At 48.4% G+C, this 115,343-nt stretch carries 118 protein-coding genes, 2 tRNA genes and 1 pseudogene (1 of these 121 only partly in view); 62 read left to right on the top strand and 59 right to left on the bottom strand.

The features are described 5' to 3' along the window. A protein-coding gene (locus tag NWE92_04675; protein ID MCW4028923.1) for a PAS domain S-box protein crosses the window boundary here: on the bottom strand, positions 1-588 show its 5' portion. It extends 1,263 nt beyond the left edge of the window; only the first 588 of its 1,851 coding nucleotides appear in the window; the start codon lies at positions 586-588; its stop codon lies off the left edge, out of view. Between the two features lie 98 nt (positions 589-686). On the opposite strand from NWE92_04675, the gene NWE92_04670 reads away from it, so the two are divergent. Next, the gene (locus tag NWE92_04670) at positions 687-1,241 is read left to right on the top strand and encodes a YkgJ family cysteine cluster protein (GenBank protein MCW4028922.1); all 555 of its coding nucleotides are present in this window, start codon (positions 687-689) and stop codon (positions 1,239-1,241) included. On the opposite strand, the gene NWE92_04665 is transcribed toward NWE92_04670, so the two are convergent. The 4 genes and pseudogenes from NWE92_04665 to NWE92_04650 all read right to left on the bottom strand — a co-directional run bounded on the left by NWE92_04665 (position 1,238) and on the right by NWE92_04650 (position 5,331). Then, a complete protein-coding gene (locus tag NWE92_04665) occupies positions 1,238-2,221 on the bottom strand; it encodes a phosphatase PAP2 family protein (GenBank protein ID MCW4028921.1) in 984 nt (327 codons plus the stop codon). The genes NWE92_04670 and NWE92_04665 overlap by 4 nt on opposite strands. 96 nt (positions 2,222-2,317) lie before the next feature. Beyond that, positions 2,318-2,917, bottom strand: coding sequence for a methionine biosynthesis protein MetW (metW, locus tag NWE92_04660; GenBank protein MCW4028920.1), 600 nt, complete (start codon positions 2,915-2,917; stop codon positions 2,318-2,320). Next, positions 2,914-4,017 (bottom strand): annotated as a pseudogene (locus NWE92_04655) (homoserine O-acetyltransferase). The gene metW and the pseudogene NWE92_04655 overlap by 4 nt, the downstream one beginning before the upstream one ends. 33 nt (positions 4,018-4,050) lie before the next feature. Continuing rightward, positions 4,051-5,331, bottom strand: a complete 1,281-nt coding sequence (locus NWE92_04650; protein MCW4028919.1) for an O-acetylhomoserine aminocarboxypropyltransferase/cysteine synthase — start codon at positions 5,329-5,331, stop codon at positions 4,051-4,053. Positions 5,332-5,435: 104 nt separating this feature from the next. Between NWE92_04650 and NWE92_04645 the strand changes: the two genes are divergently transcribed. Further along, a complete protein-coding gene (locus NWE92_04645) occupies positions 5,436-5,990 on the top strand; it encodes a CBS domain-containing protein (GenBank protein MCW4028918.1) in 555 nt (184 codons plus the stop codon). Between the two features lie 46 nt (positions 5,991-6,036). Beyond that, positions 6,037-6,384 carry a hypothetical protein gene (locus NWE92_04640; protein ID MCW4028917.1) on the top strand — a complete coding sequence of 116 codons (348 nt, stop codon included), beginning with the start codon at positions 6,037-6,039 and terminating at the stop codon, positions 6,382-6,384. An 80-nt stretch (positions 6,385-6,464) separates the two neighbouring features. On the opposite strand, the gene NWE92_04635 is transcribed toward NWE92_04640, so the two are convergent. The 4 genes from NWE92_04635 to NWE92_04620 all read right to left on the bottom strand — a co-directional run bounded on the left by NWE92_04635 (position 6,465) and on the right by NWE92_04620 (position 10,102). Then, positions 6,465-7,655, bottom strand: a complete 1,191-nt coding sequence (locus NWE92_04635) for a hypothetical protein (GenBank protein MCW4028916.1) — start codon at positions 7,653-7,655, stop codon at positions 6,465-6,467. Beyond that, positions 7,652-8,149, bottom strand: coding sequence for a hypothetical protein (locus tag NWE92_04630; protein ID MCW4028915.1), 498 nt, complete (start codon positions 8,147-8,149; stop codon positions 7,652-7,654). The genes NWE92_04635 and NWE92_04630 overlap by 4 nt, the downstream gene beginning before the upstream one ends. 4 nt (positions 8,150-8,153) lie before the next feature. Then, a complete protein-coding gene (locus NWE92_04625; protein ID MCW4028914.1) occupies positions 8,154-8,741 on the bottom strand; it encodes a UPF0175 family protein in 588 nt (195 codons plus the stop codon). Between the two features lie 356 nt (positions 8,742-9,097). Next, positions 9,098-10,102, bottom strand: a complete 1,005-nt coding sequence (locus NWE92_04620) for an alcohol dehydrogenase catalytic domain-containing protein (GenBank protein MCW4028913.1) — start codon at positions 10,100-10,102, stop codon at positions 9,098-9,100. A 214-nt stretch (positions 10,103-10,316) separates the two neighbouring features. Here NWE92_04620 and NWE92_04615 point away from each other — a divergent pair, with 214 nt between their 5' ends. Continuing rightward, positions 10,317-10,748 (top strand): CBS domain-containing protein, encoded by a 432-nt coding sequence (locus NWE92_04615; GenBank protein MCW4028912.1) that lies wholly within the window; start codon positions 10,317-10,319, stop codon positions 10,746-10,748. Positions 10,749-10,757: 9 nt separating this feature from the next. Here NWE92_04615 and NWE92_04610 read toward each other — a convergent pair whose 3' ends face one another. Continuing rightward, entirely contained in the window at positions 10,758-11,582 is an 825-nt protein-coding gene (locus tag NWE92_04610; protein MCW4028911.1) for a hypothetical protein, read from the bottom strand. A gap of 145 nt (positions 11,583-11,727) precedes the next feature. Here NWE92_04610 and NWE92_04605 point away from each other — a divergent pair, with 145 nt between their 5' ends. The 3 genes from NWE92_04605 to NWE92_04595 all read left to right on the top strand — a co-directional run bounded on the left by NWE92_04605 (position 11,728) and on the right by NWE92_04595 (position 17,413). Continuing rightward, a complete protein-coding gene (locus NWE92_04605) occupies positions 11,728-14,547 on the top strand; it encodes a hypothetical protein (protein ID MCW4028910.1) in 2,820 nt (939 codons plus the stop codon). Positions 14,548-14,765: 218 nt separating this feature from the next. Beyond that, positions 14,766-15,029: a SemiSWEET transporter gene (locus NWE92_04600; GenBank protein ID MCW4028909.1), complete on the top strand. Its 264-nt coding sequence runs from the start codon at positions 14,766-14,768 to the stop codon at positions 15,027-15,029. Between the two features lie 185 nt (positions 15,030-15,214). After that, positions 15,215-17,413, top strand: coding sequence for an HAD-IA family hydrolase (locus tag NWE92_04595; protein ID MCW4028908.1), 2,199 nt, complete (start codon positions 15,215-15,217; stop codon positions 17,411-17,413). 43 nt (positions 17,414-17,456) lie between these two features. On the opposite strand, the gene NWE92_04590 is transcribed toward NWE92_04595, so the two are convergent. Both NWE92_04590 and NWE92_04585 read right to left on the bottom strand, forming a co-directional pair. After that, complete coding sequence (locus tag NWE92_04590; protein ID MCW4028907.1) at positions 17,457-17,759, bottom strand: hypothetical protein; 303 nt, start codon at positions 17,757-17,759, stop codon at positions 17,457-17,459. A 56-nt stretch (positions 17,760-17,815) separates the two neighbouring features. After that, positions 17,816-20,362: a PQQ-like beta-propeller repeat protein gene (locus NWE92_04585; protein MCW4028906.1), complete on the bottom strand. Its 2,547-nt coding sequence runs from the start codon at positions 20,360-20,362 to the stop codon at positions 17,816-17,818. A gap of 271 nt (positions 20,363-20,633) precedes the next feature. On the opposite strand from NWE92_04585, the gene NWE92_04580 reads away from it, so the two are divergent. Further along, positions 20,634-21,662 (top strand): Lrp/AsnC family transcriptional regulator, encoded by a 1,029-nt coding sequence (locus NWE92_04580; GenBank protein ID MCW4028905.1) that lies wholly within the window; start codon positions 20,634-20,636, stop codon positions 21,660-21,662. A gap of 89 nt (positions 21,663-21,751) precedes the next feature. On the opposite strand, the gene NWE92_04575 is transcribed toward NWE92_04580, so the two are convergent. Further along, entirely contained in the window at positions 21,752-22,333 is a 582-nt protein-coding gene (locus NWE92_04575; protein MCW4028904.1) for a hypothetical protein, read from the bottom strand. Between the two features lie 229 nt (positions 22,334-22,562). Between NWE92_04575 and NWE92_04570 the strand changes: the two genes are divergently transcribed. Then, positions 22,563-23,864 carry an MFS transporter gene (locus NWE92_04570; protein ID MCW4028903.1) on the top strand — a complete coding sequence of 434 codons (1,302 nt, stop codon included), beginning with the start codon at positions 22,563-22,565 and terminating at the stop codon, positions 23,862-23,864. A 50-nt stretch (positions 23,865-23,914) separates the two neighbouring features. On the opposite strand, the gene NWE92_04565 is transcribed toward NWE92_04570, so the two are convergent. After that, positions 23,915-24,247, bottom strand: coding sequence for a VOC family protein (locus NWE92_04565; protein MCW4028902.1), 333 nt, complete (start codon positions 24,245-24,247; stop codon positions 23,915-23,917). Between the two features lie 180 nt (positions 24,248-24,427). Then, on the bottom strand, positions 24,428-25,429 hold the full coding sequence (locus tag NWE92_04560) for a hypothetical protein (protein MCW4028901.1): 1,002 nt from the start codon (positions 25,427-25,429) through the stop codon (positions 24,428-24,430). A gap of 205 nt (positions 25,430-25,634) precedes the next feature. Here NWE92_04560 and NWE92_04555 point away from each other — a divergent pair, with 205 nt between their 5' ends. Beyond that, the gene (locus NWE92_04555; protein MCW4028900.1) at positions 25,635-26,426 is read left to right on the top strand and encodes a nucleotide-binding protein; all 792 of its coding nucleotides are present in this window, start codon (positions 25,635-25,637) and stop codon (positions 26,424-26,426) included. Positions 26,427-27,086: 660 nt separating this feature from the next. Here the strand turns inward: NWE92_04555 and NWE92_04550 are convergent. Beyond that, the gene (locus tag NWE92_04550; GenBank protein MCW4028899.1) at positions 27,087-27,800 is read right to left on the bottom strand and encodes a toll/interleukin-1 receptor domain-containing protein; all 714 of its coding nucleotides are present in this window, start codon (positions 27,798-27,800) and stop codon (positions 27,087-27,089) included. A 442-nt stretch (positions 27,801-28,242) separates the two neighbouring features. Further along, positions 28,243-28,320 (bottom strand) — tRNA-Arg (locus NWE92_04545). A 583-nt stretch (positions 28,321-28,903) separates the two neighbouring features. Between NWE92_04545 and pyrE the strand changes: the two genes are divergently transcribed. Next, a complete protein-coding gene (gene pyrE, locus NWE92_04540; protein ID MCW4028898.1) occupies positions 28,904-29,494 on the top strand; it encodes an orotate phosphoribosyltransferase in 591 nt (196 codons plus the stop codon). 3 nt (positions 29,495-29,497) lie between these two features. Here the strand turns inward: pyrE and NWE92_04535 are convergent, their stop codons facing one another. The 3 genes from NWE92_04535 to NWE92_04525 form a co-directional block, all read right to left on the bottom strand. Next, positions 29,498-30,058: a TATA-box-binding protein gene (locus tag NWE92_04535; GenBank protein MCW4028897.1), complete on the bottom strand. Its 561-nt coding sequence runs from the start codon at positions 30,056-30,058 to the stop codon at positions 29,498-29,500. Between the two features lie 68 nt (positions 30,059-30,126). Continuing rightward, positions 30,127-30,669 carry a signal peptidase I gene (locus NWE92_04530; GenBank protein ID MCW4028896.1) on the bottom strand — a complete coding sequence of 181 codons (543 nt, stop codon included), beginning with the start codon at positions 30,667-30,669 and terminating at the stop codon, positions 30,127-30,129. Between the two features lie 197 nt (positions 30,670-30,866). Further along, positions 30,867-31,037 (bottom strand): chorismate-binding protein, encoded by a 171-nt coding sequence (locus tag NWE92_04525; protein ID MCW4028895.1) that lies wholly within the window; start codon positions 31,035-31,037, stop codon positions 30,867-30,869. Positions 31,038-31,271: 234 nt separating this feature from the next. Between NWE92_04525 and NWE92_04520 the strand changes: the two genes are divergently transcribed. The 5 genes from NWE92_04520 (at position 31,272) to NWE92_04500 (ending at position 40,851) form a co-directional block, all read left to right on the top strand. Beyond that, positions 31,272-34,148, top strand: coding sequence for a DEAD/DEAH box helicase (locus NWE92_04520; GenBank protein ID MCW4028894.1), 2,877 nt, complete (start codon positions 31,272-31,274; stop codon positions 34,146-34,148). Positions 34,149-34,257: 109 nt separating this feature from the next. Beyond that, positions 34,258-34,590, top strand: a complete 333-nt coding sequence (locus NWE92_04515; GenBank protein ID MCW4028893.1) for a hypothetical protein — start codon at positions 34,258-34,260, stop codon at positions 34,588-34,590. Between the two features lie 38 nt (positions 34,591-34,628). Beyond that, positions 34,629-35,105, top strand: a complete 477-nt coding sequence (locus NWE92_04510) for a class I SAM-dependent methyltransferase (GenBank protein ID MCW4028892.1) — start codon at positions 34,629-34,631, stop codon at positions 35,103-35,105. Between the two features lie 69 nt (positions 35,106-35,174). Next, positions 35,175-35,693 carry a YkgJ family cysteine cluster protein gene (locus NWE92_04505; protein MCW4028891.1) on the top strand — a complete coding sequence of 173 codons (519 nt, stop codon included), beginning with the start codon at positions 35,175-35,177 and terminating at the stop codon, positions 35,691-35,693. A gap of 214 nt (positions 35,694-35,907) precedes the next feature. Then, a complete protein-coding gene (locus NWE92_04500; GenBank protein ID MCW4028890.1) occupies positions 35,908-40,851 on the top strand; it encodes a PQQ-binding-like beta-propeller repeat protein in 4,944 nt (1,647 codons plus the stop codon). Between the two features lie 47 nt (positions 40,852-40,898). Here NWE92_04500 and NWE92_04495 read toward each other — a convergent pair whose 3' ends face one another. Then, positions 40,899-41,057, bottom strand: coding sequence for a hypothetical protein (locus tag NWE92_04495; GenBank protein MCW4028889.1), 159 nt, complete (start codon positions 41,055-41,057; stop codon positions 40,899-40,901). A 157-nt stretch (positions 41,058-41,214) separates the two neighbouring features. On the opposite strand from NWE92_04495, the gene NWE92_04490 reads away from it, so the two are divergent. After that, a complete protein-coding gene (locus NWE92_04490; GenBank protein MCW4028888.1) occupies positions 41,215-41,997 on the top strand; it encodes a sugar phosphate isomerase/epimerase in 783 nt (260 codons plus the stop codon). Here the strand turns inward: NWE92_04490 and rnz are convergent. The 3 genes from rnz to NWE92_04475 are packed head-to-tail and all read right to left on the bottom strand — an operon-like array spanning position 41,986 to position 44,833. Further along, the gene (gene rnz, locus NWE92_04485) at positions 41,986-42,906 is read right to left on the bottom strand and encodes a ribonuclease Z (protein ID MCW4028887.1); all 921 of its coding nucleotides are present in this window, start codon (positions 42,904-42,906) and stop codon (positions 41,986-41,988) included. The two genes, NWE92_04490 and rnz, sit on opposite strands and share 12 nt — an antisense overlap. Further along, positions 42,906-43,952, bottom strand: coding sequence for a DNA methyltransferase (locus tag NWE92_04480; protein MCW4028886.1), 1,047 nt, complete (start codon positions 43,950-43,952; stop codon positions 42,906-42,908). The genes rnz and NWE92_04480 overlap by 1 nt, the downstream gene beginning before the upstream one ends. Next, positions 43,952-44,833: a ribose-phosphate pyrophosphokinase gene (locus NWE92_04475; protein MCW4028885.1), complete on the bottom strand. Its 882-nt coding sequence runs from the start codon at positions 44,831-44,833 to the stop codon at positions 43,952-43,954. Before NWE92_04475 ends, NWE92_04480 begins: the two co-directional genes overlap by 1 nt. 137 nt (positions 44,834-44,970) lie before the next feature. Between NWE92_04475 and NWE92_04470 the strand changes: the two genes are divergently transcribed. Both NWE92_04470 and NWE92_04465 read left to right on the top strand, forming a co-directional pair. Continuing rightward, positions 44,971-45,465 (top strand): tetratricopeptide repeat protein, encoded by a 495-nt coding sequence (locus NWE92_04470; GenBank protein ID MCW4028884.1) that lies wholly within the window; start codon positions 44,971-44,973, stop codon positions 45,463-45,465. Between the two features lie 60 nt (positions 45,466-45,525). Beyond that, on the top strand, positions 45,526-46,284 hold the full coding sequence (locus NWE92_04465; GenBank protein ID MCW4028883.1) for a lipoate--protein ligase family protein: 759 nt from the start codon (positions 45,526-45,528) through the stop codon (positions 46,282-46,284). A 278-nt stretch (positions 46,285-46,562) separates the two neighbouring features. On the opposite strand, the gene cysS is transcribed toward NWE92_04465, so the two are convergent. Continuing rightward, a complete protein-coding gene (cysS, locus tag NWE92_04460; GenBank protein ID MCW4028882.1) occupies positions 46,563-47,981 on the bottom strand; it encodes a cysteine--tRNA ligase in 1,419 nt (472 codons plus the stop codon). A gap of 172 nt (positions 47,982-48,153) precedes the next feature. On the opposite strand from cysS, the gene NWE92_04455 reads away from it, so the two are divergent. Beyond that, positions 48,154-49,005, top strand: a complete 852-nt coding sequence (locus NWE92_04455; GenBank protein ID MCW4028881.1) for a hypothetical protein — start codon at positions 48,154-48,156, stop codon at positions 49,003-49,005. A 69-nt stretch (positions 49,006-49,074) separates the two neighbouring features. Here the strand turns inward: NWE92_04455 and NWE92_04450 are convergent, their stop codons facing one another. After that, positions 49,075-50,754 carry an amidohydrolase gene (locus NWE92_04450; protein ID MCW4028880.1) on the bottom strand — a complete coding sequence of 560 codons (1,680 nt, stop codon included), beginning with the start codon at positions 50,752-50,754 and terminating at the stop codon, positions 49,075-49,077. An 83-nt stretch (positions 50,755-50,837) separates the two neighbouring features. Further along, positions 50,838-52,214, bottom strand: coding sequence for a tRNA (N(6)-L-threonylcarbamoyladenosine(37)-C(2))-methylthiotransferase (locus NWE92_04445; GenBank protein MCW4028879.1), 1,377 nt, complete (start codon positions 52,212-52,214; stop codon positions 50,838-50,840). Between the two features lie 127 nt (positions 52,215-52,341). On the opposite strand from NWE92_04445, the gene NWE92_04440 reads away from it, so the two are divergent. The 6 genes from NWE92_04440 to NWE92_04415 all read left to right on the top strand — a co-directional run bounded on the left by NWE92_04440 (position 52,342) and on the right by NWE92_04415 (position 55,134). Further along, the gene (locus tag NWE92_04440) at positions 52,342-52,497 is read left to right on the top strand and encodes a ribbon-helix-helix domain-containing protein (protein MCW4028878.1); all 156 of its coding nucleotides are present in this window, start codon (positions 52,342-52,344) and stop codon (positions 52,495-52,497) included. Then, on the top strand, positions 52,490-52,768 hold the full coding sequence (locus tag NWE92_04435; protein MCW4028877.1) for a hypothetical protein: 279 nt from the start codon (positions 52,490-52,492) through the stop codon (positions 52,766-52,768). Before NWE92_04440 ends, NWE92_04435 begins: the two co-directional genes overlap by 8 nt. Positions 52,769-52,832: 64 nt before the next feature. Beyond that, positions 52,833-53,543, top strand: coding sequence for a DNA alkylation repair protein (locus NWE92_04430; GenBank protein ID MCW4028876.1), 711 nt, complete (start codon positions 52,833-52,835; stop codon positions 53,541-53,543). Positions 53,544-53,716: 173 nt separating this feature from the next. Further along, positions 53,717-53,792 (top strand) — tRNA-Gln (locus NWE92_04425). Between the two features lie 78 nt (positions 53,793-53,870). Beyond that, positions 53,871-54,560, top strand: coding sequence for a hypothetical protein (locus tag NWE92_04420; protein ID MCW4028875.1), 690 nt, complete (start codon positions 53,871-53,873; stop codon positions 54,558-54,560). 190 nt (positions 54,561-54,750) lie between these two features. After that, on the top strand, positions 54,751-55,134 hold the full coding sequence (locus NWE92_04415) for a hypothetical protein (GenBank protein MCW4028874.1): 384 nt from the start codon (positions 54,751-54,753) through the stop codon (positions 55,132-55,134). Here NWE92_04415 and NWE92_04410 read toward each other — a convergent pair whose 3' ends face one another. After that, the gene (locus NWE92_04410; GenBank protein MCW4028873.1) at positions 55,135-55,329 is read right to left on the bottom strand and encodes a hypothetical protein; all 195 of its coding nucleotides are present in this window, start codon (positions 55,327-55,329) and stop codon (positions 55,135-55,137) included. It lies immediately after the preceding gene. Positions 55,330-55,471: 142 nt separating this feature from the next. On the opposite strand from NWE92_04410, the gene NWE92_04405 reads away from it, so the two are divergent. Both NWE92_04405 and NWE92_04400 read left to right on the top strand, forming a co-directional pair. After that, on the top strand, positions 55,472-55,783 hold the full coding sequence (locus NWE92_04405) for a hypothetical protein (GenBank protein ID MCW4028872.1): 312 nt from the start codon (positions 55,472-55,474) through the stop codon (positions 55,781-55,783). 2 nt (positions 55,784-55,785) lie between these two features. Further along, the gene (locus NWE92_04400) at positions 55,786-56,841 is read left to right on the top strand and encodes a V-type ATPase subunit (GenBank protein MCW4028871.1); all 1,056 of its coding nucleotides are present in this window, start codon (positions 55,786-55,788) and stop codon (positions 56,839-56,841) included. Here the strand turns inward: NWE92_04400 and NWE92_04395 are convergent. Next, positions 56,833-58,878, bottom strand: a complete 2,046-nt coding sequence (locus tag NWE92_04395; protein ID MCW4028870.1) for a V-type ATP synthase subunit I — start codon at positions 58,876-58,878, stop codon at positions 56,833-56,835. The two genes, NWE92_04400 and NWE92_04395, sit on opposite strands and share 9 nt — an antisense overlap. Positions 58,879-58,933: 55 nt before the next feature. Between NWE92_04395 and NWE92_04390 the strand changes: the two genes are divergently transcribed. The 8 genes from NWE92_04390 (at position 58,934) to NWE92_04355 (ending at position 64,722) form a co-directional block, all read left to right on the top strand. Then, positions 58,934-59,242: a V-type ATP synthase subunit F gene (locus NWE92_04390; protein ID MCW4028869.1), complete on the top strand. Its 309-nt coding sequence runs from the start codon at positions 58,934-58,936 to the stop codon at positions 59,240-59,242. 18 nt (positions 59,243-59,260) lie between these two features. Then, a complete protein-coding gene (locus tag NWE92_04385) occupies positions 59,261-59,881 on the top strand; it encodes a V-type ATP synthase subunit E family protein (GenBank protein ID MCW4028868.1) in 621 nt (206 codons plus the stop codon). Between the two features lie 2 nt (positions 59,882-59,883). Next, positions 59,884-61,656, top strand: a complete 1,773-nt coding sequence (locus tag NWE92_04380; protein MCW4028867.1) for a V-type ATP synthase subunit A — start codon at positions 59,884-59,886, stop codon at positions 61,654-61,656. Between the two features lie 6 nt (positions 61,657-61,662). Beyond that, the gene (locus NWE92_04375) at positions 61,663-63,063 is read left to right on the top strand and encodes a V-type ATP synthase subunit B (protein ID MCW4028866.1); all 1,401 of its coding nucleotides are present in this window, start codon (positions 61,663-61,665) and stop codon (positions 63,061-63,063) included. A 2-nt stretch (positions 63,064-63,065) separates the two neighbouring features. After that, positions 63,066-63,692 (top strand): V-type ATP synthase subunit D, encoded by a 627-nt coding sequence (locus tag NWE92_04370; GenBank protein ID MCW4028865.1) that lies wholly within the window; start codon positions 63,066-63,068, stop codon positions 63,690-63,692. A gap of 1 nt (position 63,693) precedes the next feature. Then, positions 63,694-64,137, top strand: a complete 444-nt coding sequence (locus tag NWE92_04365) for a universal stress protein (GenBank protein MCW4028864.1) — start codon at positions 63,694-63,696, stop codon at positions 64,135-64,137. Positions 64,138-64,150: 13 nt separating this feature from the next. Beyond that, positions 64,151-64,318 carry a hypothetical protein gene (locus NWE92_04360; GenBank protein ID MCW4028863.1) on the top strand — a complete coding sequence of 56 codons (168 nt, stop codon included), beginning with the start codon at positions 64,151-64,153 and terminating at the stop codon, positions 64,316-64,318. Positions 64,319-64,401: 83 nt separating this feature from the next. Then, complete coding sequence (locus NWE92_04355) at positions 64,402-64,722, top strand: ATP synthase subunit C (protein ID MCW4028862.1); 321 nt, start codon at positions 64,402-64,404, stop codon at positions 64,720-64,722. Positions 64,723-64,799: 77 nt separating this feature from the next. Here NWE92_04355 and NWE92_04350 read toward each other — a convergent pair whose 3' ends face one another. Both NWE92_04350 and ppdK read right to left on the bottom strand, forming a co-directional pair. Then, positions 64,800-66,308, bottom strand: coding sequence for a geranylgeranyl reductase family protein (locus NWE92_04350; protein ID MCW4028861.1), 1,509 nt, complete (start codon positions 66,306-66,308; stop codon positions 64,800-64,802). Positions 66,309-66,424: 116 nt separating this feature from the next. Then, positions 66,425-69,256, bottom strand: coding sequence for a pyruvate, phosphate dikinase (gene ppdK, locus NWE92_04345; protein ID MCW4028860.1), 2,832 nt, complete (start codon positions 69,254-69,256; stop codon positions 66,425-66,427). A 140-nt stretch (positions 69,257-69,396) separates the two neighbouring features. Between ppdK and NWE92_04340 the strand changes: the two genes are divergently transcribed. Both NWE92_04340 and NWE92_04335 read left to right on the top strand, forming a co-directional pair. Further along, on the top strand, positions 69,397-70,071 hold the full coding sequence (locus NWE92_04340; GenBank protein ID MCW4028859.1) for a DUF47 family protein: 675 nt from the start codon (positions 69,397-69,399) through the stop codon (positions 70,069-70,071). Between the two features lie 7 nt (positions 70,072-70,078). Further along, complete coding sequence (locus tag NWE92_04335) at positions 70,079-70,987, top strand: anion permease (protein ID MCW4028858.1); 909 nt, start codon at positions 70,079-70,081, stop codon at positions 70,985-70,987. Here NWE92_04335 and NWE92_04330 read toward each other — a convergent pair. From NWE92_04330 to NWE92_04320, 3 genes are all read right to left on the bottom strand, one after another. Next, entirely contained in the window at positions 70,984-71,124 is a 141-nt protein-coding gene (locus NWE92_04330) for a hypothetical protein (GenBank protein MCW4028857.1), read from the bottom strand. The genes NWE92_04335 and NWE92_04330 overlap by 4 nt on opposite strands. 50 nt (positions 71,125-71,174) lie before the next feature. Then, the gene (locus NWE92_04325; protein MCW4028856.1) at positions 71,175-71,552 is read right to left on the bottom strand and encodes a response regulator; all 378 of its coding nucleotides are present in this window, start codon (positions 71,550-71,552) and stop codon (positions 71,175-71,177) included. Positions 71,553-72,329: 777 nt separating this feature from the next. After that, positions 72,330-72,965 carry a hypothetical protein gene (locus NWE92_04320; protein ID MCW4028855.1) on the bottom strand — a complete coding sequence of 212 codons (636 nt, stop codon included), beginning with the start codon at positions 72,963-72,965 and terminating at the stop codon, positions 72,330-72,332. A 1,032-nt stretch (positions 72,966-73,997) separates the two neighbouring features. Between NWE92_04320 and NWE92_04315 the strand changes: the two genes are divergently transcribed. After that, the gene (locus NWE92_04315; protein ID MCW4028854.1) at positions 73,998-74,498 is read left to right on the top strand and encodes a DNA-binding protein; all 501 of its coding nucleotides are present in this window, start codon (positions 73,998-74,000) and stop codon (positions 74,496-74,498) included. A 1-nt stretch (position 74,499) separates the two neighbouring features. On the opposite strand, the gene NWE92_04310 is transcribed toward NWE92_04315, so the two are convergent. Next, the gene (locus NWE92_04310) at positions 74,500-76,059 is read right to left on the bottom strand and encodes a glycosyltransferase family 39 protein (GenBank protein MCW4028853.1); all 1,560 of its coding nucleotides are present in this window, start codon (positions 76,057-76,059) and stop codon (positions 74,500-74,502) included. 19 nt (positions 76,060-76,078) lie between these two features. On the opposite strand from NWE92_04310, the gene NWE92_04305 reads away from it, so the two are divergent. The 5 genes from NWE92_04305 (at position 76,079) to NWE92_04285 (ending at position 80,207) form a co-directional block, all read left to right on the top strand. After that, positions 76,079-76,222, top strand: a complete 144-nt coding sequence (locus NWE92_04305; protein MCW4028852.1) for a hypothetical protein — start codon at positions 76,079-76,081, stop codon at positions 76,220-76,222. 167 nt (positions 76,223-76,389) lie between these two features. Continuing rightward, positions 76,390-78,084 (top strand): methionine--tRNA ligase, encoded by a 1,695-nt coding sequence (metG, locus tag NWE92_04300; protein ID MCW4028851.1) that lies wholly within the window; start codon positions 76,390-76,392, stop codon positions 78,082-78,084. After that, entirely contained in the window at positions 78,041-78,760 is a 720-nt protein-coding gene (locus NWE92_04295; protein MCW4028850.1) for a CehA/McbA family metallohydrolase, read from the top strand. Before metG ends, NWE92_04295 begins: the two co-directional genes overlap by 44 nt. A gap of 106 nt (positions 78,761-78,866) precedes the next feature. Continuing rightward, entirely contained in the window at positions 78,867-79,448 is a 582-nt protein-coding gene (locus NWE92_04290) for a LemA family protein (protein ID MCW4028849.1), read from the top strand. Positions 79,449-79,469: 21 nt separating this feature from the next. After that, positions 79,470-80,207 (top strand): TPM domain-containing protein, encoded by a 738-nt coding sequence (locus tag NWE92_04285; GenBank protein ID MCW4028848.1) that lies wholly within the window; start codon positions 79,470-79,472, stop codon positions 80,205-80,207. 35 nt (positions 80,208-80,242) lie between these two features. Here NWE92_04285 and NWE92_04280 read toward each other — a convergent pair whose 3' ends face one another. Together NWE92_04280 and NWE92_04275 are read right to left on the bottom strand one after the other, a co-directional pair. Beyond that, positions 80,243-80,968, bottom strand: coding sequence for a glycosyltransferase family 2 protein (locus NWE92_04280; protein MCW4028847.1), 726 nt, complete (start codon positions 80,966-80,968; stop codon positions 80,243-80,245). Positions 80,969-81,105: 137 nt separating this feature from the next. Next, entirely contained in the window at positions 81,106-81,711 is a 606-nt protein-coding gene (locus NWE92_04275) for a hypothetical protein (protein ID MCW4028846.1), read from the bottom strand. A gap of 316 nt (positions 81,712-82,027) precedes the next feature. On the opposite strand from NWE92_04275, the gene NWE92_04270 reads away from it, so the two are divergent. After that, on the top strand, positions 82,028-82,171 hold the full coding sequence (locus tag NWE92_04270; protein ID MCW4028845.1) for a DNA-directed RNA polymerase: 144 nt from the start codon (positions 82,028-82,030) through the stop codon (positions 82,169-82,171). A 336-nt stretch (positions 82,172-82,507) separates the two neighbouring features. Further along, a complete protein-coding gene (locus NWE92_04265; protein ID MCW4028844.1) occupies positions 82,508-83,284 on the top strand; it encodes a hypothetical protein in 777 nt (258 codons plus the stop codon). Positions 83,285-83,290: 6 nt separating this feature from the next. Here the strand turns inward: NWE92_04265 and NWE92_04260 are convergent, their stop codons facing one another. From NWE92_04260 to NWE92_04225, 8 genes are all read right to left on the bottom strand, one after another. After that, positions 83,291-83,497 carry a hypothetical protein gene (locus tag NWE92_04260; protein MCW4028843.1) on the bottom strand — a complete coding sequence of 69 codons (207 nt, stop codon included), beginning with the start codon at positions 83,495-83,497 and terminating at the stop codon, positions 83,291-83,293. Positions 83,498-83,744: 247 nt separating this feature from the next. Then, positions 83,745-84,572, bottom strand: coding sequence for a uroporphyrinogen-III synthase (locus NWE92_04255; protein ID MCW4028842.1), 828 nt, complete (start codon positions 84,570-84,572; stop codon positions 83,745-83,747). Further along, positions 84,548-85,306 carry a uroporphyrinogen-III C-methyltransferase gene (gene cobA / locus NWE92_04250; GenBank protein ID MCW4028841.1) on the bottom strand — a complete coding sequence of 253 codons (759 nt, stop codon included), beginning with the start codon at positions 85,304-85,306 and terminating at the stop codon, positions 84,548-84,550. The genes NWE92_04255 and cobA overlap by 25 nt, the downstream gene beginning before the upstream one ends. Next, positions 85,293-86,228 carry a hydroxymethylbilane synthase gene (gene hemC, locus NWE92_04245; GenBank protein MCW4028840.1) on the bottom strand — a complete coding sequence of 312 codons (936 nt, stop codon included), beginning with the start codon at positions 86,226-86,228 and terminating at the stop codon, positions 85,293-85,295. Before hemC ends, cobA begins: the two co-directional genes overlap by 14 nt. Beyond that, positions 86,225-87,541 (bottom strand): glutamate-1-semialdehyde 2,1-aminomutase, encoded by a 1,317-nt coding sequence (gene hemL / locus NWE92_04240; protein ID MCW4028839.1) that lies wholly within the window; start codon positions 87,539-87,541, stop codon positions 86,225-86,227. The genes hemC and hemL overlap by 4 nt, the downstream gene beginning before the upstream one ends. Further along, positions 87,523-88,503: a porphobilinogen synthase gene (gene hemB / locus NWE92_04235; protein MCW4028838.1), complete on the bottom strand. Its 981-nt coding sequence runs from the start codon at positions 88,501-88,503 to the stop codon at positions 87,523-87,525. Before hemB ends, hemL begins: the two co-directional genes overlap by 19 nt. 2 nt (positions 88,504-88,505) lie before the next feature. Further along, positions 88,506-89,156 (bottom strand): bifunctional precorrin-2 dehydrogenase/sirohydrochlorin ferrochelatase, encoded by a 651-nt coding sequence (locus tag NWE92_04230; protein ID MCW4028837.1) that lies wholly within the window; start codon positions 89,154-89,156, stop codon positions 88,506-88,508. Further along, positions 89,150-90,712, bottom strand: coding sequence for an AAA family ATPase (locus NWE92_04225; GenBank protein MCW4028836.1), 1,563 nt, complete (start codon positions 90,710-90,712; stop codon positions 89,150-89,152). The genes NWE92_04230 and NWE92_04225 overlap by 7 nt, the downstream gene beginning before the upstream one ends. Positions 90,713-90,776: 64 nt before the next feature. Between NWE92_04225 and hemA the strand changes: the two genes are divergently transcribed. The 9 genes from hemA to cobJ are packed head-to-tail and all read left to right on the top strand — an operon-like array spanning position 90,777 to position 98,882. Then, entirely contained in the window at positions 90,777-92,063 is a 1,287-nt protein-coding gene (gene hemA / locus NWE92_04220; protein MCW4028835.1) for a glutamyl-tRNA reductase, read from the top strand. Position 92,064: 1 nt separating this feature from the next. Then, positions 92,065-93,144 (top strand): sirohydrochlorin nickelochelatase, encoded by a 1,080-nt coding sequence (cfbA, locus tag NWE92_04215; protein ID MCW4028834.1) that lies wholly within the window; start codon positions 92,065-92,067, stop codon positions 93,142-93,144. A gap of 10 nt (positions 93,145-93,154) precedes the next feature. Next, on the top strand, positions 93,155-94,252 hold the full coding sequence (gene cbiD, locus NWE92_04210) for a cobalt-precorrin-5B (C(1))-methyltransferase CbiD (protein MCW4028833.1): 1,098 nt from the start codon (positions 93,155-93,157) through the stop codon (positions 94,250-94,252). Next, a complete protein-coding gene (gene cbiE / locus NWE92_04205) occupies positions 94,234-94,896 on the top strand; it encodes a precorrin-6y C5,15-methyltransferase (decarboxylating) subunit CbiE (protein MCW4028832.1) in 663 nt (220 codons plus the stop codon). Before cbiD ends, cbiE begins: the two co-directional genes overlap by 19 nt. A 14-nt stretch (positions 94,897-94,910) precedes the next feature. After that, positions 94,911-95,516, top strand: a complete 606-nt coding sequence (cbiT, locus tag NWE92_04200) for a precorrin-6Y C5,15-methyltransferase (decarboxylating) subunit CbiT (protein MCW4028831.1) — start codon at positions 94,911-94,913, stop codon at positions 95,514-95,516. 11 nt (positions 95,517-95,527) lie between these two features. Beyond that, complete coding sequence (gene cobI, locus NWE92_04195; protein MCW4028830.1) at positions 95,528-96,307, top strand: precorrin-2 C(20)-methyltransferase; 780 nt, start codon at positions 95,528-95,530, stop codon at positions 96,305-96,307. After that, a complete protein-coding gene (gene cobM, locus NWE92_04190) occupies positions 96,304-97,068 on the top strand; it encodes a precorrin-4 C(11)-methyltransferase (protein MCW4028829.1) in 765 nt (254 codons plus the stop codon). Before cobI ends, cobM begins: the two co-directional genes overlap by 4 nt. Beyond that, on the top strand, positions 97,069-98,154 hold the full coding sequence (locus tag NWE92_04185) for a cobalt-precorrin 5A hydrolase (GenBank protein MCW4028828.1): 1,086 nt from the start codon (positions 97,069-97,071) through the stop codon (positions 98,152-98,154). Beyond that, entirely contained in the window at positions 98,151-98,882 is a 732-nt protein-coding gene (cobJ, locus tag NWE92_04180; GenBank protein ID MCW4028827.1) for a precorrin-3B C(17)-methyltransferase, read from the top strand. Before NWE92_04185 ends, cobJ begins: the two co-directional genes overlap by 4 nt. 61 nt (positions 98,883-98,943) lie before the next feature. Here the strand turns inward: cobJ and NWE92_04175 are convergent, their stop codons facing one another. The 4 genes from NWE92_04175 to rqcH all read right to left on the bottom strand — a co-directional run bounded on the left by NWE92_04175 (position 98,944) and on the right by rqcH (position 102,936). Then, on the bottom strand, positions 98,944-99,168 hold the full coding sequence (locus tag NWE92_04175; GenBank protein MCW4028826.1) for a hypothetical protein: 225 nt from the start codon (positions 99,166-99,168) through the stop codon (positions 98,944-98,946). A 105-nt stretch (positions 99,169-99,273) separates the two neighbouring features. After that, on the bottom strand, positions 99,274-99,837 hold the full coding sequence (locus NWE92_04170; GenBank protein MCW4028825.1) for a hypothetical protein: 564 nt from the start codon (positions 99,835-99,837) through the stop codon (positions 99,274-99,276). A gap of 284 nt (positions 99,838-100,121) precedes the next feature. Beyond that, entirely contained in the window at positions 100,122-100,727 is a 606-nt protein-coding gene (locus NWE92_04165) for a GyrI-like domain-containing protein (GenBank protein MCW4028824.1), read from the bottom strand. A 151-nt stretch (positions 100,728-100,878) separates the two neighbouring features. Next, complete coding sequence (rqcH, locus tag NWE92_04160) at positions 100,879-102,936, bottom strand: ribosome rescue protein RqcH (protein ID MCW4028823.1); 2,058 nt, start codon at positions 102,934-102,936, stop codon at positions 100,879-100,881. Between the two features lie 172 nt (positions 102,937-103,108). Between rqcH and NWE92_04155 the strand changes: the two genes are divergently transcribed. Continuing rightward, a complete protein-coding gene (locus tag NWE92_04155; protein ID MCW4028822.1) occupies positions 103,109-103,414 on the top strand; it encodes a hypothetical protein in 306 nt (101 codons plus the stop codon). Here NWE92_04155 and NWE92_04150 read toward each other — a convergent pair. The 3 genes from NWE92_04150 to radA all read right to left on the bottom strand — a co-directional run bounded on the left by NWE92_04150 (position 103,411) and on the right by radA (position 105,406). Beyond that, positions 103,411-103,899, bottom strand: coding sequence for a hypothetical protein (locus NWE92_04150; protein MCW4028821.1), 489 nt, complete (start codon positions 103,897-103,899; stop codon positions 103,411-103,413). The two genes, NWE92_04155 and NWE92_04150, sit on opposite strands and share 4 nt — an antisense overlap. A gap of 115 nt (positions 103,900-104,014) precedes the next feature. Beyond that, the gene (locus NWE92_04145) at positions 104,015-104,287 is read right to left on the bottom strand and encodes a hypothetical protein (GenBank protein MCW4028820.1); all 273 of its coding nucleotides are present in this window, start codon (positions 104,285-104,287) and stop codon (positions 104,015-104,017) included. Between the two features lie 75 nt (positions 104,288-104,362). Then, positions 104,363-105,406: a DNA repair and recombination protein RadA gene (gene radA, locus NWE92_04140; GenBank protein MCW4028819.1), complete on the bottom strand. Its 1,044-nt coding sequence runs from the start codon at positions 105,404-105,406 to the stop codon at positions 104,363-104,365. 122 nt (positions 105,407-105,528) lie between these two features. Here radA and NWE92_04135 point away from each other — a divergent pair, with 122 nt between their 5' ends. Beyond that, positions 105,529-106,308: a hypothetical protein gene (locus NWE92_04135; protein ID MCW4028818.1), complete on the top strand. Its 780-nt coding sequence runs from the start codon at positions 105,529-105,531 to the stop codon at positions 106,306-106,308. On the opposite strand, the gene NWE92_04130 is transcribed toward NWE92_04135, so the two are convergent. From NWE92_04130 to NWE92_04115, 4 genes are all read right to left on the bottom strand, one after another. Continuing rightward, positions 106,305-106,946 carry a Type 1 glutamine amidotransferase-like domain-containing protein gene (locus tag NWE92_04130; GenBank protein MCW4028817.1) on the bottom strand — a complete coding sequence of 214 codons (642 nt, stop codon included), beginning with the start codon at positions 106,944-106,946 and terminating at the stop codon, positions 106,305-106,307. The two genes, NWE92_04135 and NWE92_04130, sit on opposite strands and share 4 nt — an antisense overlap. A gap of 40 nt (positions 106,947-106,986) precedes the next feature. Then, entirely contained in the window at positions 106,987-107,700 is a 714-nt protein-coding gene (locus NWE92_04125) for a hypothetical protein (GenBank protein MCW4028816.1), read from the bottom strand. Positions 107,701-107,833: 133 nt separating this feature from the next. Continuing rightward, positions 107,834-109,432, bottom strand: coding sequence for a B12-binding domain-containing radical SAM protein (locus tag NWE92_04120; protein MCW4028815.1), 1,599 nt, complete (start codon positions 109,430-109,432; stop codon positions 107,834-107,836). Positions 109,433-109,660: 228 nt separating this feature from the next. Continuing rightward, complete coding sequence (locus NWE92_04115) at positions 109,661-109,990, bottom strand: PadR family transcriptional regulator (GenBank protein ID MCW4028814.1); 330 nt, start codon at positions 109,988-109,990, stop codon at positions 109,661-109,663. A 116-nt stretch (positions 109,991-110,106) separates the two neighbouring features. On the opposite strand from NWE92_04115, the gene NWE92_04110 reads away from it, so the two are divergent. Then, positions 110,107-110,457 carry a PadR family transcriptional regulator gene (locus NWE92_04110; GenBank protein MCW4028813.1) on the top strand — a complete coding sequence of 117 codons (351 nt, stop codon included), beginning with the start codon at positions 110,107-110,109 and terminating at the stop codon, positions 110,455-110,457. A 20-nt stretch (positions 110,458-110,477) separates the two neighbouring features. Here NWE92_04110 and NWE92_04105 read toward each other — a convergent pair whose 3' ends face one another. Continuing rightward, on the bottom strand, positions 110,478-110,630 hold the full coding sequence (locus NWE92_04105; protein ID MCW4028812.1) for a hypothetical protein: 153 nt from the start codon (positions 110,628-110,630) through the stop codon (positions 110,478-110,480). Positions 110,631-110,936: 306 nt separating this feature from the next. Here NWE92_04105 and NWE92_04100 point away from each other — a divergent pair, with 306 nt between their 5' ends. From NWE92_04100 to NWE92_04085, 4 genes are all read left to right on the top strand, one after another. Next, positions 110,937-111,803 (top strand): hypothetical protein, encoded by an 867-nt coding sequence (locus tag NWE92_04100; protein ID MCW4028811.1) that lies wholly within the window; start codon positions 110,937-110,939, stop codon positions 111,801-111,803. 151 nt (positions 111,804-111,954) lie between these two features. Next, complete coding sequence (gene lsrF, locus NWE92_04095) at positions 111,955-112,752, top strand: 3-hydroxy-5-phosphonooxypentane-2,4-dione thiolase (GenBank protein MCW4028810.1); 798 nt, start codon at positions 111,955-111,957, stop codon at positions 112,750-112,752. Between the two features lie 25 nt (positions 112,753-112,777). Further along, complete coding sequence (locus tag NWE92_04090) at positions 112,778-113,800, top strand: zinc-dependent dehydrogenase (GenBank protein ID MCW4028809.1); 1,023 nt, start codon at positions 112,778-112,780, stop codon at positions 113,798-113,800. A 31-nt stretch (positions 113,801-113,831) separates the two neighbouring features. Then, entirely contained in the window at positions 113,832-114,449 is a 618-nt protein-coding gene (locus tag NWE92_04085; protein ID MCW4028808.1) for a nitroreductase family protein, read from the top strand. On the opposite strand, the gene NWE92_04080 is transcribed toward NWE92_04085, so the two are convergent. Together NWE92_04080 and NWE92_04075 are read right to left on the bottom strand one after the other, a co-directional pair. Next, positions 114,446-114,769, bottom strand: coding sequence for a cupin domain-containing protein (locus NWE92_04080; protein ID MCW4028807.1), 324 nt, complete (start codon positions 114,767-114,769; stop codon positions 114,446-114,448). The two genes, NWE92_04085 and NWE92_04080, sit on opposite strands and share 4 nt — an antisense overlap. Before the next feature lie 36 nt (positions 114,770-114,805). Next, positions 114,806-115,198: a methionine-R-sulfoxide reductase gene (locus NWE92_04075; GenBank protein ID MCW4028806.1), complete on the bottom strand. Its 393-nt coding sequence runs from the start codon at positions 115,196-115,198 to the stop codon at positions 114,806-114,808. Positions 115,199-115,343 lie beyond the last annotated feature (145 nt).

Genomic DNA, 115,343 nt, shown 5'->3' with positions numbered 1-115,343 from the left:
GACACTGAAATGGGTTTTTTTCCCCGTTTTTAACTCCTGTACCAAAGATTCCGCAAGCGCAGAGTCACAGTAACTGGAAACCTCCGAGTACCGTTTACCCACAAGCTCCTCTTTACTAAAGCCCACCATATGCTCCAACGCTGAGTTAACATCGATAATGCGACCTTCCATATCGCCAACTGCAATACCAAGTGTCGTCTGCTCAAAAATGGTCCGGAAGCGTTCTTCACTTTGCTGCAACGCATCTGAAGCTTTTTTGTGCGCGGAAATGTCTTTTGTGATTACGGTTACCCCATCCTCCGAGGGAAAAATTGTTGTTTCTAAATAAGCAGTTCCAGAAACACCACGCCACTCGAATCGGCGCATTTCTTTTTTGGCAATCGCAGCCATTACATTTTGGTAAATGATTGTTCCTTTGGCTTGAGGCAAAAGGTCGCAGATGTTTTTGCCCACTACACGCTCAATTTGCAGATTAAAAACTCTGGCGAATGCTGGATTAACATATGTGATTATGGAATTGTTATCTAGCGCTATCACACTGTCTTGTATGCGAGAAAGAACTTCAAGCAAACTTTTATTTTGCCACATAAATCGTTACATAACTATTGGATAATCCGCTTTTAAAATTTGGCTTTCAGACAGAAAGATTGAAAACCCTACAAAGTAAAGATAACCAGCGATGTAGCATGGTGGACACAGTTTATTTACATTTAGAATTCCCCCGTAAAGAAGGCGGCTGGTCAATCAATCTGCCTTTCCTCTGCACTAAATGCGGCGTATGCTGCATCCTTGACGATTTCTTAACCGCGGGTCCCCTAGTATCCAAGTCTGGTGTACCCCCCGAAGTCGCCGCCAAACTCAAATCACTCTACGACAAACTTGCAGACCTAATTGAAGAGGGCGAAGAACAATACGACAACTACACCCTGCACACGCCCTGCCCGTTTCTTAGCAACAAAATCTGCAGCATCTATGAAATTCGACCCGAAGGCTGCAGACGATTCCCCAACACGCTCTTTGGCATGCAAGCAGACCACTGCGAAGCTTTAGACCGTTTTAGACAGCAACGCATCGCCTTAAAACGCGGCAGAACCACACAAGAAAGCCTCCACTTCACCGACACCGAACCGCATCAGTCCAGTAGATTCAACCAAAAACAATACCAAACCTGCATAACCAAACTAAAAAAAGCAGGCGCAACAGCTGATGAGTTGGCTCTTTTTGAGACACTAAATCCCTAAGAAGCCTCAGTTAACGCTGAAGGGGTATGCCTACGCAGCACCCCAATATGCTGGGAGAGGACAGGCAGCAGTTTTTCAACCGCCCAAAATGCGACAGTCGCGTAGAGGATGCCGCCTAAAACGTCCACAACATAGTGTTCACCCAAGTAGACGGCGCTAAACCATGTTCCCACAGGAATCGCTGCAACAGGCAAAGCTTTCCACCGCCAAACTTTGAACGCAAACAGGAACACTAGCCAAGGAATAGCTGAGTGCATGCTGGGAAATGCCGCGTAAAGGTTGGGGCTGAGGAAATCGAAGAGCGTCTTGTAGACAGGTATGCCAAGGCTAACATCAACTGAGCCAGTTAGAACCCGAAGAACTTGGGGTCCTGCGTAGGCGACGTTGTAGGTTGAGCTCATTTCTATCCATGGTGGCGCGACGGGGTAGAAGAGGAAAGTTATCAGGGCGGCGTAGGTGCAGATGCCGAAGGCGACGATGTATTTCCAGTAGTTTTTGGGGCTTTTCTTCCAGAGCACAAAGGCGAAGAGGGTGGGAACAAAGAAGTAAATGGAGTAGAAGAAGGCGCCCATGTAGTCGAGGAAGGGTGCGCGGATGGTTTCTTGAAGCGTTAAGCTTGGGATTTGTCCAAAGATGCCTAAGTCGACGTTGAAGGGTCCCAAGTGGAGGTTGTTAGATATGGTTCCGACTACGCTGTACATGATTTCGTAGGAGATGAAAACCGTGATGAACGGTAGCCAATCCTTCACTACCCGCCAAGTCCGCTGATTATAAGCTGCATAGATAAGGATGCCTAAAACCAGCAATTCAGGTCCAGGGATAATATGGTAGGTGAGGCAGAAGATGGTTATCGCTATCAGGTACAGGGCTGGGAAAAGCAGTGAGAAGAACCGCGAGGAATGGTAGTCAAAGGATATTTTTTGCTTGGGTGTTTCGGCTTCAGTGTTTTCGGCATCGACCATGTAAACGTTAACCTGCAACGTACAGTGCATGGACCTTTTAAATGCCTTTTCCTAAATCACGCCAAAATCAAAAACCGCTAACCAACAGTAAAATCTGCACCTCAAACACCCATATCAGGGCATCTTGACGCTTGAAGATAACAAAAAAAGCCCCGTCTCTGCCAACAAATTCGGCAGCACCCGCACTTGGCTGTTCTTTCTCACGTATGCTGCCGCGTCGATGCGGATGCTTCTCTGTTTACAGTAGGCTTGGAAATCCGCTATACCCAAAAAATGCAGGTTAGGCGTATCATACCAAGGATAGGGAAGGGCTGCGGTTACGGGGACTTTACCGCGGAGCATCTGGAGCCGCGCAGAGAGATGGACGAAGTTGGGGAACCCCACGATGACGTTTTTCCCCACCCGTAACGCCTCCGTCAAAGCGTAATCGGGCTTTTTGACCTGTTGCAGGGTCTGGTTTAGGATAACGTAGTCAAAGGTGTTGTCGGCGTATTCCGAGAGTCCCGAGTCGATGTCTTGCTGATAAACACTCAGCCCCGAGGCGACGCAGCGTTGTATGGCGGCTTCGCAGAGTTCAATCCCCTGTGCATGTACCTGTTTTTGGGCGGATAGCAGGGTGAGGAGTTCGCCGTCTCCGCAACCAAGATCCAGCACGGAAGCACCCTCTTTGACCCAGCCCAGTATGATTTTGTAGTCGGTTAGGGTTGATTTCAATTGTTGCTGCCTCCGTTGTAGCCGTTGGCGACTGCTGATAGGAAGTGCCCGATTAAGCGGGCTTCTTGCTCGGTTTCGAGTAGGAATGCGTCATGTCCATAGGTTGAGTCCAATTCACAGTAGGATGCCTCAACGCCCCCGAGTTTGCATGCCCGCGCGATGTCACGTGACTGATAGGTGGGGTAGAGCCAATCCGATTTGAAGGCAATCACCAGCACCTTCGCCGCCAAACCCCCAAAGATGTCGGCTAAGTTTCTGTTGCCGTTTAGGAGGTTAAAGTTGTCAAGTGCCTTGGTGAGGTAGAGGTAGCTGTTGGCGTCGAAGCGTTTAACGAAGCTGTCGCTGCGGCTATGCAAGTAACCTTCGACTTCGTATTCAGCGCTAAACTTAAACGGCGCCTTGTCGGGGCGGGTGCGTCTGCCAAACTTTTCTGCCATCGAAGCGTCGCTCATGTAGGTTATGTGTCCAATCATCCTTGCCAACGCCAACCCACGTGTAGGCGGAGAAGCAGAGGGGTAGTTTCCGTTTTGCCAGTCGGGGTCGGAGAGGATGGCTTGGCGCCCGACTTCGTTGAAGGCGATTTGCTGAGGAGTATGCTTAAGCGTAGTAGCGATGGGGACGGCTGCGCGGATGCGGTTGGGGTAGCTGGTCATCCACTGCAGCACTTGCATGCCCCCCATGGAACCCCCGACGACTGCAAGCAACTTCTCAATACCCAAATGGTCAATTAGGTGCCGCTGGGCATGGACGATGTCACCGATGGATACCGCAGGGAAGCCTGTGCCGTAGGCTCTGCCTGTCTCTGGATTGAGCGAGGAGGGTCCTGTGGAGCCGCGGCAGCCCCCCAAAACGTTAGAGCACACAACAAAAAACCGATTTGTGTCGATGCCTAAGCCTGGTCCGATGAGGTTGCTCCACCAGCCCCCCTCACCTGAGACGTGGCTGTCGCCGCTTAACGCATGCAAAACAAGGACAGCGTTGGATTTGTCTTTGTTTAATTCGCCAAACGTCTCGTACGCCAACGTTACGGGGCCGAGGGTTTCGCCTGACTCTAGCCTGAACTCGTTGGGTGATGTGGCGAAGGTGTAGGTTTGGGGGGTGGGGGTTTGCGTTTTTTGTGCCTCCGAGTTGGGTTAGGGTTGGGTGGCTTTTTGTAGTGCTTGTTCGATGTCTGCGATGATGTCGGCGGGGTCTTCGATGCCTATGGATAGGCGCAGGTAATCTTCGGTGACGCCTGTCTGGGCTTGTTCTTGGGGGGTGAGTTGCTGATGGGTGGTTGAGGCGGGGTGGATGACGAGGCTTTTGGCGTCGCCTATGTTTGCCAGATGCGAGAGGAGCTGCACGTTTTGGATGAAGCGTTTGCCTGCTTCTTTGCCGCCTTTGATGCCGAAGCCGACGAGTCCGCCAAAGTTGCCGCCGAGGTACTTTTGGGCGAGGCTGTGGCTTGGGTGGCTGGGCAAACCCGGATAATTAACCCAACTTACCAGCGGATGCGCCTCAAGATACTGGGCGATTTGCAGCGCGTTTTGGCTGTGTTTGCGTTGCCGTAGCGGCAGAGTCTCCAGTCCTTGCAGGAATAGCCATGCGTTGAAGGGGCTGAGGCATGCGCCTAGGTCTCGGAGCAGTTGAACGCGGATTTTAACCGCTAACGCTATGTTGCCGAAGGCTTGGGTGTATTTGATGCCGTGGTAGCTGGGGTCGGGTTCGGTGAATTCGGGGTAGAGCCCGTTGTTGTAGTTGAATTTGCCGCCGTCGACGATGATGCCGCCGATGCTGGTGCCGTGTCCGCCGATGTATTTGGTTGCGGAGGCAACGATTATGTCCGCGCCCCATTGGAGGGGTCGGGTTATACCGACGCCAACGGTGTTGTCCACGACTAGGGGGACGCCTGCTTGGTGCGCGATGGCTGCGAGGGTGGTGAAGTCGGGGACATCGAGTTTGGGGTTGCCGATGGTTTCGCAGTAGATGGCTCGGGTGCGGGGGGTGAGGGCTGCTTTGAATGCGTCGGGGTTTTGGGAGTCTACGAAGTGGGTTGTGCGGGCGAGTTTGGGGAAGGTGTAGTGGAGGAGTTCGTAGGTTCCGCCGTAGAGGTTGTTGGCTGCCACGATTTCGTCGCCGACGCGGGTGATTGCGAGTAGGGCGAGGCTGATGGCGGCTTGTCCTGAGGCGGTGGCTACGGCTGCGGTTCCGCCTTCGAGGGCTGCGACGCGTTTTTCGAAGACGTCGTTGGTGGGGTTGCCCATGCGGGTGTAGATGTTGCCGAATTGTTTTAGGGCGAAGAGGTCGGCTGCGTGTTGGGGGCTGTTAAAGGTGTATGAGGCTGTTTGGTAAATGGGGACTGCTCTTGCGTTGGTTGTGGGGTCGGCTGTTTCTTGGCCGGCGTGGATGGCAAGAGTGTCGGTTTTTTGGGTCATTTTGTTTTTTCTCCGTTAGCTACATGGTTGGATAACGGCGTTATATTGATTTTTGCGAAAAATATTCCAAAAAGAATATAACCGCTGCCGCACAATACAACCCCATGTTCCCCACCGTAGAAGACATCGGCAGAAGACGCCGCCAACTCGGCCTCAAACAAAACGAACTCGCCAAAGCCGCAGGCGTCAGCCAATCCCTCATAGCCAAACTCGAAGCAGGCACCATAGACTCCAGCTACACCAAAGTCAAAACCATCTTCGACGTCCTAGACCGCCTCGAATTCAAAACCAAAATCCAAACCGAAAAAGTCGTCCACAACGAAGTCGTCACCGTCCAAAAAACCGAACCCGTCTCCAACGTCGTCCAACTCATGAAAACCCATGGCTACAGCCAAATCCCAGTCTTCGACGGCAAACACTCCGTAGGCAGCATAAGCGAAAAAACGATTATGCGAGAAATCCTCGCCGGCAAAGAACTAGAAGACCTCTCCACCATGTCCACCGAACAAATCATGGACGAAGCCTTCCCCCAGATTAGCGACGACGCCCCCATCTCACTCATCACCAGCCTTCTGCAAACCTACCCCGCCGTGCTCGCATCCAAAAAAGGAGTCATCGTCGGAATCATAACCAAAGCAGACCTGCTACGCATGCTTTAGGCGCATATATTTTAATTATAATGCCGTTATATCCATCTTGACAGTTATGAGCGCCCGATGCGAAACCATAGGCAAATACGTGCTGCCCGTCTTCCGCGCCGAAGTAGCCAAAGAACTAGTTAACACCTACCACCTCACCCAAGTGGAAGCCGCGCAGAAACTCAAAACCACCCAAGCCGCCGTCAGCCAATACCTAAACGCCAAACGCGCCACCAAAGGCACCCAAGACTTCAACGACATCGTCCCCAAAATCCAAACCACCGCCAAACAAGTCGCCAACCAGCTTGCCCACCAAGAAACCACATGGGAAAAAGTAACCGAAGACTTCTGCAAACTATGCGTCACCTTTTATGAAACCGAAGAAAACACCACAGGCGACAACTACAACATATAACACAACCATAGAAATGCAATTAAAATGCATCTGTCTTCATTGCTGAAATAGTGAATGAGCTAAAATGTTGCTAAACTGAATCATGAATCAGTACTTTCGGATTTAGAAGACACTTTAGCTTTGAAATTTCGCATAGTTTTTATGTCTTCTTTTCGAACATATGCCTTACGTGACAAGTAATCGACAGGTTTATCATCTTTAATTATCTGCCGTAACCTAAAGGCTTCCATATTAAGCTGTTCTGTGTTAAATAAGGCTTCACAGCGTCGTATTTCAGTTGTGCTTAAGCTAAGAAAATGACTAAATTGTTCAGCAGTAAAACAGGAATCGGGTGGATAAAAAGTAGATATTTTATCAGAGTTAATTACTCGATAATAACCATAGTCTTTCTTGTTAAAGATACGAACCTTGTTGGGCATTGTGTTAATCTGCCGCCACACGCTTGCATCGACCTTTGGGCGCTTGTGCTTTCGTCCAAATGCATTAAAACCAAATCCAAAGGCGATTATGTCTTTGGCTGCTACAGCATCGGTAGTTTTTGTTAGTCTACCTGAGTTTAAGTTATATGCATACAAAAAGCTGCTCTCTATCATTTCATGCCTCTTAAGAACCTTTAGAACGTTCATACAATCTCTTTTTGCAGTGATCATATTACGCGCTGAAAAATCGACATAGAAAGCATTAATGCCATAGTCAATGTAAAATTCCATTAACTGCCTTGTGTTTGTGTAAGAGAGCGTTGGGATAACACCCATTATGGGCTTTTCATTAATCACTCTGAGGTAATCGATTGATTGTTTTAAAAAAGAAAGGTATGTTTCGAATTTATCCTGAGACCCAATTATATTGGAAACAATTTCGGGCGTGTTTGGTACGGGAACAATTTCTGAATTTGCGTGAGCTGTATCAAGCACGAACTCCCAACTTTGGGACGAAGGATACGTTTGGAGATTACACTCTAAGATGCACAAATTTATTTCGTTACTTGATGACTTCCTAAGTTGGGATTTTATCCTCTGATCGAAATTATTGGTTGCCGCTGTGTTCCGCACTAATTTTTCTAAAGGTGTTTTTTGAGTTTCAATTTCACAATAAATTTCATTTAGGCCTCTTGTTATTGGAGCTACTTGTTCATCATTTCGAATTAAATTGTTATTATAGGCAACTATTGGTGTCCTTATAGATTGTCCGCTTGTGCGAATTTCTTTTGTTATGTAAAGTGATTCATCACCTTTATCTGTGTCAATTGGGTGAACTGAAAGCTTTGTCATCGCCGTACACTCGAATTTGATGGCCTGAATGATGATTGGTACAATTTCTTGAAAAGCTTTTCCTTAAGCGATGCGTCGATAACACCCAAATGGTTCATTCTATTCAATAAACCCTCAGTTCCCATTTTCTCCAAACCTAAGGCATCTGCAATTTTTCGCCCAGCACCCTCATCGATAATACAACAATAGTCAATACCCAGATGTTTTAGTTCAATTCCCTTCTGAATAACCTCAACCTCTGCATAGTCTAGCATGGGGTATCTTTTTTTGAAAAATGTGAACTCATCTTCAGGTATTTCCTGAACTTCGATCCAGTGTTCTTCAACTGCTTTTGCAAGTCGGCTTTTTCCAGGTTCTTTTTTAACTTCCTCAATTACACCAGAGGTAACTGTTACTCTAAAGCCCATTGAACATAATGCCTTTAGATAATCTCCATCATCCATCTCGGTCATAAAAGCAATGATAACAGATGAATCTAAAATGAGCAAAACCATGTTATCACGCCGAGTAAACCTTTATGCCGTTAAGGTGGAGTAAATTAATGAAATCTTCCTGTATAACACCAGCTATTTGGGCAGCTTTACCAAGACTAACTTTGCTTTTTCTAAATAGGCAAATTGCAATTTCCTTACGAATTTTTGAAATACGCTCAAATTCAACTGACTCAACTCTCATTTTCGGATATGTATAGTAGATAAAACCGAGCAATTCGTCTCTCGACAGATCGTTCAAAAATGTTTTGATTTCAGTAATAAATTTCTTTATATCCTCAGAGAATTCTAGGTCTACGCGCTCCCTGATTTTCTCGCCTATAGGGGTTAGTTTCTCTTTAGTTCTATCAACAATGCCTTCTATCCGTAGATGATCTAACTCTTCATCAGCTATTTCACTATAAGGGCCAATGAAATCTGCCTCAAAATCAGTTTCTTCTTCAAGTTCTGGAAGATTCTGCGCGATTAGAAATAACTCCTTTTGAAACCACAGTTTGCCCTTAAGCTGTTCTGAACAATTGCCTCCCAGAAGAAGTATACTGATTTTTTGAGTTAACGAAAGGTCGTCTATGGCAGGGAGACTATGCTTGTCCATTATTGTTCTCTCATTTTTTTCAAGTGTAACTACTTATTTATGACAAGTACTGCCCGTTTCACTATTTATGTCTTGTACGCAGTGTTGTATATGGCTTGTTTTATTTTGTTTTTTTATTGTGAAGTTTGTTTTTATGGGTGGGTTGGTTTGTGGGGTGGTGGCGGTGTTTTTGCCTGTTTGGGCCATGCTAGTGCCCGCTTGCATTGTGCTGTTCGCTGCTTTCTTTTGCGTTCACGAATCTATTTGCTGTCTATTTGGATCCTATTAGTGGTTCTATGCAGAAACTATAGAGGGGTAGGTCAGTATTAGCGCAGAAACAGTCCATTAGCCTGTTGGACTTCTATTGTCTTTTCAGCTTAAGGAACCAGCACCGCGCGGCCCACGATTTTGCCCTGCTTTAGCCTAATCAACACGTCTTCGGCTTCGCTTAGGCGATATACGTTCCAGTCGACGCGTATTTTGCCCATCGAAGCCAATCGCAATGTTTCAATCATCGCTTCCCGCGTGCCTATTACGCTGCCGATGATGCTGTGTTCTTCGGGGAACTGCACTGATATGTTGCCAAACACGCCCATCAAGACGGTTCCGCCGCGTTTCACTACCCGCATGGCTTGGTCTACCGCGCGTTGGCTGGGTGCGTGTACCATGACGATGTCCGGGCGTCCGTGGTCAAGGATGAATTGATCCAACTCTGCGGAGGTCAAGGCGTGGTCGCTACCAATGTCTTGTGCCAGCCGCAACTTCTCCTCCGACGTATCCACCGCAATCGTCTCCGCGCCCGCCAACTTGGCAAACTGCAGCGTCATGTGCCCCACACCGCCGATGCCAATAACCGCCACCTTCTGCCCAATACGCACATTAGCCCGCTGCACAGCATGATACGCCGTAACCCCCGGACAAAACAACGACGCACTCTCCTCAAACCCCAAATTGTTGGGCAACCGATACACAAACGCAGCCGGCGCCACCACATACTCAGCATAACCCCCATCAACGGTCTCGCCAGTGGTTTGGCGTTTGAGGCAAAGGTTCTCGCGTCCCGTAAGACAAAACTCGCAAGTCCCATCCGTATGCCACAAAACCTGCATCCCCACCCGATCGCCCGGCGCAAACTCCGTCACGTCACAACCAACCTCCTCCACCACCCCAGTGATTTCATGCCCCGGAATAATGGGCAACTTTGCGGGAACCCCAAACGCCTTGAGCTCGCCCTCGATCATGTGCAGATTGCTGTAACAGACCCCGCAGGCTTTGATTTTTACAAGCACCTGATCAGATGTGGGGACGGGATTGGGGACGGTGGTGTAGATGAGGGGGTGGTTTTCGATTTTGTCAATTCGGGTTAAGAGTTGGGCTTTCATGATTTCACATCAAACGCAAGGAGCCTGTTTATTGGTCAATTCAGCAGCCTTTTAACGGTATGTGACTGCTAAGGTACAGTTACACCGTAGGAAAGCAAGTTATCGTTTAAGGGCTTTTTCCCCCACAAGCAAACCTTCGAACATAAACCAAAGGCAGGCAGAGACCTATGGCAACCCTTTTATCACCAAAACATTTCTCCTATACTGATGATTTATGCCCGCAGTTAAAGACATCATGACCAAAGATGTAGTCACCATCGAAACCAGCAAAACCGTCTTTGAAGCCGCCGAACTCATGGCAAAAAGCGGATTAGGCTGCCTAATCGTAGTCATCCAAGCCTTCCCCGTCGGAATAATCACCGAACGCGACATAGTCCGCAGAATCGTAGCCAAACGCGCCTCACTCGACCTCAAAGTAACCGAAGTCATGACCAAAAGCCTCATCACCATCGACCCCGACACATCCCTCCGAGAAGCCGCACGCGTCATGTCCACCAACAAAATCCGCCGCCTCCCCGTCCTAAAAAACAACAAACTCGTCGGCATCGTAGTCGCCTCAGACTTCGTCCGAAACGTCGGCAAAAAAACCACCACCGAAGAAATCCTCGACGCCCTAGGCCGCTACCCCACCGGACCCGTCACCTAACAACTTTTCTTAAATAATCAACGGTTGATGCCCATAGGCGTCTGATGTGTGGTGCCAGTAATTTTCAAAATAGTTCTGTACCAGAACAACAAAGCTTGGATTATTCGACCAAAGGCTGGGGCCCACACCCAACTGCCCAAGAGGAGACAAAGAGACAAGGACCTCCTTGCAATCATATAACCCCACAATGGCGGGCGGGGCATCAGCCAAGTATCGAATTTCAAACGTCGGATACTTCAAGAGCGCTTGAAGGGTTTTTTGAGCTTCCAATTTTGGCACAAAATAATCCGTGACAACCTGAATTTTCACACCACTATCGAGCGCTTTTCGAAAGTCTCCCCGAAAAGTCACCAAAGCCGCCTTGAAACGGCTGCTTGAAGTTACCACGCTTACGCTTGTTTGGGCTTGCAAAAGGGCGTCTTTGAGTTTTTCAATCAGGGCTTTATGTTGGGGCACCAGAATGAACTCGGCAGCGGTTTCACATTCTTTTTTGGCAGGATTTGTGTTAATGTCGTTTAATAGCGCGCGGGTTTTCTTTTTGAGTTCTTGCTGTTGAGTAGTTTTCTGTTCGAGCAGAAAAGGCAAAACTTGCAGAGGAGAGATAGCTTCGTAACTGGCAGGTCGAGTCATGATTTGTTCGACTAACCCTGCTTTTTGAAGCGCTGGAAGAATTCGGTAGATGTCGGGACGAGCGATTTTTGAGGTATCAGCGAGTTCTTTGGCGGTAAGGTGACCTGCGGTTTGAAGAAGGGTAAGGTAGGTTCTGGCTTGGTTGTTGGTTAAACCTAGTTCAGTGAGGGTTTCTATTTTTTCGGAGCTTTTCAGTAAGACCACCCCCAGTTGAATACAACCGCAATTGCTTAAATTGATTCAGTTTTGATTTAAAATTTTCGCAAATGTAAGTAGAACCCCCACTTACCACCTTATATAAGCACAATCCAGGCAACCTCTTAGTCTCCGAATAAAGGAGAAAAACGAAATGAGAAAACCAAACTTTAACAGGAAAACATCAACAACCCTCACATTGCTTCTAATATTTGCCATGGCTTCTACACTAATGATACTGCCAACAGCAATAGGCAATTACCCACCCATCCACTACTCAACCTACAACTACGTCGCAGCATCCCCACCACTTGTCGGCGTCGGACAACAAGTTCTCATCGTCTGGTGGCTAAACGCGCTACCGCCAACCGCTGCAGGCGCCATCGGAGACCGATGGATTGGCTACATAGACATCATAAAACCAGACGGAACCAACGAAACCTTTGGTCCGCTTACCTCTGACTCAGTGGGCGGGGGATACATGTCCTATGTCCCCGACGCAGTCGGCAAATACACCTGTGTATCCCGATTTCCAGGTCAAACCTTAACAGGCGTACCCGGCAACACAAACAGCCAATACGTAAACAACACCTACGCCGCCAGCACAAGCAAACCCGCCTACTTCGAAGTCCAAGAGGACCCCATACCTAACTATCAAGAAACACCTCTACCAACCGACTATTGGACTCGCCCAATTTATGACGCGAACCGTGGCTGGGGAGATGCAGTTATGGGTCAATGGCTGGGTCAACCTTGGGATACCACACTTAGCCGAACAGTCGGCGTCCAAAATCAGGCTGCAGTGCTTAGCCCCCACGTTCTTTGGACTCGCCCTGCATGGACAGGCGGCGTCATGGGCGGCTACGGCGATGCATCCTTCTATAATGGCATTGCATACGAGACTTTCTCAAGTCCTTTGGTCTGCTTAGACGGCATGGGCTACTATGCGGTGAATAACCCGCCTCGTCAAGGCTGGTTCTGCATTAACCTCTACAATGGACAAACAATCTACTTTGAAAACAACACCAATGGTCAATACACAATACCTGCCATGGGTCAAATCCTCAACTATGAAAGCCCCAACCAAGGCGGCGGCTTCTCATATCTGTGGCGAACATCCGGAGTCACGGTTCCCGCAGGCAGCACAAGCACAAGCACTTATGAAATGCTAGACGGCTACACCGGAAAAGCTATTCTAAAAATCGCTAACGTAACGCAGCCTTTGCTGAGAAACGGACAGCCAGTTTATGTTTATTCATTCTTTGGGCCATCCGTTCTTAGCACGGGAGCAACTGGAACACAATTCGCTGATACATGGGGCGGAATATGCTACCTTAACTTTGCCAATTTAGGCACGGATGCAGCTCCGAAGTATTTCATGCAAATCTGGAACACCACCTACGCTATATGGTGGCGACCCGAATACGGAGTCTACCCTCCTGCAACGCTTCCTAACGGCACAACCAACATAGCCATGACGGACACAGGCAACGACTACTGGATGTGGCGACCAGGCTCAGCAGCAGTTGGGCAATTTGGCGCAACAGGTTACGGCAAAGTCTACGACGGCACCTACGGATACTCAATGAACGTATCTGTCGCTGACATTAATGGACCCAGAAACCCCGTTGTTAACCAAACAGGCAGTATTCTTCAGATAGTACCTGATGAATTTGTGCTGGTTGGATGCGGCGGACAAAACGACGGACGTGGAACCGTTCAAGGTTACATACGCGCTTACAGCTTAGCACCCAACACTTGGGGGCAAACGCTTTGGACCACTACTTTCACGCCTCCCGCAGCCTCAGATACCTTCCCCAACTCAACCTATAATGGCGGTGTGACTTTCGGCGGAGCAGACTCATACACAAACACCTTCTGGTTCTCTGAAGCAGTTACGGGTAAACAATGGGTTTACAGCCTCACCACTGGACAAGAATTATGGACAAACACCATTGATTCAGCTTGGTCCTACTATGGCGCACCAATGCAATTCCACAACGGCAAAGCCTACACAACTGGCCCAGGCGGAGCAAACTCTGAATGTGCCTTCGGCATTATAACCTGCTTTAACGCCACCACTGGACAATTCCTATGGAACTTCACAGCGCCAGACATTGGATATCTCGAGAGCCAAGGCTCAACCTACACGCCGCTGGAATTCCAATTCTTCGTTGACGACCCTATTACGGGACACACATACATGTACGTTGACGGCTCAACAGGATGGGCGGGTCAAACCGTTCCAATCAGACGTGACAGCGCTCTTATCTGCATAGACTGCGACACGGGCGAGATGGTCTGGAGATTGGAAGCTTACCCCAACCCTGAAGGCTCCTGTAAAGTCGTCATCTCGGACAGCCGCATCATCTACCTCGATGCACGCGACGACAACATCTACCAACTCGGACGTGGACCCAGCGCAACCACAGTATCGGCACCTCAACTCAACCCAATCCTTGGCTCAAGCGTAACCCTCGTCGGAACCGTCACTGACCAGACAGATTCAGGCAGAATTAACATTGCAGGCAGCGTAGACTTCACCCTCAAAGGCACCCCCGCCATCTCAGATGAGGACATGGCAGCATGGATGGAGTACATGTACCAGCAGCGTCCCATGCCACAAAACGCCCAAGGAGTCCCAGTCATATTGACTGCGATTGACCCCAACGGCAACTACATCACCATCGGCAACACTACAAGCGACGTCACAGGCACCTACGGACTTAACTGGACACCTGAAGTTCCCGGAACCTACCAGATAATCGCAACCTTCCCCGGCTCCTACGCCTACGGCAGTTCATTTGCACAAACCTACATGAGCGTCTCTGAACCCTCAGCCACCCCATCACCAGCAGCCCAGATTACTGTCCCAGCTAACGAAATGTACTTCATAGGCAGCACAATCGCAATCATCATCGCGGTAGCCATTGCAGCAGCAGCAATCATTTTAGTCCTCAAAAAACGACCCTAAACACCTCTCATTCCTCTCCCTTTTTTATTTCCCGAATTTTGTTAATTGCCCCACACCCAAGGGCGCATACCCACACACAAACGTTAGGAATATGCATACAATTTAACGTTTAAATGCCTAAAAATATCAAAACACATCTGCTTGAAACCATATTTTTTGAAATCGAAAGCCTAATAATCCACCATGTGCAGTATCGAAGACTCACACAAAACGGAGAGATGGGGACGACAGAAGTCATCACAATATTGGGTTTAGCAGCGGCGGTTTTCTCAACAATTTCGCTGCTTCCACAAATCCTCAAAGTCTGGAAAACAAAATCAGCCAAGGATGTTTCCTCAGGGATGTTTAGACTCTTCTGCGGAGGAGTAATCCTATGGTTTACCTACGGAATAATCGTAAAAGATTTACCAATCATAATGGCAAATGCGGCAGCGTTTGCGCAATCAGTCACGATGCTGGCATTTAAAACGAAATTCAAGTAGCCAACAAGACAATTGCCTGAAGATGCCTATAATCGAGAGTCTTTAGGCAAGCACCACAAATTTTTGTAAAAATTATATGAACATTCAGAATTTGCTGATTTTAGTGCATTTTTATTCGAGAATTACGTGAAAAAACTTATAAGAGATCCTAACAGTATAACCGAAAACAGAAGAGAGAAGCAAGGATGCTTTTTAAAAGTAAATCCGTAGAAGGCGCCATTTTTGACATGGATGGCACAATGTTTGACACAGAAAGGCTACGCCTTAAAATGTTAAAGCAAGCCTCCAAAGAAATCTACGGAACCGAAATCTCAGACCAAATCCTCTATGACTCCTTCGGGGTAAGCGCTGTAACCGCAGAAAAAATCGCGAAAAAAGTCTACGGACAAAATTACCCCTATAAACAAATTCGAGCCCGCGCAGACGAACTTGAAAGAAGCTACGTAAGGGAATACGGCGTACCCGTCAAAGACGGCCTCTACAACCTGCTTGAACGTCTCAAGAAAACAGGTGTCCTCATAGCGTTGGCAACGTCTAGCCGCAGGGAAATCGCGGAAGAATATCTCCTAAACGCGAAGGTGCAGCGGTTTTTTGACATAATGGTCTGTGGCGAAGAAGTAGAGAAAGGAAAGCCTGACCCAGAGATATTTCTTAAAGCTGCAAGTGAATTAAACTGTGAACCCGGCAGCTGCGTTATCTTTGAAGACTCCCAAAACGGCCTCTTAGCAGCAAGCGCGGCGGGCGGAATACCCATATTCATTAAAGACATAAAGGAACCTGACCCTGAAGTCAAAGCCCTTGCGTTTAATTCATATGAAAAAATGACGGATTTTCTCGAAGAACTCATCGCTCAGATGCCTAAAATGCATCCGCCCGCGCTCAACGAGCATTTTCCCCAGAGCATAGGCTACCACGTTGCGGGTATTCATGGGTTTGGCGCGATAGGAGGCGGATATTTAGCACAGATTTTTTCGCATTGGGACGGATACACTCGACCTCGAGAAATAATTGGAGCCACAAACAATAGCCTCATGCGCCAACTAGTTAACGCCCTGGGAAAATATCGAGTGAAATACGAGAGCTTAGCGTACTTCCAGACGATAAGTCACGTAGCCATCATTGACATGGATGAAGAAGCCCAGATGATTGAGATGTACAAGAAATCTCAGATAATCGGACTATCTCTCCCCGAACAGGCGATTCGCACACAATCAAAGTTAATCGGCAAGGCTCTATTAGAAAGACACAAATGCACAGGCGAAAACCTCACCATACTTATCGTCATGAACAAGGTTAACTCAGCCAAATTCGTAAAAAACCACGTTGAAAACGCCATCAAACACATCGCAGGCGAAGAGTTAGCCAAAGAAATTATGAAAAAAACGTATTTCAGCGAAACCGTCGTTAACCGCATGGTCGCGAAAATCCCCGATGACCAAGTTCTCGCGAAGATACAAAACGAATTACAGTGGATGCATAAAACCATCGTTGCTTATCAGGGAAAAATGAAGGAGATTTTCGAGTTCTCAGAAACCTACCTAGAAGACATGGATTCCACAAAACAGAACGAGCCAGCCAAAATCGAGAACAAAGCAATTTATCAAACAATTAACATCGCGGACAATGTCACGGTTGTAACACAATTCGCAGAAGAACTCTCAAAACTAAACGTTACCCTGTTTAGCAGCGAACCAGACATGCCAATTTATGCCAGCAAAGGCAGCCCGCTACTGGAACGACTAAGACAAGTAGTGACTGTTGAGAACATAAAAACTATGCAGGAAATCAAAAACAAACTCTCAAACGGAACCCACGCTATAATTGCTTGGTACTCCGCGATTCTGGGATACAAAACCATCGGTCAAGGCATGGGTGACTACAGAGTCTCAAAACTCGCTGAGAGCATAATCAAAAACGAAATCAAACCTGCCCTTTTAGCAGAGAACCCTCATGCCAAACCCTACATTAACGCGATAGCTTCAAACTTTATCAAACGCTGCCGCGCCTCCTTCAAAGACGAATGCATACGCGTAGGAAGAGACCCTATGAGAAAACTTCACGCGGGAGAACGTGTAATCGGCTCAATCCACCTTGCTCGAAAACACGGCTTAGAAACCATAGGGTTAGAGTTTGGAGCCGCCTGTGCAATCATGTACTCCGTGTTAGCCATTGACAAAAAAGATGTCGAAGCTCAAAAAATCAAACAACTCTACGAAAAACAAAACTCCGTCGAAGACGTCCTATCCTACTGCGGAGAATACAACAAAGCCAAATACGTTGGTCTGTCACAAAAAGAAGACCGCGAACTAATTCTGCGCATCCAAGAACAGTTTGACAACCTAAAACGGCAGCTAGAGGAAAACAAAACAATTAACAACAGCTAATTTCTGAAATAGACCTAAGAGTAGGGTTAGAAAAAATCGACGGTTATTCAACACTGTAGAACGGTTGAGCCGCAGAGTCTTGCTTCTCTAGGGGCAGAGACTTTACAACTCTAAGGATACTGGCGGTTGGACCCGTCGTGATGTATATGATTTCAACTTCTGGAAACTCGTTTTTTATCAGTTTTCTTACTTTATCAAAGTCTTTGTCACGAGCTCTAAGAATTATAGCGCGTGGCTTAACTTTGTAGCTCGTTTCCGATTCCAGAGGTACCGCTGGGCAAAGTTCCTCGTCGGAGGTTTCTTCTTTTTTTAGAGGAGGCTGAACTATCATGTTAATCAAATCCATTCATATTTTTAACAAAAAAAATAAAGGGGGAAGATTTTTTTGTCATGTCTTCCTGCTTATGGGCGTTTTTTGAGGACAAGGATCGTCATTGCAAAGCCGATTGCTATGATGACGATTATGCCTACGACTGCGGGGATGAAGTATTCGTCAGCGATTGAGACTGGTGCTGGTGTTGGTGTTGTGGTTGGTGCTGGTTCGTCGACTGCGACTGCAGTTTCAGAGTGTGATGGATAGTATGATTCAGTGCCTGCGAAGGTTGCAATGATTGTGTATTTGCCTGTGATGTCTGGGCACCATTGGTAGCTGTAGTGGCCGTTTGCGTCGCTTGTTGCTTCGCCGATGCTGCGGTAGTTGCCGTTAGCGTCAATGACTGCTAATTGGACATTAACACCAGTGACATCGGTTGGCATGGGTTTTTGCATGTAGACGTATTGCATCCAGTCGCTCATGCTTTCGTCAGAGACTGCTGGAACGCCAGTTGGGAATCTTGCTGCTTGTTCATTTTGTGTTGTGCCGGTAGCTAAGTCGATGACTGTGCCTTCGATGAGTACACTGCTGCCTTGTACTGATACTTTAGGTGATGCAGTGATTGAAGTTTGGCTTGGGCCTTTGCCGATGGTGTATATTTGCATGTCGTAGAGGTTGAGGTATGAGTAGTAACCGTCTGCGATTGCGAAGCCGTTTGTTTCTTGGCCTAGACCAAGAGCGCCTGAAGGTGTAGATGCATCGAGTGACCAGACTACGTCGCCGGTGGTTGCGTTTAGAGCGAATACTTTGGAGTCTTTCCAGTAGGGTGCGTTGCGTGAGTGTTCAACTGCGCCTACGAAGACTTTGCCGTCAGCGACAGTTTGGATACCGAGTGGGTAGTTGGTGTAGGGTGTTGCAAGGCCGCTGGGTGCGCTGAAGTTCCAAACGGTTGAGCCGTCTGTGAGGTCATAGCAGTAGATTGTGCCGTAGCCGCTGTGGTAGAGTAGACCGTCTGCAACAGAGAAGCCGGTGCTGTAGAAGCCCCAAGCATCTTCTGGTTCGGAGGTCCATAGTTTGGCGCCGTTGTCAATGCTGTAGCCTGAAACGGTTAAGCCGTCTCTTGACCATACGGTGAAGGTGCGGGTTGTTGCATCAACTGGACCTAAGTAGAGGGTTTGGTTGCCAGTGGGTGCAGTGTAGTTCTTTAGCCATAAGAGTTGACCCATGCTTTCTGGTTTGAGGCTGATTGCCCACATAGTCCAGGGATCAGGTGTGCCCCAGCTAAGTAGGTTTGCGAAAGTGGAGCTTGTGCCAATGATCATGTCGTCAGGGATAACTTTGACGATTGAAGGTGTTCCGGGTAGGGTGGGTATGGTTACGTTCCATGAGTATGCTAGGCTTGCGTTGATGGTCTTGCCGACTGGTCGCCATTGGTTTGCGCCTGTGCTGGTTGTGTCTGCTGGGCTAGTTGCTGCTGTTTCGCCACTTGCTGCAGTGTTGTTCCAGAGTGCTAGAAAGTGTTGTGCATTGTTTAGTTGGTAGTAGAGAATTTCGCCTCTAGAACCATAGATTGTTGTAACGCCTAGTGATGAACCTGCGCCGCTGGGTACGTTGGTGAGAGTAAATAGCCAGTTGCCGGTTAAGGAATCATATGCTGTCCAGGTACTTCCAGAGACACTCCAGAGGTAGCCGTTGGGGATAACACCGTGTTGGTTGAATGATTCGTAATCGTAGAGTTGGCCAAATTTGGGCATGGTTGCATTTACTGTGTATAGGACTTCGCCTGTTCGTAGGTCAACGCATGCATATCCGTTGTCTGGAGTTGTGCTGCCGAAAACGCCAGATACTGCGTCACTTCTTGGTACTGCATAGTAGAGTCGTCCGTTAATGACGAGTGGGTTGCCGAATCTGCCTTCGTATGCTGTTCCGTCGTAGTAAGTGATACCGTCTGTGCCAGTGTTGGTTCCGCCGACAACACCGCCATCAATGAGTGTTTTAGTCCACATGATGTGGGCGCTGTTGGGGGCTGTTCCGTCTGCTTGGTATCTTACTGCTTGTTGGAAGCCGAGCCAGTTTGATGCAATGGTGTACCATTCTTCGTTCTGTCCTTCAATGGGGCGTGTCCAGTAGTCGGTTGGAAGTGGGTAGGTTGGAATGGTAGGAAGTTGTTCTTCTTGGACGACGATTGAGGTTGTGCCGCTTGCAGATAGGAATGTGTCGTTTAAGTAAGCGTTGGTGCCGCCGTAGAGAGAGGAGGTGTTGGGTATGCCTGTTCCGTTGCTTCCGGTTAATACTTGTGGACCGAAGCGTGCTGTGAATGAGTATTTGCCGATTTGCTCTGGGGTGAAGAGGTAGTAGCTTCCGCCGACTGAGTCGGAGGTAAGTGGACCGACGGTTTCGGTTGTGTTGTCTGGTTTGGTGATGTCGAGGTAGAAGATCCATCTGTCACCTGCGCTGCCCATTGCAGTTGGTGGGATGTAGTTAAGCCAGAAAACGACTGTGGCTTGTTGGCCGACACCGACTGGGTTTGGAGTGGCAGTGATGTATAGGTATGGTTGTATTTGCCATGCTGGATCGTGAGCGTCTGCGAAGGAGATGGAGGCTGCGATGGTTGAGAAAGCGATCAATAGAATCAATAGAGTAGAAGTTGCTACTTTCTTAGATTTTATGTTTAGATTGCCGTTCAAATGTTTGTTTCTCCTTAATACTTGTTTTCCGTATTGTACGGTAAACTAAACAGCCTAGTTAACGAGATATAAGTGTTTCGTAAATCTCCGATTTTGAACATTAAAAGTCGATAATACCGATAGTTTTAACTTAGCAAGCATCGTAAAAATTAAAAGGCATAGATGCGAAAAGATAATAGAGCCAACCCATAATTATTAGGGAAGCTAGTGGGCGGTAAACATGGATAACCTGGACAAGCGTATACTATGGGACCTCCTAAGGGACGGAAGAAAAAGCTTCACAGCCATCGCTAAAGAAAACGACGTCTCCGAGGACACCATCTGGAAACGCTACAAAGAAATGCAGAAAAAAGGCATAATCACAGGAGCCACCATACAATACAATTACAGGCTTTTCGGCTACTCAGCAGTAGCTGCAGTCCGCCTAAATGTAGAATCACAAAATATAGACCCAGTTTTAGACTCCCTTCAAAGTTGGCCCTTCATCGGTATGGGCGCAAAGGTTTTAGACTCACTCAACCTTTGGCCTCAAACCGGAGAAGGCGCAAAAGGGGTATCTCGACTCTTCGGAACCCCGTACACCATAAGCGTCTTTGTTATCTTCAAATCTTTAGGCGCATTAGAAAAAGTCAAAGAAATAATCTCAAAGCAGCACCCCATCAATGGATTCGACACGAACCTCTGGGTGGACACCAGAGCCATCCCCGAAAAAATCATCAACTATTCCCCCCCACAATCTGAAGAGGACAAAAATTCCAAAGAAACAGCCGACCCCCAACATTATGAATTGTTAAAGCTCGACGACTGGGATATGAAAATAGTTGAAAAATTAAGCGAAGACGGACGGATACCATTCGGAAAAATCGCAAAAGAAATAGGAATTTCCACAGATACCGTAACTCGAAGATACGAGCGGCTTAAAAAGAACAATTACATTCGATCCGTTTTGCAAATTGACCCCCAGAAATTGGGCTACCAAGGCTACCTCTTAATCCTAATCGAATTGTCAATGAAAGGCTACATCAACGAAATGGTGGATGAACTCTCCAAAGTATCAGGAGTCCACGACATCATCAGGTTAAGCGGCGTCTTTGATTTGGAAATTGTGGTTCACGTCAAAGACTGCTACGACATAGCAAGCATCCACAAAGATATAGAAAAAATTCCCTACATCAAGAGAATCGAAACCTGTTTTGGACAGGTCTACAATATTTGGCCACCTAGACGCACGCCAATAACCACCTTCTAAGAGCTGTTCTAAAGAGTAGACAGCACAGCGATACCCAACCAGATACGTTAAGGCGGATTGAAGCATCGAAAAAAGAGGCGTCAGCGAGGTCACTGCTTTCTTTTCTGTTTCACAAAAATAATCAAAGACGTAACAACAGCTACTGCTGCGATGGCAAAAGCCAGTGTAGTTAGCATTATTGGATTAGATGGGTTATTGACTGCTATAGTTTGTTCTGAGTTCGACGGAGGCGTTACTTGAGAATTTTGTCCCTCTACGCAAACGGTAAAGTTTACGACGTAGCTATCCCAATAAAGCATAGGCGGCGTGGAGTCGGCTTCAACTTTTTGATAGACAGTCAGGTTGTGGGGACCCCAAGATAGCTCAGGTAACGTCGCTGCTCCCCTCATAGTTATTTGAAAAGACTTTTCATGGGACTCAGTTGTGACAGGCAAAGTTACATTTGCTTTTCCATCTACACTGTAGAGAAAAGTGTAGTAGATATTTTTTCCACTCAACCCGTCACTAAGGGTCTCCAGCACAATTAAATTTGTGTTGTAGGTGCGGTTGGTGGGGGATTTAATGGTGGTTGAGCACATGGGATTTGAGGCTCCAGCCATGGGGGCAGCTTCCAAAATAACCAGTATCATTAGAATGGTTACGCAGAGTAACAATGCCTTCCGCATATCCACCAAAAACAAGAGGTTGCTGTTAGCTTATGAAGTTTTACATCTAAAGGTTTTTGACAAATATCAGCACAATATCTTGAAGTTCGATTAGTGATCTAAACAGACGATTTTTCGGGTTGGCGCTGTTTTGAAAAAAATTTTAATTATGATGCAATTGCTGTTCTGCCCATGACTCTAACGGTGGCAAGGGAAGAACAAAAGCCACTGTTCTTCTCACATGGGAGCAATCGCATTGAATTCAAGCGTTTTCGGAGACGGCAATAGGTCCATCTGGATTAGCGCGGTTCTGCCTTTCAACATCGCGTTGGGTCCCATTTCAACTATGGTTCAGTTGCTGATTTTAAACCTCAACGGCACAGTATTGGAGGTTGGCTTGGCAGTTACCCTCTTTAACGCAGTCAGCATCCCCGCCGCGTTATTCTGGGGGTTTGTCGTAGACCGATTTCAGCGCCGAAAACGCTTCGTACTGCTAAGTTTTCTGGTAACCCCCCTGCTTCTGGTGCTATTTCTGTTTGCCCAAACAACCTACATGGTTTCCTTCCTCTACGCTTTAATCTCCATTGCCATAACCGCTTCAACCACCCCGCTTAACTTGCTGGTTATGGAAACTGAGCATAAGCCTAAGTGGGCTTCAGCATTCGCCGCCTTCTCAATGATTTCAAGCATCGGACAAACCGTTGGATTGGGACTGGGGATGGTGTGGTCGCTTTATGTTCCCATAGAGTATCTGGTGATTCCGCTGGCTGTTTTCTCCTTAGCTTCCACGGTGTTGGCGGCTTTTCTAATCAAGGAACCCCCGATGGTGTTTGAACGCCAAATGCTAGTTATGGACAAGCAGAGTTTCTTTCATAGGCTCAGCCACTCGCCCTACTTGTTCCTAAAAGTTCCCAGCAAAAATGATTTCAAACGCATCTTCCGTAAAATGCCCCAAGGACTAATCCGCTACACTACCCTGCTCTATCTTGCAATGTTTGGTTTCTTCCTCTCATCAGGCATCTTTAACACCGCGATGGTTCCGCTTTTAAACTCAAATGGTTTATCAGCTCTGCTGATTTTCGCGGTATTGATAATTGGCATGGTTGTGCAGATTGTTTGTTTCCGATTTGCAGGTTCCTATACAGAAAATAAGTCACCAATGAAAAGCGCCATAGAAGGTCTTGTGCTGCGAGCCGTCGCCTTGGGGCTAATAGGACTCTCGGCTTACTTGTTGACTGGGGTTTGGTTGATAATTCCAGCGTTACTTCTCTATCCGCTTGTCGTTGGAGTTTCCTACTCAGTATATTACACGGCGTCTAACACCATGGTGTTTAACACGCTTAGCCCCAGACGCAACGGGTCATCGCTGGGGGTTTACAGCGCGTTGGCGGGCGCCGCAACGATGTTAGGGTCTTTTGCCGCGGGGTTTTTAGCCTTCTACTTAGGCTTCCCCGTCACATTCATGATTTCGGCAGCGTGCCTAATAGTTTCGGTGTGGCTGCTGACATTAACGCGAAATCCAAAAGTAAGCATCAACCTCTCAACACAAGAGAATTAATCACGACTAAAAGATAACAAAACCCCTCAATTTTGTAATGCTAAGTGCTACTAAAGGGGGGTGAAAATACCAAAAGCTGCTCCTTGTGGGTCTCTGATGACTGCTGCGCGTCCAAACCCTGGAACTTCAGTAGGAGGAAGCAGAATCTTACCGCCCATCTCCTCGGCTTTTTTGGCAGCTGCATTAACGTCTTCCACCCCAATATAGGCAATCCAATGTGCCTCTGGACCCCCGGATGGCCACCCAGCGCCCTCCGCTCTTGGTCCTACTAAGCCAGCTAATATTTGGGACCCATCCATAAGTGTTGGATAAGGTCCAGAAGTCGCTGTCAGCCCTGTGACCTTCTGGTAGAACTCCTTGGCCTTCTCGACATTGGTTGTCATCAACTCGTGAAATAGAAATCCCTTTTTTGAAAATTGACTCATAGACCTTCAGCTCCATTCGCTAAAACTGTAATTTTCGTAAATTGATAAGTATTATGGTTGATGTATTCAATTTAGGGATAGATGGTTTGTGGGAATTTTTCCTTTAGGAGAAACTTTTCAATTACTAGTTAACATTGCTTACTTGCTAACTCTCTTTCTTCTTCTATAAGTTACAGCTAAGACAGCGCCTATTGCCAATATGCCTAACGTGATGGCAACAACAGTTGTTAAGGTCTGCATTGTTGTGTCTACAGTGAAGTGGGCTGTTTGTTCGGCATATAGAGTTGTTCCATATCTGTCAGTTGCTTTGACTGTGATTGTATGGTTACCTTCCGCAAGACCGGATAAGGTGATATTGCTCGTTGAGGACATGAAGGTTGAGTTATCTATCTTGTAGTACACCAGATATTTGGGGTTATTAACAGTATACGTTAAGGGAACATTGTTTTGTGTATAATTAGCATCTAATGGAGACAGAAGTAATTCTGGAGATACAGTAAAATTGGTTATCTGCTCTGAGTATAATCTGCCTTCATTTATTGCTCTGATACTGATTGTGTGTTGCCCCATTGAAAGGTCTGATAAGGTAGTGTTACAATTTATGGAAGTGCAGTTTGAGTTATCTAACTTATAGTAGACTGAATACTTGTTATCTTCGCAGGTATATGTTAAGGGTACATTGTTTTTGCTGTAAGTGGTATTCAATGGAGAAAGTAGCTCAAGTGAATGATAGCCTGTTGTATTCACTAAGAACATAACAGAAGCTGAAGCCACATTACCTGAATGAGCCGTAATCTCTAGGTTGTGGTAGCCATCAGCTAAGTTGATCAAGGTCCTTGTTCCAATGTTACCATCTGGATATCCCGATGGTCCAATATGGTCTGATAACCTTAAGGGGATAGGTGGTTCTCCATCTAAAGAGTAGGTAAGATTTGACAAATGATACCCTGTCCCAAATGTTATGACTACTACTGAAATACCAATGGTTGATGTTTTGTATTCTTGATTCATTGGAGATTCTATTGTTATGGAATGTACTCTAATGAAATTTGCTTTTACAATTACCCCTTGCTCCAAAGGCACCATTAGAACAATTATAAGTATAATTGCAGTCACTAAAGCTGCCCTTCTCATATCCACCTATTCTCATTGGTTACTGTTGCCTTATGAGGTTTTACATCCACAACTTTGTGTATAGATCGCGAAGCATTATTTCAAGAACGAGAAAAATGTTATTTAACTATGCTAGAGAGTCAAATTCGAAAAAGTTTCATAAACAGATGTTAGAACGCAAAACCTCTTGTAGAGGAAAGCTTTTGAGTCCAATCAGTGAATTATGGTTACAATGAACTCCGAAGAAATGATTAACAAATTGGAGGATCTTGCGGAAAGGGCGATAGCATTAGATGATTTAATCCAACTGGAAGATATTAAAAGGGAAACGTATGTTTTGATTAAGCGATATTTTGGTTATGATAGTGATTATCTTAGACAGATGGGTAAGGTAATATTTCCGCTTGACGAGGAAGGAAATAAAAAAGTAATAGAAGATACAATTCTAAGATATCTTCAAATCACTGATACTATTCTATCAGAATTAAAATCAAGTGAAAAAAATGAGAATGGATCAAGTAGAGTATTCATAGTACATGGAACAGACCGCAAACCCGTTGAGGAATTGAAAGAAATTCTTAGTAATGTTGGGCTTAAGCCTTTAGTTCTTGAAGACCTTCCGGGCGCTAGTAATACCATCATTGAGAAACTTGAGAAATACTCCAAGGTAGACTTTGCATTTGTTATATTAACACCTGATGATGCTGCGGTGCCTTCAGAATCTAACCTTGCGTGGCTAACTCCGTTATTATCTAACAAATCAGGATTAGATGTGTCCTTGCAATTAGCTACACTATTCAAGCGCAGAGCAAGGCAAAATGTTATTCTTGAATTTGGCTACTTTATAGGACGGCTTAAAAGAAACAGGGTTTGCTGTTTGTATAAGGGCAACATCGAGTTACCTTCAGACATGCATGGGATATGTTACTTACACTTCAATGAATCAGTAAATGAGGTCAAAGATACAATCATAGGGGAATTAAAAGCGGCAAATATCCTTCCATCTTATTCGATGCTTAGTTAAAGAAAATATTTCTTTAACAAAGTTTTTACATCATAATTCGACTATAGGAATATGGTAAAATGCATTGATTGCATATATTGCAAAGTTGTAACTGACTCTTCGACAGGTAAAAAATGCTTTCTTTGCAAGGCGTTTCATAACTCCAAAGAATCGACATACTGTGCTTTTGAAATGAATGAGGAAATAAGCTGTAGTAAATTCTCAACAAGACCTCAACCTCCATTTAAAAATGAGGCTGATAACTCAGAAAGTGCGCTTGCTCTACTTTCTGGTAATCCACCTTGTGCTAAACGGGTAATACAAGGATAAGATAAGAACAGCAATATTTCCCCCAGTCTCAGTACTTGAACGACCCTCAAACTTTGAAAAATCAGCAATGGAGTAATTACTTTTTTAGAGCGATTACAGCCACTAAAATGTAAGTCACGACATCCAGCTTTAGAAGCTGAGTGTCAAATTATTTATTGACCAACAACCAAGTTTTTAGTGGAGTAGAACAAGTTTTCATATTGGCAAGAGATTACCCCATAGACAAATTTGTTTGTGTCCTAATAAGAAAATAGCGCCAAATAGATACACAGAGAAGCATCAAGTAACTAGCTGTTATGAATGAATGAACTTTTGTCCAAATAGGACAGATTGAATATATAGTGCATTAGGTTAACGTTTTCCAATTACTGACTCGTCATCATCAACATCTTCAAAAATGCTTTCCTCTAAAGGCAAAAAAGTCCTTGCATCAATCCGTATTATTTTTCCACACTTAGGACATTTACACTTTAGCGCTTTATTCTTTTGAATTAAATCATTGATAATTTCTACTGGGGGAAGATTAACTGTAAACCCGGTAGACAATCCCTTGTTATCGTGACAATTGGTACAATACACGTTTAAGTCCAGAGTTTTCCCCTGAAATCCTTTATAAATTGATTTTCTAAGTGAGAATATCACATTTGCTGCTAAAAGTTCTTTTGAATTAAAATTCTCTAGAAATAGAATATCATCTGAATCTTTAGTGATGAAGCCTCTTAAATCTACATTTTTTCGGCTGATTGGGATAATTATAGGTATATCCTTGTTGGGGTCTAACTTAGCTTTCACCACATTTTTATTATAAAATTTGACAGCTAATGCAAAACCCAATTCTTGGTTAACAAATTGAGAGGACTTCCCACTTTCTGTTAACAGAGCAATAACAAAGAAGCTGTTAATGATTGCACTTTGAATGCGTTGCTTAAACCCCACCTCAAAACTTGGATAGTTTTCTGCTTTGTATGGTCTAAACTGAACTATTCTTCCTAGTGAATCACAGAGAAGTTGCGCCAAGTTGTTATCTGCACTAGCATATGAGATGAAAATGTAATAAGGGTCCACTATGTAGAAGTCGTGTCTGTTCAAAGCGCGCCATCCCTTGATTTGACAATTAGTTACTTTTGATATCAGCTATAACTTTTTTGTTGCAACTTACGCTCCAAAAATAGTTCTTAATGGTCATTGTATACAACGTATAGCTCTCCAACTCCAAGCTAGTGAGAGTATGAAAATCAAATGTGTAAAGTGTGAGTGTGAAGTTTGCAGTAAAATGGCAACTACCCAAGTTTTCTATAACAAAAGTGAAACAATAAAGTACGCTAGAGCTAGGCACTATATAGGCAGAGTGAATAACAAACCACAATTTGAATATCATCAACAATCAGCAGATTACATTCAGAGTAAACTTAGAGAAGTACCTAACTTAGAAATTGGTCATATTGGGCAATTTGGTCAAGGAAAAACGTTGACCTAGAAAAAGCAGGATCTAACTTTAAAAGAACAATGGCGGGTCCGAAGGGATTTGAACCCTTGACTTTCAGCTTAGAAGGCTGACGCGCTATCCGTACTGCGCCACGGACCCACATTGGCAGAGTAAATGCAACACATCCACATATAATTTTACCTATTGCTTTCCGCCAATCCCTCACCCCGAAACTCAATCTGCAAAAGCCTAAGGGGGGTAGGTCGGTATTGGCTGAAAACAGAGCCATTAATATGTTGAAATTTAGTAGTTTGGCTGGTTTTGCAGGTTGTTTTGTTTAATGCTTTTTGAGCCGCGGGATTCTTTATAGGCGTAGGGCGGGTGGAGAGTTTTTGGGTGAGACATGACTAACCTCTACTGAATGGGCCCTGCTAGTGCCCGACTGCATTGCGCTAACATTGCTGTTCATTGTTTTCTTTTGTTGTCAACGAACCTATTTGCAGTCTATTTGGATCCTATTAGTGGTTCTATGCAGAAACTATAGAGGGGTAGGTCAGTATTAGCACAAAACAAGCCGCATTAACATGTTGAAAATCAATAGACATCCCCGTTTCAAAAATTGGCCTTACGCAACTTCTTTTAAACGCACCATGCATAGTAAATTTGTGGAATCAAATCAAATAAAAAAAATGGAAGTGAAAAACTGAAAACTCAAAACGTAAACCTTGACCGAAAAACCCGCATGGCAAACATCCTCTTCAAAATTGACGCCGTAAAATTCGGCGTATTCGAGTTATCCAGCGGCAAAGCCAGCCCCTACTACATTGACCTCCGCGTTATCCCCAGTTTTCCTGATGCCTTCCGAGAAATATGCGACTTCTACGCCCAATACATAACCGAACAGATTGGACTTGGAAACTTCGACCGCATCGCAGGCATACCGCTTGCAGGCATCCCATTTGCATCCCAAATCGCCTATAACCTACGCAAACCCTTCCTATACGTCCGCAAAGGCGCCCACCTGCATGGACGAGAACGCAGAGTCGAAGGCGTACTAGTCAGCGGCGAAAAAGTGCTCCTCGTCGACGACTTGGTAACCACGGGGTTATCTCTGAAGGCTGCCGCGGATGCAGTACGAGCAGAAGGCGGAATCGTAACAAAAGCAGTCGCGTTTTTAGACCGCGAAGAAGGCGGCAAACAAATCCTCGAAAAAGACGGCGTAACACTTTATCCCCTACTAGAAATCAGCGAGATAGCCAACACACTTTTTGAAATCGGAGCCATAGACGAAGAAAACCTAAAAACCATCCGCAAACAAATAAAAAAACACTAACAATTACTCGTAATAAATCAGGCTGGTTTCTTCCAACAACCCATGCAACAATTCAACAGCCTCAAACACGCTGGGTTCTTTTTTACCGCCCGTACAGACAAATTTGCCGCTTGCAAAAAGCAGAATCACCACTTTAGGCTCTTCCATACGATAAATTAAGCCCGGAAACTGCTCAGGCTCATACATCGCGTGACCCAGACTATAGGCGGCTCGTTCAAGGTCTATCATTCCGCCAAAGCTGCCCGAAGCGACTATATTTTGGATTTTTAGTTCAGGTTTGCCGATGATGATTATGCCACTTTTCTTGAGTTCCTTTATAACTTTCATGACGGCGCGTTTAGCTTCTTTTTCCGATTTAGCGCCTGTACAAACCATTTTTCCAGAATTAAAAATCAAAGTAGCAGTCTTGGGACGTTTAAGCCGAAAAACGAGACCAGGAAACTGTTCAGGGCGATATTCGACGCCGGGGTAACCTTTAACAACAGAGTTAAGGTCGACTTTTTGGTTGAGCGTGGCTGAAGCGACAACGTTCTCAATGCTAACAGTTGCTTTTACTTTTGGCACTCGTTCCCCTCTATATCGCTCTCAAATAGTAATTTATCGGTTGTTTACTTTATAAATACATCTATGAACTATAGCCTCTTCTTTCTCAGCATTGGCAACACAAACAACACAAAACCAACCAAAAACACAACACCAACCAGTAGAAAAACACCCCAAGAACTCTCAGCCACAAACAACGGCACCCAACCAACCAAAGGAACACGCAAAATCACCTTACCCACAACCAAATCCTGCGGCACACCCCGCTCATCAGGAATATCATCAAAATCAAAAGGCAAATCGGGCCAAAAAACAGGTCCATTACCATCACCCTTAGTCTTAAAATAAAACGTGCCATTGATGTTCTGCTCATACACTATACGATGAACAATAAGCCGATCACGCGCGGGGTCACGGAAAACAATAATGTCGCTGTTCGGATAATTGGCGTTGAGATCACTTGGGTTAACACCTTCAATAATTAACAGGTCACCCACATGCAGCGTCGGCTCAAAAAGATGACTCCATCCATCGCAACCGCCGCCCTGAGGAACACACATACTGCCGCTTTCCACATACAAAACGGGATAAGCCGTATTAAGACCAACTCGTAACCCGACCCAGACACACAAAACAAGCGCCGCCGCTAAGCCTATGCCAACTAAAATTTTGAAGGTACTCTTTCGCCATAACCTGTTTACAGCTAACACGTCGTAATCTCAGAGACTGTTTAGAAGGTGAAGGATTTTAAAATTACCGCTAATCAACTGCAAAAAAAGAAAAATAGAGAGTGCAAAATGCACTATCAATCGACTCTACAATAAGGGGCTTAGATCTTGTTTTTGCTTAGGACTTCGCGGAAAACGTTACCGCATTTGGGGCATTCGTAGAGTCCGATTTCTAGTTGCATGCGTTTGCCAGCTTTGTCTGGGCGACCTGCCATTTTCCAAGTCTTTTTGGGCTTTGCTACTTCGGTTGAACATTTTGGACATTTAGCCACGATTTTTCCTCCGTATCATCGCTTCCATGCTTTATCGCGATAACATAAAAAACTTTCCATAGATTTTCAACACATAATCAGCACCCGAAAAAAGCAAAACAGACACTTGTCTAAAAAGCAGACACTAACTTCAACATATTAAACCCTTTTAAACCCGCTTGATTACAAAATTGGCGCAACAATTTTTTATACCACAACCAAAGCTTATCTCTAACAGTCGGGGTCCACTCCTTATTGCAAACTGCAGGCGAAAACGCTTTTGAGTTACTTGTTAAGCCCATTCGAAGGCTAATTGAACAGAAGGGATTCCAAAAACCCACCGAACCCCAAGAAAAAGTCATCCCCAAAATCCTTGACGGCAAAAACGTGCTGTTGATTTCGCCAACTGCCACGGGCAAAACCGAATCCGCCTTCCTACCCATCCTCAGCATGCTTCTGCAGCAACCAAAAACCCCCGGCATAAAAGTCCTCTACATCACACCCCTTCGGGCATTAAACAGGGATTTACTTGAACGACTACAATGGTGGTGCAACAACCTCGACATTAAACTAGCAGTACGTCACGGCGACACCGAAACCAAAGAACGCACCCGCCAATCGCAATGCCCACCCGACATCCTCATAACCACCCCCGAAACCTTGCAAGCTATACTCTCAGGGTGGGTGCTTCGGCAGCATCTGCAAGCCCTAAAATGGGTAGTCATTGACGAAGTCCACGAATTAGCGGACAACAAACGGGGCAGTCAACTCTCCTTAGCACTGGAACGCATAAGAGGCTTGATTGGACGGGATTTTCAGATGGTCGGGTTATCCGCAACAGTGGGTAGCCCTGAAAACGTGGCGCGATTCCTCGTCGGCGAAAAACGAATCGTTGAAACGGTGCGTGTTTCAGTTGCCAAGATGGTGAAGCTCCAAGTCATCTACCCCAAACCCACCGAACAAGACGCACAGTTTGCCTCCAAAATCTACACGCACCCCGAAGTCGCCGCCCGCCTCCGCATAATCCGCGACTACATGAACAAACGAAAATCCGTCCTACTATTCACCAACACTCGTTCCATCTCTGAGGTTTTGGCGTCACGCTTCAAAGTCTGGGACGTCGACTTCCCCATCTCCATCCACCACGGCTCACTGGCAAAAACATCTCGCCTCGCCGCAGAAACAGGACTCAAAAAAGGTGCACTAAAAGGCTTGATTGCCACGAGCAGCCTCGAACTAGGCATTGACGTAGGCAGCATAGACCTCGTCATCCAATACATGAGTCCACGGCAAGTTTCGAGGCTTATCCAACGCGTGGGTAGAGCAGGACACACCTACGGTTACCTTTCAGAGGGGTTAATTATTGGCATGGACTCCGACGACACCCTAGAAGCGTTGGTAATTGCCCGAAGAGCATTAAACGAGCAATTGGAGCCGCTGGAAATTCCCGATAAACCCTACGATGTATTGGCACATCAAATCGCGGGGTTACTGCTTAAAAATCGTCGCTTAACTTTTAGTGAAATCCTCGACATTTGCAAGAATGCGGCGCCCTTTGCAGACCTCAACATCGCTGATGTAGAGAAAATCATCAAATACATGCATCAACGGTTCCCGCGGTTGGCGTGGGCGTCGTTTGAGGACCAAGTGGTACTGCGACCTCAACGTACCAAAGCGTTGTTTGAGTATTATTTTGATAATCTGTCGATGATTCCTGTTGAGAAACAGTTTCTCGTTATTGACCAAACCGCAGACGCCTCGATAGGGGTGCTTGATGAGGCGTTTATGGCGGAATACGGTAAACCTGGAACCAAATTCATCATCCGCGGTAGCCCTTGGCAAATCATACATACCACTGAAGACAAAGTTTATGTGCGCCCCGTCGAGGACCCAACCGGCAGTATACCTAGTTGGATCGGTGAAGAAATACCCGTGCCCTACGAGGTGGCGCAGGACCTTGCGGAAATCCGCGGCTTTGTCGAAGCAGAAAATCAACGTGGCGCCAGCGCCCAAGAAATCAGCGCCAAACTTGCAGAGAAGTATCCTGCAGATGCTGAGACTATTTTGCGGGCTTTGACCGAGACGCTTGAGCAGGTGCATAGCGGTTTCCCTGTGCCTACGCCTGAGCGTATCGTGATTGAGGAGTGGGGCGAGTTTGTAATCATTCATTCTAATTTTGGCTCAAACATTAACCGTGCCTTTGCTCAGTTGTTGGGACAGGTGCTTTCTGACATTCTGGGTCGTGGCATCGTGGTTCAGCATGACCCCTACCGCGTGTTTGTTCAAACCATGGGCGCCATGACGGCTGAGCGTCTCAAGGAGGTTGTAGGTGAAATAAAAATAATGAGCGAACAAGCCATACGAAGTACACTTACGACGTCCACTGTGAAGACGGGGTTGTTTAAGCGTCGGGTTATTCAGGTAGCGCGGCGGTTTGGGGCTCTTAAAAAGTGGGCAGACTTTAGTAGCATCAGTATTCAGAAGTTGATTTCAAGTTTTGAGGGGACACCCATCTATGAGGAGGGGCTTAAGGAGGTTTATAGCAAAGACCTCGACGCTGACGGTTTAGTTATGGTTCTGGGAAGGCTCAAAGATGGATTAACACGGTTACAGTTAATAGACCTAGGCGGTAATGTGAGCCCTGTGGCGCGTGTGGGCTTAGAGCGGGTTAGCATGAAAACCGATTTGATTCCACCCGAACAAATGCGGGCAGTGTTGGTGGAGTCGGCAAAAGCGCGCTTGCTAAACGAGACAGGCAACTTTGTTTGCACCAACTGCTGGGATTACATGGAAATGATACGCATAAAGGACCTTCCGGACAAGCCCCAATGTCCCCACTGTGGCTCTCATGCCATTGGCATACTAAAAGTGGAGGAGGAAAAAGCTTTGCCACTATTGGAAAAGAAGGGCGAACACTTAGCCAAGCGTGAAGAAAAAATGCAGACGCACGCAAAAGCGACGGCGGAGTTAGTTGAGAAGTATGGAAAAGCGGCTGCGGTTGTTTTGAGTGCACGGCGGGTTTACGTGGCAGAGGCTGCGGCGGTTTTGGAGAAGGAACCCAAGCTTTCAGACAAATTCTACGAGCTTGTTTTGGAAGCGGAACGCAAAGCACTAAGCAAACGTTTCAAATAACGGGCTTCTTTTTTGAAAACAACGGTTTAGGACAAATAACAGCAACTTTTTAAGTCAAGAACTTCTTACTTTTGGTTATCTGCTTGTTATGTCAATAGGAGAATGAAGCGTGGAAATTAGCCGAAAGAACTTGCGCACTGAAGTTTTGGAACGCATCAAATACGTCAAAACCTGTGTTATGGCGCGTGAACTATGTTTGCTGGTACGCACTAACAGAGCTGTTTTAGAACCGCAAGATGTAGAAGAGATTTGCCAATACATTTCAAAGTTATGCAGAGAAGAAGGTTGCCAAGAACCCAGCGATTTGTGCAGCAAAGCAGCAGAGGCAATCGGCAGTGGAGATGAAGCGAAATATCTAGAGTTGTGCGCTCAGAGCTGCGTTAAATGCGGCGAAGCCCGCAGGCCAAGACAACCCAAGAATGACGACGCGTATGTTGCATAACAAGGGGTAGAACCATTATGTTTAGAGGAGGAAACGGGATGTTTATTGCTCCTTTTGTCCCAAGCCCCAATAGTGTAGTAGAGTACATGTTGAAATTGGCTAATTTGAAGGCAGGCGAAGTCCTTTTTGATATGGGTTCAGGAGATGGCAGAACCGTGATTATGGCAGCGAAAACCTTTGGGGCACGCGGTGTCGGCATCGAATTACGTGAGGACCTTGCTAAAAAGGCGTTAAGCAACATCCATGAGAATGGGCTTGAAGATCGCGTGACAATCGTGAATGGTGACATGTTTAGTGTGAATTTGTCATCTGCAGATGTTGTTTACCTGTATTTGACTACAAGTGCTAATGAGAAAATCAGGCCAAAACTCGAAAGTGACCTAAAAAAGGGCGCGCGGGTGGTTTCTCATGACTACGAGATTGTGGGTTGGCGTCCCCAAAAAATCGAGAATTTCTGCGAAAACCCCCAATTAGGTTACCCTTCACACACGATTTATCTTTATCATAAACCATAGGTTTTTTATGGGTGCCTCGAAAGGTTTTAATCTATTGCTTCTTGATGCCTCCAAAAAGGGGAGCTAAAGTTGCAGTTTGTACCTTGGCAAAACATCGCTGATTGGCACTGCAAAGCCTGCGGTTACTGCTGTAAACTCTACAGCGTCGTGTTAGGCTTCACGGAATGGCTCAACCTTACCAAAAGCTTTGGCTCCGAGACTACCGTGGCTGGCTTAAACCGTTTCTATATTAAACGGGGCAGCGATGGTTCTTGTGCTTTTCTTTGCAACAACGCGCGTAATTATTTTTGTGGCTTGCAGAATATGAAGCCGGAAGCCTGTAAAATCTGGCCGTTTAAGGTGTTGGCAGAACCCAAATATGGCGAAGAAAAATTGGCTGCGTTTGATTACCGCGGAGCTCGGCTCTACATTTATGGAGACAACATGTGTAGTGGGTTGCGGTATGGGACGCCAAGTTGGGAGTTTCGTTACAATACGGTACCGGAGTTTGCGGAGTTAGCGTTGGGTGTTCGAGAGGTGCAGTATAAAACTACGCGGAATAATGCTGTTCGCGGTGCAGGAGTTTTTGTTGGGTTTGGGGACAGGTAGCGTTACCTTTGGTATGCTTTAGGAGTACGTACATTTTTTTAATTTTTAACATAACTGCCAAAATGTGAGCCAAGTTTCACGTTTTCTCGACTTTTTTGAGCACTTTCCAAAATTAACCAAGCATTTAAACCAACAATTGTTGAGCAATGATACATATTCGCAGAAAATAATGTTTAAATCAAAAATTTTACGCCTACTTTTATCAGGTATTAAAATGCAATCAAATAAAACGTTAACGATATTCGTTATTAGCTTATTAGTGCTCTCTTCGGCCGCGGGCTTGTTTAAAGTGGAGCCTGCAGCCGCAGTAAATACTATGAACGGCACAATAGTGTTTCACGAAACAGGTTTAGCGTCTGGCACAAGCTGGACAGTAAACATTCAAGGAACAAATCATACAGTAACCTCAACCTATTATTCCACGTCCTGGCTGAGAGATTTACCTTGTCCTTGGACAGTCTACGTACCAGCAGGATACACGACAACATCAACACTAAGCGGCACCGCATACGTAAGCGCAATGCAGACCAGAGACATCTACGTTGATTTCACGGCTTCAGCACCGCCAGCATATGATGTTGTCTTCACTGAATCAGGCTTACCCGAAGGCACCTTCTGGACAGTTACCTTAAACGGCACAACAACAGGCAGCATAACCCCAACCAACGTGTTTGAAGACATACCAAACGGCGTCTATGACTACGTCATCGATGTTCCCACAGGCTATGACGCGTCAGTGACGTCTGGAACCATAACCGTTGATGGGGCAAACGCGTATCAATCTGTAGCGTTTGTGGCTCAACAGGGCACTTGGTGGATGATGGGAAACGGCTTAGGCCATACCGGGTACTCATCGTCAATGGGGCCGCTAACAAGCAACTTGCTATGGTCCAAGAACACTTGGGACCTTGAAGGATTGCGCAGCACATTTCTCACGTCACCTGTAATAGCTAATGGAGTTCTCTATTTTGGGGGATCATCCACCATATTTGCTCTAAATCCAGCTAACGGCAGCCTGATTAGAACTTATTCGTTAGGTTCCTCATGGATTTCCTCTTCATCCGCATCTCCCGCAATAGTAAATGACATCTTGTATGTCGGCACAGGAGACGGCAAGGTCATAGCGCTAAACGTCACTTCAGGAGACACCATCTGGAACTACACAACTGGATCAGGCATATCGAGTTCTCCAGCAATAACGAACGGCGTACTCTATGTGGGTTCAGTTGACGATAACCTCTATGCTTTGAATGCAACCACAGGTACTCTACTTTGGTCGTTTACCACCGGTGGAAATGTTAATTCTTCACCGGCGGTTTCAAAAGGACTGGTCTTTTTTGGTTCTGAAGATGGGAAACTCTATGCGCTTAACGCTCAGACAGGCGTTCAAGTTTGGAACTATTCAGCAACAGGTAACTATAATAACGCAGCACCTTGCGTTGAAAACGGTATAGTTTATGCATCCATATACTCTAGCTCGACGAGTGGTAGTGTCTTTGCCCTAAATGCCACAACAGGCCAAGAGATTTGGACGGTTAGCAAGACAGCTTATTGTCCAGTTACTGTTGCTAACGGCATTGCATATTTTACCGCAACTAATGATGGATACAGTTACGCTTTAAACGCTACAACAGGTGCCCAGATATGGACATATCAAACCAATGCATATAGAATGGCACCAATGGTTGCATATGATGTGGTCTATTTTCAAGGCTCCTCCACACTGCAGGCCTTAAATGCGACAACTGGCGAAGCAATCTGGAATTATAACATTCGCAATTACATGAGTTATGGCTCACCCATAATTGCAAACGGAATCATCTATACAGTTTCAGCCGACATAATGAGGTACAGCAGCATTTACGCATTTGGAACGCTAGATCAACACTCTTTGACCATGACAACCGAAGGAAACGGCACAGTACAGCCCGGCAACCAAACTTATTACGCAGGAACCAACGTAGATTTGGTTGCTATTCCCGATGCAGGATGGAGCTTTAGCGGTTGGAGTGGAGACGCCTCTGGCGAAAGCAACACAACCCTAACCATGGACAGCAACAAAACCGTTACTGCGACTTTCACCCAAGATAACTATACGCTGACGATGACAACAATCGGTGAAGGCTCCGTGTTGCCCGGTAACCAATCCTACCTTTCAGGGACATCAGTGGATATTCAAGCCATAAACGGCACGGGTTGGGCTTTTAGCGGTTGGAGCGGAGATTCAACAGACTCTACTAACACAACGATACGTATGGATTCTAACAAAACTGTCACTGCAACGTTTGTCAGAGACAGCTACAATTTAACCGCCCAAGTATACATTAGCGGAGACCTCCAAAGCACCAGAGTATGGACATATTCTGTTAACTCTGAAAAGAACTTGACCGCTGAATATCTGGGGTTACCTGCATCTTTAACGCTTGAACACTGGGACCTTAACGGAGCAATCGGCTACAACAGTTCAGTAACCGTCATAATGAACCAAGACTACACAATCAAAGCCTACGCAATCCCAACAACCTTCCAGCTAATCCTTAGCAGTGTTAACGGAACAACCACACCTGAAAACGGAACCACGACATACACGTATGGCGATATAGCCAACGTTACCGCGACCCCCAACGCTGGATACAGCTTCTCATACTGGCTACTGGATGGCGAAGTTAACTCAACCGACAGCACCTTCCAACTTCAAATGCTAGCAAACCACACATTATCCGCGGTGTTCAACCAAAACAGCTACACCCTAACCATACACACTGTTGGTCAAGGCACTGTTCTTCCAGGCAACCGCACCTACGTGTACGGTGAGGAAGTGGATCTGCAAGCGATTAACATGCAAGACTGGAGATTTAGCGGCTGGAGCGGAGACGCATCTGGAACATCGAACACCAGCATAACCATGAACGCAAACAAAACGGTAACAGCAACCTTCACCCCGAACAACTTTACCTTAACCATTATCACCATTGGACAGGGAACAGTGGAAGGCGGCAACAGGACATATACTTATGGAACCAACGTTACCCTAACCGCCCAAGACGGAGTAGGCTGGACATTTAAGGAATGGACAGGTGACCTTTCAGGTTCAGAAAACATCGGTTACATACTGATAGATGGCAACAAAACAGTCACTGCAACGTTCACCCAAAACGTCTACTACATAGATTTTGATGTAGTTGGCAACGGCACGGTTATCCGAAACGCAACTGGAGCGTACCTTTATGGTCAAACAGTTAACTTCACAGCAGTTCCTGATGCAGGCTGGAGCTTTACCGAATGGCGAGGAGCAAAATTCCACAGCACAGACAATCCATTAATCATGACAATTGATAGCAACAGAACCATAACTGTAACTTTCACACAGGACACATACACCTTAACAGTCATTACCTCAGGCAACGGCACTGTTTCCCCCGGCAACAGCAGCTACCTTTCAGGCACAATCGTTAACCTCACCGCTATAGCCGACCAAGGATGGACCTTTAGCGGTTGGGGAGGCGCAGCTTCAGGCACAACAAACACCACCCTAACCCTGACAGGCAACCTAACAGTCACCGCAACCTTCACCCAAGACAACTATCTCCTGACGATAATCACTACTGGTCAGGGCAGCGTAACCAATGCCAACGCAACTTTCCTCTCAGGCACCACTGTTGACCTCTCCGCTACAGGCAGTACAGGCTGGCACTTTGTTAACTGGACTGGTAATCTGTCTGGTTCAACAAACCCAACTAGTATTCTGCTGGATGGCAACAAAACCGTAATCGCCACCTTCGAGAGAGACGTTTGCATCTTAACTATGAAAACCGATGGCGAGGGCAGTGTGCTTCCCGGCAACGCTACTTACTACTACGGCGACTCTGTTGATCTTAAAGCCATAGCTAACGAGGGCTGGAGTTTTGCTAACTGGACAGGCAGCGCATCTGGCACCACCAACACCACCCTAACCATGACGGGCAACTTCACGGTCATTGCAACCTTCACCCACAACAGCCATAGCCTAACCATGACAACCGTCGGTCAAGGATCAGTCACACCCGGCAACCAAACCTACCTCTATGGAACAGATGTCGACTTGGAAGCTATCGCAGCTTCTGGCTGGGCTTTCAACGGCTGGAGCGGAGACGCATCTGGAGAAGCCACGACCAGTATAACCATAAGCAGAAACATGACTGTAACAGCCAACTTCGTGCGCCTATACAACTTGGGAGTTACAGTCTACCTTGACGGCGAACAATTAAGCTACAAAGATTATGATTGCAAAGACGGAACACGACGAGAAACCAACTTTGAGAGCGCTTTGCCGCCTGAGTGGACCTTTGACCACCTAGTAATCGATGGCGAAATCCAAACTGGGACTTCCTACTCAATATTGATGAATCAAAACCACACATTAGACATATACATCACCACCACACAGGTACAACTCAACATAATCGATGCATTAGGCGGAGCAACCAACCCAGCATACGGCAACTACACCTATGACTACGGCACAGAACTCAACATAACAGCAACTCCAAGACCAGGCTACCTATTGGCTAATTGGACAATCGGCACCACAACAAACACCAATCAAACCCTAACGTTGACTTTGACCGAAAACATGACCATCACACCCGTATTCGCCATAGACCCCAACTATGTCTTCAACGTAACTTTCACCCAAACAGGATTACCCTCAGGAACCAACTGGAGCGTCACCCTAAACGGACAAACCATCACCTCTACAAATGAAACCATAACCTTTGAAGTCCATATGGGCGATTACAATTACACAATCACGCTACCCGACGGCTTCACCTCAGTTGTACCACTTTCAGGAACATTCTCCACCGAAGTAGAAACAGCCGAAATCGAAATTGAAACGGAGTACGTATTCATCTTCTACATACCCATCATAAGATTGGCAAACGAAGCCACCCAAACTACAGACACCTCAACTCCAACAGAAACACCAACCCCAACATTAACTCCGACGCCAACACCAACAGTAACACCAACTCCCACCACTCAACCAACCACAACACCAACACAACAACAAACCCAAACCAACAGCTTAGTATTGCCCTTAGTAGTCGCCATAATCATCTTGGGCATTGTGCTCTATGGGCTCTACACACGACGAGGCAAGTTAACTCCTGCAAACTAAATGCAGGGGATAACCATCTCTTTTATTTTTTTAATTTTGAAATTAGTTTAGATTCCTATTTGGCTCAAAACATAGGTTACTATTATTGTACTGCACAAAACTATGCAGATAGGTGAGGCTGCTTTTCGGGAAAAAATTGTGTCGTAATAGCAGGCGAATTCTCTTTGCAGTGAACGTAGGCACATCTTGGCAAGTGCAAAATCCATTAAGCCTTCCTTCTCCAAGCCAAAATGATTGAAAGCTGCTTATAAGCTTCATTCCTAAAACAAAAAGCCATTCCCGCAGGTCCAACTTCTTTTTAGGATTAAGTTCTTTAGGAACGCATCCTCTTAACCCAACAATCCACTATACTGAGGAAATACTATGGCTAAACCCAAAGTCGGCGTTTCAACCCTCTACTTACTTGGCGAACCCTTCAACCGCATGGTCAAACACCTAGACAGCTTGGGCACCCAAACCGTCGAAATCCTCGACGACGGAACCCATGACCTTAACAAAGCCCGCGTAACCCAACTCCGAGAAGCCGCCAAATCCTATGAACTCCAATACTCCATCCACGCGCCATTCGCCGACGTAAACATCGGTTCCCCCAACAAAACCATGCTCAACGCATCCTTAAAACGCCTCAAAGTATCCCTTCAAAACGCCGCAGCCATCGACGCCAAAATCTGGGTCTTCCACCCCGGACAAAAAACGGGAATCGGTCAATTTTACCCAGACGCAGACTTCAAAGTCACCTGCCAAAGCATCAAAGAACTCTACGCAGAAGCAGAAAACCTAGGCGTAAACATGGCTTTGGAGAATCTTCCCGGAAAATACTGGTTCTTGATGAGCACCCCCGAAGAGTACATGCGCCTGTACCGTGAAACCAACCTCCCCATAGGCATAACCCTAGACATTGGCCACGCCCACCTCGAAAAACAAATTCAGCCCTTCTTCAACCTGCTAGCCGACAAAATCATCCACATCCACGCCAGCGACAACCACGGCGACAACGACGAACACAACGGCATCGGCTACGGAACCATAGACTACGACTGGTTCGCCGAAACCCTGCACAAAATCAGCTATGACAAATTCGTAATCATCGAATCCACCAACCACGTACCTGAGAGCATCCAAAAACTCAAACAGCTACTTGGGTAGGGGCAACTCTAACTCCAAAAAGTCCTCAGCAAGAATCGTGTTGGGAAAGATTTTTTTCGCCTGCTCCAACAACAAAGACGCATCAGAGTACCGTGCGCTGATGTGAAAAAGCACCAACTGCTGTGCATCTGCAGCTTTAGCCTGCGCCGCTGCTTGACTAGGCGTCGAATGCCCATCAACACCTGCTTTATCCACAAGGGAATCGTCGAAGGTGCAGTCATGAATCACCAAATCCGCTCCATGCGCAAACGCTGCAAAGGCTTCGTAGGGTTTGGTGTCGCCTGTGTAAACGATTTTTCTACCAGTCCGTGGCGGACCCATAACGTCGGAGGGTTTCACAACTTTGCCTTCTGAAAGCTTAATTTCCTCGCCGCCCTGCAGCCTGCCCCACAACTCGCCCGCTGGCACTCCAAGGGCAGTGGCTTTTTTGGGATAAAATTTGCCGGGACGCGGTTTCTCCTCAAAGGCGTAGGCGTAGCCGTCGATGGAGTGGTTGGATTTTTGGGCTACAACAAGGTATTCTTTATGGTCGCAAACGACACCTTCCGAGAGTATGGTGTAGATTTCTACAGGGTAGGTTAAGCCAAAGTTAAGCGTACTTTTGGTGGAGAGCAGATATTCTTTGAGACCGACAGGGCCATAGATTTGGACTGGTTCTTTGCGGTCCATAAGCGCCATCGTCTGCAGCAGCCCAGGCAAACCCAAAACATGGTCACCGTGCAGATGGGTGATGAAGATTTTCATTTTTCGGTGAAAACTAACTTTTGCTGCGAGCATTTGTCGCTGGACGTTTTCTCCACAGTCGAACATCCACTGGTCTTTGGGGCACACCACTACAAAAGAGGGCAAACTGCGTTTTAGAGTAGGCACGGCACCGCCAGTCCCCAAAAACACCACACGCATACTCATCAGTTTTGCACCTTTTCGAATACTGCAATCTCCCGCGTCAACGTCGCATGGACATAGGCAAAGTGGGATTCCACATGCCGAAAGCCCAACTCTTCGCCGAGCCGCGTTATATTCAATGTTTTAGGGGAAGCTATACAAATCCGTTGCCCCATCCCCAGCAAGCCATGCGCCACAGCCAAAACGTCCATGACCAGCTGCATAGTTGTTGACTTCAAAGTGCTCGAAGAACGCCCATAGGGTGGGTCAGTGACTACAGCATCCACTTTAGTTAGGGGAATTTTGCGGGAATCACCCCAAATCAGCCCCTCCGCCGAGATACCGAAATGTGCAAGGTTCTTTTTGGTGCCCACAACCATCCGCTTCTGCGCATCCACCCCCACCGCGCGGCAACCGATGAAAGTCGCCTCAATTAGCGAGGTACCAGTGCCGCAGAATGGGTCCAGTAACACTGATTCGGCTTTGGCATGTGTGAGGTTTACCATGCATCGGGCCATCTTTGAGGGCATCGCTGAGGGGTGAAAGAATGGTTTTTTACGTGGACGCCGTTCGCTGAAGGTTTTGCTGGTGATGTCGGTGAGTTTGAGTCCTAAAATCAGCTTTTCGCTGGTGATTATTCCGAGGAAAGTTTTGTCGGCGCTTTTGAGGTCCACTTTGGCATCAGGTACTTTGCCTAAAATCAGTTTCCCCAACTGACCTTCCAGCGTCATAGTGTTGAGTTCGGTGTCGGCGTAATTTTTTATGCGGTTGATGCGCACCACAAAGCTTTCGCCTGCCTTGAGTACTGCGCCGAAATCGGTTTCTGCTACGGCTTGGGTTATGGCGTCCATGTTGGCGTCGGATAGGAAGAGTTCTTGTGCGCAGACCCGCGTGTAAGCCGAACGGAGCTGCACGACTTTTACGCTGTCGAATGCGGATTCTAAGCGAAGAACTTGGTCCAATTCCTGCGGGTCAGTGTAGCCGTAGCCTTCGGCTTCCAAAATCGCCTTGACCTCAGCTGCAGGCAGCGTCTGGTTCTCGCCTGAGAGTAAAAAGAAGAGTTTGGGCACTAAACTGCGCCTTTGAGAGCTTCACTAAGCAGCGGCGCCAAAGAAACCTTACTCACCGAGCCAGGTACGCTGTCGGTGCCAATGATTTCCTCTACGCCCGCGTCGAGGATGCGTTTTTCAGCGTCGCCTATTAGGAGCCCGTGGACGCAGCCGCAGTAGACATGTTTGGCGCCTTTTTCGCGGAGGATTTTTGCTGCCCCAACGATGGTGCCGCCGGTGCTGATGATGTCGTCAAGGATAATAACTGTCTGTCCCGCCACGTTGAGTCCTTCGGCGGTTTGCACGGTTTGACCAGTATAGCGGTCGCGGGTTTTGTTAAGGTGACCTGCATCGCCGCCCAGCACTGCCTGCGCTTGCTGCGCGATGTACATGGCGCCTTTGTCGGGTGAGAGTGCGAATGCGCCTTTGCAGCCTTTCTCGACGAAGTATTTGGCGATGAGGGGGATGGCGCTGACGGTTCGGGCGGGGAAGGGGAACGTGGCGAGGGAGGCTTCGGAGTGAATGTTGACTGTGAGGAGGTCATCTACGCCTGCGGCTTTGAGCATGCGTGAGATGGTTTCGATGCTTATGCCCTCGCCTGAGAGGAACATTTTGTCCTGCCTTGCATACGCAAGGTAGGGTACGATTGCGGTGACTTTTTTGGCGCCAGCGCGATGCGCAGCGTCAGCAAGGAAAGATAATTGGAATAGTCTGCCGTCCTGCATTGGTGGGCAGGTGGTTTGGATGATTGCGACTTCTTCGCCTGCTACGTCTCCTTCGATGCGGACGTAGGATTCGCCGTCAGGGAAAATCTTGGCGGAGACGGATATGTTTGGGATGCCGGTTTGGGCTGATACGGCTTCTGCGAGGGGTTTGGATGATGGACCTGAGATAATCTTCATTCTGCTTCCTCTGCTTTGTAGAAATGCACGTTTAGGTTTTAAGGCTTACCTAAGCTCAAACCAAAAAAAGGGTCACCGCCTTGAATTGTCGATAAAGCTTGATAAAACCCAAATATAACTAGCCCTTAGTGCAAACCATGAAAACGGCACACGTACTAAGGGATATGCAAAAAGCCTTCAAAGACGCCGACGACGCCTTCCACCAAGGCAACTACGAAGGCTCCGTTGAATGCTACAACAAAGCCCTGCAACTTTGCCAGTCCCTTCCCTCCGACACAGAATTTGACAAAGCCCGTTTTGAAGCCTCTTGCTACGCGGGCTTATCAGGAGCGTACGGGCGCTGGGGGAAGCATTTGGAGGGGTTTGCAGCCGCCAACAAAGCCTTAATCTTCTATGACCAACACGGCGAAAGTTGCCCTGCGGATACGGGTAGATGGTTGATGGCGCAGGTGAATCAGGGCACCGCGTTGGCGGCACTTGGATGTTTTGACCAAGCGATTGAGGCTCTTTTGCGTGCGAAAGAAATCTTCGTCAACAAGGGGCTCGATACCGCGGAAAATAAGCAGTGGCTGGAAATGGTTGACGGCAACGTCGCCGCCATAACTGCGCATCTAAAAGAATTGCAGCGGTAGGTTAGGCTTTTAGGGTTGAAGGCAATGGTAATCTTCAGTTAACGAGAATGTGAAGCTGTTATGGATACTTGGCGTTATCTTCCGCTCCAAACCCAAAGTGCCGCATGGAACATGGCAATTGACGAAGCAATTTTGAATGCCCGAATCGCCGACGAAGTCCCGAATACGTTGCGGTTTTATCGCTGGCAACCAAGTGCGGTGAGTGTGGGCAGAAATCAGAACCCCGCAGAGTGGGTCTACCTCGAAAGGGCAGCGCAACTTGGGGTGGATGTGGTGCGGCGCATAAGCGGCGGCGGAACCGTCTACCACGACTACGAAGGCGAAGTCACCTACAGCGTCATCGCCAAAACCGCCGATTTAGGCAGCGACATCCCAGCCGTTTACGTCAAAATCTACGGCGCCATAACCGACGCCCTCCGCCTTTTGGGGGTTCCAGCCGATTTTAGTAGCGGCGACGCAAAGAACTGTCCCAACCTTACCGTGGCGGGCAAAAAAATATCGGGGAGCAGCCAAATCGTCAGCCGCGGCGTGGTACTCCAACACGGCACCGTCCTTGTCAACGTGGATTTGCCCCGCATGTTCGAGCTCCTCCAACTCAGGGGCGCGAGCTGCATGCAAGCCGCCGACATCGCCAAACAAAAAATCACCAGCATCCAAACCGAGCTGGGGCACAAAATCAGCCCCAACACCGTCGCCAACGCGCTTGCTCAAGGCTTCAAAGCCACCCTAAAAATCCAGTTGCAAGAGGGCGAACTAACAGCCTCCGAAAAAGAAACCGCAGAAAGACTCTACAAAGAAAAATACTCAACACAAGAGTGAAAATTGAGCGGCAAAACCTAAGCCCTGCAAAGCCTCTTTTTAGGGGGCATTGATTGCTTAATTTCTTGTTAAATCTAAGGCGAACCCCACATGTCACCACATGCATAATCGAGGTTTTCTATGTATTCTTGTGAAGAAAAACGCTGCTAACACATCATGACAGACGCAGAAAAACATTGCAAATCCAAAAAGCAGCCACCCACACAACCAGTCTTGTGGCACCGCAGAAACCGCGACACCCACATAAAGAAAAAATCAAGAAGAGAGGAAACTTAGGCTTACTCTTTGTGCCATCGGATACCCTGCGCCGTATCCTCAAGCACGATACCCATGGCTTTGAGTTGGGCGCGGATAGCGTCGGCTTCCTTCCAGTTTTTTGCTTTCCGCGCGGCTTCACGCTTCTGAACCAAAGCATCAATCTCGCTGGGCAATGCCTCTGCGGCTTCTACCTTGCCGATAACGCCTAACACATCGTCAAGTTGCATCATTTTGCCGCCGACGTCGGCTGCTTCTGCTTTGCTGACCATGCCTGCGTCGAGTAGGCTGTTGATTTCTCGGACAAAATCGAACAGTGATGAGAGTGCTATTGAGACGTTGAGGTCGTCGTCCATAGCGTCGCCGAAGCAAGAGTCGAGTTTTTGGGTTAAGGCTGCGACTTTGCCGTCGCTGTCTTTGCCGTCGGCTTCATGGAGTCGCCGCACAAAGTTTCGTAACCGCTCTACTGCGCTTTTTGCTGCGTCTAAGCCTTCGAAGGTGAAGTTGAATTGTTGCCGATAATGCGTCGACATCAACAGGTAGCGTATTGCAATTGGGTCGTAGCCTTTTGCGAGGAGGTCGCGGAGTGTGTAGAAGTTGCCGAGGCGTTTGCTCATTTTTTTGCCTTCGACTTGGAGGTGCTCGTTGTGCATCCAGATGTCGACGAATTTTTTGCCTGTGGCAGCTTCAGATTGGGCGATTTCGTTTTCGTGATGGGGGAACATGTTGTCGACGCCGCCGCAGTGAATATCAAAGGTTTCACCCAGATACTTCATGCTCATGGCGGAGCATTCAATGTGCCATCCGGGGCGTCCCTTGCCCAGTTCAGTTTCCCAATGGACGTCGCCGTCTTCGGGGGTCCATGCTTTCCAAAGGGCGAAGTCTTGGGCTTCTTCTTTGCAGTATTCGTCTTGGCAGACTCGGGCGCCTGCTTTGAGTTCGTCCACTTTGAGGTGAGATAGTTTCCCGTATGGGGGGAATTTGTAGACTGAGAAGTAAATTGAGCCGTCTTCGCCTCGATATGCAATGCCCTTTGCGAGGAGGGTTTTGATTATGGTGACCATTTCAGGGATGTGGTCGGTTGCGCGGGGATAGACATCGGCGGGTTCCACGTTTAGGGCTTTAATGTCTTCAAAGAAGGCTTTGACGTAGAAATCTGTGAATTGCCGCAGGGGGATACCTTGTTTTTGGCTGCCTTTGATGGTTTTGTCGTCGATGTCGGTGAGGTTCATGACGTGTAGGACTTTGTAGCCGCGGTATTGGAGCCATCGTTTGAAGAGGTCTTCAAAGAGGAAAGCGCGGAAGTTGCCGATGTGGGCGTAATCGTAGACTGTTGGTCCGCAGGTGTAGATTTTGACTTTTCCCGCTTCGAGGGGGTGAAAGGGTTCTTTTTGGCGGGTTAGGGTGTTAAAAAGGCAAATGTTAGTTTGGGTATTGGTCACTTTCTCAGCCGAAACAACTACGGAGCCGAAATTATATAAGCATTCACCAGCGCCAAGCCCAAGCTGGCAAAGCTGTTACGCAAAAAATAGTCAACCTGCCATAGTGTTCTGTTTAACGTAGCAAAATCTAAATGCAAACGCCGCCACTATCCTGAAGAGGAAACAAGCAACCGTGGATAAATTTAGAGCACTCACAGTCACTCTGGTAGCCATATTAATCGCATCTTTATCTGCAAACATTTACCTTACTACCCAAAACATAGCGCCAAACAGCGCGGATGCCACCAGAGTCGACATGACTGCCACATTATCAAAAGCACAAACAAGCATATCCACCGAACTAAACAGGATTGGAGAGAGTTTGGTTTATGCTTCGGAGCAGCTATCCTTGGTTGGAATTGTGGGTGACCAAGCGGATTCGATTCTTGGCGCGTTGGCAGCTAACAGTTCTTTCATTATTAACGCTGCAACCGAAAACTTGGATAACGTAATCGTGGCGGTTGAACCCTCAAATTGGAGCAGCATTGAAAGCAGAAACGTGGGCGAACAAACCTACCTCAACCCAAACCCCTACGGACCAATAGCCCCCGTTATGACGCCAGTAATTCCCTTGCAATCAGGCATGATGGGCAACGCGATAGCAGCCCCAGTTTTTAACAGCGACAAAGAATTAATCGGCGTTGTCAGCGTGATTTTTGACCCCCTAACCCTGATACAAAACTCAATTTCAATTGCTGTCGCGGATAAACCCTATGAAATAATCGGAATGCAAACGGATGGCTTGATGGTTTACGATTCCGACCCTGCCCAGCAATGGAAAAACATGTTCACGGACCCTGCATATGCCGATTACACTTCGCTACTGGCACTTGGGCACAGAGTTGCAGATGCACCCTCGGGATATGGCAAGTACACCTTCACCCTCAACGGCTCCACAACACCTGCAGAGAAAGAATGCTACTGGACAACCGTAGACGCCTATGGACAAGAGTGGCGGCTGGTAGTGATTCATACACTAAGTTAAGGTAGCCTAGTTGTAGTTTAAAAAAGGGAGGGGGTACCCCTCAGAGGTACCGAGAAGCAAAAAAACCAATCAACCAACAATTCGTCGAAAAACCTCCCGACCACCCTTAAGGGTACTCACAACCTGAATGTCCTTGATAGCCAGTGGATTCACCTTAAGCGGATTCTGATCCAAAATCACCAAATCAGCCAACTTCCCCGCCCTAAGCGAACCCTTGCTATCCTCCTCAAAACACATGAACGCACTACCAAGGGTGATAGCCTGCAAAGCCTCAAAGGCAGTGACACGTTCATCGGGACCAAGCACCCTACCGCTACGGGTCAAACGATTAACCGCAGACCAAACCACAAACAACTGATTCAGCGGCGTCACCGTAAAGTCAGTGTGGTTAGCCACTCGGATGCCCAGTTTTATGGCGGAATGCATTGGGCTGATAAATGAGGCGCGCTCCGCCCCCAAATTTTTTAGATGCACATCGCCCCAATAGTAAGTGTGATTGGTGAAAAAGGAAGCAAACAGCCCATACCGCAAGTAGGCATCCAATTGTTCAGGGCGCATAATCTGGGAGTGCACAATAACGGTGCGGCGATCAACGGTTTGGTCAGGTAAGTGTTGGATTGCGTACTGGTGGCCTGCAATCATCATGTCGATAGACGCGTCGCCGTTGCAGTGAGAGTAAACTTGGATTTTGCGTTTGTAACATTTCAAGAACAGGTCGTTGACGTGGTCTTGGGTCAGGTCGGGGGCGCCGCAGCAGTTTTCTTTGCAGCCCGGCACAGGGGTCAGGTAGGGTTGGCTAAGATACGCCGTTTTGCCCTGAGGAGAACCATCTACAACAAGCTTCAATCCCGCATATCGCAGCCCATGACGGTAAACCCCCCACGGGATTGTGTCGAGCTTTTTTTCGGCAAACGGCTGAAAAACCAAACCCACCAAATCCAAAAAAAGCTGCCCACGCTCAGCAGCGTACTCGGCAACTTCCATCTGCTCAGAAGTCATCGCCCCCTCCTGAGCTGTGGTGATGCCGTGGCTTGCATAATACGCTTGCGCCCTCTGAAGCTTCTGTGCAGCCACCTCGACGGGTTCCCGCGCCGTAATCTTATCCGAAAAGAACACCTGCGCTGCAGCCTCCTCAAACAACCCCTCTGGCTCCTGCGTACCCGGCTTACGCACAATGACGCCTCCGGGCGGATCTTTGGTTTGGGCTGTTACCTTTTTGGCAGCCATGGCAGCTGAGTTGGCGACAACCATGTGCAGGGAGGTATGTATCAAAAGCACGGGATTAGTGGGAAAAGCGGAATCGAGGTCGACGGCGGTCGGATGCCGATGTTCCACGAGCAAGTCGGGGTCGTAGCCCCAGCCAATCACCCAATCACCGTCGCCAAGTTTTAGCTCCTCCTTTTTGGCTTTGAGGGCGCGTATGATATCGGGGATATTTTGGGTAGACCCTACGGGAGGGGGGTTGAGGTCAGCGAAGTCCAGAGTCGCCACGAAGAGAAATATGTGGCTGTGTCCATCCACAAACCCTGGCAAAAGCGTTTTGCCCTCCAAATCAACCATCCGGGTTGCGTCGCCATGTGTTTTTTCGACATCGGACTTGGAACCGAGAAGAAGAATTTTGCCCTCCCTCACCGCGAGTGCCTCTACATAGGTGGGGGATTCGCCTTCCATGGTCAGGATGTCTCCGCCGAAGTAGATACTGTCCGCTAACTCGGTAGATGTTGGAATGATTTCTGCTGTTTCAACCATTACGGTCCCAGCTAATACAAAAAATGTCAAGCTAGGGACGATTCTGGGGGCTAATAAAAATATGTGACTGTAGCGGTGTGCCTCTAAGCGTCGTCTATGGTAGCTTTTAGGTAGGTGCCGGCAGCTTCTTTGATGGTAACATGCAGGGTTTTGCCCAGCAGATTTTGGCAGCTTTCAACCACAATGGGTTTATAAGCGAAGTTGCGTCCAACCCAAGAACCCTCCAGCTTACCCTGCTCATCGACGAACACCTCGCCGCTCCAGCCCAGCCAACGCTGGTTACGTTCGGCCGAGAGCCGTTTAGCCAACTCCGAAGCAACCACACTACGCCGCTTAATCTCCTCTTTATCCACCAACCCTTCGCTAAGGTTGACGGCGAAAGTTTTGGGGCGCACAAAAAACTTTGACACATTGATGATGTCGGGCTTGGTTTTCTCCAACAGCAGCAGGGTGTTTTCGAAGGCTTCTTCAGTTTCGCCAGGGAACCCCACAATAACGTCAGTTGCAAGTGTTAACTCTGGAAAATCCACGCGGAAGGTATCTATGATGCCTTCGAATTCTGTGGCGCTGTAGAATCGGTGCATGTACTGCAGAACCATGTCGTCGCCGCTCTGTACGGGTAAATGGAGGAACTGGAAGATTTTGGGGCTGTCAAAAGCCTCGATAAGGCGGTTTTGGATGTCGGTGACGAGGTTAGGCGTCATCATGCCTACGCGGACATGGAAATCTCCCGCTACAAGGCCGATCTTGGCTAATAATTCGGCGAGGTCCGTGCCGATGTCTAAGCCATACGCAGCGGTGTCCTGAGAGGTCACCCAAAACTCTTTCACCCCAGCCGCCAAGTCGCTTTTTATGCGGTGTATGATTTCTTTTTGAGGGTAGCTGCGGAGGTGGCCACGAGCGTGAACGACGCAGCAGTAGGCGCAACTTCCTAGGCAACCGTAATTGATGGGGATTATGCTTACGAGGGGGTTGCTGGTTACGCGGGGAAGATTGAGGGAAGGTTTGTCTTGGCCGTTGGTTAAATCAACGACTTGCTCTCCAGATAGGACACGTTTTACGATGTCGACGATTGTTTGTCCGGGGGCGGGTCCAATGGCGGCGTCGAAGCGGACTTCTTTTAGCAGGCGTTCGAAGCTGATTTTTGGGAGGCAGCCGGTTATGAGGATTTTTTTGTCTGGGGGGGCGATTTTTATGTCGTTGATGATGTGGTTTTCAGTGGGTCCTTTGACTGCGCAGGTGTTGTAGATTATGAGGTTGGCTTGGGTTTCGTTGGGGGTTAGGGTGTAGCCTGCTTGGGTTAAGCATCCGGATAGGGTTTCGCCGTCTGCAGTGTTGGAGGAGCAGCCGTAGTTTTTGATGTGTATGATGTGGTGCATGGGAGGTTCAGTAGGTAGTTGCATTGTCTTGGCAATAAATGTGATGTCGGGTATGTTAATATTGACAGGTTGGTGCAACATACCGTTTTAAATGCTTATATAGACATGGACGAACATGTTATGCTCATATTTAATGCATGATATATAGAAGTATAACTGACAATTAGCGTTGTATACTCATTAGAAGCAAGGGAGAGACCGATCCTCAATGAAACTAATCACTCTGTACTTACCTGAAACGTATATAAAAGCTTTAGACCAGTTGGTGGACGAACGATTCTACCCCAACCGAGCCGAAGCCATACGAGTCGCAATAAGAGACCTAATCAGCGCCGAAGTCTGGAGGAGAAACGGAGTTGACTAAACACATCCACGACCCCCTATCCGCGGCAGTTGACGACCTCAAAGTCGAGGTCTGCCCCAAACTAATCGATAACACGGCCGTCATCGCCGCTCCCCATGTCCTCCCAGAAAACACAGAAAAAATCGAAAAGAGGATGGTTAAGGCAAAAGTGACAACAAAAAAATGTGAACTAGAAAGACTCACCAACAACCTCTACAATCTAGAGAACAACACAGGCCCTGACAAAGTCCTCAACATAGACCTAGACCTCTATCAAATGGAAGACTACTAACCCCAATCCCCCTTTAGGTTGTGTTTTAGAAAGGCTCATATTTTGAGCCTACTGATTCTTTTTCATGAACTCTATCCTTACTGAGTTAAGAGCCGACTTAGACGCCAACGCAGACGAACAAACCAAACAAAGCGCCAAGCGATATTTTAAAGAAGAAATCAAGGTTTACGGCATAAAAACCGCCACGGTCGTCAAAATCGCCAAGAAATACTGGCTCCAAGCTAAAGCACTTAGCAAACCAGAGATTTTTAACTTATGCGAGAGCCTCTATCAATCGGGCTTTATGGAAGAAGCCTTTGTAGTTTCCGAGTGGCTCCCCCACTACATCAACAACCTTGTCATTGAAGATTTGGCGACCTTTAAACGGTGGATAGAAACCTACATCAGCAACTGGGCCGAATGCGACGGTTTCTGCAACCACACCATAGGCGACCTCCTCCAGAAATACCCCCAAATAATTGGCGAAATCAAAAGCTGGGCACACAGCAGCAACCGCTGGATGAAACGCGCCTCCGCCGTCTCGCTTATTGTACCCGCCAAACGAGGCAAATTTCTTAAGGACGCCTTTGAGATTTCTGATGTGTTGTTGCTGGATGGGGATGATTTGGTGCAGAAAGGGTATGGGTGGCTGCTAAAAGAGGAAAGCCGACTGCATCAAAAAGAAGTTTTTGAATATGTGGTGGCTCATCGCGCGGTTATGCCGCGTACGGCGTTGCGGTATGCGATTGAGTTGATGCCTAAAGAACTCAAAGCCGAAGCCATGAAAAAACCATAGGTTTCGCGGTTTGGGCTGCTACAGGCAGTATGAGACTCTACCCCCTCCTCCCTTAGTTAAACTCTAACTATGCAAGGCTCAAGCGAGGCTTTTAGCATGCTCTTTGAAGCAAAACAGCCTAGGGAAGCGCAACGTTAAAGTTAATAATTTGAACACTATTTCAGTCTGTTTGCAGCCCGTTGGTGTAGTGGTCAAGCATAGGGGCCTCTGGAGCCCTTGACGAGAGTTCGAATCTCTCACGGGCTACCACTAATCCAGATGTATTAGCGTTTTTTAGTCGGTTTTTTAAGCTATCCACAGTAAATAGTTAATTGAGGTTATGGGCGGATGCGTAAAAAAACGCTTCTGATACTGCTCACAGCATGCATTATTGCAGTAATTGCTGTGTCGCTCGTTTTATGGAGTGCAGCCAATGCTTTCCAGATTCCCCGAAGTTACCACCGAAGTATCGCCCGAAACTTTGATAACACCGAAGAAGAAAACGCCCTAAATAAAGCGGAAGCCCTCAACTACACCTATATTTCTGGGCGGGAACGCTTTTTAAATCCAAGCGATCCCGAAGAATACCAAAACAGCCTATCTTACACTTACGCGAATTTTATTGACGCTGACATCCTAAATTATTATCAAACCAGATATGACAACCAACAGGGCAAAGAACTGCCACGGCAAATTGGGTTAACCTACCAAGCCAACGCAACCATGTACCCCCAAATCCGAATCTACAAGCCTTGGAATAACAACACCGTCCTCATGTCCACACCCGATGGAGAGGTTCTCTCAAAAACTTTCGGGTACTCGCATTTGTTTTACAAAAACCAATCAAGCTACACCCAAATAGAGAGGGAATACGATTTCAATTTCTCAGATTGCTACGTCATAGTTATGGACTTTTCTTACTCTGAAACGTATGCTTCCTTAGCCGCGTTTATCTCAGATGTTGACCAGATTGTGGTTTTGGACCAGAATTTTGAGCCTGTTTTGGTGGGTTTGACCTCTTCAAACGCGGTTGCTTAAACCTACGCTCATTTGCCGCGGGTGTCGGAGAATAGATTAATAGCTCAGAGGCACCCTTCAAGGGTGTGGTGAAGTTTATGGCTGATTTGAAAGGTTGTCCCTTTGGGCAAGACATCTCAAATGACTGCAAAACCTGCGACTACGGCGACACCAACCACTTTGACCCCGCTAGCGGGAAATGTGTAAAACGATGAATCCCCAGACCTGGTCCCACTTAGCCTCGATAGTTACGTTTGCGGCTGCCTGTCTCTGTGTGGCTGTTAGCTTGATTTATTTTTTTGCAGCTAATGTTAGCTGGTCCTATACCGTGGGTTGGGCAGGGGGCATAAACTGGTACGCCATCTACTATGCCGTAACGGCAGCGGTGGGTGTAGCGGCGTTTGCGCTTGGGGTAACAGCAGGTTACTTTGCTAGAAAACGCATGCGATGGAAACTCGCGCTTGTCGGTTCAGCCCTACTGGTAGCAGCTGGAGCGATGATGACGTTTCCTTTGTACTTCTACGGGGTACCTATGCTTGGACTCGCCCTCGTAAGCGTCGCAAGCATGGTTGCCTCCAAAGCCGCCTTCCAATAATTATTCGAGCAGCCGCCAGGGGTCATCCTCTGGAGAAGACACTTTACGCTGAAACTTCTGCACGGTTATCTTAAGAACCATATCGCCGCCTATCTGCTCGGCTTGCACAAGCTCTTTGGGTAAGATTATAGTGAGGGCATCGCCGATTTTTTTGGTTTTGACCAGATATTCCCGCATAACAATCAGGTAGCACATTGTTGCGGTTGGATACTAACATTTTCTTTTCCCCAGAATGCAAATTGCGTAAAAAACAATCCCCTTCCCGTCCCAAACAACCAGACAACCACAAATATTATTTAGACACGCAAACTAACGCTATAAGACACGTGTGACGCGTATGGAAAAAGTCTGGGATGAACTCAAAAAAATCGAAGCCCAAGCCGAACAAATCCAAACAGACGCCAAAGAAAACGCCAAAAAAATGACCCAACAAGCCAAACAAGACGCTGACAAACTCATCGCCCACGGTAAAACCTACGCCCAAGAAGAAGGCCAAAAAATCTACACCAAAGCCGTCGCCGACGCCAACCACACCCGCGACCAACAACTCCAAGCCAACCAAGAAAACGCCAACCAACTCAAAACCCAAGCCCAAAAACACATGGACAACGCAGTCCAAACCGTCGTCAAAGCAGTCCTCGAGGAATAGCTTTGCCGCAAACCCAAAAATACGCCTCAGTCCTTGCCAAAATCGGGGCTGAACGCAGCGAGCTACTTGAAGACGTCAAAATCAAGGGACTCGTGGAGAGCGGCAACCTCTCAGATATGGTAGCCCAGTTGCGGGACACCAGCTACCAAGAACAAATCCTCCACCTAACCCCACCTCTCACGAGCACCAAGCTTGAGCGGGCATTCCGCGAAAACTTTATCGAAACCGCCTTAAAAATCATAAAGTACTCTCCAAAAAAACCCGCCAAATACCTTGAAACCTACCTTCTGCGACTCGAAACAGAGCATCTTAAAGGGATTCTAAAAGCCACCACTGTGAATTTAACCACTGACCAGAAGCTCGCCAAAATCTATGTCGGCGTAGAGGACCACTTTGGGATGCATTTTGTTTTTGAAGACGCCGCCAAAGCGATGTCAGTGTCACAGGTGCTTCAGGTATTCAAGGACACACCCTACGGGCAAGCCCTCAATATGGGACTGAAAAGTTTTGAGGAAACGGGTTCCACGTCTCATTTTGATGTGTTTTTGGATAAGCTGTTTTTTGAGCGGCTCTATGAAGCTTACTCGGCGCTGCCTAGAAAAGAGCGGCGTCACGCCGAATTCTACGCGGCTATGGCAACTGACAGCTTCACGTTGCTCACGCTTCTTAGAGGCAAAATACTCAATCTGGACCCCAACTGGCTACGGCTGGTGATTCCTCAAAAGCACTTTAAACTCAAAGCCGAAACCGTAGAAGCCCTAGTCTCCGCGTTAGATTATGAGGCCGCCCTAAAAATCGTGCTTGACAGCCCATATAGCAAATTCTTTTTGAAGACCCAAGATCCACAGGAAACCGTGGCGAACGCTGAAAAAGCCTTCCGAAAAGCCATACTTCAACACGCCAAGGGCAGCATTATTCGCGAAATCTTCAACATAGAGGTAACGTTAGCGTTTTTCACTCTTAAAGAGGCAGAAGCCCACAACTTAACATCCATAAGTTTAGGTGTGGACAGTGGAGTGAAATCCGAGGTTATTCGGAGCCAACTTTTATTACTCTAACCCTTCCGAAGGCGTAGCGGTTTCGGGGGCGGTTTTTCTTTTGAGCGTTAGCTTTGTGTGTGTAAAGTTTTGTTTAAAGGGGCTGAACTCGACGCCGGTGCCTGCATAGAATTTGCTAAACCACTCATAGAAATGTAATCTCAAGGTGTGGATGAAGACGATTAAGCCTTCAAGGGCCATAACAAAAATGTTGCCGCCCACGACGATGATTCCTGCAACAATTGACGTGAGAAGGCTGCCTGTGCCGATTATTCCTGCGACGCTGTAAACTGCCAGCATCAATGCCCAGTGAGCCATCAGTAATGCGAGAATTCGTGAGTACGATATGGTGTTGCTAAGTAGGCGTGTAAAGAAGTCTCCGCCCTCAAAGAGGCGACCAGACAAGGTGTCCATTTCTGAGTGTTCGCCTGTAGCGTGCACTTTTGGTTTTTTTATGGCTAAATACGTTGGTTTACCAACGACCAAGATGACGAAGGGTATGATAGCGGCTAATATGGGTCCACTTAGCCATGCACTAAAGTTTAGCTGGTAAGTTGCGATTATATAGATGCCCCCGACATAGAAAAGAATCTTTGGCAAGGAAGTCAGCAACGCATCAGCCATATCGTGTTTTAGCGCAAAGTTTATGCCTTCCAGTACTATGCCGCAGCATATCTGCACTATACCCACAAAGAGAGAGAAGATTAAGAAAGAAAAGACATCTTCGCTTGGTCTAACTAAAGCCCATTCGAGTTCCATTCCGAAAAACTCGCCGAATATCACACCCGCGATTGAGGCAGCCAATCCGCAGGCAGCCATAATGTAGCAAACGTTTTTCATGCCTTGATTTGATTTAATGAAGTAACCTAGGGTTAAGCCGCCGATTAGGAAGACTAACCCTTGTCCGAGGTCGCCGAACATTAACCCAAAGAGGATGGGAAATGTTATTGCCATAAACGGTGTGGGGTCAATTTCACTGTAGTTGGGTAACCCGTAGAGTTTGGTTAATTCCTCAAAGGGTCGGATGAAGCGGCTGTTGAGAATCCTTGTAGGCGGCTGCTGTTTACTATTGGTATGCACGGACTCAACGGCATCGTCTTTGAGAACAAGCACTTTCCCATCAAGCATCTTGGTAACCGTGGCGCTGAGTTCGTCGAATTTCCCTTTAGGCGTGTAGCCTTTGATGGTAGCCAATCGGCCTGATTGAAGAATTTTTGTTTCCGCATGCAACAGGGCAAGAATGTTTTCTGAGGTTTCCTTCCAAGAAGCAAGGTTGTCTATGTTATCGTCGCCCAATTTTTTGAGGGCGTCGGTTAGGTGTTTTTCCTTTTCAGCGTTTTCTTTGAGTTTATGGTCGACTTCTTTGATTGCTTCATCGATGTTGTGGGGTAACTCTTCAGGGACATGGAAGATTTCAGCATGATAAGTGTGAAGGATGCGTTCCAGTTCGACTTTGTGCTTTGTAGGTATGGCTAGGCACAAAAACATCGTGTCTTTGGCTAAGGCGCATCGGTGAATAAAAATCGGCAACCCAGACAAGGCGGTTTCTAGGGCAGGGTAGTTTCTTGCGGGCGCACTAGCTGTGGCGACATAGATTAGTTTGAGGTCCTCCATGGCGGCAAGGTCAGCGCCCATAGACTGCAGCCTAGAGAGCATGTCTTTTATGTGGGTTAATTGCGCGTCTTTTTCTTGCAGCCCCGCAATCGCCGTATTGAGGTCGTCGGCGTCTGATTTGAGCAGCGCAATCTGTTGCCCTGTTGTGTTGAGGAGGTTTTGCCAGTTTTCCGCTGTAACAGGCACCTGCTTGGGGTAAGTTACTTTAAACAGGCTTAGCAGGCTGGTTTTTTCGTGCACCAACTGATTAATAAGAGAGTTTGCATCTGCAAGCGAAATTTCGACTTTTTGAATGCTTTGATAATACTCCGCAAGTGTTTCGTTGTCCTGCGGTGTTTCTTCTATATGGAACTGCCCAAAACCATTCAGGGCCTCCAAGACAGATTCAACGTCTTTTTTGACGCAGATTATAGACGTGGAAGCCATACGTTCTGGTCGCAACATTTTTAACACCAATTTTGATTTAAATCAAACATTTAAACGTATATTAGGCGATGACATGATTGGGTACGTGATTGGCGACGACGACATGATTGTTGGCTTTCGATTGGTTGGGGTTGAAGGCACACAGGCCTCTACAGTCGAACAAGCCAAAGCGGCACTTCATAAAGCCTTGACACGAACCGACATCGGCATCATCATTCTCAGTGAAGCATTCTCAGGCGACGCCTCCATACGGGAAGAAGTTGACAAAATCCGCCAAGAACGAGTTTCTCCCTTAATTGTAGAGTTACCAGGCAGCAAAGGCGCCTCCAACAAGGTACCACTGTCCGCGGTGATTAGCAAAATCTTAGGCATCAAAATCTAAATGGCGAGGTAAACAAGCATGAGCGTTAAAGATGGACTCTCGGCAATCGCTAACGAAGTCGTGGGCGATGTACAAAAAGAGGCAGAAGCCGTAATTTCGACGGCTGAAAAAGAAGCCAAAGAAACCCTACGGGCAGCAAAAGAACAGGCAGACCAAACCTACCGTGAAATAATTAACCAAGCCAAACACCGCGCCGAAATTGAACGACGAAAAATCGCGTCCGTCACCGAGGTAGCAATACGCAATCAACTGCTGCAAACCAAAGAAGACATGGTTGACACCGCATTCGAAAAAGCGTTGGAAAAGCTGCGGGAATTCGTCCAAACACTTCAGTACCCCGAGTACCTTACAAGTCTCATTGGTACGGTTGCTAAAAAGATTGGACAAAACAGCCTTGTTGTACAGGTTAACGCTAAAGACGCCGCGTGGCTAGGCGAGGCAGAGCTGAAACGTTTATCTATCAAGTTAAGTGTTGATTTGAAATTGTCTAAAACAAACTTGGACTGCGTTGGGGGATGCATCATTCAAACTGCAGATGGCAAAATATTCTATGATAACACCATAGATAACAAGCTTGAAGAACTCAAACCAACCTTGCGAATGGAAATCGCCAAGATTCTCTTCAAAGAGGAGCTCTAAAAATGCCCATTCAAGGAAGCGTAATCCGCGTAGCTGGACCCGTCGTCGAAGCCCAAGGCATGCACCAAGCAGTCATGCATGAAATGGTCGAAGTAGGAAATGACCGCTTAATCGGCGAAATCATCCGCCTAGAAGGCGAACACGCCACCATTCAAGTCTACCAAAATACTTCAGGTTTAAAACTAAACGAGCCCGTTAACGGTACGGGCAGCCCGCTTTCCGTCGAGTTAGCCCCCGGCATGATAGGTAACGTCTTTGACGGCATTCAGCGTCCGTTGCAAGAACTTGAAACGGTAACTGGCGCATTCATAAAGCAAGCCAGCGGTGTCACCCCGCTTTCTCGGACAAAAAAATGGCATTTTACTCCCCGGGCTCAAGTCGGCAGCATCCTTCAAAGCGGCGACGTACTTGGAGTCGTGCAGGAAACAGAGCTACTTGACCACCTTATTATGGTTCCCGTGGGCACACAGGGCAAACTGGTTAAGCTTGCCCCTGAAGGCGACTACACAATAACCGACGCTATCGCCGCCATCGAGGGAGGTAACGGCACCAAAACGGAGCTCAGCATGTTACAGAAGTGGCCTGTTCGCATGCCTCGTCCGCACAGCCGACGACTATTCGCCTCTACACCTCTTATCACGGGGCAACGCGTCATCGATACTTTCTTCCCCATAGCTAAAGGCGGAAGCGCCGCCATCCCCGGACCCTTCGGCTCAGGCAAAACCATCACCCAACAGCAACTCGCCAAATGGTCCGACGCCAATATCATAATCTACGTGGGCTGCGGAGAACGCGGCAACGAAATGGTCGATGTACTCGACTCCTTCCCCAAACTAATTGACCCGACAACAGGACGCCCCCTAATGGAACGCACCATTCTCGTGGCAAACACTAGCAACATGCCTGTGTCTGCTCGTGAAGCCAGCATCTACACGGGCATCGCTATAGCCGAATACTTCCGTGACATGGGCTACGCCGTCGCGTTAATGGCGGACTCCACTAGCCGATGGGCCGAAGCGCTGCGCGAAGTTTCAGGTCGGCTCGAGGAAATGCCCGCTGAGGAAGGCTTCCCCAGCTACTTACCCAGCCGCCTCGCCGAATTCTACGAACGCACTGGCGTCGTCGAAACCCTCGGCGCCGAAAAACGTGTAGGCTCCATCTGTGCCATCGGCGCAGTTTCGCCTCCAGGCGGCGACTTCTCCGAACCCGTCACCCAACATACTAAACGCTTCACGCGCGTGTTCTGGGCGTTAGATGCCGAACTCGCCGACGCACGCCACTACCCCTCCATTAACTGGATGCAGAGTTACAGCGGTTACATCAAAGACCTCGCTGGTTGGTGGCATGACAACGTCGATAAAGAATGGAACAGCTACCGCGAAGAAGCCATGCGCATCCTCCAACAGGAAGACGACCTCAAAAACATCGTTAAACTCGTCGGCCCCGAAGCGCTACCTGACAAGCAACGTCTTGTGCTGGAAACCGCACGCATCATCCGCGTAGCCATCCTCCAACAAAACGCGCTTGACCCCATTGACACGTATTGTTCCCCGCAGAAGCAGTTTAAAATGCTTAAAATCATCGTGGACTTCCACCATTTAGCCGAAAAAGTCGTTAACAAAGGTACGCCCATCTTCAAAATCTCAGAGTTACCCATAACCGAGGAAATCATGCGTATGAAAACAGCCATACCCAACGACAAAATTGCGTTGCTAGATGAGTTAGATCAGCGTATGAGCGAGAGTTTTGGCATGCTGGAGGCAGCATTGAGGTAGATTGCTATGGTTACAGGTTCAGGTTTAGAATACAAAGGCGTCGCATCCATCTCAGGACCCATCATCGTGGTAGAAAACGTGCAAAACGTCGCCTACGACGAACTCGTTGCAGTCAAGACACAGAGAGGCGAAACCAGGCTTGGCAAAGTCACACAAGTCACTCAGAAAGCCGTAACGGTACAGGTTTTTGAAGGCACCACAGGGTTGTCCCCTTCCGAGACGCGCACCCGCTTCTTGGGTCGCTCGCTCGAAGTTCCCGTCTCCACAGAAATGCTGGGGCGCGTCATGAACAGCTTCGGCGAACCCATCGACGGCCACCCACGCTTTTTCACTGAAGAAAAACGCGATGTCAACGGCTACCCCCTAAACCCCGTCTCACGTGAATACCCCAAAGAATTCATCCAAACAGGCATATCCGCCATCGACGGCTTAACCAGCCTTGTCCGAGGACAAAAACTCCCAGTGTTTAGCGGTCCCGGCTTATCCCATAACGAATTGGCAGCGCAGATTGTGCGGCAAGCCCAGATTCGCAGCGGTGGCGAAGACTTCAACATTGTCTTCATCGCCATGGGGCTTGAACATGATGACGCAGCGTTTTTCCAGAAGAGCTTTGAAGAAACCGGCGCCATCAAAAACGTCGCGATGTTTCTTAACCTCGCCGAAGACCCCCCTGTGGAACGCATAATCACTCCACGTGCGGGCTTGACGTTAGCGGAATATTTGGCTTACGACCAAGACCGCCATGTACTGGTCTTGTTAACTGACATGACTAACTACTGTGAGGCGCTCCGAGAAGTCAGCGCATCTATGGAAGAAGTGCCCAGCCGCAAAGGCTACCCCGGCTACATGTACAGCGACTTAGCAAGCCTCTACGAACGCGCTGGACGTATTAAAGGCAAAAAGGGCAGCATCACCCAGATGCCCATCTTAACCATGCCCAACGACGACATAACTCACCCCATCCCTGACTTAACTGGCTACATCACCGAAGGACAAATCGTGCTGTCGCGCTCACTTGAAAAGCAGGGCATCTACCCGCCTATCTACATCTCCACCAGCCTTAGCCGCCTCATGAAAGACGGCATTGGCAAAGGCAGCACCCGCGAGGACCATGCCAGCGTCTCCAGCCAACTCTACAGCGCCTACGCCCAGTACAACGCCGTCAAATCCTTAGCCACCATCATCGGCGAGGAAGGCCTAGGAATCCGCGACAAAGAGTATCTGCGCTTCGGCGAAGCGTTTGAGAAAACCCTCATCAACCAAGGCAGAAACGAGAACCGCAGCATCGAAGAAACCCTTGCCATCGCATGGGACGCCCTCTCGATTTTGCCTGAAGAAGAATTAACCAGCATCAAACCCGAATACATCCAAAAATACTATCCCAAATTTGCAAGCGAGGTCCGCTAAGAGTGTCCACCGAAAACATAAGCCCCACCCGCATCAACCTGATTCAAACCAAAAAAACCCTTAACCTAGCCGAATCAGGACGAGAAGTGCTGGAACGCAAACGCGACATCCTCCTACGGGAGTTGCGTAACAGCATTTATGATGCGGAACATGCACGAGACGACCTTTTGGTGGAGCTTATGCGTGCCTATGAGAGCTTAAAGGAAGCAAATATGGTGCGGGGTTCGGAGGCCGTGGCAAATGCCGCGTTGGGTTCAACAACAGAAGCTAACTACCTCATTGATTACCGCAGTATTATGGGCGTCACGGTGCCCTCAGTTGAGTTTCAAGGTGACTTTAACGCCAAACCCGACTACGGTTTTGCAAGCACAAGTGCTCAACTGGACAAAGCGTTTAAACAATTCCACAGCGTTCTAGGATTACTTGCGGATTTGGCCCGCGCCGAAGGAACCACTTTTCAAATCGCCAACGACGTACGTCGAACACAGCGCCGCGTCAACGCCTTAAACCACGTTTTGATCCCCAAGTATCGCAACACCAAAAAATGGATTGAGCAGGTACTTGAGGAGAAGGACCGCGAAGAGTTTGTTCGTACCAAAATTATTAAAAAAGTAATCAGGGAGAAGTAAAATGAAGTTCAGTGCTGAAACCATAAAAAAAATCTTAAGCCCCACCGACGGATCCGACTATAGCGTACACTCCGCTGAATACGCTCTAGGCATAGCAAAAAACCACGACGCTCAAGTGACCTTTGTCTACGTCATCGACGAAGTCGTCCTTGACCGCTTCAGCAAATTGGCTGAGCGAGAAAACATTGAACGGGAACTCAAAGAAGACGGACAACGCTACATCAACTACCTCATGACATTAGCTGAGAAGGCAGGCGTAAAAGCGACATCAATAATCGTGAAGGGTAGACCGTTCGAGCAGATTGTGCATTTAGCCAACGGTTTGAACATGGATATGATTGTAATGGGCACCTATGGACATCGAGGATCCGATCGCATCTTGATGGGCAGCGTCGCCGAACGCGTCATCGAATATGCACATTGCCCTGTGCTAGTCGTAAAATGATTGGTTGATTGCAGTGAGTGCCAAAGATAAACTGGATGCTGACTACAACGGGCTTAATTTGAAAGTAGAACAGACCGCCCAAGAAGAAATCCAAAAAATACGACAAAACCTCGAGGCATTAAAAAATCAAGCGAATTTGATCTATCAAACTCTACTTCAGTCATCATCAGATGAAACGTGAAAGCGGTAACTAAGAAAAAGTTAAATAGGTAACTCGACGTGTGCCTTGTTAATGGAGTAAACATAACAATGAAACCAAAACTGTTGTTATTTGTTATACTACCGCTAGTACTTTTACCTCTCATGGGCTTTGCCGCTGCAGTAACCGTCCAAACGGTACAGAACCAAACCACCACAACCGCCGGTGGAAACGACAGAATCGCCATCGCCGTCAGCGCCGCCGTAGCCATTAGCGTTCCAAGTATTGCTGCTGGACTCGCAATCTCTTCTGCTGGAAGCGCCGCAATCAGTGCCTTAGCAGAGAAACCTGAAACCTTCTTCCGAAGCTTCCTGATTGTTGCGTTGGCTGAAGCTCTGGCAATCTACGGCTTAATTATGGGTATATTGCTCTGGTTACAGCTATAGACTTAGCCGCAATAACCAACCTGCTTGGCTCTCTCGCAACAAACAAATTTTTTATTTCTTCAATAAGCTAGGCGATTTTATGTTTGAGGCTCTGTTTTGGGTTTCTGTTTATCCTCAACTGTTTGCTTAGCGGCTGACGCAGCTGAACCCGCCAAATTCGCGGTTGCATCCAATCCTAAAAACAACGCCGCAAAAGGGTTACGGATCACAACCTCTGCAACCGCAAAGCCCGTTTGGATTAGGTTCTCCGCTGCTTGGGGCAGCTTGGCGGGGGCTCCTAGGATATTCTTAACCGTTGATACACCCATTGATAAGGCAGCCGTTTCAAGCATTCCTATTATGGCTTGGGCAGTTTCTTTTTGGTTGGGAAAAATCATTCCAGAGAGGATACCGCTGGTTAAGCGTGCATATGCGGGGTCGCCTCGGCTTTTTTCACCCATCATGTTTAGCCAATGCAGTCCTATGGGGGTGTGGTTGCGGTTGAGCAGCATTCCCAGCATCAAAGCCCCTGCTTCAAAACCGTAACCAAACTCGTTCACCACCTGCTTCTCGTAAGCAGACAGCGCTTGAGCGGAGTAGTTGCCTTGGCATGATTGGACAGTTTGGGCTGCCCAGCGCCCACTTTTCAGAGCCATCTGAAGAGTTTCGCCGTTATAGGGGTTCGCAAGACCCGCTGCTTCCCCCACCAACAGAACCCTGTTTCCTACCAGCTTTAAGGATCCATTGGGTAATGTAAAGGTGAACACCTCTATGTCGCCTTTTAGTCGGGCATTTTCGAGTCGCCGTTTCATGCCTGCGTCGGTTTGAATAAGCTTGAGAAGTAGGTCTTTGGGGTTTTCTGGTTGGGGTTTCGCGTCAAGGATTATGCCTACGCCGACGTTGGCTTCGGTTTTGCCGCTTGGAAATAACCAGCTATACCCAGGCATAGAATCCGCGCCATAAAACACGTTGGCCTCATTAGGCAACCCAGCTACATCCTTGAAGTAGCCGCGTGCAGCCATAGCCTTTAGCTTTTTTGTGCTTTCACCGCAGAGCAGACCAGCAACCACAGAGTTGCATCCATCGGCACCAATCAAGAGCCGACACCGAAAACTCTGCGTCCCCTTCGAGGTGGATGCATTAACTTTTACACCTGTCGCGTCCACGCTGTAACCAGTGACTTGGTAACCCTCCAAAACCTTCGCGCCCACCCGCATAGCAACCTTCACAACCAAGCCATCCAAAACCTTCCGCGAAACTACATAGGCATACCGTGGCAAATCCTCAACGTCAGGGAACAAACCTGAAGCCAACGGTTCCCCACTCAAGTATATGGTGGCGCAGTCTATGACGTGGGCTTCTTTAACCGCAGGGGTGCTCGTGATGCCGAGAGCATAGAGTTCTTTTAGGGCGCCGGGGCTTAGGAAATCGTCACTTATTTTTACACGAGTTCGAGCTTGGTCCAAAACTAGCACGTTTAAACCGGAATTAGCCAAATAGTAGGCGGCGGTTGCTCCTGCAGAGCCTGCGCCGACCACGAGTACGTCACAGTCAAACTCTGAGTTGGAGGAGTTGGGGTCGGTTGGTTCTTGGTGGGTTAGGGACATGGTTTTTCTCCGTTTTAGTTAGGTAGCTGTGTTTAGTTTAAGAAGTTGCCGCTAACCCGATCACCTTTTAGGAAATCACTGCATAAAAAAAGTGAGCGTATGAGATGACTTGGGGGTTACTTGTAGGGTTTCAAGATGCCTCTCTTCTCTTTGATGCTGGCTTGCGCCGCCGCCAACCGCGCCACCGGCACCCGATAAGGCGAGCAGCTTACGTAGTTGAGTTTAATGCGGTGACAGAACTCAACTGAGCTGGGCTCGCCGCCGTGTTCTCCGCAGATACCGATTTTTAGGTCGCGCCGTGTTTTTCGTCCCCACTTCACCGTAATCGCCATCAAGCGCCCCACGCCTTTCACGTCTAAAATCTCAAAGGGATTATCTTGTAGGATTTTGTGTTCATTATAGAAGGGCAAGAACTTGTTTTCAGCGTCTTCGCGGCTGAAACTAAAGGTGGCTTGTGTGAGGTCGTTGGTGCCGAAGCTGAAGAACTCAGCCAACTCCGCCAACTTCCCTGCACGCATGCAAGCCCGAACAACCTCTATCATGGTTCCCACCGAGTACGGTACATCGATGCCTATTTTTTCCTTGACGTGTTGTTCTACGCGGCGAATCATGCCATAGACACGTTTGAGTTCTTGACTTGTGCAGACCTGCGGAATCAAAATTTCCACTTTCAGGGGCATCGACTGCTTCATCAACTCGCCCGCCGCCAACAAAATCGCTTCAACCTGCATCTCATAGATTTCGGGGTAGGTTATGCCCAATCGGACACCACGGTGCCCCAGCATCGGGTTAACTTCTCGTAGCATACGGATTTTTTGGAGTGTCTCCATCTTCTTTTTTAGTTCCTCAGACTGCAACTCGGCAAGGTTGGAGAGCGTGCGTTCGCCGCTAGTGAGTACAGGTTCAAGGGAGGGGTCTACGCTTCGAAGCACCTCAGGGATACTGCAGATGTTGGATAGAGATTCTTGGCATCGCTGGAGGGTTTCGATTTCGCGTTCGATGGTTTCTTCGCAGGGCAAAAACTCATGCAATGGAGGGTCAAGCAAGCGAATGGTGACGGGGAACCCCTGCATCGCGGCTAGAATCGCAATAAAATCGGTTTTCTGCAGGGGCAACAGCTTCTGTAACGCTTCTAATCGTTCATCGGGGTTGTCGGCTAAAATCATATTCTGGAACAGCCCAATGCGGTCAGATGCGTTAAACATCCGTTCGGTGCGGCATAACCCGACCCCTTCAGCGCCAAAGGTAAGCGCGCGTTCAGCGTCGGCGGGGGTGTCAGCGTTTGCGCGGACGCCGAGCCTGCGGAACTCGTCAGCCCAATCCAGCACTCTGTGCAGGTCATCGCTGATTTCGGGCTCCACCATAGGAATTTCCCCTAACCAAACCTTACCCGAAGCCCCGTCGATGGTGATTACTGAACCCTCAACAAGCTTGTTGCTGCCTATGATGGCGCTTTTTTCGTATTGGTCAATTTTGATGTCGCCAGCGCCTGAAACGCAGGGTTTACCCATCCCCCTTGCAACGACAGCCGCGTGGCTGGTTTTGCCGCCCACCGACGTCAAAATTCCCTGAGCAGCAAAGAAGCCGTGTATGTCTTCGGGTTTGGTTTGTTCACGTACCAAGATGACTTTTTTGCCTGCCTTAGCTTGCCGCTCAGCTTCATCTGCATCGAACACCGCTTCGCCTGACGCAGCTCCTGGAGAAGCCCCCAATCCAGTGGCTATGGGGGTGATGGTGTTGGTTGGGTCAATTTGGCGATACATCAACTGCGTAAGCTGACGCGGGTCAAGCCGAAGCAACGCGTCTTCTTTGTCCAGTAAACCCTCGTTGACCATGTCTACGCTGGTTTTTATGTTGGCGGCAGCGTTCATTTTGGCGTTGCGAGTCTGAAGCATATAGAGTTTGCCCTCTTCTATGGTGAATTCCATATCTTGCACTTCACGGAAATGGCGCTCCAGCCTTGCACGGACCTTTTGGAGGTCACGGTAGTTTTGAGGCATGGTTTTTTGCATTTCAGCAATAGGTTTGGGGGTTCGGATGCCGGCGACTATGTCTTCTCCTTGGGCATGGTCAAGGTAGTCGCCGAAGAGGACGTTTTCGCCTGTACCAGGGTCGCGTGTAAAAGCAACGCCTGTGGCGGAATTTTCGCCCATGTTGCCAAACACCATGGTTTGTACGGTGCAGGCGGTGCCGTTGGCGATGTTTGGGGTTATTTTGAATTCTCGACGGTAATCTACGGCGCGTTTGCCATTCCAAGAAGCAAAAACTGCTTCGATTGCCATAAAAAGCTGCTGATGTGGGTCTTGCGGTACAGGGTTTTCCGTAACCTCCTCGATGATGTGCTTAAAGGTTGAGACCAGCTCTTTCATGTCTTGAGCGGTTAATTGGATATCTTGAGTGGCGCCGCGCTCTTTGCGGAGTTCCTCCATAGCCTGATGAAAGCGTTCTTCTTCCACGCCAAGTACGATTTCGCCAAAAAGCGAGAGAAAACGCCGATAAGAATCCCAGCCGAACCGTTCATCCCCGCTACGCCGAATAAGCCCCTCCACCGTCACGTCATTTAAGCCTAAATTAAGCACCGTATCCATCATGCCAGGCATCGAGATGGCTGCACCGCTGCGCACTGAAACCAGAAGCGGATGGTCAGCGTCTCCGAACCCCCGTTTCATGCTTTTCTCGACCTCAACCATGGCGGCATATACTTCGCGGCGGAAGCCCTCGGGGAACTTTGAGACATGCTCAAAATATTCCAAGCAGGTTTGGGTGGTAATCACAAATCCAACTGGGACGGGTAAGCCGATTTGGGTCATCTCGCAGAGTCCTGCGCCTTTGCCGCCTAGGAGTTTTTTGTCTTTTCCGTTGCCTTCTTTGAAGAGGTAAACGTGTTTTTCGGGGGGTTTGGTTTGAAGGGGTATGGGTTCTACGTAGCTTTGGCTTGATTGTTCAATCAAAACTTAAAATCCCCACGTAAACGTGCAGGGGATGGTGAAATAAAGTTATGTGACTGTAAACTAAAGCCTACAACCAAACCTATTCTGCCTGTTTCGCAGGGTTAATATGGCAGCCGAATTCTTTCCTTTTGATTGCGATGAAGAATTTTAAGGGTATCTTGGTGCTAGGCGAACGAAACATATTCAGCGGGTTATCCCAAATCCTCACCAACGCAGCTGAAGCTAACGCCACCCTAAAAATTATGTTTCAAAACACCCAAAACGACCAAGCCTTAACCGAGAACATGCATACCATTCGAAGCATAGAAAAAAAATGCGACGAGATAGCCCTAAATCTTAGTGAAAACATAACCAGCGGCGCCATCAGCCCCAATATAATCGATGACCTCATCGAATGCGTCCACAACGCCGACGACATAGTAGACCTGCATTTTTACTTAAGCCGAGAGCTTACCCGCATGGCTAAGGCAGACGCTAAAGAATTCGCAGTACACCCCGAAGCCGAATGGGTAAGCGTCTATCTACAGTTGATGGGGCTGGCGGAGCAGATGCTTGGCAAGTTGCAAAAAATGCTCACCAATAGCAGTATTCCTACGATTTTGCAGTTGCATAAAGAGATTGAAGCTCTCGAAGAGCAGGGCGACGACATCAAAGACGCGGGGTTTGATAAGTTGTATGCAATGGCGCCTAAGCTGCATTTTCTCCAGTTCTATCATTACAGCGAGTTGATGCATAAATCCGACGACGTATTGGATGAATGCGAAGACCTCGCCGATAACCTTGTTTCAGTGGTTTCCTCAATCATTAAGTGATCCCCCGATGTTGTGGCTTTCAATTGTCCTGTTAATTTTGGTGTTTGTAGCCGTGATGCTGGTGGCAGGCAACAACCTTTCCGCCTGCGTGGGACCAGCCGTGGGCTCAAGAATCATCAGCCGACGCTTCGGGGCGCTAATAGGCGCGGTAGGGTTCTCGGTGGGCTTGCTAGTTCAGGGTGCAGCCATGATTATCTCGGTGAATATCTTGCTTCCGACGCCCTCGCCGACGTTGCAGGCAGAAGCGTTACTAGTAGCCATACTGGTCTTTGTTATTGCGTACCGTTTTAGGGTGCCTATGTCTTTGAATATGTCTTTGGTTGGGCTGTTGGCGGGTATATCGATTGCCCAAAACATGCTGGTCAATGCGCCCTTCATTTTTGAGGTCGTCTTGACATGGATCTTTGCGCCCCTAATCGCGATTGGAGTGGCGTTTGGGCTTATGCGTTTACTCAATCGAGGGTATCCTACTAATTTTTGGCGCAGACTCCAAGCCTACAAGGTGCTGCTGATTGTACTGTCCTTTTCCACGGCATATGTGATGGGCGCAAACACATTGGGATTGATTGTTGCGGTTGGTGGATTTGATGTTTGGACAATTATAGTTGCGGTTGCGGCGGTTTTTGTGGGTTGCTTCTTTCTCTCGGCTGGTCCGATTCGCCGCATTTCGCAGGAAACCTTTGCGATGCGCTACGCCAACGCCACAACCACGCTGATGACGTCTACGGTGCTGGTTGAGGCTGCAACGCTGTTTAGCATCCCGCTTTCAGTTACGCAGGCAACTTCAGCGGCGATGTTTGGCACAGGCGTATCCTATAAGACCAAGTTGGTGTCTGCAAAGCCGTTTCTAAAAGTAGTTGCAGGCTGGGTTGTCGCGGTTCTGGTAAGTCTGGTCATCGGTTTGCTGATTGGTTAGTCATCGATGGATTCAAACATGGGTTTGCCGCAGCACCAAGGCGCTTTTTCCACGTTGCGTTTGGCGTCGCCGGTGCAGGAAACTTCGAATTCTGAACGGATTTTGCGTCCACAAACGCTGCATTGAAACGTTGGCATAACCTCTAACCTCAGAGAGGAAGCGTAGGCATGGATTATAAGAGTTGCCGCTATGGTTCGAGGTTGCGGTGCTTAATTTTGGTGTCAATTATGCTCAGTAGCCGCGCGGGGTCAATTGGTTTAGCTATGAAAGCATCTGCGCCGTGCACGGTATCTTGCAGGTATGTTTTGCCTGTGAGAACGATTTTTAGGGTGTCGGTTGAGGATTTTTCTATGTATGGGAACAGCTCGGTGCCCTCCATGTCGGGAAGACACAAATCAATGAGGGCTACGTCGAAGTGGGCGGTGGACAGTTTTTGTTTGGCGTCTTTGCCTTCTTGAGCGAGGGTGACTTGGTAGCCTTTGCGTTCAAAAATCCGCTTAAACACTTGCAGAATGGCATAATCGTCGTCCACGATGAGCACGCTATACTTGGGGGGTGCAATCAAGTCAAAACCTCCTTTGTTTATTTGTTGCGGGCAAAACTTGGGGACACTATGGTTGGTGGGGCAGAAGTAGCGTCTATGTAGACAGGTGTTGTCTTAGGAAGTTTTCGTGCTTAAATCTTCCTTGGACCCAGTTTGTTGCCCGTTATGTTTGTATCCTTTTAGTTAATTTCAGCGGGTTAGCATATATGTGCTTGTGGTTGTGCCAAGTCTACAACAAGCCGCTATCCTAGAGCAGCCGCTAAACACCAAAAAACCGCTTAAATGGGCAGCGCTGACGCGTGAGAGGATTTTTATTTGATGCAGCCCATAAACAGAAGGACTCTTGGATTAGAAGTAAGGTTAACTTAAGCGCAAACGAAAAACTTCAGGAAGAGAGAGGGGGGAGAATCACTTCGTCTGCGTTTTAAGTTAACCTCTTGGGCTGACTATCATATGTACAGCTTGTGAAATAAATAACAGTGTGATTGTACAGCTACAACAACAGCCTAATAACCCTGAATCTGCACAAAAAAAATTTCACGAAAACATGAGTTTAGGGGGAGAACTCAAAAAAGGGGGTTAAGCGGACCTAGCCGCGCGCCAACCTCGACGGGACGAAAAAGCAGTTGAAACGCCCGCATCGGGTTAGCAGCCAGACCCGCCCAACATCTCAGGCACCAACACTCCATTCCACACGATACATGTCCCTAGTTTCCATCATGGGATAAAAGGAAATGTTGGCTTCAACCTGTGGCAACAAGCGATATATGACGCACCGCATAACTTGCGTGTACAGAATCAGGCGTCTTTTTTGCGGCTAAAGCTCCCATCCTTCGGGTAAAACAGCACATCGCCGATTTGCACTTCGGGAAACTCCTTGTACTTACCGCGATACTCCTCCACTTTCTCCTCAAGTACCCGCTTAAACTCCTCGAACTCTTCTTGGGTTTGGCATGTTAACTGAACCTCCGCTAACAATTCTTCCTTGGAGAGCGAGCCTATCATTTTGCGCCGCAATGCGCCGCCCATCATTTTACGGTAACTGTAGCCTTCATAGAGGTAGGGGTCACCAGAGAAACCCATACCACGGAGTGCCTCTGCGACGGCGCTGGGAAGCGCGTCCCAGTCGGGGTAGGCCAAAAACTCGTAGGGCTCCGGCACATCGCCTTTGCGTTTGGGTTTTGGGGTTCGCCAGACCCATGGTTTATGGTCTGGAAACTCGGTTTGTGAGCCTTCTTCGGGTTCGGGCTTAGCAGAAGATTTCACAAACCCTGCTTGCGGCTCAAAAATGTCGCCTTTCCTAAGAAGAAAACGCAATGCGCCTTGGTCGGGGACTTTGCTGGCTTCAATCATGCCTAAGCCGTTTGCGTTCTGTTGCTTCTGAATCCAGTAGAGTGCTTCTTTTCCACGTTCTTGGATTGATTTCTCTGACATTGCTTCCGTTCGCCCCTTTTTCTAAAGTGCCTTTGAGGGGCTAATTTCGCTGAGAGGTAAATAAATTTCTATCCTCAATCACACTTGGATTTTTGTGAGGCTATTAAAAAGTGGGTTTTGTTGATAAAAAAAGCCAAACCAACAAGAAAAAAATTAAAAAAATAAACAATCGCTAGCCGTTTTACGTGAAATTAACGGTAAGTATTTATAGCGTAACAAACAGAGAGAACCGTTAAGATAGTTGCCTAAGAAAAAGGGCAATATGGGATAAATTCGGCATAACTGGCTCCCTTGAGTCACTTGAGCCTTTCATCCTTGACCCCCCGGTCTTGCCCCTTCTTAGGCTGCTATCAATTAGCCTTCCATCCGCAATTTACATATTTAAAAATTGTTAACACAAACCTGATTAGCCCGCTTGGTAAGGGCGTCAGCGCAAAAAAGGGTTTGCGAACAAAAATGATAGCAAAAGTGCAAAAGAAGTATCGTGTCTTATTTTTTCTGACAGGCGTTTTTGTTTTTTGGAGGAAGCCGGTTTTGGGTGAGGGCTGGTTTGAATAGTTCGTTACAGTTGAGGCATTGAGCAAAAGTTCGCCAAAGCGCTTAAATAGTAAATTAGTGTCTTCTACAAACGATATTACTAGTCAGTAATGTCGATTGGGTTGTTTGGGACGTTGCAACCTGAGCCACAAATGGAGACCACCATTCACATCCCCGGACCAGTAACCTAGCTCCCGGAGACCACACCCGAGCGCCTCCACAAATAGCCCAGGCAACACAGCCCCAAACAACATTTGAACCAAAGAACCTATTTGGACACTAATATCCAAACCATGCAGAAACGATATAGGGAAGGGGCTTTGCAGGGCGGGCATATTTGGATCCTATTAGAGGTTCTATGCAGAAACCTAAGAGGGGTAGGTAACTATTGGCGCAAAACAAGCGCATTAACATGTTGAAAACCAGTAGAAATCTTTCCGCCATAAATAATGGAGGATGCACCCTCAAGGCGCGTTCCAAAACAGCCAGCGCCACTTGAAGTTTTTTATACCCGAATACACACCGCATAAACCCAAAGAGGTCAACCTGTTGAATTACACTCAAGCAGCTCTCGGAAGAATCTTCATCCTCCGACTCCACCACAACGAATGCCTCCACGAAGTTATCGAAAAATTCGCCGCAGAACAACAAATCCAAAGCGCACTTTGCTTCTTTTTAGGCGGCGGACAAAACCAGAGCAAGCTGGTTGTGGGACCCAAAGACGGCGACGTCATACCCCCCGAAATCATGACCACCCTGCTGCGGGGCGTGCATGAAGGCTGCGGCGTCGGCACCATATTTACTGATGAAACAGGCACTCCCAAGCTGCATATGCATGCGAGTTTTGGCAGAAACGAAAACACCATCACGGGCTGTGTTCGGTTGGGTGTGGATGTGTGGCAAGTCGGCGAAGTAGTGCTCTTAGAATTAACAGGTAGCTCAGCTAGGCGTATGCGCAATAAAGAAAACGGTTTTGAGCTTCTCGAAACCCCATAGCTTAGCCTAAGAAGCGGACGAGGAAGAGTCGGGTGCCGCTGCTACCATAGAAGTCTCCCCAGAAAGGTCTTTCGTTAGGGTCATCAAATCTACCACTGTCGAAAATCATCTGTTTAACTTGAGTATAATCTAGTGTGGTGTTGAAGAATTGGTTGTAGATGCCGAAATCAAAGAGGATTATGTATTTCACGTTCCGCTCCTTACAGAGATGAACGAATTCATCGATGTTAAAGTCAGGTTTGAAGGCGTCTACGGCTAATGCTGGGTATTGCCAGATTTGATCACTGGACATGTTGGCTGGCAAATAGAAACGGAACATGTCTTGGTCGAGCAGGTTAAAGGCACATACGAGCACTGCAGACTGGTTTGCCTCAAGATGGCTTGCAAGATATCGGGTAGCTTCTTGGATGGGGATATGATTTTCATCGCGCACAGTCATCTGGTAGGCTTCATAGCTGCTGTAAACTACGGTGGATGCGATGATGCCGATGAAGAGTATGGCGGCGAGTTTCTTTATTCGGACGCCTTTTAATCCGAGTTGACGGGGCTTCCATCGGCTGATTTTACCGTAGAGGAACAGGATGAAAACGGCGGCGGAGACGGCGAGTATGGGGAACAGGGGCGTAACGTAGCGCCATTGCCTGTTGGAGATAAACGTGAAGAAGACGTAAACCACGGCGAACCATGTGAGGAAAAAGATGTCCTGCTTGCTTCTGCGGTACGCGAATAGGCCTAGCCCAGCTAACCCTAAAATCAAGATGGGCAAAGCGATGGGGTGCACGGGGATGTCGTTGAAGGGCCAAGTCATCTCGACAAGGTAATAAACGGGAAGTGGCTGGAAGCGGTTGCTATATGCGGGTCGGTCTTGTCCGCCTTCACTCATGACATATTGGATGGTTTCAAATTTTGTGAAGCCATTATAGTGATAAATCATCAAAAACCACGGCGCAACCACACAAGCCACAATGATTAGAATGACGAAGAATTTGGTTAGGGTGAGTTTGAGGCGTTTGCGGCACAAAAACAGGATGCTTAGCAGCATGGCAAGCGCGGCGACGATGATTTGGTACTTTGCCAGCACCCCGATGCCTAACGCTAATCCGCTTAAGAGTAGGGCTTTGTTGGTGTCTTTGTTTATCCACCGATAAAACGTAAACATCACAAGCGTGAAGAAGAAGATAAGCGTGGTCTCAAGCATGGTGACGCGGCTTAGCCAAAAGAACCCCGGCATGGTGCCCAAGAGGATGCTAGCGGCAAGCGCGGTTTTTTGGTTGTAGGTGGTTTTGGCGAATTCATAGACCAAAACTATGGCGAGTAGCGAGAAGGTGACTGCGACAATGCGGCCTGCATCTTGGTTGACGCCTAAAACGCTGAAGGATAGGGTGGTGGCGAGGTCAAAGACGGGTGGGTAGTAGCCGTAGGTGGTCATGTAGTCCCACCATTGCCACCGCGACAACAATGTAGCGCCATAAAGGTGGGGCATTTCATCCCACTGCACCGACATGTAACCCAACTGATAGAGCGCCGCGCAGACAAAAAGCACCAAAAACACCAGCAACATCAAGCGGTACTGATGCTTTTTGGCGAAGTCAACTGCGTTGCGTCTCCAGTCTACAAGTCTGGTTTTAGATTGCGCGGAGACAGAGGAGGTTTGGGTGATGTTGGGTGACCCCTACGTTTATGGAGACAAAATTAGGGTTGCAGCTAAAAAGAGTTTGCGATAACCCAACCCACGTCTAAGCAGAAGGCATCTTGGCAACCTTTTTGTTGTATATAATTTAATTAAGGAAAGGGTCTCAGACTATCCGTCCCAGCGGGCAGATGGTTTCTTTTCTGAGTATAGCAATTTTAAATAGTTCGACACAGAACGATTGTGTTGGAGAATCGTCTCTTGCCACAAAATGTCCTCGTAACCAGCGCTTGGCCATACATCAACGTAACCCCACACTTGGGCAACCTCGTCGGCTCCGTCCTATCCGCAGACGTGACCGCCCGATATTACCGCCTCAAAGGCGACGACGTGTTGATGGTAAGCGGCTCCGACACACATGGCACCCCCATCGAGGTCGAAGCTCTCCGTCAGCACATAACCCCCAAAGCGCTCACCGACCGCAACCACGCCAAAGTTGCCGAACTCTTTCAACGCTGGGACGCATCTTTTGACAACTACACAAGCACCGAAAGCCCCACTCACAAAGCCTTCGTGCAGAAAACGCTTCTAGAAATCCAAAAAAACGGCTATATCTTTAGCCAAGACACACAGATGCTCTACTGCGAACATGACCAACGCTTCCTCCCCGACCGATTCGTCGAAGGCAAATGCCCCTACTGCGGCGCTGAAAAGGCACGCGGCGACCAATGTGACATCTGCGGCAAACTCCTCGAACCCACCTTGCTGGTGGAGCCTTATTGTGTTATCTGCAAAAATAAACCCGTAATCAAAACCACAAGGCACTGGTACATTGACCTCTCCAAACTCGAAGAGCCCCTGTGCCAGTATATTCGCGACAATCAACAGCTTCCAGCTAATGTTAAAAACTTCAGCCTCAACTGGATAAAAGAGGGACTCAAACCTCGCGCAGTGACTCGTGACATCGAATGGGGTATCCCTGCACCGTTTGAAGGTGCTGAGGGCAAAACCATCTATGTCTGGGTTGATGCAGTTTTGGGCTACGTCTCCGCCACCATAGAGCAGTCCCAACGTTTGGGGCAACCTGAAAAGTGGCGCGACTTCTGGTTCAATAAAGACGCGCGCACGCTGTATTTCGTGGGTAAAGACAACATCCCCTTCCACACCATCATCCTCCCAGCACTCCTCTTAGCGTCGGGACAAGGCTACAACCTCCCCTGGAACGTTTCCGCAACCGAGTTCCTACAGTTCCGCGGCCAAAAAGCCTCAAAAAGCCAACGCGTCGGCATCTGGATTGACGAAGCGCTGGAAATGTTCCCCGTCGATTACTGGCGTTTCTTCCTCATCGCCACCCGACCTGAAAGCAAAGACACCAACTTTACTTGGGGCGCGTTTGCGGATAAAATCAACGCTGACCTCAACGACACCTACGGCAACTTCATCCACCGCACTCTCAGCTTCATAACAAGCAAATTCAACGGTGAAGTCCCCGCGCCGACTAAACTTGATGCCGACGACGAAGCAGTGTTGCAATGCGTTAAAGAGAAGGTGGCGCAGGCAGCAAAAGAAATCGAGGAAGGCTGGCTTCAATCTGCAGCTAACACCCTCATTGCCTTAGGTCGTGTCGGCAACCAATATCTCAACACGAAGGAGCCTTGGAACCTGATGAAAACTGACAAGGAAAAAGCAGGCACCATCTTCTATGTGGCGGCACAGGTTGTGAAGGCATGTGCAGTGGTTTCCGAACCGTTTATGCCCCAAACCGCCCAGCAACTTTGGCAAACCCTCCAACTCGCGGGCTCCGTGCATGAGTACCGATGGGCCGACGCATTGGCGCCGATGGAGGCTGGTCACAAAATCCAAAAGCCTCAGCCCCTGTTCCATAAGGTGGAAACTGATGAGGCGAAGCTCGATGAGCAGTTGGCGCAGATTCGCTCAAAGGCGCCGCCTAAATAGGAGCAGAAAGATGCAGATTATCGCTGACCTACACGTACACACCACCTACTCCAAAGATTCCCTTATAACGCCTAAAGAACTCATTTTTTACGCTAAAAAAAGGGGCTTAAACGCGGTCGCCGTCACCGACCACAACCACCTCGCAGGCGCCTATCAAATCGCAAAAGACCACCCCGAATTTTTCATCCTCCCAGGCATGGAGGTCTCCAGTAGCGACGGCCACATCGTAGCCCTAAACGTCTCAGAACTTATCCCCCGGGGTTTAAGCGCCGTCGCAACCGTCGAGAAAATTCACGCCGCAGGCGGAGTCGCCATCGCTTGTCATCCTTATGTTTACTTTAAGGGGTGCCTTCGTGATCACGTCTGTGCAAGCTTCGACGCCATTGAAGTGATTAATGCACGTGCGTTTCCTTTCAAAAACAGCATCAAAAAAGCTCAAGAGGCTGCAGAGCGGCTAAATCTTTCGCGCGTGGCAGGTACAGATGCGCATTATGGTCCTCAAATCGGTTTTGGCTACACCATAATTGAGGCTGAGGCACCCACTGTGGAGGCAGTCTGTAAAGCCATTGTGGAGGGGCATTGTTCGCCGCATGGTCAATCTGTGCCGCCGTGGCTTAACATGGAACAGCAAGTTCTGCGTTTGAGACGGATGGTAAGAAAATTTAGCAGTCGCTGAATAAGGGCTGTCTATTTATCTGCAAAAAAAGGTTTTGCGTTGTTTAGTTTGCCCTTCACGTAAGGGATATATTGGTGATTTTTGATTTGGCTGATAGGGGTTTGAATTGAAGGGAAAAATTATAGCGGCAGTTGTAGCGCTAATTGTAATTGTGATTGCTGCGTCGTTTGCAGCGCTTTATTTCTCGACGTATAACAACATTGTAGGTTTGAATGCGAACGCTGAGTCGCAGTGGGCGCAGGTAGAGCAAGAGCTTCAACGCAGGTACGATTTGATTCCCAACATCGTGGACGCCGCAAGAGCCTACATAACCTATGAGGGCTCCATTCTGCAGAATGTAACTGCACTGAGAAGTCAATGGATGACTGCGGCGGCAGGAGGAAACCTAGACGCCATAAACAACGCCACCGCAGCCATGGAATCCGGAGTTTCCAACCTTGTGGTTACTTTCGAGAATTACCCTGACCTGCAATCCAGCACCGTAATCCAGTCTTTAATGATTACGTTGGAAGGCACAGAAAACCGCATCTCAACCGAACGCATGCGCTTCAACGACGCCGTCCGAGACTACAACACCGCCATCAACGTGTTCCCTGCAAATCTTTGGGCAGCAGGCTGGGGATTTGACGCCAAAACCTATTTCCAAGCGCAGGTAGGCGCAACCGAGGTACCCCCTGTCAACCTCTAACCCTCGAGGTAGCATAGGCAATTGCAGAAAAAACGCGGCTGCACCCTTCTCATTGTTGTTCTCCTCCTTACCCCAACGCTCTTTGTAATTCCGACAAGCAACGCACAATACGTTGAGCAAGACTGGATAGACTCCATCGAATACTACGCTCAAATCATCGACGAAAATTGTAGCGCCGAAATTGTAGTTGCCGTTTTTCCTTCACTTTACGGTCACGGCATTAAGGATGATTCGGGGCAGGAAATCAACGACATCGTCAAGTTGGGCGTTTACGTTTTCAACCAAGAACCCCTCGACGTTTATGATGGAACGCAAACGGGGATTGGTAAAAGCGGCAAAGATAATGGCATCTTGTTGTTGGTGGCGTTTGAGGAGCAGCAGTGGCGTATCGAGGTGGGCTACGGTTTAGAAGGAGACATAACCGACATAGAAAGCAACCTCATCGCGCAGCAATATCTGGTGCCCGCATTCCAAAACGGAGACTTCGGCCAAGGACTATACGACACCGTTGTCGCGTTAGGTGAACAGATTCCTGTTAGCAATCAACCTAATAATCTGCCTGTAAGAGGATACTACTATTACGAAGCAGACAGCAGCCCTGAGCCAACGCAACAGCCGTTCTGGGATTGGTACTTCTATGGCATGCCGCTATGGTTAATTGTGGTTTTAGCAGTGTTGGGCATATTTGTTCCTATATTTGGTCGTAGCGCATACCGCGGGGGACGCTCTGGCGGCGGTGGCGCAGGCGGAAAATGGTAACCTTAGAAAGCTTTCTTGCCCGCATTTTGGTTTTCTTAGGCTAGGTTAAGCCTAAATGCAATCATGTCTAGCCCGATTTTTTTGGAGTCCCGTACGGGATTCACTTTGGAGCCGCCCTTATTTTTCTCTGTCCAATTCACAGGTACCTCTTCTACGGGGAACCCAAGGTTTTTGCAGCGCACAATCATTTCAGTGTCAAAAAAGTAGCCATCAGACTTGGAAAGCTCCAGCACTGCCTGCGCAACGGGTCGACTCATCATTTTGAAGCCGCATTGATGATCATGGATACCGTCCATGAAGAGGAGCCTTACAAAGAGGTTGTAGGTTAAGCTGAATAGGGTTCGGGTTGGGCGGCGGTTGACTGAGGCGCCTTTTATGTGGCGTGAGCCGATTGCCATGCCGCCGTTGCGTTTGACGGCGCGCAGGAGTTCGGGTAAGCATGCGAGGTCCGTGGCTAAGTCTACGTCCATGAATGTGATGTATCGTCCCTTGGAGTGACGTAGCGCGTTTTTGATGCCTCTGCCTTTGCCCAACCTCGCAGGTGAGTGAAGCAGAACCAAGTTGGGGTTAGTATTTGCCATTTCCGCGACTATGGTGTCGGTGCCGTCGGTGCTGCCGTCCTCGGAGACGATTATTTCATAGGATTTTGAGAAGGTTTTAACGGCGGCTTCCACGGTTTGAATGCATTTTTTGATTTGCACGGCTTCATTGTATGCTGGCAGCAGAATCGAAAGTTCCTTTGTGGGTGCCCCCGTTTTCACGTGTCTTCCCTTTTCCCCAAGCTTGAAAAACACAATGTTTCTTTGGCATAAATGATTTTGCCTTAATTAGAGTGAACATTTGCGGCTAATCCGCTCAGATAACCCCGTTATTAAAGTATAAAATAGGCTCTTAGGAATTATCTTATCGTGGCGGTTGCCAATTGAGGTTTAGGTCTTGCCAAGGTGCTCAAGGTACCATTTTTGCCCAACCGCAGTTGCCTTTCGCCTCGGAAAACACAGACCTGCGAGTTCTTGATTTCGATGCTGTCCCCGATGGATATGGCGCCAATTTGGCTTTCCCAGAGGCAGAGCTTGATTTTGCCAGTTTCATCTCCGATTACAGCGTTAACCACCATGACGCTGTTGCCGAATTGTGTGTGAACCTGTGCAGGTTTAGGAATCTCAAAGACTGTGGCTTTGACGTTTACGTGTTTCATGCCCGCGCGCAGATCATTGATTTGGCTGTAGATGGCTTCGGTGTTTTGTTTAGCGATTTTTTTACGGATTTTGTCGGTGCTCATCCAAGATTCAAAGGGGTTGTCTTTACGGAGCAAAAATTCGTCGTCTACGCGGAATTGGGCGACCACATCATTGTTTTTTGTGATTAGAAAGATTGTTTCGTTTTTAACTTTGCCTCGGTACTCCACCGTTAAGCCGCCGCAGACTGCGCGGTCATTTTTGCTTGCGTGAAGGAGTGCTTGGAAGACTTCATTGGGATAAATACTGTACTTTACTGATAACAAAGCGAGGTGCTCGCCTAAGGTGGATTTTTTCTGTCTCAAAGTTCTTCTCTCACTTGTTGAAAGCCTCAGAAAGCAAAGATTGCTGTTTCCTACCTTTCAAATAAGTGAACGTATATTGTTCCTTACCCTATATTAGTCTGACTATCAAACATGGAAGCTTTTCGGGTTTTTGCTTATATTGTGGTGGCGTTGGTCTATTGGGGTTTTGTGTTTTGGTAAGCACGCAATTTATAAGTAGCGACCCTATGTATGAGGGGTGGCAATGTGTGAAAAGTAATTTTTGCACAGCCAATCTAGTAGGAGTTGAATATAGAAAATGTCATATGGCAACAGAGAAATGCACAAGGCAACCTGCGCCGACTGCGGAAAAGAATGTGAAGTTCCTTTCAAACCAGACGGCACACGGCCAGTTTACTGCCGAGAATGCTACTCTAAACGAAGACCACCAAGAAGATACTAAGCTTAACGGCTTTATCTTTACTTAGTCTTAAAATTTCTTTTTTATTTTTTATTATTTTTTCCGTCAGGGCATACCCTCAACATAAATTATTATCCACCAGTCAAATACACCCCGATTTTTATTGACATTCTGTCCTACTTGTCAGTGGAGCCATCGTTGAAGCTTATTTTGTTATATTTAAGGGCGGTCGGATTATTTCAGTGGGTATCAATAACATGGAAACCACGCGTCAGCTCTAAAAGTACAACCAGAGAAAGCCTCATTCACCTTTCATTATGACATAAGTTATTAAGCTGAATTTTGCTTTTCAAGAAGTGTATAAAGGAGCTTTACACAATGAAACAATTCCTCTTAACACCCTCCATGGGCAAACGCTTAATCGCCAAAGCCCTCACCAAGCACCCAGCCATCCAGTCAACGCTAAAAAGCGGCATCTTAGTCATTATCGCAGGGACAACCAACGGCTACTTAGCCCAAGAAATCCTAACCCAACAAGGCATAACTGACTTTTCTGCCCGCCGCTTCTTCCGAGGCATCACCCCACCGCCCAGCAACAAAAAAGTCGGCAACGAAGGACGCTTAATTGATGAAAGCCAATTCCCAGGCGACGTCGTCCTCATGAAGGGCGAGTGGCAACGGGGAAAAACCATCGCTGACGTAGTGGGCTCAATGCGGGAAGGCGACGTCATCGTTAAGGGCGCTAACGCCGTGGATTTGGAGCGCCATGAGGCAGGCGTCTTGATTGGTCATCCCAAAGCGGGTACGGTGGGATTGTCTTTGCCTGCCGTGGTGGGACGCCGAGTCAAATTGATAGTGTCCGTGGGGCTTGAGAAACGAGTCAACCTCGACATGCAAACAATAGCCGCCAAACTAAATGAGCCCGGCGCTTCCGGTTATAGGTTTATGCCGTTGATTGGCGAGGTGTTCACGGAACTCGAAGCCTTCAAACTCTTATGCGGAGTGGATGCGGAGTTGGTTGCTGCGGGCGGCGTTTTTGGAGCCGAAGGCGCATGCTGGATAGCCATCTCGGGCACCAAAGAACAAGAACAAGCAGCCGCACAGGTTTACGCTTCAATAGCAGATGAGCCACCCTTCAGCTTAGGGAAACTCTAAAAGAAGCTACTCGTGACCAGGGTGTTCGTGCGGATGTGTGTGGCTGTAGCCTGATTTGCCCGCGCGGTCGCGGTTTTCCCGCCACGCCTGCATGCCCTGAGTCGCAACCTCAGACATATTCTCCATGTTTTGTTTGATGAGTTCAAGGGCAGCCTGATTAATTTCAACCTCAAAAGTCATTTTTACTTTGCCACTCTTCTCTGCTGACTCCAACTAATCCACCTCCACAGAAGCCGATTCATCTTGTTACGTATTGGGTGAGAAAATGCCTGTTTAAACGTAAGTGGCTGTGCAAACACAACCACACCGTAAACCACAGATTTTCAACATACTACTGACGCGGTTTTCAGTCAATACTGACCTACCCCTCTTAGGTTTCTGCATGGTTTGGATATTAGGAACCTAATAGGGTGGGCGGGCTTTTCAGCCAACAGCACACAACAAAAGCCATCGAAAAGAATTAGCGATTTGCCCAGTATTGTGCAAGTGCTGAGAGGGCTTTCTCGAAGAGGTAATCTTCGGGGATCACATCGACTTTTACGTTGAGTTCTTTTAGGGCTTCAGCGGTGGTGGGTCCAATCGCGACGACGGCGACTTTTGCAGCAAATATGCCGCGGAGCGTATCCATGGGGGCTTTTTCGGTGAGCATCGTGAAGATGTTTTTTGCGCTCAAACCGCTGCCAAACACGACGGCGTTGATTTTTCCGTTTTGGAGGTCTTCGTAGAATTTGGTTTTGAGCGCCTCATCGACAGGTAAGCCTGATTCGTAAACATAGATTTCCTCCACATCGGCGCCTCTTTCCCGCAGTTTCTCCGCAAGGAAGGGTGTGGCGTTGCTGGTTCGGGGGATGCGGATGACTTTGCCCGTTAGGTCGCGGTTTTGGAGGGCTTCAAGTAAGCCTTCGCCGCTGTATTTTTGAGGCACCAAATCCACCCGCACGCCTGTGTCTGTTAGGGCTTGGGCGGTTCGTGGACCAACCCCAATCACATAAGCCTTAGCTAACCCAGTCCGCAGTTGAGCTGACAGACCGAGGGATTCGGCGGCTTCAAACATGTACTTCACGCCATTGGTGCTCATCAACATAACATAATCCACTTTGCCAACGGCGAGTTCAGCTACGAATTTTTTGAGTGCGTCAGGGCTGCTGAGGGGTTTGATTTCTATGGCGGGGATATAGTAGGGGACGCCGCCCATGGCGGTGATGAGGTCGCCTGCTTCCTGCGCCTGCCCCGTTGGACGGGTGAGGGCAACGGTTTTGCCAGCTAAGTTAGGGGTGCTTTGAACCATGCTAGTTTTCTCCCTAAATTGGCAACGTCACCGATCAGTATGACACTGGGGGGTTTGATTTGTTGGGTTTCAGCTTCTTTGATGATTGTGCCTAAGGTTGCGATGAGGGTGCGTTGGTTGGGAAGCGTGCCTGATTCGATCATGGCGACAGGCTTGTCTTTGCTAATCCCGCCCGCCAGCAACTTGGAGACTATGCCTTCGAGTGATTCAACACCCATCAAGATGACCATGGTGTCGACGGCGTTTGCGATTTTAACCCAGTCTACGGGTTTCTCGGCGTCACCTGCGCGGTGCCCAGTGATTATGGCAACGGAGGCTGCGAAGTCACGATGCGTCAAAGGTATGCCTGCATACATGGGAGCTGCAACCGAGGAGGATATGCCTGGGATAATTTCGAATTCGATGCCTGCTTCAACAAGCGCCTCGGCTTCTTCTCCGCCCCGTCCAAATATGAAGGGGTCGCCGCCTTTGAGGCGCACGATGTTGCCGCCCTGCTTGGCTTTCTCTACGATGAGTTCCGTAATTTTGTCCTGTGGCACCTCATGCAGTCCAGTGCGTTTGCCCACGAAGATTCGCTCTGCATTGTCGGGTGCTAAGCAGAGGACTTCTACGCCTACGCCAAGACGGTCATAGATTACTACATCGGCTTCTTTTAGCGCCTTGACCGCTTTGATTGTAAGCAGTTGAGGGTCGCCGGGGCCTGCGCCTACAAGATACACTTTACCATACGCCATATTTTTCTCTCCATTCCTTCTCGAAGTCTTTTGCACCCTGCGCTATTAGGTCTTCGCCGACAATGCGGCCTAACTCTTCAGCCTGACTAAGGGTGCCTTTAGCTTGGGCGCTAATCTTCTTCTGTTTAGTTAAAGAAAAGATGCAGCCAAACAACGAAAGATTATCGCCATCTGCGCGAGCCACTGAGCCTATGGGGACACGGCAGCCGCCTTCCAGTTTGAGTACAAGTGCGCGTTCGGCGGTGATTTCAGCTCGTGCCGCTGCATCCTCAACTGAGCGGACGATGTCGATTACTGGGGTGTTGCCTTCTTTGGCGACAACTGCAATTGCGCCTTGCCCAGCAGAGTTGGGAAACTGATCCAACGGGAGGCGCTGTGAAATTTCGTCTGTGATGTCCATGCGTTCTAAGCCTGCTTCGGCGAGGATTATGCCTGCGAGTTCGCCTTTGCGGACTTTGCCGATGCGGGTGTCTATGTTTCCGCGGATGGGCTCCACATCGAGGTCGGGGCGGATATATTTGATTTCAGCGAGCCTACGGAGGCTACCGGTGCCGACGACTGCGCCTTTTGGTAGGTCTTGAAGCGGCACGTTACCCATAGAAATGAACACGTCGCAAGGGGAGTCTCGTTTGGGAATTGCTGCTAGAACCGTGCCCGTCTGCTGCTCGACAATCGGCACGTCTTTTAGGCTGTGCACGGCAAGGTCGATTTTGCCGCTAACGACTTCTTGGTCAATTTCTTTCTCAAAGATGCCCTTACAGTCAATTGTGAACAGGGGTTTGCCGTGTTCTTTGTCGCCGATGGTGTGGATGATTTTTATTTTGAAGTCCACGTCGGGGCGGCGTTGTTTGATTTGTTGTAGCGTGCGGTTGGTTTGGGCTAAGGCGAGTTTGCTTCCTCTTGTTCCGACGGTTAGTGTCATGGGGTTTTCCTCGTTTTTGCTGCTGCGTTGAGGGCTTGGGCGAAGGCGTTTTTAGTGAATTTGAGGTCGTCTTCTGTGTGGGCGGCGCTGACAAAGCAGGTTTCGTACTGTGAGGGGGGGATAAAGACGCCTTGTTTTAGGAGTTCATGGAAGTATGCGTCAAACATTGCTGCGTCGCTGTGTTTAGCGCAGGCGTAATCGATGACGTTGGTGTTGGCGAAGAAGATTTGGTAGAGCGAGGCGACGCTGTAGACCTTTACGGGAAGTTTGAGGGCTGCGGCTTGGTCGATGAGGGATTTTTTGAGTTCGCCTGCGTTTCGTTCCAGCTTGGGGTAAATCTCGTTTTTCCTCTGCTTTAGGATTTTGAGGATGGTGTAGCCTGCCGTTGCGGAGACTGGGTTGCCGCTGAAGGTTCCAGCTTGGTAGATTTTACCCACTGGGCTGATGTTTTGCATGATTTCTTTTTTGCCGCCAAACGCTGCCAGAGGGAAGCCGCCGCCGAGCACTTTGCCGAGGGTTGCCATGTCGGGGGTGACGCCGAAGTATTCTTGTGCGCCGCCGAGGGCGAGGCGGAAGCCTGTGATGATTTCGTCAAATATGAGTACGGTGCCGTTTTGGCTGGTTATTTTTCTGAGGTAAGGTAGGTAGTCTTTTTTTGGTAAAATCAAGCCGACGTTGCCCATGACGGGTTCAACGATGATTGCTGCGATTTCGTTGCCATATGCCTTAAAAGTTTCTTCTAAGGCGGCTTCGTCGTTGTAGGGGAGCACGATGGTGTTCTGTGTGGTTTCTTCAGGTACACCCAGCGAAGTGGGAGTTCCAAAAGTGGCTGCGCCCGACCCCGCTTTAACGAGCACGTTGTCGTGGCTGCCGTGGAAGCATCCTTCGAATTTGATTATTTTTTTGCGGTTCGTGTAGCCTCTTGCTGCGCGTACAGCATGCATGGTGGCTTCGGTGCCGCTGTTTACTAGCCGCATCATCTCCATGCAGGGGGAGACTTGGCTGATTAATTCTGCGAAGTCGACTTCCAACTCGGTTGGAGCGCCATAAAGGGTACCCTTTGATAGGCGTGCTTTTACGGCGTCAAGGATTTCGGGGTTTGCGTGTCCCAACAGCATTGCGCCATAGGACATGCAGTAATCGACGTAGGATTTGTCGTCGACGTCAAAGAGTTTGGAGCCCTCTGCGTGGTCGACGAAGAAGGGGTAGGGTGCGAAGGCTCGGACGGGGCTGTTTACGCCGCCGGGCAGGGTTTTTTTGGCGCGTAAAAACAGCGCTTCGGATTTGGATTGGGTCACGGTTGAGTCATCCATTCTTTTGCGTTTTTAGCGTGGTAGGTTATGATGAGGTCTGCGCCTGCGCGTTTGATGGCGGTTAAGATTTCGTTAGTTATGGTTTTTTCGTCTATCCAGCCGTTTTGCGCTGCAGCTTTGACCATGCTGTATTCGCCGCTCACGTTGTAGGCGACGAGGGGCACATCGAAATTAGCCTTCGCCAACGCAATGATATCAAGGTAAGCAAGGGCGGGTTTAACCATAATCAAATCCGCGCCTTCGGCGATGTCAAGTTCGATTTCACGCATCGCTTCAGATTGGCTGCCTTGGCTCATCTGGTAACTTCGACGGTTGCCAAACTTGGGGGTAGATTCAGCGGCTTCACGAAACGGCCCATAGAAGCCTGAAGCGTATTTGGCTGCGTACGCCATGATTGGGGTTTGGTCATAGCCTGCTTCGTCAAGCGCCTCGCGGATTGCTCCGACTTGTCCATCCATCATAGCAGAGGGCGCTACAATATCGACGCCTGCTTCAGCGTAGCTAACCGCTACTTTGCCGAGGAGCTCAAGGGTGGGGTCGTTTTGGACTGTGCCGTCTTTTATGATTCCGCAGTGGCCGTGGCTGGTGTATTCGCAGAGGCATACGTCGCCGATGACGACGAGTTCTTCGCCGAATGCGGCTTTTAGTTTGCGGATGGCTTCTTGTACGATGCCGTCTTTGTCGTATGCGCTGGTTGCGGTTTCGTCTTTTTTGGCGGGGATGCCGAATAGCAGCACTGATTTGACGCCTTGGGTTAGGGCGGCTTTGCCTTCTTCCACTACCTTTGAGAGGGGTAGACGGAAGTAGCCGGGCATAGAGTTAATGGGCACTGGTGCCTTGATGCCTTCTTCGACGAAAATTGGGTAGATTAAGTGGCTGGGTTGAATCGTCACTTGGTTGAGCGTGGTCCGCAACGCTGCGGTTCTGCGTAGACGCCTCATACGTACTGTTGGAAAACTCACACTTACATCTCCTTATCCATGATTAGTTTCATAGCTAAATCTTGGGCTTCCTGAAGTTTCCCTTCACATAGAAGCTTTTGGATGTTACTGTTATTTAGGATCTCATATAACAACTTGCTCCTAACCTTAGGGTCAGACACCACACCTTTAAGGTGACTACGCATGGAGGTTTGGAGCTCGATTTCAAGCAGATCTTGCGGCGTGATTAGTTTCTCGATGCGTTCTCGAAGCATATGTGCCATCGCGGGGCTTTTGCCGCCTGTAGAAACCGCTACCTTCACGTCGCCGACATGTGCAACTGCAGGCAAAATAAAGTCACTGATGGCGGGGTTGTCGACGGAGTAGACCAAGCAGCCAAAAGACAGCGCCGCCTCAACGAGTTCTTCGTTGAGTTTGCTATTGTCGGTGACTGCAAACAATAAATCGGGTTTGGGGTTTAAGCTGTCAACAAACGCTTTAGCATCCTTAATTTCAGTTTTGAGCAGCGCCACCCGTTTTTGCTCGCCAAGCTTCAAGATGTCGGGGTTGAATTCTTTGCTGATTATCCAAATCGTGGCACCTGAATCGACAAAGCTTTGTGTTTTGCGGTAGGCTTCAGCGCCTCCGCCGACTACGATGATGGTTTTGCCGTCGACTTTTAGGTCAATTAGCAACTTGGGGGTTTGCCACCTGCAGAAGCATTAAGGGTATAGTGGGTTAGTAGCGTTTTGAACTTTTCCATAAACGCCGCATAATCAACCTGCGTCATAGAGGGCGCCGTGGCAATCTTGGCAAGCAAATCAAGGTCAATGTTTTTTTCAGCTGCATCGATGGCTTGCGCGCCGAAGTCTTCGTAGCGGATTTCAATTTCAGGAATCATCCCACGCCCCTCCAAATCCAAACGTGGCACCATACCAATCAACTCTATCCCCGCGTTGCGGAATGCTTTGGACATGATTTGTCGTATTTCATCGCTTATGTAGCTTACGCGGAGCTTGTTGAGGATGACGCCTGTGACTTTTACGCCGAGTTCTTTTAGGACGTTGACGTAGTTGAGGGTGTTTATTAGTGCGCCCTCGATGCCTTCTTTGTCACAGCCCACGATGACGACTGTTGAAGCGCCTAATGCCGCGGCGACTTCGGCGGTGGACATGGGACGTTTATAGTTCTCGTTTAACAACCCCGTGAATGCAGACATGGCGCCTTCGACGAGCAAGAAATTGTATTTTTTGGAAGCTTCACCAACAGCCTCTTCAAGGGGGGTCCAGCCGCTTTCGCCGATTTTGATGGAAGAGTAGTCTTTGATGGGTTCCTTGATGAGATAGAGGCTAGAAACGGCGTCTCGGATGTCTCCGCCAACTTTGATGACGCCCACGTTGTAGCCCCGCTTTTTGAGCGCGCCCGCGATGCCTGTCACGATGAAGGTTTTGCCGCTTCCGCTACCCGTCGCCGTCAACATCAACATCCGCGGAGCCTCATGATTGGCTTCGGCTTGACGAACATTCGTGGCAACTCCGACCTCGCCTTTAATTTGTGCCAGAAGCTTGGCGTTTGCTTCTCGAATCTCCGCTAACTCAGAGGCGTCTATACCCAAGGATTGGGTGATGCTCTCAAGTATGGTTGGGTTCTTGTCAAGGAGACCGTGGATAAAGACGCCCACTACGTTGCCCTGTTTGTTGGCAACGCCTGAGACAAGGTCTTTGGGGTTCTTTTTGTAGTTGAGACGTTTTGCGTGGGTTACAATTATGGGGCGTGCATTGGGGCCTAACTCGATTTGACCGTAAGTGTGACAATGGAAACCCCGCACGGTTGCCCCGAGTGTTTGGGTGATGAAGCTTTTGTCGACGACGGAGGCTTCGACGCGGTCAGTGCAGACCAACGGCTTAAACTCAGCGTCAAGTAACCCCATCCCTTCACGGGTGACGGGTATTGTGGATAGGCGCCCGACGTCGGTTTGGTTGGCAAGCACTTGGAAGCCCGAGCAGACGCCGAGCACAAACTTGCCTGATTGCGCCATCTTGTTTATTTCTGCTGCTACTTGCGGGTTGACAGTTCCGGATTCGACGAGGCTGCCGCCGGGAATTATTAGCATGTCTAAAACCTCTGATGCAGGCTTGCCGTCGACTTGGGCGTCGGCGCCGACTAAGTCTGTGGGGAGGTTTCCGAAGTCTTCAAAGCAGGGAAGCGCTCCTGGAAGATAAACTAAGCCGATTCTGTGTCGCAAAACCATCTCTAAGTACCCCGCGAGGTATTTACCGTAAACGTTATATTTAAGCCGGTCGGTTTATCCAACCATGCATTCCTCGGCAAAGGTTGACCACATTATCAATGTACGCATAACCCACAAGACAGCCCGCGTACCCTTAATGGAGGCTGTCGCGTTCAAGGAAAAACCCCAAGGATACGCCGAGCTCAAAGCAATTGAAAACGTGGAGGAATGCTTGATTTTGCAGACCTGCAACCGCATTGAACTGTTTTTGGTAGCGGAAGAAACAGAAACCACTGCGAAAACCGTCAAAGAATACTTTGCCAATAGGGCAGGCCAAAACGCTGAAGAAGCCTTCCAAGCCATCGAAGTAAGCATCGACAACGACGCGCTTAACCATCTGCTCCGCGTCACATCAGGCATGGAGTCCATGGTTATCGGAGAAGACCAAATCCTCAACCAAACATGGGACGCCTTTCTTGAAGCCGAAAACGCCAAAGCCATCGGCCCAATATTTAAACACCTATTCAACCGAGCCATGACCGTGGGTCGACGAGTCCGTAACGAAACCGGCATCAACAAAGGCGCCATATCCATTGGCTCTGCAGCCGTCGAATTAGCCGTCAATTTGCTAGGGAACTTGGAGGACAAAAAAATCCTTGTCATGGGCGCAGGCGAAATCGGAACCTTAGTCGCTAAAGCGCTTGCCCGCCGCTGCCTCAAACCCATCTTCATTGCAAACCGCACCTATGACCGCGCTGTGAAACTTGCATTTGACCTCAAGGGTCAAGCAGTAAAGTTTAATCAGTTTGATGAAGTGCTCGTGGATGCTGACGTGGTGATTTGCTCCACTTCCGCGCCACATTACTTGTTAACTGAAGAAATCATCTCAAGGTTAATGCTGAAACGCACTAACCCCAACAACATAGTTATTATTGACATTTCAAACCCCCGCAACGTCGAGAAAACAGTTTCGGATGTCACCCACACCAAACTCTACAACATCGATGACTTGCAGTTGATTGCAGATAAAAATAGGGCACAGCGGGAAAGCGCCATTGAAAAAGCCGAGCAAATCCTCGAAGTAGAAATCGTCACCTTAGAGAATGACATGAAGAGTTTCTCGGTGCGCCTCATCATCTCCGAGTTGCTCTCAGAAGCAGAGCAGGTGCGCCAGCGAGAACTAACCACCGCATTGAATATGCTTGGCGAAGTAGATGACCGCAAAAAACGCATACTTGAAGATTTAACTTCCATTTTACTCAAGCAAACCTTTATTCCTATTGTTGAGAACTTGAGGGCAGCCGCTAAAAACGGTGATTCTCAATTCATCGAAACAGCGGTCAAGTTATTTGAGAAAACGGAGAAAAATTAACTTGCCAAAAGCAGCCTTGGATAATGTCGGTTTAATACTTATTGGGCATGGCAGCAAACTGCCGCATAACCAAGAGAATCTCGAAAAGTTAGCGGAGATTCTGCGGATGCGTTCAGCATTCAAGATGGTGGAGATTGCCTTTATGATACGCAACACACCCACCATACCCGAAGCAATCGATGCCCTTGCCAAAAAGGGCGTGAACAAAATCGTTTTGGTGCCCGTGTTTTTAGCGGCTGGAGTGCATACAACGCAAGAAATCCCAGAAATGATTGAGGTTAAAAACCAAGAATCAAAACTCTCCGAAAGAGGCATCGAACTTTTCTACGGCGAACCCATAGGCGCAGACGAATGCATCGCCGTCATCCTAGAAGAGAAAGCCCTCAAAGCATTAGGCGACGACTGGGAACACCGCCACGCACCCTTCAAAGGCGCCCCCATAGCCACCTACCCAGCTACGTCAACCAAAATTTATGACCAAAGCATGACGCTAATCCGCCCAGAAATCCAAGATGTCCTAGACAAAGCGCCCAAAAGCCAAATCCCAATTATCGAACGCGTCGTCCACACCACAGCCGACCCCGAATTTGCCAAGCTCCTTGTCATCAGCGACGGAGCCGTGGAAGCGGGCGTCGCGGCGATTAAGGCAGGCGCCAAAGTTATCACAGATACCAAAATGATTCAGGCAGGCATCCACGAAGGACGCGTGCAACGGTTCGGCGGACAAATCTTAAGCTACATCAGTGACCCCCGAGCATCCAAAATGGCAACAGAAGAGGCAATTACCCGTTCAACAGCCGCCGTGCGTTTAGCTGTTGCAGACGGCGCAGACGGAGCCATATTTTTAATCGGCAACGCGCCAACCGCAGCCTTTGAACTCGCCGAACAAATCAAAAAAGGCGCAATAAAACCAGCCCTAATCGTTGCGGTACCAGTCGGATATGTAGGAGCAGCGGAATCCAAAGAAGTCATCGCCAAACTAGACGTGCCCTACATGATTACGCGGGGACGTAAAGGAAGCAGCACCATCGCCGTAGCTATCTTTAACGCTTTACTAAACATGGCAGAAGCCAAAGCTTAGGAGGACCAATATGACGCGGTTTTTGAAATACGGCATAACTACGGGTGCAACAGCCGCCGCAGCAGCCAAAGCCGCAACCATCGCCGCACTAAAAGACCCCGTGGACCGCGTCGTCATCCCCACGCCCATTGGGTTACGTTTTGAAATTCCAGTGAAATCCAGCCAAAAACTTGGCGCAGACACCGCCAAAGCCGTAGCCGTCAAAGACGCGGGGCAAGATATAGACGCCACCGACAAAATGGACATAACCGCCACCGTCAAAGTAACTGACGATGGCAAAATCACCATAACAAGCGGCGTCGGCATAGGCAAAGTCACCAAACCCGGATTACAGGTACCCATAGGGGAAGGAGCCATAAACCCTGTTCCCCGAAGCATGATAACTGAAGCCGTCAAAGAAGCACTCCCAGCGGGCAAAGGCGCAGAAATCCTCATCGAAGCACCCGAAGGAGCCAACATCGCCAAAAAAACCATGAACGCAAAGCTGGGCATTAAAGACGGCGTCTCCATTCTTGGCACCACAGGAGTCGTCAAACCCCTATCACTTGAAGCCTGCAGACGTTCACTGGTTCCCCAAATCGATGTCGCACTCGCACGTGGATACAAGCGCATCTTTTTTGTGCCCGGCAACATCGGAGAACGCATCGCTAAACAAAACTTTGGAGTACCCGAAGATGCGATTGTGCAGACAGGCGACTTCGTCGGCTACATGCTGGACAAGGCTGTTGAGAAGGGCGTTAAGGAAATCATTGTTTTGGGTCACAGTGGCAAACTCGTTAAGTTGGCAGCAAACATCTTTAACACTCATCACAAAGTCGGCGACGCACGCAACGAAGTCATCGCCTCCTACGCTGCCGCAGTCGGAGTAAAGCAGGAAATCATCAATGAACTGCTAGCAGCCAACACCTCCGATGAAGCCACCGAGATCCTTCGTGGCACAGACCTACTTGAAGCCACATACAACCGCATCGCAGCGCGAGTGCATCAGCGGGTGAGTGACCGTGTGGAAAATAAGATTAAGATAAGCGTGGTTATTGTTGCCATGGATGGCAAAGTCCTTGGCATGGATGAGAATGCTAGGTGCAAGCCGTGGCTAAACTTAACATAGTTGGCGTCGGTCCAGGCTCAGCGGATTACGTTACCCCAGCAGCGCGGCGAACCGTCACAGAAGCACAGTTAGTAATTGGCGCGCAGAGAAGCCTCGCACTTTTCAGAAGCGACCTCAAAGGCGAATCCATCGTTTTAACTGCCAAAAACCTCGTCGACTCTCTCAAAGCTGCGGCAAGAGCCGTAAGGGGCGGCAAATCTGTTGCGTTACTCTCTACGGGCGACCCGGGCTTCTCAGGCTTACTGCACACAGTGTTGGAAAGCGGATTATTTGATGCCACCGATGTCCACGTTGTGGCGGGGGTTAGCTCGATTCAGGCTTCTGCGGCGCGGTTAAACATCAGTTGGGATTGTGCACGGTTCTTCACGTTCCATGAAGGCACAGTCACTGAGGAAGAAAAAGAGGAACTTGCCTTAGCTGTCAAGGACGGCAAAAACGTGTTGCTGCTGCCTTCATCCAAGGCGTTTGCGCCCCGCGACATAGCCGCCTACCTGCTTACAAAAGGCGTAGACAAGCAAACAACGGTTTATGTCTGCGAAAACATCACCCTAGAAAACGAAAAAATCACCCAGACCACCCTCGCAGACGCGGCCAAGCAGACATTTGGCGCATTATGCGTCATGGTCATCAAACAGTCACAGTAACGAAGTGTAATGGTATGGCTAAGAATTGGGCGTACAAGACCCCCGGCATACCCGACGAGGAATTCGCTCAAAGCGATGCGGTTCCGGGGCCAACTAAAGAAGAAATCCGAGTGATAACGATTTGCAAAGCACGCCTCAACGAAGGCGACGTCGTTTGGGATGTCGGCTGCGGCACCGGCGGCTTAACTGTGGAGGCTGCATTACAGGTTGGCGCCAAAGGCAGAGTCTACGCGCTTGACGAAGACCCCGCCGCTGTCCAATTAACCGTCTCGAATGTGGAGAAATTCGGCGTCAAAAGCAACGTCAACGTCTCTGTTGGTAAAGCCCCTCAGGCTTTGATGCCTCTGCCAAACCCGGATGTGGTTTTGGTGGGGGGCGGCGGAACCTCGCTGCGTTCCATTCTGCAGGTTTCAGCGGCTAAGCTCAAACCTACGGGCCGAATTGTCATTAACGCCATTCTTTTGGAGACTGCTACCGTCGCGATTGCTGAGTTGCGGGGGTTAGGCTTCAGAGACATCGATGTGGCTCATATTTCGGTGGCGAAGGGAAAGCAAATAAGTAGCGGAACCATGATGATGGCAAGAAATCCAATAACAATAGTCTCAGCTTCAAAACTTTAAGGGGTATACTGATGGCAGGAACATTCATAGGCATCGGCGTCGGTCCAGGCGATCCGGAGCTCATCACGATTAAAGCTGCAAAAGCCCTCAAGGCAGCAGACGTTATTTGTGTACCTAAATCGCATGCAAGCAAACCCAGCATGGCACTCGGCATGGTTAAACCAATCCTTGCAGAACGCAAAACCCCACCTGAGCTTTTAGAGCTTGTTTTCCCCATGACCAAAGATGACCTAAACAACCGCAAGCTCTGGGTAGAAAACGCCGCCATCGTAGCTGAAAAAGCCAAAAAAGGCAACGTCGCCTTCATCACCCTTGGCGACCCCATGCTCTACAGCACTTTCCTCTACCTCTACGAATGCGTCAAAGAAACCTACCCTGAAGTTGAACTTGAAATCATCCCCGGCGTAACCTCAGTTACTGCGGCGGCGGCAAGCGCTAAGCTGCCCTTGGCAGAAAAAGACGAGGTTGTATCAATTATGCCCTCAGACCTCAACCCAGCCCACATCGAGGACACCGCCAAACACGCCGACAACTTGGTATTCATGAAATGCGCTTTCCACATCAAAGAATTCCTACCCATCCTCTTCAAATCAGGCTTCAACGAAAACTCCACCATCGCCCTTGTCAAACGCTGCACTCTACCCGAAGAAACGGTTTTGGTCGGCAAACTCGGCGACGTCAAGGATTGGGATATTACTGAAGACTATTTCTCGGTAGCGATAATTAAGAAGAGCCAGGTTCCGATTCACTGGAAACAAAACGGCAACGGTAATGGGAAGGGCAAGAAATGAACAAAGTCGTTTTCATAGGAGCAGGCTCAGGCGACCCTGAACTCATCACACTTAAAGGAAAAAAATGGCTTGAGCAAGCCGACATCGTCATCTACACAGGTAGTCTCCTAAATCCAGCTTATCTAAAGTACTGTAAAAAAGGCGCCCAGCTTGTTGACAGCGCAAAAATAGGATTACCTGAAATGCTCCAAGTCATGATTGCAGGCGTCAAAGCAGACAAACTCGTCGTACGCCTCCATGATGGAGACCCCAGTTTTTATGGCGCAATCCAAGAAGTCATGACCGAACTGGACAAAGAAGGCATCGAGTACTTCCGCATCCCCGGCATAAGCTGTCTACTCGGCGGCGCTGCAGCGCTAAACCGCGAATTAACCTTGCCCAACATTTCCCAAACCGTCATAATCACACGCCCCGAAGGACGCACACCTGTTCCAGAAGCGGAAAGCATCCAAAAACTTGCCGCTCATCAAGCCACGATGGTTATCTTTTTGGGCACACCTCACATTGCACGTGTCGTTGAGGACCTGCAGAAAGGCGGCTACCCCAAAGAAACCCCCTGCCAAGTCGTCTACAAAGCCACATGGCCAGAACAGAAAATCGTCAAAGGCACCCTCGCAGATATCGTTGGAAAAGTTAAAGCCGCAGGCATAACGGAGACTGCACTCATCTTTGTGGGCCGCGTTTTGGACCCGCAAGCGTATGATTTATCTAAGCTATACGACCCTAAGTTTACTACAGGGTTCCGTAAAGGCGAAGAATAAATGTATGCAAGAGGCATCGCACTTGTTGCAATCACAAGGCGCGGCGTAGAAACCGCACAAAAAATCCAAGACGCACTCAACAAAGCGTGCCTCAACTCCACTGTTTATGCACCCCAAAAATATTTGCAGCCCGGCGTAGTTCCGCTTGAGAAGAGGCTGATTGAATGGGTCAAAGACAACTACAGCAACTTCGATGCCCTTGTAGCGGTTATGGCAACAGGCATCACTGTTCGCGCCATTGCGCCTCTTTTGGAAAGCAAACTCACTGACCCCGCCGTTGTAACCGTAGATGTCTCGGGCAAATTTGTCATAAGCCTCCTCTCGGGGCATTATGGCGGCGCTAACGACCTTGCCGATATCATCGCAAAAGGCATCAACGCCATACCAGTCATAACCACCGCCTCTGATGTCATGGGGCGCCAAAGCGTGGACCAAATCGCCAAAAACCTACATTTAACCATCCAAAACCCCGAGAGCCTCATAGCAGTAAACTCTGCCATTGTTAATGGTGACCGTTTTGTCGTTGTGGTGGTGGGTGAGGCAAAAATCCCCGCCAACGCTATTAGCGGCTACGATGTCAAGAAAGCCCAAAACGGCGCCGAAGCACTTGATATCATCAGTCAATATGATGCAGGCGCTATTATCACTCATGAACCCCTGACTGTAACTACATTTGCGAAACCCTTCACTATTCTAAAAACGCGGAAGGTTGTGGTTGGGTTAGGCGCACGGAAAGAAACGCCTGCTGACGTGATAATTGAGGCGGTTGATTCAGCTTTGGAGCAGGTGCATATCCCGCTTGCGCGGGTATACTGTTTCGCCACAGTTGACATTAAACGGGACTCACAACCCATGTTAGATGCTGTTGCAAAGTTGGGGGCACCGCTTGAGTTTTTAAGTGTCGATGCACTTCGTTCTCTAAGCCACCCAGATCTTTCCCCTGACTCTGCAATGGTTCAGGAAAAAATCGGTGTCGGAGGCGTATGTGAACGAGCAGCATTATTGATAGCGGGAATAAACTCAAGACTAATCCTCAAGAAAACCAAACGCAACGAAACAACAGTAGCAATAGCCGAGGGCGAATAAGCGTAGTCGGCATCGGACCCGGCAGCCCAGAACACCTCACCCCAAAAGCCCGCACAGCAATTGAAACCGCCGACGCAGTAGTAGGTTATGGCACATACATCAAACTTATCCAACCCATCCTCAAACCCGGAGCCGAAGTTGTGTCAGGCACTATGGGCAGAGAGGTAGAACGCGCCAAAATCGCCGTAACCAAAGCCAAAGAAGGCAAACAGGTCGTTATGGTGAGCAGCGGCGACCCCGGAGTATATGGCATGGCAGGCATCGTTTTAGAAGTTGCAGCCCAAGAAAAAGCCGACTTTCCAGTAGAGATTGTGCCCGGCGTAACCGCAGCCACCGCCGCCTCAGCAATCCTCGGAGCCCCCCTCGTAAGTGACTTCGCAGTTATCAGCTTAAGTGACTTGTTGACGCCTTGGGAAAAAATTGAGCGCCGCCTCGAAGCTGCCTCAGCCGCAGACTTCTCCATTGTACTCTACAACCCCAAAAGTGAAGGACGCATCGAGCCCCTCATCAAGGCATATGAGATTATGCTCAAACACATCAACCCATCAACACCTGTGGGTATCGTGCGCCAAGCAGGACGACAAGGCGAAAACGCAACCATAACCACACTCAAAGACCTCCTAAACTGCGACATCGACATGGTCACCACCATTGTCGTGGGGAACTCGGCAACAAAAATCGTCAACGGAAAAATGGTTACCGCCCGAGGCTACGACCTCACAAACTAAGGCGCAACCATTATTCTTTTACTTTTGTGGGCATTCAATAAGCTTCAAGTATTTTGTTCCCTCAAGCGATTATGGAGGCTTCAGTGGCACTCATGGGTGTTCGTCTTCTTGCTTGTGCTGAGGGAGCGGCGAAATAAGAGGTTTGTTGATTGTTGGGTTGGTTTTGCGGGTGCTTGTTGTTTGTTTTTAAGCTAAAGGGGCAGATGGTTAATTGCAGGGTCAGGAAATTGACCGCATCAACATCAAAACCGCTGGCAACGTTGTTTACGAGGTCAAAGACGCACAAATAACTTGATCAAAAAACGCTTTTGTTGAAAAGGGCGTTGTCTCTTGTTTTGTAAATAATAAAAAAAGGGTTAGGTTGGTACTATACCAACGCTCACGCGGTTGTTTAACTCATTTTGAAGTAGTCGGCTTCGAATGTTGGGTTGATGTGCATGTCTGTCAGTGTGCCACTAACGCCGTTGCTGTCAGTGTAGTTGACGGATGCCGATGTACCATCCCAGGATGTTTGAAGGGTGGTAACGTAGTCATTGAGCAGGGTTGCAAAACTTGCATCTGCAGCAAAATCAGTGCCTGGAGTCCATGTTGCTCCGCCATCTGCGCTTGACGCAGAGGTTGAGTCAGCTAGGTTAACTACCAAGATGTAGTTGGCTGCGGGGATGTCAACACGTAGAATCTCGTCTGACTTGTTGAAGTTGTTTACGGCATAGGTGTAGACTAATGCGTTTGCGGTATCGGGGGCTTCGTTAACTGTGAACAGCAAGGAGGTAGCGTCTGCAACTGCTACAGGTGACGCTGTGGGAGTTGCAGTGGGGGTTGGATTGCCACCGCCGTTATTCATCAAGAGGAATGCAGCGACGCCAGCAACGATAATTACAACGACTATAACCGCGACAATAATGTAGGTTGTATTTTTGTTCATCGAATCACCGAATGCATCTCCTTTTTGCATTAAACTGCATATAAGCTTTTCCAGTAAGCGCTAACCCCCGCGCAGAAAATATATATACTACACAAATCAGGCGTGAATCTCTTTATTAACACCTAAAAGGCGGCAGCAACAAAATAATCGGGGCAAAATATATACGCGTACCCCACGAAAACTCAGCGAAATCGGGTGGCAACAAAAAATCGTCCGACCAGAGGCAGAGTTGTATGTTCTAAAAACACGAACAAACGCCAGATGCGGCTTTTTAGCCAAAAACAAGCAAACCAGCGAAAGTTTACTTGCCCTCGCTACTTCATAGGTTGCCGAATGACTGTTTTTAGTTTTTCTGGCGCAGTCTTTTGGGGGTTGTTGAGGTAGATTTCGTGGTGTTTGCCGCTGAGTTGGTGTCCGCTGTTTTGGATGTGGGCATGGATTTTCTGTATGGTGGGTCCTTCGTTTGCGAAGGGTCCGATGTACATTATTTGCGCGGCGGGACCTTCCTTGAAGCTTTCAAACCGCACTTTTGGCAGGGCGGTCGGATTCTTCTTTTTACGTACCTGCTCCACTGCCTCTTTGAAGTCTGCGGCTGTGACGTATTTGGGCTGCATAATCATAGCGGTCCATTTCCACTGGTCTTTTAGTGCTGTACTGAATTTGGTCATGTCATCCATCCACCATAACCCCTCCAGCGGCATAACCCCAAAATCAACTCCTTGGGCTTTTTTAACCATAAATTTGAGTGTATAAGCAACCGAGTATAGGGCTTCTATTGCTTGAATGTACTGCGGTGATGCGGGTGCACCTCCCCCGTCGACTAAGAGGAAATTCATCGCTGGAACGTCAACCAGAGAAATTTCTTTAGCAGAGGGATTGTAGAGGGTTTTTAGTTCTTTTTTGAAGTCCACTTTCTCCAAATCAACCACCAAACTACGTTAGAAAACAGAAGATAAATGTCTACTGTAACCCCGAGCAATTGCAGCGTAGTCTGCTGGCTCGGCACCTCTCAGGGAGCCCCCTTCTCTCGCATTTAGTATGAATAGGCTCCGCGAAGAAGATAACTTGGGGTCAGGTTGCTTTGAGGTTTACGGTGCCTTTGGTGTAAGGCACAAACTCCCGCACCTGCTCAATGCTGGTTTTACCTGCCCGCTCCCGCTGCTCCTTTGAAAGCTTCGCCATAAGAGCCTTTAGAATCTGCCCAAGCAACTCCTTACCCGTATGGTCACCGGGCTGAATAACCACATAAGTCTTGGTCTTAGCCTTAACCGCATCCACAGGTCCCCCAACAAAGGACGCCTCTTCCCCGACAATAATCCCAATAGCAACCTTGAGCGGTGTGTTGCGATACCAGTTGCGTTTTCCAACCACAAAGAAGGCGCCATGTGGCACGGATTCGCCGCTTGGTCCACTTTTGCTAAGCTGATCCACCTTAACCCAATACACGTCGGCAGTGCCCAAATTCTCTCGCCAACCACGCGAAAACGAAGCCGCATACTCACTGGCTTCCTTTAACGCCTCCTCACTGATTTCGTTACCTTCAGCTTTAATGACAACGAAGGGAGAGCCCGTGATTTCGGCGTGGAAAACCACATCCTCTTGGGTCGTGTACTTTTTGATAAGAACCTCATTGCTTACCGTGTCCTTGCCTGCTACAACGAGGAAGCCGTCGGAGGTGGTGAAGTTGCGGAATTTTTGGTACCATTCCTTATTCGCCAGTTCTTCTTTGCGTTTGGCAAGGGCTTCCATGATTTGAGCGGGTTTGAGGCTTTTGAGTTCCTCGGCGTCTTGGAGTTCCTTCTCGATTTTGGCGAGTTTACGCTTTGACTCTTCTAATGCGGAGAGGGCACCTTGGGCTTTTTGTTTGGCACGTTTGCCCCGCTCGTAGTATTCGTTGGCGTTGTCAAAGATGCTAAGGCGAAGGCTGAAGCTGAAATGTAACTCATCGAGGCTGAGGTTTAGTGCGAGGTTTTTGCCGTCGAAAGATTCGACGTAGGTCATGGGGGGTTTGCCTGCTTTTTTGGCTGCCATAACCTGCGCGATGATTTCTTTCCACTCATAGCCTTGCGTGCTGGCTTTGAGAAGTTTTTCTTGGAAGTCTTGCAGCTCATTGAAGTGAGCATAAACTGTGTCGCCGATTTGCTTGTCGCGGTCGGCTTTGTGTTCGTCTTCGTCGATGGATTTTTGTTGCTCTGCTACCATGCGTTGGAGCCGTTTTGCTTCCTGCTTTAGTTTATCCACTTCAACATTTGACACGACATTCTCAGTTGCCGTAACTCTTAGGAAAAACTCGTCTAGCGCCTCACTAAAAGTGCTGAATGCTTTTGTTTGGCAGTCCTCGTAGCGTTGAAGCTTGAAGGGGACCACATCGTAAAATTCGCCATCTTGATCTAATATGATAGCGGGCTCGAATTTGCTCTCGCTAACAGCTCCCAGAAGCGTTCCTAACGCATCAAACAATGCCTGCGTCTCGAATGCTGTCAGGGTGTTGGCTGGGCGGGTTTTTTCTATATTTGTGCGTTGGAGGAGTTCTTCTGCGTAGGTTCCGCCGATACCTAAGAACCGCGCAAGCACCCGTACCACCTCGGTTTCGCCCGCAGTTTGGAGGGCTTCTTGGAGTTCGGGCAGGGTGACTTTGAAGGGGTTTTTGCCACTGGCAGGAGGATAAACCAGCACCGTGTTGTGAAGGATGTTGCGGTCGCGCATGCGTTTGAATTCTTGCGCTTGGATAATGACGCCTTGTTCGTTGACTAGGATGAAGTTGCCGTCGCCGAAAAGCTCCACCACCAATCGAAGCAGTCCAGTTTTGGTTTCAAAGGTAATGTTGACGATCCGTTCAAACTCATATTGTTCAACGGTTCGCAGCCACGCGTCACGCAGGTATTTGCGCAGCATCATGCAAAAGGGCGGTGGCTCCGCAGGGCTTTCCTCGGCGTAGGTGGTGGTGTGAATTCTTCTGCCTGCTTCCACGACGAGACGAATAGGAGGCTGGTCAGTTTTGTGAAGTTTAAACACGACTGTTTTGGCGCCGAACTGGTAGATGTTGTTCACTCGGGAGTTTGCAACTTGGGGGTTTAGTTCTTGAATTGCTGCCGCGATGTCAAAGCTTGTGAATTCTTTTTTGCGCATTCATCCACCAGACGTGTGCTTCGTGCTTCTATATCGAGGAGTAGGAAATAATTGTTTGTGCCCAAACAAATCAAACCGCGTGAAACATCCAGCTGGGCGGAGAAACGATTAATACTTGGGCATCTTTTTTAAGTAGGAACAAAATATAATCTGCCCAAGGAAAGAAGTTTAGATGACCCCTACTGTCCAACTTTACTGGATGCGTGCCGCGTTAGGTATAATCGCAGCAGTCATAACAGCATTCGTTTCATTTTACTTCAGCAACCCCCTCGACTACAGCGCACTCTTCAACGCGATTAGCATCGCCATAATCATCTACTTCATAACCTACTACATCTTCAAAGCAACCTACAAAAACAAAATCGAGAAACAAAGCAAAATCCTAAGCACAGGCATAGGCATGTACTTCTTCGCTTGGATCGCCTTCTTCGTGTTATTCTACACAACTATCCGAACAATATTACCCTTACCCGCTTAACTTTCAGCAGGTTCTTCTTCTTTTTCAGCTTCTTCGGCTTCAGCTTTTTTCTGCAGAAAATTCGCTATAGTCGCTTGACTTTTGTCACTGCGGGTTGTCTCAATTTTCTGTTCACCCTTAGTGGCGGCGACTTGAGGCGCAGGGATATTCATGCGAGAAATGATACGCATGCAGTCTGCCCATGCAGAGAAGTAACCACGGTCAAAGTCGGCATGCAACCCGTTACCCATGTGGGCTAGGAATTCTTTGCGGTAATCGTTTAGGGCTACTTTGTCGCTGAAGTCCACTTTAGCGAAAAAGGCGTAGTCGTCAGAGGCGTTTTTGCGGGACAGATACATGCCGTAGAGGGCTCGGAAGTACCCGCGGTTCCACTCGGTTTTTTGCATTTTCTGTTTTACCCGTTCCAACTCGCGTTCAGCCTCAGTGAATTGGCGAGCTACAATGAGCTGGAAGTACCGTGTAACTAGAGCTTGTGAGATAGGCATCTTTCACGTCCACCATGCGACTTTTGTATGCTCTTATCGGCGTTCGGTGACTTTAAGCGTTTCTCATCCCAAAAGAAATCCGACCGCACCAGCCAACCAACAGCTCAACCGCGGCTTAGAGAAGCGCTTGGATTTCAAGTGCCCAACCGTCCCGGGTGGTTCCGCTAAGAGGCAAACCATTGGGCATCATATTAGCGGGAACCTTATCAGCACCCAAAGATTCTGCGATTTTTAAAAGGGCACACTCGCGCCGTTTCTCACCCAAACAAAACAAGCGAATAAACCCCCAAAGAGCAAACTGCTTCTCAACATCCGCCTCGTACCTTGCAACAAACACGCAGGTAGAGAATTTTTCGCAGCGCTCACACATCAGAATCGCCAGAAACAAAGAGTGGGCTCCAGTGCAATTTAACCCTATTTAACCAGAAATATTGACTAAAAATAAAGAAAAAAGAATGCCGGCTTAGCGACGTGCTTTGGTCGCTTTTTCCTCTTCAGTGACATCTTCGATGCCGTTCTCTGTGACTTTGAGGATTTCTTCACCGTCAGGCAAATAAGGACTCGAAACTAGCCGAGCAATGCGTATGGGACCATGAGAGGCGCGACGCAGATAAAAGCGGGTGTGGCTGGTGTGACCGACGATGTTGCCGCCAATGGGGTGAATAGCGTCGCCGAAAAACTGGTCGGGTTTTGCCATAACCTGATTGGTTACGACTGCGACTGCGTTAAAGGCGCGGGCTAGGGCGGTGAGTTTGTGCATGTGTTTGTTAAGTTTTTGTTGGCGGCTAGCAAGCATTTCTCTGCCAATGTATTCGCTACGGAAATGCGCGGTTAAGGAGTCGATGATGATGAGTTTGATGTTATTGGCTTTGATGATTTCATCCGCGTTCTCAAGCAGAAACATCTGGTGGTCGCTGGTGTAGGCTTCGGCGTAAATGATGTTTTTGACGGCTTGCTCAGGGTCTAAGCCCACGAATTTTGCCATCTGCACAATGCGTTCGAGCCTAAACGTGTTTTCCGTGTCTATGTAGAGGACGCCGCCGCCAAGGCCGCCTTTTTCTGGGGGCAGTTGGACGTTTATGCATAGTTGGTGGCACATTTGGCTTTTGCCGCAGCCGTATTCGCCGTAGAATTCGGTTATGGTCTGGGTTTCAAGGCCGCCGTCAACGAGTTTGTCTAAGGCTTTGCTACCTGTGGTTAGGCGTGCGACTGTTTTGCGCATTTTGAAGAGTTCATCTGCGCGGATAAAAGAGATGCCGACTGAGGAGCGGGCAGCATCGATGATTTGGAAAGCTTTTTTCTCGCTGACTCCGACGGGTTCGAGTTCGCGGCTGGTGGCCATAGCTAGGGATTCTACGGTGTGGTAGCCGAGGTCGCGGAGTTTACCGGCGGTTGCGGGGCCGACGCCGGGGAGGTCCTCGATGAATTGGTATTTCTTTTTGTTTTGTTCTATCACGCTTTCTTCTTCTTGTTCTTCCAGTGGTTGCTCGTCGGAATCTTCAGACATGTTTTTCACACTTTAGGTTGATGTATCAGGTGGAATATTTAAAACAAACCCAAAAACATACTCCTCCGTCAGGGGAGGGGGCAGTGAAAGTTAAGTCTTAGCTGAAAAAGGGTTTTATATTGTTGACTGACATAACTACGCTGATGTCACCCGGAGCCCTTTCAGCCCTAACTTGGCGTCAACCCGTCGTCTTCGCAGCCGCAACCGCAGTATGCACGGTTTTAGCCATCTGGGCAGTTATTGTAGCGCCTGTGGGCTCTGTCGCGGGGGTTTCAGGACTCTACTTCGCCGCAGCCATCTACGTGCCGCTGGCGTTGTGGTTTGGAATCTGGGGCTGCCTAGCAGGATATGCAAGCTGCGTCTTTATGGGGCTCTACCTCAACTTCAGTGGCGTCCCCGGCTACACGCTGCCGTTTGTGCTGGTCTGGGCGTTAGCAGACTTTTTTGAGGGGTTTATACCGCTACTAATTTACCGATCCCTACGCACCAAACCCGAGTTAAAACTCAAAAAACCCAAAGTCACCTACACCATAAACATGCTGCTGCTCTTGGTGTTGGCGACGTCGGCGTTTGGGTTGGTTTACTCTTACACTGCCGTGTTTAACATAGCGTTTGTGCTCAGCATTGTTTTGGTGCTTATCCAAGCTGGCATAGAGGACCACAAAACCTGGCTAACCTGGTTACCCGTCGGCGTTTTTATAGCGAGTCTCACTTCGGGGCTTTTTGGCGTCGGCGCCTTGGCAGTTTTTGGCAGCATCCCCTTAGAAGCGTTTCCAACAGTCTTCACAGGTTGGGTCATCGGCGACATTGTCGTGTTGGCAACCTTAGGAACAGTGCTTACAGTGACCTTAACGCCGATTATTGTTAAATCAAAATTCTACGTGCGAAGGTTCTTCTCCTAAACCGACCCGTTGACCTGCTGCCGTTGCCCTTTCTCGAATAAGTAAACGGGATTAAAAAAAGAAAACTGATTGTCATTGCAGATTATGGCTGAATCTTTGGGAACAGCAAAAATCGGTTCAGCCAAGGATAGCCGCTGCAGCACCTCGTCATTGCGTTGCTGGTAATGCGCCTTATACGTCATGTTAACCAGTCCTAGACCGTCAACAATCTTAACCCTTCCAGTGTCGCGACCCGTCACCACGCAGCGCCTGCAAAGTGCCAACGCCCCTGCACTCCGACCCACAACGACGCCGCTAAACCCCTTCAAAAGCTCCGCCATCTCTGACAGTCGAAGCCGCTCCAAGAGCACCATCGGAACGCCCCCCGTTAAGTAGACAACGTCTGATTCGCTGATTTGGTCTTTGATTTCAGCGCGCGAACTGGAGTAATTAGCAAAATCCACCGAAGAAGCACCTAAGCTACGGAAATAATCAAACAGAAGCTTACTTTTTTGGTAGGCGCTGTCAAAAGATGCGCGTGCCCAAGCAAACACCAACACTCTGGGCTTTCCACCAGCGTCGAGGAAGGCAGCTTGGTTGATGTCGACTGCGCTTCGGTGGTGGGTGTTTTCGCCGCCTAAAAGGTAATACGTGGGCATACAGACCTTGAGGTTTGGCGACTAAAAAGTGTGCCGTGATTTAGGGGCAATTTATGAGCGCCAAGTAGGATTTCAACTGCGGCGTGGAGGCGGCGTCGAGTCGGTATATAATTTTTAATCCGTCGCTGCTTTGGGAAACGAATTCAGTGTTGGCGAGTGTTTTCATTTGCCACGTCAACGCCTGAGACGTAATCGAGACATCTATGGCGAGTTTTCCATGTGAGAGCGCCCCTTTTTTCATCAGGGTTTCGATGATTCTTTTTGCCGTTGTATGACGCAGCAGACAAATTGCCAGCATCTCCCGCTTAGAGAAACGCTTGGAAACAAAGAACCGCTTATAGCGTCCATCCCGCACAAACGAAACCAACCCCGACCTAACCAACACTCCAAGATGATATTCGGCTAAGCCGACGGGTAAGCAAAGGGCGGCGCAGAGGCTGCGGAAGGCAACGCCGGGGTTTGTGTCTATGTAGCTGAAGATTTGGCTCCGGGTAGCGTTGGTCAGAGCGGATTGGTTTGTGGCAGTTGCGGTTTGAGTGCCAAATACGGGAGGGACACCGAGCATGATGTAGGGGTTAATTGTTATGGCGTCTAGGCTTGCCGGACCTGATTGAATTTTGATGCCAGTGCAAGTGTGTTGACTGAAGGTGTAACTGAAGCTTTTTTGCTCACAAAGTTGAACTACAAAACAGCCACATACAACAATGCAGAGGGCTACTGCAGTTAACGCGATTGCGGTACGCTTCAGAGTCAAAGGCATCCTTCCTGCAAGGGTTTTTGTCAGTTTAGCTTTTTAACTTTATTCGTAAACAACTGTACTAGAGCCCCAAAAGCATAAAAATGGGACAAAAAAGGAAAAAGAGCTTAGTTTGATAGTTGCCCAGAATTTATTTTATTAGTTTGTAGAGGAATCGAATGGGCAGGGGGGCTACGCTAATTTTGCCTTCTTTAATATCCTTTATCATGGTGGGCATGTCGCAGTCATAATCTTTTTTGCATTGCGTTATCAAACGTTTAGCTTGATTAACTCCGTAAGTAAAGACCATTTTTTGGCCGTAGCCTCTAGCGGAGCCATTGTGGGCATAGTATTCTTTGAAAAGTGTTTCACTCCAATTGAAGTTGTGTTCCCAGCAGTTCAAGAAGAGCTCGCCCTGCTTGTGTGTCATCTTGCCGATAGTGAAGGAGGATGCTTTGCCTTTCAAGCCGCCTTCACCAACCATGAACAAGGGCACGATTAGGCTCTTGACATGGCTAAGCCTGCCAACGAGGTCGATTGTTGATTGGACATCTTCCTCTTCTTCGCCGGGAAGCCCAATGATGAGTGTGGCAACTGGAACCCAATTGTTTTCTTTAAGAATATGAAAAGCGTCATCGACGACTTTTGGCCACTCCTCGGGAGTGAAGGGTTTAGCTTTTCCCGCCATCAGGTTTCGGATTAGTTTGGGGCTACCGGTTTCGATTCCGCACTGTCCGCTCATCCAACTGTTTTCAGGATCATAATCCACTTTGAGGATGTCAGAGAGGTCTTTTATCAAGCTGGGAGCGCTGGCGACTGAGGAAAGCGCAAAGTGACTTATGCCAACAGATTTTACGCCGGGATGATTGAATACTGTTTGGAACAGTTCTTTTACGGCAGGCTGGTTAATTTCAAATCCGTTAGCTTTGTATCTTAGAACGTCTTCGGCATGCAGCAGGGGACGTCGACCGAATTTGAGGTTCACGTCTACTTCTTTTAGTATCCGTTCAATCGAGAGGCAGCGGAATCGCTGAAGGGTAGGTACACAGAAGGCGCAGCCTCTGCCGCAGCCGCGGGCGATTTCGATGATGCCCGCCACTGTTCCGCCTTGTATGATGGGTATATCGGGTTCCTCTACGACGGGACCATTAACGACTTCAGGCAAAGGAGCGTCCAGAATGTCTTCGCTTATGAGCGAATGGATTGCTGTTTCTCCTTCTCCGATAACCACGCAGTCTACGCCGAGTTCTTTGCGGGTTTGAGCATCTTCAAGTTGCCAAGCACCTGCGCCGCCCACCATGATTTTGGGTTTGTATTTTTGCACTGCAGGGTGGTTGAGGATTTCTTTGAATTTGAGGGTCATGTAGGCTTCGCCGCCGAAGAGTTGGGTGAAGGTGGAGGTGGCGGGTCCTAAGCCTAGGGGGTCGTTTTCGGTTATGCAGAGGATTTTTGTGTTGGGCCCGACGGTTTGGTCGAGGTGGTCGGGGTGGGCGACGATTATGTCGTCTCGTTTGAAGCCGTTGTTGAGGAGGGCGGCTTCGATTTTTCGGGTGCCGCATGGGGCATATTGTACTGAGCCGTCTTTGTTGACGGGTACGGATGGGCTGAAGAGCGAGAAATAGAGTTTGTCGGGTATGATTCCATGTGGAACGCATGCACTAAACCCTATGAATATGTCTCCGCCGTATTCGCTCATGAGTGTTCGGTCGGCGGTGAGGACGATTTTGTAGCCGTTGGTTGTGTTGGCCATTTGTTTCCCTTCGCGCATTTTTTATTTTATTCTATTTTACAAACCATTTAGAAACCGATATATATTTATCGTGTCCAACCCGAAAAACACCAAACAAAAAAGCCCCAAACGCCTCAAAAACCGCAATGGCACAAAAACATCACGAAAACCAAACATTCACCTAACTCCTAATACCTAAAAAACAGGGTAAAAAAGCACTATAAAAAAAGGGCAAAGTTCCTTTTTAGCTTATTGTTCAGCACCCAAAAAATCAGCAATTATCCGCCGCATCGGACGCTTAAACAACTCCGACACCTTCTCCAAAAAAGTTTCACCCTGCTCAGTTAGGCGGTAACATCGCAAATTCCGCCGCCCCTTCTGCAGCAACTCACTCACCAAGAAACCCTCCTCCTCAAGACGATTCAAAAGCGGATACAAGGTTGCGGGTTTTAGTCGATGTCCAGTTAAACGTTTGATTTCTTTGTGTATTTCATATCCATGTCTGGGACCTTTAGAAATGAGCCACAGAATTAGTGGTCTGTCTAGACCTCGCTGGAAGGCACTTACGGCATCAACCATGCTTCTCTACACATAAAGAATAGTCTAGATTTCAATATATCAACCTTTGCCGCGTCCACCCCAAAAAGAGATTAATGAGAAAAACAAAGTATCATTCGGTACTTTGAGGATTACTTGTGATTGAATCCGAACGGACCATGATTAGAGCCATCATAACAAGCCTAAGCAGAGGCATAATTCTGTGGCTAGTCGACCAGAAACCCATGTCAGGATACGGCATCGTCAAAGAACTAGAACGGTCCACGGGGCAACATTTCACTTCAGGCGTAATCTATCCCCTGCTCTACGAATTAGAAAAGGAAGGCTGCATTTCGGGGAAATGGACACAGAAAGGCAGGCGCCACACAAAATACTACTCCATAACGCCAACCGGAGTGGAACTGCTTAAGCGGCTGCGGGAACTTTTCGTAATGCCCATGCGAGAGGCACTCATAGAGTTCATAGCCAAAGAAGACACCACAAACTAATCAAACTTTGAAGTGGTGGTTTAGGGGTAAGTTAGTCTTAGGCCAGTGGCGTTTTCGGGAGCGTGGAGTTCGACGTTTTTGCATTTAGGGCATTGGTAGAAGACTATGCTTCCATCTTCGGTTATTTCGCCTTTGGATTCCATTTTACTACTACAGTATTGGCATTTGTACATATTTTCACTTTTTCGCTTGTTTTATGGTTTAACGACTGAATATAATATAAAGTTGTTTGTGATTGTCGCATAAAAATTCATATCACTGCATAAACGTCAACAACATCAACTGGAGCACGTCTAAAGACGCTGCTAAAAAGTCACCTCAAAAGCGCCCCAAGCAAGTTGACAGCAAACACTTGATAAAACCAGCCATACATTTTGCATAATATGCCACAATAATTGCCGCCCAAAGTCGCTGAATAAAGCCTTGCCATACCTGATATGCAAAATGTTAAATATTGAAAACCTTGAAACAAGCAATCTATGACTCTCTTAGGCTTTAACTTTACCCAACAACAAGCGATCAGCTACATCAAATTCAACTGGAAACCTGGAAAAAAAGAGCTCCTCTACGTCAGCGTCTTCTTAGCCGTCTTAATCCTTGCAAAATTATACAACATGGCACCCCTAGCAACAACCTACAACACCCTCAACCCAATAGCTACACCAGACCCCCTCCTCTCCACACTAAAAGACTTCGCAGTTGACGCAATAACAGTGTTCGCCGCTTTCATGTTGACTTACCTGTACTTCCTAAACTCAGACCGCAACCCCAACACCGCTCTAAAATGGGGCGTCGCATACAGCGTTCCTGTTGCGATAACTTCGTTCGTTTTCTGGATGAGTTCTATTACAAGCAATGTCGCCCAAGCAGTGATCAGCGACATACTTTACCTGCCTGCAACATTCTTCTGGGGTCTGCTCTTAACAGGCGGCTTCTACCTGTTCCTGGTTTACAGGCCAAAACTCAACTTTGCCATCTTAAGTTACGCCATATTGCTAGCTTGTTACATCGCGCTATCCTTGGCAGTCTATGGCTTAGGTTACAACCTAACCTGGGCAATTACCGATTCATTAATAGCAATCTCATTAGCAGGGCTTTTCTTCGCAATAAAGAACCAGATAAGATTCCAATTCCCAACAGTTCTCATCTACGGCGGAATTGGCTTAGGGTTTATGCTCATCTATTGGATCTCAGACTTCCCCTACTTAGACTTCGTTCCCTACTACGTTGAATTCTTAGCCTTCACCATCACGGGACTCGCACTCTACGTCATCATAAAACAAAACATCATGGGATCAGCATACACGTTACCGCCTCCACCACCGCCCCCTCCAGCACCAACATAAAACAAACACAAAGAAGCGGTTCGCAAAGAAACATGCAAAAACGCATGTTAAACTAACCCAACTTTTTTTATTCTAACAAACGCCCTTTTTCTTCAATTTGACGGATAAAGTTATTTATTTCTTCAAACCAACTGCTTGCTGGAGATTCACCATGGAATGGGGAATGCAAAACCGCTTAAGTAAACTCATCCAAAAAGACGGCAAAGCCCTCTTTTTACCAATCGACCACGGCTACTTCCAAGGCCCAACACACTGCCTCGAGCAGCCGGGCGAAACCATCAAACCAATCATCCAATACGCCGACGCGCTGATGTGCACCCGCGGCGTGCTGCGCAACTGCGTTAACCCCGCTATCGAAAAACCCATAATCATGCGCGTATCAGGCGCCGTATCCGTTGTCGGCGAAGACTTAGCCAACGAAAGCGTCGTAACCTCAATGCAAGAAATCCTGCGCCTCAACGCATCCTCCGTATCCATGTCCGTGTTCGTCGGAACCAAATACGAGAACAAAAGCCTCACAAACCTCTCCAAACTCGTCGACGAATGCGAAGAATTCGGCGTGCCCGTTATGGCTGTCTGCGCCGTTGGCAAAGAGCTTGAGAAACGTGAAGCCCGTTATCTTGCCTTAGCTGCACGCATCACCGCCGAAATCGGTGCCCGCGTCGTCAAAACCTACTATTGCAAGGAGCACTTCGAAAAAGTTGTTGACGGCTGCCCCGTGCCCATTGTCATCGCTGGCGGACCTAAAACTGAGACGCAGCGGGAAGTTTTCGACTTCGTATATGATGGCATCCAGAAAGGAGCTATTGGCGTTAACTTGGGTCGCAACATTTGGCAGACCCAGCATCCCGTAGCCGCCATCCGAGCAATCCGCGCCATCATCCACGACGGTTTCACGCCCAAAGAAGCTGAAGACCTCTACAACCAAGTCATAGCAAATAAAGCCTAACCTTTTCTTTCTTTTGTGACCGCCTATGTTAGCCGCTTTCTATTACAACAACCATGACGTCAGAGTTGAAGACATCCCAGTACCAAGCGTCGGCGAAGATCAAGCCCTGCTAAAAGTTATGGCAAGCGGCATCTGCGGCAGCGACGTGCTCGAATGGTACCGCGTACCCAAAGCGCCGCGTGTGCTGGGACATGAAGCCACAGGAGTCATCTCCAAAGTCGGCGCCAAAGCCCCCAACGTCCAAGTGGGCGACCGCGTCTTTGTCTCTCATCACGTGCCCTGTTTTAGCTGTCGGCACTGTGAACGAGGCAACCACACCGCCTGCCACACGCTGCACACCACCAACTATTACCCAGGAGGCTTTGCTCAATACATCCAAATCCCCAAAATCAACCTTGACTACGGCGTCTACAAACTCCCCGACGCCCTGAGCTTCGATGAAGGGACATTTATTGAACCACTTGCCTGTGTCTCGCGCGGTCAACGGTTATCAGGAATCAAAAAAGATGACACCGTCCTAATCATCGGCAGCGGGATTAGCGGCATCCTCCATGCCCAACTCGCACGCTACAAAGGCGTAGAAACCGTAATCGTCGCCGACATCAACCCCTACCGTATTGAGCTTGCCAAAAAATTCGGCGCAACACACGGAATAAACGCCAAAGAAAACCTGCCTCAAAAACTCAAAGAACTCACAGGGCATCTTGCAGACCAAGTTATCGTCTGCACAGGCGCCATCAGTGCAGCAACCTCAGCGATGGATTGCGTTGAGAACGGCGGCACAATCCTCTTCTTCGCTGTCCCCGACCCCTCTGTGAAGCTGTCTGTGCCTATTAACCAGTTTTGGCGCAACGAAATCACCATGCGCACCAGCTACGGCGCCGCACCCAACGACCTCGAAGACGCCCTACGCTACCTCGCGACTGGAAAAATCAACGTCAAAGACATGATAACCCACCGCCTACCCCTCCGAGAAGCACAAGAAGGCTTCAGACTTACCGCAGAAGCAGGCGAATCGCTAAAGGTTATTTTGGTGCCCAACGAATAGCCTAAAAACCAGATTCTTCTTTTTCTTCTTTATGCCAGACTTATTTGATGTCATACGTGAGCGCCGCAGTATCCGAAAATACCAGCCTCAAGCGGTTGAAAAAGAACTTGTAGAGAAGGTTTTAGCCGCGGCTGGTTTAGCGCCCTCAGCACATAACGCTCAACCTTACCGATTCATAATTTTAGAAAACCCCAAGGTTAAACGGGAATTGGCAGACGCAATGGCGCAGGCGTGGGCTGCCGATTTGGAAAGCGATGGCTTAACGGTCAGCGCAGAAAATCGCAAAGAAAGAGCCGACCGCTTCGTAAACGCACCCGTCCTTATTTTGGCGTGTACCACTGAGATTGAGGGTATGCCCCGCTATGCTGATATGCGGCGGAGGGGCTGCGTTCGGGACTTGGCAGTTCAGAGTTTAGGCGCTGCACTCCAGAACCTGTTTTTAGCGGCGCATGCAGTGGGGCTTGGGGGTTGCTGGTATGCCGCGCCATGCTTCTGCAAAGCCGTCGTGCAAAGCCACCTCAACATTCCCGAGGAAGTGGAGCCGCAGACGTTTGTCACTTTGGGATACGCCGCTGAAACTCCGCCTGCAAGAACTAAGAAGACGCTTACTGAGTACTGTTTTAGGGACCTGTGGGGTAAGCCCATTTAGGCTTTAATCATGACTATCAGCATCTTGAATTTTGTTTTCGCCATTAATGCATGCGGCTGATTGGCGGGCATTATGGTCATTTCGCCCTTTTTGAGCAGTACGGGGTTGCCTGCTATGGTTACTTCGACTTCGCCGTCAAGCGCCACCACCATAGCGTCGTAGGGCGCGGTGTGCTCGCTTAACCCTTGGTTTTGGTCAAACGCAAAAACCGTCACGGTTCCCGCGGTCTTGTCAATTAAGGTTCGGCTAACAATTGAGCCGTCCTGATAATCAATTAAGCCTGCCAAGTTTTGGGCTTGAGCAAAGAGTTTCTTATCCATAACTTCACCCTCAGAGAAGATGAAGCGCCGAGAGATTTACTCTTTTTTGTCAGGAACAAAATCCATAGAAATCGAGTTGACGCAGTGTCGAGTATCTTTCTCTGTGAAATGTTCACCGACAAATACATGCCCCAAATGGGCACCGCAGTTAGCACATTGAATTTCGGTGCGGACTCCGTCAGGGTCGGGGACACGTTTGACTGCGCCAGCGATTTCCTCGTCAAAGCTGGGCCAGCCGCATTCGGATTCAAACTTGCGCTCGGAACGGTACAGTTTGGCGCCGCATCGTTTGCAGACGTAGGCGCCTTTTTCCCAAAACGCGAAGTATTTGCCTGTGAAGGGCATTTCGGTACCTTTGTGGACGATGACTTGGGTTTCTTCGGGGCTGAGCGGCTTATAGTTTGTTTCAACTTTAGAAGAAGCTGGCAATGGCAACACCACTCTAACAGTGGGTTTGGGGCGAAAAAAGGATTTTGCATCAGACTAAGGAAGGCATCAGTGAGCAGAATCGCCATCGAACGCTAACACGTCAGCTTAACCTCAACCTATTTGGCGTCTATTTGGATCCTATTAG

It is taken from the genome of Candidatus Bathyarchaeota archaeon, assembly GCA_026014745.1.
GTDB lineage: Archaea > Thermoproteota > Bathyarchaeia > Bathyarchaeales > Bathycorpusculaceae > Bathycorpusculum.
The sequence above is the reverse complement of the archived record's forward strand: the minus strand, read 5'-3'. Positions and strand labels throughout refer to the sequence as shown.

Coding starts and splice junctions, on each gene's coding strand:
- hemA (MCW4028835.1), top strand. CDS start 90,777: ATGCATTCCTCGGCAAAGGTTGACCACATTATCAATGTACGCATAACC.
- NWE92_04445 (MCW4028879.1), bottom strand. CDS start 52,214: ATGTTGCACCAACCTGTCAATATTAACATACCCGACATCACATTTATT.
- hemC (MCW4028840.1), bottom strand. CDS start 86,228: ATGACACTAACCGTCGGAACAAGAGGAAGCAAACTCGCCTTAGCCCAA.
- NWE92_04430 (MCW4028876.1), top strand. CDS start 52,833: ATGAACTCTATCCTTACTGAGTTAAGAGCCGACTTAGACGCCAACGCA.
- NWE92_04375 (MCW4028866.1), top strand. CDS start 61,663: ATGGTTACAGGTTCAGGTTTAGAATACAAAGGCGTCGCATCCATCTCA.
- NWE92_04185 (MCW4028828.1), top strand. CDS start 97,069: ATGTATGCAAGAGGCATCGCACTTGTTGCAATCACAAGGCGCGGCGTA.
- rnz (MCW4028887.1), bottom strand. CDS start 42,906: ATGAGTATGCGTGTGGTGTTTTTGGGGACTGGCGGTGCCGTGCCTACT.
- NWE92_04495 (MCW4028889.1), bottom strand. CDS start 41,057: ATGGATTTTGCACTTGCCAAGATGTGCCTACGTTCACTGCAAAGAGAA.
- NWE92_04385 (MCW4028868.1), top strand. CDS start 59,261: ATGAGCGTTAAAGATGGACTCTCGGCAATCGCTAACGAAGTCGTGGGC.
- NWE92_04100 (MCW4028811.1), top strand. CDS start 110,937: ATGACTCTCTTAGGCTTTAACTTTACCCAACAACAAGCGATCAGCTAC.
- NWE92_04635 (MCW4028916.1), bottom strand. CDS start 7,655: ATGACAAAGCTTTCAGTTCACCCAATTGACACAGATAAAGGTGATGAA.
- NWE92_04420 (MCW4028875.1), top strand. CDS start 53,871: ATGCGTAAAAAAACGCTTCTGATACTGCTCACAGCATGCATTATTGCA.
- NWE92_04295 (MCW4028850.1), top strand. CDS start 78,041: ATGAGCAGTTGGCGCAGATTCGCTCAAAGGCGCCGCCTAAATAGGAGC.
- NWE92_04590 (MCW4028907.1), bottom strand. CDS start 17,759: ATGGATTTGATTAACATGATAGTTCAGCCTCCTCTAAAAAAAGAAGAA.
- NWE92_04090 (MCW4028809.1), top strand. CDS start 112,778: ATGTTAGCCGCTTTCTATTACAACAACCATGACGTCAGAGTTGAAGAC.
- NWE92_04320 (MCW4028855.1), bottom strand. CDS start 72,965: ATGTCAGAGAAATCAATCCAAGAACGTGGAAAAGAAGCACTCTACTGG.
- NWE92_04500 (MCW4028890.1), top strand. CDS start 35,908: ATGCAATCAAATAAAACGTTAACGATATTCGTTATTAGCTTATTAGTG.
- NWE92_04155 (MCW4028822.1), top strand. CDS start 103,109: ATGACCCCTACTGTCCAACTTTACTGGATGCGTGCCGCGTTAGGTATA.
- NWE92_04105 (MCW4028812.1), bottom strand. CDS start 110,630: ATGTACAAATGCCAATACTGTAGTAGTAAAATGGAATCCAAAGGCGAA.
- pyrE (MCW4028898.1), top strand. CDS start 28,904: ATGGCAAACATCCTCTTCAAAATTGACGCCGTAAAATTCGGCGTATTC.
- NWE92_04600 (MCW4028909.1), top strand. CDS start 14,766: ATGGGGACGACAGAAGTCATCACAATATTGGGTTTAGCAGCGGCGGTT.
- NWE92_04380 (MCW4028867.1), top strand. CDS start 59,884: ATGCCCATTCAAGGAAGCGTAATCCGCGTAGCTGGACCCGTCGTCGAA.
- NWE92_04625 (MCW4028914.1), bottom strand. CDS start 8,741: ATGGACAAGCATAGTCTCCCTGCCATAGACGACCTTTCGTTAACTCAA.
- NWE92_04595 (MCW4028908.1), top strand. CDS start 15,215: ATGCTTTTTAAAAGTAAATCCGTAGAAGGCGCCATTTTTGACATGGAT.
- NWE92_04080 (MCW4028807.1), bottom strand. CDS start 114,769: ATGGATAAGAAACTCTTTGCTCAAGCCCAAAACTTGGCAGGCTTAATT.
- NWE92_04405 (MCW4028872.1), top strand. CDS start 55,472: ATGGAAAAAGTCTGGGATGAACTCAAAAAAATCGAAGCCCAAGCCGAA.
- rqcH (MCW4028823.1), bottom strand. CDS start 102,936: ATGCGCAAAAAAGAATTCACAAGCTTTGACATCGCGGCAGCAATTCAA.
- cobA (MCW4028841.1), bottom strand. CDS start 85,306: ATGGCGTATGGTAAAGTGTATCTTGTAGGCGCAGGCCCCGGCGACCCT.
- NWE92_04555 (MCW4028900.1), top strand. CDS start 25,635: ATGAACTCCGAAGAAATGATTAACAAATTGGAGGATCTTGCGGAAAGG.
- NWE92_04630 (MCW4028915.1), bottom strand. CDS start 8,149: ATGGTTTTGCTCATTTTAGATTCATCTGTTATCATTGCTTTTATGACC.
- NWE92_04470 (MCW4028884.1), top strand. CDS start 44,971: ATGAAAACGGCACACGTACTAAGGGATATGCAAAAAGCCTTCAAAGAC.
- NWE92_04615 (MCW4028912.1), top strand. CDS start 10,317: ATGCCCGCAGTTAAAGACATCATGACCAAAGATGTAGTCACCATCGAA.
- NWE92_04265 (MCW4028844.1), top strand. CDS start 82,508: ATGAAACAATTCCTCTTAACACCCTCCATGGGCAAACGCTTAATCGCC.
- NWE92_04150 (MCW4028821.1), bottom strand. CDS start 103,899: ATGCCTATCTCACAAGCTCTAGTTACACGGTACTTCCAGCTCATTGTA.
- NWE92_04115 (MCW4028814.1), bottom strand. CDS start 109,990: ATGGTTGATGCCGTAAGTGCCTTCCAGCGAGGTCTAGACAGACCACTA.
- NWE92_04340 (MCW4028859.1), top strand. CDS start 69,397: ATGAAGAATTTTAAGGGTATCTTGGTGCTAGGCGAACGAAACATATTC.
- NWE92_04670 (MCW4028922.1), top strand. CDS start 687: ATGGTGGACACAGTTTATTTACATTTAGAATTCCCCCGTAAAGAAGGC.
- NWE92_04465 (MCW4028883.1), top strand. CDS start 45,526: ATGGATACTTGGCGTTATCTTCCGCTCCAAACCCAAAGTGCCGCATGG.
- NWE92_04395 (MCW4028870.1), bottom strand. CDS start 58,878: ATGTTGCGACCAGAACGTATGGCTTCCACGTCTATAATCTGCGTCAAA.
- NWE92_04350 (MCW4028861.1), bottom strand. CDS start 66,308: ATGTCCCTAACCCACCAAGAACCAACCGACCCCAACTCCTCCAACTCA.
- NWE92_04640 (MCW4028917.1), top strand. CDS start 6,037: ATGAGCGCCCGATGCGAAACCATAGGCAAATACGTGCTGCCCGTCTTC.
- NWE92_04475 (MCW4028885.1), bottom strand. CDS start 44,833: ATGAAGATTATCTCAGGTCCATCATCCAAACCCCTCGCAGAAGCCGTA.
- NWE92_04650 (MCW4028919.1), bottom strand. CDS start 5,331: ATGACCCAAAAAACCGACACTCTTGCCATCCACGCCGGCCAAGAAACA.
- cobM (MCW4028829.1), top strand. CDS start 96,304: ATGAACAAAGTCGTTTTCATAGGAGCAGGCTCAGGCGACCCTGAACTC.
- NWE92_04645 (MCW4028918.1), top strand. CDS start 5,436: ATGTTCCCCACCGTAGAAGACATCGGCAGAAGACGCCGCCAACTCGGC.
- cbiT (MCW4028831.1), top strand. CDS start 94,911: ATGGCTAAGAATTGGGCGTACAAGACCCCCGGCATACCCGACGAGGAA.
- NWE92_04410 (MCW4028873.1), bottom strand. CDS start 55,329: ATGTGCTACCTGATTGTTATGCGGGAATATCTGGTCAAAACCAAAAAA.
- NWE92_04490 (MCW4028888.1), top strand. CDS start 41,215: ATGGCTAAACCCAAAGTCGGCGTTTCAACCCTCTACTTACTTGGCGAA.
- NWE92_04330 (MCW4028857.1), bottom strand. CDS start 71,124: ATGCCAACGTTTCAATGCAGCGTTTGTGGACGCAAAATCCGTTCAGAA.
- cbiD (MCW4028833.1), top strand. CDS start 93,155: ATGACGCGGTTTTTGAAATACGGCATAACTACGGGTGCAACAGCCGCC.
- NWE92_04120 (MCW4028815.1), bottom strand. CDS start 109,432: ATGGCCAACACAACCAACGGCTACAAAATCGTCCTCACCGCCGACCGA.
- NWE92_04580 (MCW4028905.1), top strand. CDS start 20,634: ATGGATAACCTGGACAAGCGTATACTATGGGACCTCCTAAGGGACGGA.
- cobI (MCW4028830.1), top strand. CDS start 95,528: ATGGCAGGAACATTCATAGGCATCGGCGTCGGTCCAGGCGATCCGGAG.
- NWE92_04365 (MCW4028864.1), top strand. CDS start 63,694: ATGAAGTTCAGTGCTGAAACCATAAAAAAAATCTTAAGCCCCACCGAC.
- NWE92_04510 (MCW4028892.1), top strand. CDS start 34,629: ATGTTTATTGCTCCTTTTGTCCCAAGCCCCAATAGTGTAGTAGAGTAC.
- hemL (MCW4028839.1), bottom strand. CDS start 87,541: ATGGATGACTCAACCGTGACCCAATCCAAATCCGAAGCGCTGTTTTTA.
- NWE92_04605 (MCW4028910.1), top strand. CDS start 11,728: ATGAGAAAACCAAACTTTAACAGGAAAACATCAACAACCCTCACATTG.
- NWE92_04310 (MCW4028853.1), bottom strand. CDS start 76,059: ATGTTGCTGGTGTTTTTGGTGCTTTTTGTCTGCGCGGCGCTCTATCAG.
- NWE92_04565 (MCW4028902.1), bottom strand. CDS start 24,247: ATGACAACCAATGTCGAGAAGGCCAAGGAGTTCTACCAGAAGGTCACA.
- NWE92_04450 (MCW4028880.1), bottom strand. CDS start 50,754: ATGGTTGAAACAGCAGAAATCATTCCAACATCTACCGAGTTAGCGGAC.
- NWE92_04130 (MCW4028817.1), bottom strand. CDS start 106,946: ATGCCCACGTATTACCTTTTAGGCGGCGAAAACACCCACCACCGAAGC.
- NWE92_04255 (MCW4028842.1), bottom strand. CDS start 84,572: ATGGTTCAAAGCACCCCTAACTTAGCTGGCAAAACCGTTGCCCTCACC.
- NWE92_04170 (MCW4028825.1), bottom strand. CDS start 99,837: ATGCAAAAAGGAGATGCATTCGGTGATTCGATGAACAAAAATACAACC.
- radA (MCW4028819.1), bottom strand. CDS start 105,406: ATGTCTGAAGATTCCGACGAGCAACCACTGGAAGAACAAGAAGAAGAA.
- lsrF (MCW4028810.1), top strand. CDS start 111,955: ATGGAATGGGGAATGCAAAACCGCTTAAGTAAACTCATCCAAAAAGAC.
- NWE92_04415 (MCW4028874.1), top strand. CDS start 54,751: ATGAATCCCCAGACCTGGTCCCACTTAGCCTCGATAGTTACGTTTGCG.
- NWE92_04390 (MCW4028869.1), top strand. CDS start 58,934: ATGATTGGGTACGTGATTGGCGACGACGACATGATTGTTGGCTTTCGA.
- NWE92_04270 (MCW4028845.1), top strand. CDS start 82,028: ATGTCATATGGCAACAGAGAAATGCACAAGGCAACCTGCGCCGACTGC.
- NWE92_04225 (MCW4028836.1), bottom strand. CDS start 90,712: ATGGTTTTGCGACACAGAATCGGCTTAGTTTATCTTCCAGGAGCGCTT.
- NWE92_04440 (MCW4028878.1), top strand. CDS start 52,342: ATGAAACTAATCACTCTGTACTTACCTGAAACGTATATAAAAGCTTTA.
- NWE92_04620 (MCW4028913.1), bottom strand. CDS start 10,102: ATGAAAGCCCAACTCTTAACCCGAATTGACAAAATCGAAAACCACCCC.
- NWE92_04085 (MCW4028808.1), top strand. CDS start 113,832: ATGCCAGACTTATTTGATGTCATACGTGAGCGCCGCAGTATCCGAAAA.
- NWE92_04335 (MCW4028858.1), top strand. CDS start 70,079: ATGTTGTGGCTTTCAATTGTCCTGTTAATTTTGGTGTTTGTAGCCGTG.